This window comes from Burkholderia torrens (genome assembly GCF_984668525.1).
Window position 1 is genome coordinate 2,940,494 of sequence record NZ_OZ480211.1, and the last position, 112,976, is coordinate 3,053,469.

Sequence of the window (112,976 nt, forward strand, 5' to 3'; positions counted from 1 at the left end):
ACAGCACGCATTTGTCACGGAAACCGTGCTCCCGGGGCAGGTCATCACCGCGCTCGATACCACACCGGGACCGACAGCACACTATTCGCTTTACGCGCTATCGCGTCTCGACAAGGAGCAGAACGGCGAGAGCCGCGACAATGGCCGCCGGACAGGCGCTATTTCCACCTGGACGAACGACCATCCCGACGCCGTGCGGCAGTTGCGCACCTTCGACGAGAAGCTCAGGCTCGACAGCATGAGCGTCGGTCGTGACGGCCTCCTGCTCGTCTATGCAACCGACCCGAACTCGGGAGCTCGCGGCGGCTCCCCGATCGACCTGACGTTCAGCAGCACCGATGCGGGAAAGTCGTGGAATCAGACGACCGACAAGGTCGCGCAAGGTGGTTACTTCGACGCACAGACCAACACGCTGTACTGGCTGCACGGATTCACGCTGAAGAAGCGGACCTTCTGATCGCGTGCTGGAGGCGTTGCCGGCCGGTCTGCGCCGATACGGCGAGCCGGCCCGCTACGGCTCGCCCGAGATGCTGCGAACACGAACCTAGAGCGCGCTCGGCACAACTACCGCGTATATCGACTTTCGATCGCCACGCACAACCGGTGCAGCCGCCGACGCACGACGTGCACTGCCCGCGCCTCACTGGCCGCGTGACGGCTCGAACACGAACGGTTGGGTCAGCAGGAACGGATTCGCGGTCGCGCCCGTCTGCACGCAGCTTGCGTGCGTCATCGCGTCGACAGCCGCGCGATCGGCCGCCGCGTTGCGGCTGCTCGTCGTCACGGTGACGTTCTGCGCTTCGCCGGACGTCGTCATCAGCGCACGCACAAGCACGGTCACCGGGCGCGAGAGCGGTTTGGCGGTGTCCGGATAGACGGCGCGCGGAATGTGACAGGTCAGCTTGCTTTCCTGCGACGACGACAGCATCGCGCAGCCGGAAAACAGCATCGCGACGGCGGGAAGGATCAGGTAGGTCGAGCGAATAGCCATGGTCGAATATCGTTCTTGGTACTGTTCCGGACGAACGCGTCGCGCCCAGGAAAAGTGCCCAGGGCCACGTCACGTGCGTCACACTGCGCCGCGGCCATCGGACCGGCGCCCCGTTACGGCCGCACGGCCGATGATGCTCGGCCGCGATCCTGCCTGGCGGACTTCCCGGATGGCCGGGACGCTGCCTGTATTCATGCCGGCCGGCCCCCGCGCCGGCGGGCACGCGAGCGCTTTCGCGCATTGTGCACGCGGCGCCTCGTCAGCGGCGGCGATTTGACAATGGTTGACGCGAATCGCCGTTCATTCGACCGGAATCCACTCGATCCGCGATGTAATCGATACGCAGTTCATGTCCCATGGCTCGCGCCGGGCTGCCCTGCCCGATGCCAGCCTCCGCCGCAGCGCGACACAACCGACGCCGGAATACCCCGTTCCGGCGAGCGCTTCGCATCTCAATCCGAATCGTCGTCGTCCGAATCGTCGGCCGCATCGGCCGGTACTTCCCCGTACTTTGCCACGACGGCCGCCCTGAACGTCTTCAGCGCCGGCTGCTGGTCGCACAGCTTGTACAGCAGCGCCAGTTGCTGCGGCCAGTCCTTCAGCTCCTTCGCAAACACATGCAGGCGCGCGACGGTATCGAGCGCGTCGGCTTCGCGACCCGCCAGCGCCTGTAGCACCGCATAGCGGCGCAGCACCGTCTCGCCGGGCAGCAGCGCGATCGCGCGCTCATGCGCCGCGAGCTTGGCCGGCAAATCGTCGGCCGAAATCGGCAGCAGCGTGGCCGCGCCGTATTCGCCCCATGCGCCGAACAGCAGCGACGGCGCATCGCGATACTGCGCAGCCGGATCGCTGCCGTAGTAAAGCACTTCCGCGCGCTGGTAGTCGCGCAGCACGGGCACGGCCGCCAGCACGCCGCCGAACGACAGCACCGCGAACAGCCCGAATGCCGCGCGGCCCGGCAGGATGCGCAACGGCTTCACGTCGAGCAGCCCGATCACGAACATCGCCGGCAGCAGGAAGAACATGTACTGCTGCGGATACTCGACCAGCGCATGCATCAGCACGATGCCGATCAGCGCGAAGCCGAAGACGCGCATGCTCGACTGCGGCGCGCGCATCGCGCGCACGAACCACGCCACGAGCGTGACAACGAGGATGCCGAGGCCGACGAGGCCGGACTTCGCGAGCAGGTCGATGAAGATGTCGTGCGAGTTGTTCGCGATTTCGACGCCGCCGAGCGTGCGCACGAGCGCAAACTGGTGCGACGGGAATTCGCCCCAGCCGACGCCGAGCAGCGGATGTTCCCGGAACATCGCGAGCCCGTACTTCCACAGCGCGAGGCGCGGCGCGATCTGCCCCGCGTCGCGCATCCGGTCTGCCGCCGACTCCGCGAGATTCAGGTGATAGTGCACGTTGGCCCAGCGCACCGCGACGTTCACCGCGACGAACGCTGCCGCGAGCACGACCGGTATCAGCCACGCGCGCGCGTTGCCCGGCGCGCGGCGCGATTCGAGCCACGCCATCCAGAAGCCCGCGACGACCATCACCGCGACCTGCAGCCACGGCCCGCGCGACACCGTCAGCGCGAGACCGACCGACAGCACGAGCGACAGCGCGAGCCACGCCCACACCGCAAGCCGGCGCGTCTGCACGAGATACAGCGCACCCGCGAGCGCGAACGCGATGTAGCTCGCCAGGTGGTTCGCCTGTGCCATGTTGCCGTACGGGCGGCGGTCGGCCGCGACGTTGTACATCACGACGAACGGCGAAACGGCCGACTCGAGGTGGAACAACTGCACGATCTGGGTGCCGACCGCGAACACGCCGCCGACGATCAACGCGCCGGCCATCATCCGCGACACCGCTTCGGCCAGCCCGTCGCGCGCAAGCGCATAGCCGGCCTGCATCGCGACCAGCGCGGCCGCGAGGTAGCCGACCGCCAGCCAGTTCATCGACGGCACCTTGAGCGGGATCAGCGCGGTCTGCGCGATCAGCACGGCGGCAAAACCGAGCGGCACGACCAATGCGGCCGGCGCGGCAAACGGCTCGGCCGGGCGTTCGGTGCGCGTGAGCAGCACGACGGACAGCCCCACCAGCAGATACAGCACCAGCGCGGAAAACTCGGAATAGAAGGTCGGGATCGGATACGTGTGATTCGTGATCGCGTACGGCACGATCAGGGCGACAGCCAGCGCAACGAGCGACAACGAGCGGGAAAAAGTAGAAGGCATGAGCGAACCGGATGTCAGCAACCGGCGCACTATACAAAACTTTCCCCCCTCTGTGCGGGGCCGTCGCGCCGCGACCGGGCGCGAAACCACGGCCCCGGCCAGCCGAAGCGGCGGCCCGCACGCCGTACGCGCCGCCGCCCGCCTCTTCCGGCACTATGCGCGGCACTCCGCGGGCGCAAATTTCGCGGGCAGCGTCGCGGCGTCGCCCGGCAACGGCCCGGCTCCCGGCGCCGGCAGCGACGACGCGTCCTTGCCGGCCGCGAAGCACTCCCATGCAATCGCACCGGCTTGCATCGCACCCTTTTTAAGTGCCACGCGCGCGGTGGGCGCCTCGGCCTTGTTGGGCGCGGACGGCACGAGCACCAGCGTGTTCGCGCCGGCCGCGGCGACGCGGGTGGTGAACGCGACCGTGATCTGGCCGGTATCGCCGTCGATCGCAACGGATTCGACGTTACGGGTCGCGGCAGGCGGGCTGTAGCCGCCGTCGAGGCTCGCACCGCTCGCGGCGTTGTCGGCGACTGCAAGCCGCGCGGACGACGCGAGCGCGAGCCCCTCGCCGACGCGCGAACGCGCAAGGTAATCCTGGTACGCGGGAATCGCGTAGGCCGCGACGACGCCGACGATCGCCAGCACGATCATCAATTCGATCAGCGTGAAGCCGGCTGGCCGCCAGCGCGGCGCGGGCCGGTTCGCACGCCGCATATCGGCGGCAACGCGACGGAACAGGGAAACGGAAAAGGCTTCGAACATGGCAGGCTCCGGAAATGAAAAACGCCTGCCGATCAAGGCAGGCGTTTCGATCGTAGCCAGCGGGCCGCGAAGCCGGCAGTCGGCCGGACGGCCAGTCAGTGCGCGTGCGGCGCGCCGTGGCGCTTCCTGAGCGCGTAGCCGATCGCCACGACGAACAGCGCGCCGGCAATGCTTGCACCGTAGAGCACCTGCGGCGTGTCGAGCACCGCCCAGCGGTCGCCGACCGGGTCGTTGACGATCAACCCGCCCGCGATCCAGCCGAGCAGCCCGGCGCCGAGCGCCACGACGATCGGGAAACGGTCGAGCAGCTTCAGCACCAGCGTGCTGCCCCACACGATGATCGGCACGCTGACGACGAGCCCGAAGATCACGAGCGCGATCCGGTGCGCCGGATCGGCCTGCTCGGCCGCGCCTGCAATCGCGATCACGTTGTCGAGGCTCATCACCGCATCGGCGATCACGATCGTCTTCACGGCGTCCCACAGCCGGCTGGCCGGCTTGATGTCGTCGTGCGCGCCCTCGACCGGCGCCATCAGCTTGATGCCGATCCACAGCAGCAGCAGCCCGCCGCCGAGCTTCAGGAACGGCACGTCGAGCAGCGCGACCGCGAACACGATCAGCACGACGCGCAGCAGGATCGCGCCCGCGGTGCCCCAGATGACGCCTCGCAGCCGCTGGTTCGCGGGCAGGTTGCGGCAGGCGAGCGCGATCACGACCGCGTTGTCGCCGCCGAGCAGGATGTCGATGACGACGATCTGGAGAACGGCGCCCCAGTGCAGGGATGTCAGGAATTCGAGCATGGCGGTGAGGACAGGACAGCGGCCGCCTCGCGGGCGGCCCGGTTCATCGCCGGCACATGCGCGATGCATGCCCGGTGCTTACGAATCCATTGCGCGAGCATAACAAAAAACGCCGGCAAGGCCGGCGTTTTCTGCAGGACGAACCCAGGGGAAATATTACAGCGCCTTCTTCAGCAGACGGCCCATTTCCGACGGGTTGCGCGTGACGGTGATGCCGCACGCTTCCATGATTTCCAGCTTCGCTTCGGCCGTATCCGCACCGCCCGAGATCAGCGCGCCGGCGTGGCCCATGCGCTTGCCCGGAGGCGCCGTGACGCCCGCGATGAAGCCGACGACCGGCTTCTTCATGTTGTCCTTGATCCACTCTGCCGCGTTGGCTTCGTCCGGACCACCGATTTCGCCGATCATCACGACCGCATCCGTATCCGGATCGTCGTTGAACATCTTCATCACGTCGATGTGCTTCAGACCGTTGATCGGGTCGCCGCCGATACCGACTGCCGACGACTGGCCGAGGCCGAGTGCCGTCAGCTGCGCAACGGCTTCATACGTCAGCGTGCCCGAACGCGACACGACGCCGATACGGCCCTTGCGGTGGATGTGACCCGGCATGATGCCGATCTTCAGTTCGTCCGGCGTGATCGTGCCCGGGCAGTTCGGCCCGAGCAGCAGCGTCTTGCGGCCTTCGCGACGCATACGATCCTTCACTTCGATCATGTCACGGACGGGGATGCCTTCCGTGATGCAGATCGCGAGATCGAGGTCGGCTTCAACCGCTTCCCAGATCGCAGCGGCTGCGCCTGCCGGCGGAACGTAGATGACCGACACGGTCGCGCCGGTTTCTGCCTTCGCTTCCTTGACGCTTGCGTAGATCGGAATGCCTTCGAAGTCTTCGCCGGCCTTCTTCGGGTTCACGCCCGCGACGAATGCTTCGCGGCCGTTTGCGTACTCACGGCAGGCGCGCGTATGGAACTGACCGGTTTTGCCGGTAATGCCCTGCGTGATGACCTTCGTGTCCTTGTTGATCAGAATCGACATGTATTTTGACCTCTGTTCGATTGGCGTCGCGTATGAACCGCGCCGCCATGCGTGTTCATTAGCGCGCGCTTTACTTGCCTGCGGCTGCCGCGACGACCTTCTGCGCAGCTTCTTCCATGCTGTCCGCCGAGATGATCGGCAGGCCCGAATCGGCCAGCATCTTCTTGCCGAGGTCCTCGTTCGTGCCCTTCATGCGCACGACGAGCGGCACGTTCAGGTTCACGGCCTTCGAACCGGCAATCACGCCTTCCGCGATCACGTCGCAGCGCATGATGCCGCCGAAGATGTTCACGAGGATCGCCTTCAGATCCGGGTTCTTCAGCATCAGCTTGAACGCTTCCGTGACCTTCTCGGTCGTCGCACCACCGCCGACGTCCAGGAAGTTCGCCGGCTCGCCGCCGAACAGCTTGATCGTGTCCATCGTCGCCATCGCGAGGCCTGCGCCGTTCACGAGACAGCCGATGTTGCCGTCGAGCGAGATGTACGCGAGGTCGAACTTCGACGCTTCGATTTCAGCCGGATCTTCTTCGTCCAGATCGCGGTACGCGACGATTTCCGGATGGCGGAACAGCGCGTTCGAGTCGAAGTTGAACTTCGCGTCGAGTGCGATGACCTTACCGTCGCCGGAGACGTTCAGCGGGTTGATTTCAGCCAGCGATGCGTCGGTTTCCCAGAATGCCTTGTACAGGCCTTGCAGGATCGCGCGTGCTTGCGGAATCGAAGCGGCCGGCACGCCGATCTTCGCGGCGAGGTCGTCGGCCTGCGCGTCCAGCAGGCCCGTCGACGGCTCGACGATGACCTTGTGGATCAGTTCCGGGTGCTTCTCGGCGACTTCTTCGATGTCCATGCCGCCTTCGCTCGAACCCATCAGCACGATCTTCTGCGAGATGCGGTCGACGACGAGGCTGACATACAGTTCCTGCTTGATGTCGGCGCCTTCTTCGATCATCAGGCGGTTGACCTTCTGGCCTTCCGGACCGGTCTGATGCGTGACGAGCTGCATGCCGAGGATCTGGTTCGCGTATTCGCGGACCTGCTCGATCGACTTCGCCACCTTCACGCCGCCGCCCTTGCCACGGCCACCCGCGTGGATCTGAGCCTTCACGACCCATACCGGGCCGCCGAGCTCTTCCGCCACCTTGACGGCTTCGTCAACCGAGAACGCCGGCTTGCCGCGCGGTACCGCGACTCCGAATTTCCGCAGGATTTCCTTACCCTGGTACTCGTGAATCTTCATGCGTGATTCCCTTCAGTCTGAGAGTTGGATGAAAAGTCGCTTAAGACGCTTCTTCGAATGATTTCCGTTCATTCCTTCGTGCTGCCATCACCGGGCATATCCGGCCGAATCGGGCCATACCAGCGCGGGTAGTACTGCCGCACGACCTCGCCGTCGAACCGCAGCGCGCGGCAGCGGCCGAGCTGGAAAGGCGGTTCGGCGTGCGCGCCGTCGTGATCCGGCCCTTCGCCGCCCTCCTCGCGCACGTTCCACACGTCACCGGCGAACGCCTGGATCGCTGCCGTCGGCAGCACGGCGCACAGTTCGGTGAGATGGGAGCAGCCTGCGACGCCGGCGAGCAGCCGGTTCGCGTTGCGGCGGAAATTGCGGAAGAGATTGAGCCCGATGAGGGCCCGGTAGGCAGGGGGGGCGGATTGACAGTGACCGGGATAGGGCACCCATTCCGAAGACGCTTCGGCGTCGACGACATTGAGTTCACGATCGATAGTCACGCGCAGCCAGAGTTCGTGGATCGGCAGGCCTTGGGGCCGGATGCCCGACGCAAGCGCGACATCGCGCGGCTTGTGGTCGGTCAGGCAGGCTTCGATGTCCCACAAGCCGTCGCCGCGCTCGTAAGCTTCCGCTCGGATTGCGCGTCGATGTCGCAACTGACGGGGCACGGGCTCGGATAGCGGCATGCTGGAGGTTGAGGCCGAAGAGGAAAACCCACGGATTTTAGCATATTGGGTATTTGAGACAGTTTGACGCGACGGCGGGTATTCCCGCCTGTCCGGAGGCAGTTGCATTGCAGCAAAATCGCGCGCCACGCGCGCGACCGGGCCGGTCAGTCGTCGATCGGAAAATCGTCGCCGACCTTCAGCAACTTCACGATGGTCGCGCTCGAGAAGCCGCGCGCGGCGAGAAAGCGCGCCTGCTTCGCACGCTCGGCCGGCGTTTGCGGCAGTGCACCGAATTTCTTGCGCCAGACGGCCTGCGCGCGGGCCCATTCGGTCTCGCGCAGCTGGGCGTTCACCTCCTCGACGAGCGTGTCGCCGACTGCATGACGCTTCAGCTCGCTGACGATGCGCGCGGCGCCGACACGCGACGCGCGGCGATGCACGAGGCTCTCGGCGAAGCGTGCGTCGGACAGCCAGCCCTCCTGCTCCAGCGCATCGAGCACCGGTTCGACGGATTCGTCTTCGCCGATGTAAGGCGCGAGCTTGCGCGCGAGTTCCGCGCGACTGTATTCACGCCTCGACAGGTAGCCGAGCGCGCGGCCCTTCAATGACCGTGGCGGTTTCGACGATTTGCGTTCGGTAGCGCCCGGCGTGTCGCCGGATGAAGGACTGGAAGCAGCGCCGGATGCACGGCGCGTGCGGCGCGGATGCTGGCTGCTGCGTGTATAGACGTCTTCCGTTGCCGGCGCCGACGCATCGGCTGCGCGATCGCCGGGGAAGCGGACACCGGACACGCGACGGCGGGAGCGGTCGTGCGCGTCGAACGATTCGTCGTCGTCGAACGGATCGTCCGGCGCGACAATCTCAAACGAAACGAGGGCATCGTCGGATGCCCTCGTCGCGGTGCGGTTCGCGGCATGGCTGCCAGCGCTCCGCCGGTCGGCGCCCGAGGATCCGGCTCGCCGGCCGGAGCGACCCGCCGCTTCGGGCGCATCGCTCTCCACCGGCTCGCCAGCCTGACCTCGGCGCACCACCATCACTCTTCTTCGTCCAGCGCCTCGGCTTCGTTGGCTACGCCATCGGGCATGCTGACGACGCCGAGCGATTCGCGGATGCGGTTCTCGATCTCGCGCGCGATTTCCGGATTTTCGCGCAGGAATTCACGCGCGTTGTCCTTGCCCTGGCCGATCTTCTCGCCGTTGTAGCTGTACCAGGCGCCCGCCTTGTCGACGATCTTCGCCTGCACGCCGAGATCGATGATCTCGCCCTGACGCGAAATGCCTTCGCCATACAGGATGTCGAAGATCGCTTCGCGGAACGGCGGCGACACCTTGTTCTTGACGACCTTCACGCGGGTTTCGTTGCCGATCACCTCGTCGTTCTTCTTGATCGAGCCGATCCGGCGGATGTCGAGACGCACCGACGAATAGAACTTCAGCGCGTTGCCGCCCGTCGTGGTTTCCGGGTTGCCGAACATCACGCCGATCTTCATCCGGATCTGGTTGATGAAGATCACGAGGCAGTTCGTGCGCTTGATCGTGCCGGTCAGCTTGCGCAGCGCCTGCGACATCAGGCGGGCCTGCAGACCCGGCAGCGAATCGCCCATCTCGCCTTCGATTTCGGCCTTCGGCACGAGCGCCGCGACCGAGTCGATGACGATCATGTCGATCGAGCCCGAGCGCACCAGCGCGTCGGTGATTTCGAGCGCCTGCTCGCCGGTGTCCGGCTGCGAGATCAGCAGCTCCGGCACGTTCACGCCGAGCTTCGCTGCATATTGAACGTCGAGCGCGTGCTCGGCGTCGATGAACGCTGCGGTGCCGCCCAGCTTCTGCAGTTCGGCGATGACCTGCAGCGTGAGCGTGGTTTTACCCGACGATTCCGGACCGTAGATCTCGACCACCCGGCCGCGCGGCAGGCCGCCGACGCCCAGTGCGATATCAAGACCCAGCGAGCCCGTGGAGACGACCTGGATATTCTCGGTCGCCTCGCCGTCGCCCATCCGCATGATCGACCCTTTGCCGAACTGCTTCTCGATCTGCGCGAGTGCGGCCGCCAGCGCCTTGCTCTTCTCGGCGGTCATCCCGGAGCCCTTCTTGCTATCTTCCATGAATCGTCCTTTGCTATGATGAGCAGCGTCTGTGAAAGGCGCGCCCGCTTTCAAGCGCCGCCGAATGCAGACACTGTATAAAAAAACAGTGTTTTATGCAAGCCCGCAATGCGGGCGTTGTACACGAATCACTCCGGAGACAGCCGCACCGGCGCAAACGCCCCGCCGGCCATCGGTCAGCAACATGCGAATCCTCATCGCCGAAGATGACAGCATACTCGCGGACGGCCTCACCCGGTCACTCCGCCAATCGGGCTATGCCGTCGACCACGTGAAGAGCGGCGTCGATGCCGACACGGCGCTGTCGATGCAGACTTTCGACCTGCTGATCCTCGATCTCGGCCTGCCGAAAATGTCCGGGCTCGAGGTGCTCAAGCGCCTGCGCGCGCGCAATTCCAACCTCCCCGTGCTGATCCTGACCGCCGCTGACAGCGTCGACGAACGCGTGAAGGGGCTCGACCTCGGCGCCGACGACTACATGGCCAAGCCGTTCGCGCTCAACGAGCTCGAGGCGCGCGTGCGCGCGCTGACGCGGCGCGGCGCGGGCGGCGGCCCGACCGTCGTGCGCCACGGCTCGCTCGCGTTCGACCAGGTCGGCCGCATCGCGTATGCGAACGACCACGTGCTCGATCTCTCCGCGCGCGAACTCGGGCTGCTCGAAGTGCTGCTGCAGCGGATCGGCCGGCTCGTGTCGAAGGAACAGCTCGTCGATCACCTGTGCGAATGGGGCGAGGAAGTCAGCAACAACGCGATCGAGGTCTACGTGCACCGGCTGCGCAAGAAGATCGAACCGAGCGGCGTGCGGATCTCGACCGTGCGCGGCCTCGGCTATTGCCTCGAGAAGGTCGCGCCCGCCGCGCCCGCCGACACGGCAGCGCCCCAGCCCGCGGTGGCCGGCACGCCGCTGCGCTGACACCGGGCGTCGCCGCGATGGCCACGCCGGCCCACTCCCGCCACCCGACCGGCGCGCCGTCGTCGGCCGCCGACGATGCACGCGACGCGCGCTACGAAAACCCGTTCGCGCCGCCCGACGAAACCGAATCGCCCGAGGCGCCGCGCCCGCGCTCGCTGTTCGGCGAAATCCTCGACTGGATGCTCGCGCCGCTGCTGCTGCTGTGGCCGATGAGCATCGCCGTCACCTACCTCGTCGCGAAGACGATCGCGAACAGCCCGTTCGACCGTGCGCTCGAAACCAATGCGTACGTGCTCGCCCGGCAGATTCATCCGGTAAACGGCGTGGCCGAGCTGACGCTGCCGGAACAGACGCGCGACTTCCTGCGCGCGGACAACGTCGACAGTGTTTACTTCCAGGTGCTCGGCACCCGCGGCGAACTGGTCGCGGGCGAAGCCGACATGCCGCTGCCGCGCGACGAGGACCGCCCGCCGCCGGGCGTCGTCGTGTTCCGCGACGACCTGCTGCGCGGCAACGACGTGCGCGTCGCGTATACGACGGTCGCACTGCCGCAATCGGGCGACACGCAGCCCGTGCTCGTGCAGGTCGGCGAGACGCTCGACAAGCGCAACGCGCTCGCGAACGACATCATCAAGGGCGTGATCCTGCCGCAATTCGTGATCCTGCCGCTCGCGATCCTGCTCGTGTGGTTCGGGCTGTCGCGCGGGCTCGCGCCGCTCAACGCGCTGCAGGCGCACATCCGCGCGCGGCGGCCCGACGACCTGTCGCCCGTCGAGGCACAGCGCGCGCCGCCCGAGATCGAGCCGCTCGTCACGTCGTTCAACGACCTGCTCGCGCGCCTCGAACAGAACATGGCGCTGCAGAAGCGCTTCATCGCCGACGCCGCGCACCAGATGAAGACGCCGCTAGCGGGCCTGCGCACGCAGGCCGAGTTCGCGCTGCGCCACCCGGTCCCGCCCGACGTGCAGCGCTCGCTCGAACAGATCGCGACGAGCTCCGAGCAGGCCGCGCGGCTCGTCACGCAGCTGCTGGCGCTCGCGCGCGCCGAGAACCGCGCGAGCGGGCTCACGTTCGAGCCGGTCGAGATCGCCGCGCTCGCGCGGCGCGCGGTGCGCGACTGGGTGCAGGCCGCGCTCGCGAAGCGGATGGACCTCGGCTACGAAGGGCCGCCGGACGATGCGCCGCTCGACGTCGACGGCAATCCGGTGATGCTGCGCGAGATGCTCGGCAACCTGATCGACAACGCGATCCGCTACACGCCCGAAGGCGGCCGCATCACCGTGCGCGTGCATGCCGACCCGTCCGCGCGGTTCGCGCATCTCGAAGTCGAGGATACGGGCCCCGGCATCCCGGCCGCCGAACGCGAGCGCGTCGTCGAGCGCTTCTACCGGATCCTCGGCCGCGAGGGCGACGGCAGCGGCCTGGGGCTCGCGATCGTGCGCGAGATCGCGACGCAGCACGGCGGCACGCTGACGCTCGACGATCACGTCTACCAGCAGGCGCCGCGCCTCGCCGGCACGCTCGTGCGTGTCAGCCTGCCGCTGGCCGGTACGGCCCCGGATTAACCCTGACACGCGCCGCCGCCGGGCAGCGCAAATGCATCGAAACCAGCGATTTACCGGACGTTCGCAGCACAATCAACACGAGAAGCCGACGATTCGACGCGGGTTAACGCGCAGTCGTTTTGTACGCGCGAGTCAGTCCGCCGTAAGTTTCCGTGCCAATAATCGTCGACAGGCCCGCCCACCCAAGGCGGCCGCACATTTATATCAAGGGACTTGGAGACGATTCATGGCAACGTTAGGCGGGCAAATTTCGCACTCGCCGATGACGGGCGAAGAGAAGAAGGTGATCTTCGCGTCGTCGCTCGGCACCGTGTTCGAGTGGTACGACTTTTACCTGGCCGGCTCGCTCGCGGCCTACATCAGCAAGAGCTTCTTCTCCGGCGTCAATCCGACCGCCGCCTTCATCTTCACGCTGCTCGGCTTCGCCGCCGGCTTCGCGGTGCGGCCGTTCGGCGCGATCGTGTTCGGCCGGCTCGGTGATCTCGTCGGCCGCAAGCACACGTTCCTCGTGACGATCGTGATCATGGGCGTCTCGACGTTCGTGGTCGGCTTCCTGCCCGGCTACACGTCGATCGGCATCGCCGCGCCCGTGATCTTCATCGCGATGCGGCTGCTGCAGGGCCTCGCGCTCGGCGGCGAGTACGGCGGTGCGGCGACCTACGTCGCCGAACATGCGCCGGCGAACCGTCGCGGCTTCTACACTGCGTGGATCCAGACGACCGCCACGCTCGGCCTGTTCCTGTCGCTGCTCGTGATCCTCGGCGTACGCACGTTCATTGGCGAGGAAGCGTTCGGCAGCTGGGGCTGGCGCGTGCCGTTCGTCGCGTCGATCCTGCTGCTCGCCGTGTCGGTGTGGATCCGGATGCAGCTGAACGAATCGCCGGTGTTCCTGCGCATCAAGGCGGAAGGCAAGACGTCGAAGGCGCCGCTGACCGAAGCATTCGGCCAGTGGAAGAACCTGAAGATCGTGATCCTCGCGCTGATCGGCCTGACGGCCGGCCAGGCCGTCGTGTGGTACACGGGCCAGTTCTACGCGCTGTTCTTCCTCACGCAGACGCTGAAGGTCGACGGTGCCAGCGCGAACATCCTGATCGCGATCGCGCTGCTGATCGGCACGCCGTTCTTCCTGTTCTTCGGCTCGCTGTCGGACAAGATCGGCCGCAAGCCGATCATCCTCGCGGGCTGCCTGATCGCGGCGCTGACGTACTTCCCGCTGTTCAAGGCGCTCACGCACTACGCGAACCCGCAGCTCGAGCTCGCGACGCAGAAGGCGCCGATCACGGTCCTGGCCGACCCGGCCACCTGCTCGTTCCAGTTCAACCCGGTGGGCACGTCGAAGTTCACGAGTTCGTGCGACATCGCGAAGAGCGCGCTCTCGAAGGCCGGCCTGAACTACGAGAACGTCGCGGCGCCGGCCGGCACGCTGGCCGAGATCAAGGTCGGCGACACGGTGATCCAGACCTATGACGGCAAGGCGGCCGACGCGAAGGCGCAGGGCGCGGCGTTCGACAAGACGCTCGCGTCGACGCTGAAGGGCGCCGGCTACCCGGCGAAGGCCGACCCGGCGCAGCTCAACTGGCCGATGACGATCGTGATCCTGACGATCCTCGTGATCTACGTGACGATGGTCTACGGCCCGATCGCCGCGATGCTGGTCGAGATGTTCCCGACGCGGATCCGCTACACGTCGATGTCGCTGCCCTATCACATCGGCAACGGCTGGTTCGGCGGCTTCCTGCCGGCGACCGCGTTCGCGATCGTCGCGGCGAAGGGCAACATCTATTCGGGGCTCTGGTATCCGATCGTGATCGCGCTGGCCACGTTCGTGATCGGTCTGCTGTTCGTCAAAGAGACGAAGGACTCGAATATCTACGCGCAGGATTGAGGTTGTACGCGCGAGCGGGGGCGGGTTGCCGGACGGGTGTGCCGGTAGCCCGCCACCCGCCCTGTCGCGAGGCCGCCATGGGCCGCCCGGCAACTTTTTTCACGAAAGATGGAAAAAGCTGTTGACAGTCAAGCGGCCGACCGACATAATTCAATTCTTCACGGCGAATTAGCTCAGTCGGTTAGAGCGACGGAATCATAATCCGCAGGTCCGGGGTTCGAATCCCTGATTCGCCACCAAATGCGAAAAGCCGCTGTTTCGAAAGAAACAGCGGCTTTTTTCATTGCGCGCTTGGTGAGCCATCCGCCCGATGCACAAGCTGCCGCACCTGTTCAAATCGCGCCACGGCGTGTATTACCTCCGACTCGCTCGCGGCGGCCAGGAGGTCGAGCGGTCGCTGCGCACGAAAGACTTCCGGCAAGCTAAACTTCTTGCGCTCGCGTTCAATCTCGAACTCGCAATGAAGACCGCGCGAGCCCTCCGCTATACCACGAAGATCGGGCGTTTGGGTTTGATTGGCGAGGCATTCCTCCCGGGAAACCATCCCAACAAAACAGCCATGCTCGCCTCGCACAGATAACGAACGCCCCCCCTCCGAACGCCCGACGAAAATAAGGTCTCGGACACTCGCGGGATTTGACACATGATTATCGGAATATGCCTAAATATTTAGGGTGGGACACTTAAAAACACCATATCTAGTGCAAAAATAAAAATTGACACCAAGTATAGTGGCGATGCTATTCTCGTGATGCGTATCGACTTTTCAGTCGGAGGCCCCATGATCACCGCCAAGAGGCGCGCCGAGATCGAAAAGATCGTCCGCGGCATGCATCACGAAATAATCCAAAGCGCCAAGCTTCGGTACCCCAGCGAACTGGGGCTGCCGCCGTATCCGCAATTGTTTTCGCCTGACGTCGCTATCGAAAAATACGGCTATTCGTATGAGATTCGCGAATCTATGCCGGGAGCCCAGTCCGGCAGTCAGTTTCGAACGGCGGGAATGATCGACACCGAGCAAGCGATCGTGATGGTTACGAGCAACATGAGCTACGAAACGCAGCGTTTCACGGCCGCCCACGAGCTCGGACACCTGGTGTTGCACGAATCGATGCCGAGCATGAGGCAGCATCGCGACCGGCCTGTCTCTGGCGAGTTCATGGGTCCGCGCCCTTTGGTGGAGGAGGAGGCCGACTACTTTGCGGCGGTGTGGCTGGCTCCTGGGCCGACGGTGAAATACTACTTTCAGGATCGCTTCGGCCGGCTTCCGCTCGTTCTTAATGAGGACACGGCGTTTCATATTGCCGGGCAGAAGGGCATCGCCGACCTGATGGCGTCAATACCTACCGGACTTGATTTCCCCGTCGCCGTCGCGCGCGCGACGAGATTCAACGGCAAACCTTTTGAATCGTTGGCGCACTTCTTCGGGATGTCGCCGACTGCGATGGGAATTCGGTTGAAGCACTTGGAGCTGGTGGCTTACTAACCAACGCGCCGCGACATCCATTGCGGAACGTGCTTCATCCGGTTTATGGCGAGCTGGGCTTCACTCCCGATCGCACGCGCTCCGGCGACAAAGCCCGACGCGCGCGAGTTCCCTCCGCCATGCCGCACGGATCGAAGGCGTTTGGAGTCCATGGGCAAAGCGTCTCGCCGAGGAACCCGTCCCAAATTGAGACGCAACGGCCTGCCAGCTCGACCAAATCGAGCTTGTGCTCTCCGCCACAATCGACCATCGCGTGTTCGTGTGCCCCAGGTTTGACGACCAACCGAGCGGAACATGTTCGCGGACAACGGAAAAGGCTGGATCGTGGAACGGTTCCCGGTCTAGACGCGAGTGCTTAAATCCGTTCGCGATGTCTCGGCACACGCGCAACTCGATGTTTGCTCGAAACAAGGCGATCAGCCGCTCCGCGTCGATGCCGGAGTCTCTAAGCCAGTCCCGGAGATGAAAGCAGGCCACGAAGAACGCGATAAGGAAATCGAGCTGGTCAGCGGATGAGCGCTCGGTGTCGATCGCGCAAACACGATCACGCCACCGGAGCATCCCGTGGTATTGCCCATGCCACCCCTCCGCTTCCTGCAAAGTCAAGAGCAATCCCATGGTCTACCTGCACGTCGCCCGAAAATGAAGGCTCACAAATGGCGCCGTTCCAATGCAAAATCACTTCCCGGTCAATTGGCCCTTTCGTTTCGTTCGCGGGGAGGGGCCAGCGAAAACCACACCGCGAAAGCTTGCGCGAAAAGGCAAAATCCAAGGTGTCCAAGTAAATGTAAGGCATCCACCATGAAGTTCAATCGCTTTTCCTTGTGCTTCTTCGATGTGTTGGGCTTTGAATCGCGCTTCTCCGATCTTGGCCTCGACGGCATGCTTCGAAAATATGTCGCGCTGATCGACCTTGTGGACGCTCGGAACGAGCACATGGGCCGCATGTTTGGGGAGATGGGCTTTAAAGAAAGCGCCTACTGGCTGTCAGACGGCGACGCCTTTGTGGTTTCGCGTCTTCACGGCGCTTACGCCAGCGATTCGTTGCTTGTGTGGACGCACACGGATTTCCCCGAGGCTCGATACCCTGCCGCCGTCGACCTGGCGCCGGCCGAACGCGAACGGCTCGCATCCGAGCCCGCCGAAGGTTGGCTGTATCACCCCATCCCATGCGACAACCTGCTCGACATCTGCAACGAGATGGTTTGCCACAGCCTGGAAATAGGTTTGCCGTTGCGTGGCGCGCTCGCGCTCGGCGAAGCGGTGCTGCACAAAGAGCGCGGTGTGTATCTCGGCCAGCCGCTCATCGACGCCTCGCGCATGGAGCACTCGCAGAGGATCATCGGCGCGTCGTTCACGCGCTCATTTATGGATCAGATCGTCCCGCCCAGATATATGGTGCCGTTCGACAAGCACCTAAAAAACGCTCGCGACGATTTGTTTCAAGGAAACGTCCTCGACTGGCCACGGCACTGGCGGGCAACGCGGAAGGCCGATCCTCGCGAAATCATTCTATCGCTCAACACGTTTCCGGCAACAACGGACATTTACGAAAACACGCTTTGCATGATCGACGCCTCCGATGCCCGGGCCGGCATGTTTGTCGGGCCGGAAGAAATGCTGCTCGGCACCACCTATCCGCAGTTTTCGACGAAAGAGCTTGCGCTTCGGGCTTGCGCGGTGAGGCGCATCCCGGCCAACGAGGGCAAATAGGACACTTTGGCCGCTGTTGAAGCGGATGCCGAGAGGCATTCGGCGACTGCCCAACTAGCCGACGAACACGACATCGATCGACCATGCAAAAAATCCGGCCAGAAAGTTTCAGTTCGATCGATACAATGCGATCGCTTTACTTGCCCTGGGCGGGCATTTTGGCCCTTGTTTTGAAGCTGACATTGGGCCTGTGAGGCGGGTTGTGAAGCGTCCGCGTTTTGCCATGGGACGAAAGAAAACAGATTACGGCAATCGCTCGAACACGCGCCGAGCGCCAGCGCGCACGTAACGTACGCCGGGCATCGGACGATCCTCATGGGCCTCGACATTACTTCCCCGCTAATCATTAATCGTTTTTTTACACCGACATCCGCTTTGTCGGGGCTATCCGCCGAATGCGAAAAGCCGGTGTGTGAATTTAACGAATCAGTCGGTCAAAAGATAACTGTCGGGTCTGTCAGGGACGCGGTAATCCACAGCCGGACCGCGTGGCGGCGGCATTTGACGAGGCAACCTTAACGGCGGCCGAGCGCGGCGCGTCGATGCGCGGCGTGACGCAACATAGCCCGCCTTACGCCGCTACCGCCCCCCTCTGCACCTCCACCGCCTGCGCCCCCACCTTCCCCCGCCAGTTCTCGCCGCCCTCCAGCGCCGGCGTCGACTCGAACACTTCCGCGACCCAGTCGGCGAACACCCGCACCTTCTGCGACAAATGCCGGTTGTGCGGATAAACGATCGAAATCGGCTTCGGCTTCGGATTGCAGTCCGGCAGCACCTCGACCAGCGAGCCGTCGAGCAGGTTCGGCAGCACCATGAACAGCGTCGGCTGGATCATCCCGAACCCTTCGAGCCCGCACGTCACGTAGGCATCCGAATCGTTGACCGTGACGCTGCCGTTCATCCGCACCTCGAACGGCTTGCCGTCGATCATGAACACCCACGGAATCGCCCGCGCGCCGTGGCTCGCGCGAAAATTCACCGCATGGTGATCGGCGAGATCGGCGATTTCGTGCGGCTCGCCGTGACGCGCGAGGTAATCGGGCGACGCGCAGGTCACGCGCTTCAGCATCCCGATGCGCCGCGCGACCATCGACGAATCCTCGAGCGGCCCGACGCGGATCATGCAGTCGATGCCCTCCTCGACCGGATCCACATAGCGGTCGGACAGCCCCAGCTCGAGCGTGATGTCCGGATAGCGCTGCCGGAAAATCGACAGCGACGGCAGCACGATGCGCCGCCCGAGCGAACTCGGCATGTGGACGCGCAGCACGCCGCTCGGCTTGCGGTTGCCGGTCTGGAAACTCGCGTCGGCCTCCGCGATCTCCGAGATGATCTTCATGCAATGCTCGTAGTACGCGGCGCCCTCCGGCGTCAGCGACAGCCGGCGCGTCGTCCGGTGCATCAGGCGCACGCCGAGCAGCGCCTCGAGATTCTGGATGATGGTCGTCACCGACGCACGCGGCATCGCGAGCGTATCGGCCGCGCGTGTGAAGCTGTTCGCGTCGACCACACGGGTAAAAACTTCCATTGCCTGGATTCGGTCCATGCTGCTTCCCCCTTCGAATCGCCAACAGAACAGAATAGAGCGCGCGACGGGCACGGCACAAGCCCCCGCCTATTGTTATTCGATCCTGAATAGTTGCAGCGTTTCGGATTGGGAATCGACTGTTTTTCGTTCAGTTCACGACGTCGACCACACCGGCCCGATCCCGCCCCGCGCGTCACCGCACGAACCGCTCGCGATAACCCTGCGGCGACACGCCCAGCACGCGCACGAAACTGCGCCGCAGCGTCTCCTCCGAACCGAAGCCGCAGCGCGCGGCGATCCGCTTGACGGGCCACGCGGTTTCGCCGAGCAGGCGCTGCGCGGCCTCGACGCGGATCTGCTCGACCGCGCGCGCGGGCGTGCGGCCCGTCCCCGCACGATAGTGGCGCACGAAGCTGCGCTCGCTCATGCTGACGCGCTCGGCCAGCGCGGGCACCGACAGGTCGGCCGTCAGGTGCTCGGCCATCCACGCATGCAGGTCGCCGAACCGGTCGTCGGTGCGCTGCATCGACAGCATCGCGCTGAACTGCGCCTGTCCGCCCGGACGCTTCAGGAACACGACGAGTTCGCGCGCGACGTCGAGCGCGGTCGCGCGCCCGAGATCCTCCTCGACCAGCGCGAGCGCGAGATCGATGCCGGCCGTGACGCCGGCCGACGTCCACAGCGCGCCTTCGCGGATGAAGATCGGGTCGGGCTCGACGCGCACGTTCGGGTAGCGCGCCGCGAATTCGTCGCAGCGCGCCCAGTGCGTGACCGCGCGCCGCCCGTCGAGCAGCCCGGCCTCGGCGAGCAGGAACGCGCCGGTGCAGACCGACGCCACGCGCCGCGCGCGCCCGGCCTGCTGCCGCACCCAGCGCACCAGCCGCGCATCCTTCGACGCCGCATGCACGCCCTTGCCGCCGGCGACGATCAGCGTATCGGGACGACGCGCGGCCGAGCGCAGCGACTCGGCCATCACGACGAGGCCCGACGACGTCTCGACGGGCCCTGCTTCGACTGCCACGACGCGCGGCGCATACGGCGCCGGCTGCCCGCGCTCCAGCGCGAGCTCGTTGACGGACGCGAACACCTGAAGCGGCCCCGACACATCGAGCAGTTGCGCACGCGGGAACGCGAGGACCAGGATCGAACGCGGAGCATCGGCAGGCATGGCGATTGGCTGAAAACGTGGGTGATATGGCAATTTCGCCAAACACTACGCGCCTAGAATCGATCTGTCCATCCCGTGCCGGCAACGGCGCGCTCCCTTCCACTCGGAGTCCTCGCATGACCCTGCATATCGGCCTTCTCGTGTTTCCGGGCGTCCAGCAACTCGATCTCACCGGCCCGCACGACGTACTCGCGTCGCTGCCCGACGCAACCGTCCATCTGGTCTGGAAGTCGCGCGACGCCGTCGCGTCGAGCAGCGGACTTGCGCTCACACCGACCTGCACGTTCGACGACTGCCCGCCACTCGACGTGATCTGCATTCCGGGCGGAATCGGGATCAACGACCTGCTGCTCGACGCCGAAACGATCGCGTTCGTGCAGCAACGCGCAGCCGCCGCACGCTATGTGACGTCGGTCTGCACGGGTGCACTGCTGCTCGGCGTGTCCGGCCTGCTGCACGGGCGGCGCGCGACGACGCACTGGGCGTTTCACGCGCTGCTCGAACCGTTGGGTGCGGTGCCCGTGCGCGAACGCGTCGTGCGCGACGGCAACCTGATCACCGGCGGCGGCGTGACGGCCGGCATCGACTTCGCGCTGACGATCGCCGCTGAACTGGCAGGCGATGAAGAAGCGCAGGCGATCCAACTGCAACTCGAATACGCGCCCGCGCCGCCGTTCGCCGCCGGCTCGCCCGACACCGCGCCGGCAGCGGTCGTGAAGCGCGTCACCGAACGATCGGCGGCCGGTTTCGCGAAGCGCAAGGCGATCGTCGAGCAGGCGCTGCGCGCGACGTCGCGCTGAATGCGGATACGAAGAACGTGACGGAAGGACGACGCGCGTTCGCGCGGGAGAACAGATCGATGAAGATTGTCCGGAGTGCGGACTTCACGGCGGATCGCGCGTGGGGTGCGCTCGACATCGCGAACCTGAACGGCATCACGGTCCGGTTGCACTGGACCGACGCGCCCTATCGATGGCACGTGAACGACGGCGAGGAGGTGTTCGCGGTACTCGACGGCCGCGTCGAGATGCGCTACCGCGAAGCCGGCGTCGAGCACGCGATCGTGCTCGATATGGGCGACGTCTTCCACGCGACGGTCGGCACCGAGCATGTCGCGCATCCGCTCGGTGAAGCGCGCATCCTCGTGATCGAGACGGCAGGCAGCGTCTGACGGCGGGCACCCGCCGTGCGCCGAAGACGCACGGCGGAAGCGGGTTTCAGCCCGTGATCGTCCCCGTACCCTGGGACGGAATCAGTTTCGGCTGCGGCGTGCAGACGCACTGGCACAGGTCATGCTCGAGCGCGACGACCTTGCCCATCACGGTCATCGTCCGCTCGCCGCCGTCCGACACGATCACGCCCGTCGTCTTGCACGCGGCGCAGAACACCGGCGCGCCGAGATAGGCGAGTTCGCGTCCGTCGAACGACGAGTTGGCGATCCCTTCGAGCACCACGCCGCCGTGGTCGGTCGTGTCGCCCTTCAGTATGAATTTGCGGCTCATGTGTCGGTTCTTCCCTCGGAAACGCCGCGCAGCGCGGCACTCGGCCGCGCACGGGCAATCGGAATCCGCCCGTCGGTCGCGGGCGTTCCGCGAGCATATCACCGCGCGCGAGCAATCCGCTGCGCCACTGCACGTCGCTCGCGCAGCTGCAGGACGCGCAATGGATCCTCAACACGTCGCCGGAAAGCATCGGCCGGCTGCTGCAGGACGTGTTCGTCGCGCACGGCTATCCGGCGCCGCAACCGATCGTCGAATGCACGTCGTTCAGCGCGGCGTTTTCGCTGTCGGTGCACACCGACACCGTGTCGTGCGTGCCGAAGAGCTTCATGGAAGTCGACTGGATTCGCGAGCGGATGGTCGCGATCGCCGCCGGGGCGATAGCGACGCCACTCAGACGACCAGCGCGATGCACAGCGCGGCACCGCACAGATAGGTGCCGAGCGCACCGATGAAACGCGCGGGATTGGGGTTGGCCATCGTCGGCCACGCGAGCAATCCGATGACCAGCAGGCAGCGGCACGTGGTGGCCGCGACGATCAGCGCGAGGATCGCGTGCGACGGATCGCGTGCGCCGAAATAGAGAAACAGCGCCGCGAGAAACGGCGCGTATTCGGCCGTATTGCCATGCGCACGCACGAGCTTGTGCAGCCCGTTCGTCGGGTCGGGCGCGCACCCGGATTCGGTGGCCTGCCGAAAGCGCGTGACGGACACGACGAGCCCGAGCCCGAACAGCAGCAGCCCGAGGATGGCCGTGCACACGAGTGCGACGGGATGGATCGTCATGGGACTCAGGGCGTAAGCGGACACGCGCCGCACATCCGGCGATCGTACTCGCCGCCGGCGCGCGCGGCTATCGCGGAAACCCGTAGCGGCGCCGTACGACGCCTCCTTTCGCGAACGCGTTCCGGCCCGAATTGCACCGATTCCGCAGCGCACGAAATCCGTGCATCGTCCGTCGGCCCGACCACGCGGGCCTGCCCGCCGCCGCCCCGGTCACGCGCAGGTCGCCGCGCGACACGCGCAAACGTTACGCAGCGCCGGCACGCACCATCGCGGCGCAACGCCGAGCGCAACGCATCACAGGCACGCACGTTGCGTCGGCGCATCTCGGTAGTCGACGTCCTTGGCAGCACGCTGCGGAGGACTACACTAATCCTTAATGGGGTGCGGCCGGAGCCCGCGCCTTCAGGGAGACGCCGCCATGAATCGGCCGCTGAATCGTATCCTGCCGCGCGTGACCGGGCTCGCATCGGTCTGGACGTGGGTCAAGTGGTCCTTGCTCGCCGCGCTGCTGATCGCGGTGGCGATCGTTGCGCGGCTCGTGCAGACCGAGATCGAAACGTCCCGGCTGCAGGCGCACTACCTGTCCGAGCTCACCCGCGACGTCGGCTACACGATCGAAACGGGCCCGAGCGATCACATCCGCTTTCCCGCGAACGGCCCGTACGACCAGCGCCTCGGCTATGCGATGCTGCCGGCATTCCAGGAGCGGCTGCTCGCGCGCGGCTTCGTCGTCGGCAAGCAGGCGCGCGATTCGCAGCGGATGCTGTCGCTAGGCGATCGCGGGTTGTTCCTCCCTTACGAAGAGAAGGATCAGGCCGGCCTGATGCTGTTCGATTCGACCGGCGCGCCGCTGTTCGCGACCGTGTTCCCGCAGCGCGTGTACGCCGACTTCGACTCGGTGCCGCGCGTGGTCGCCGATTCGCTGCTGTTCATCGAGGATCGCTACCTGCTCGACGCGAGCGAGCCGAACCGCAACCCTGCCATCGACTGGGGACGCTTCGGCCGCGCGCTCGCCGACCAGGCGCTGCACGTCGTCAACCGTCACCAGGCGCGCCCGGGCGGCAGCACGCTCGCGACGCAGATCGAGAAGTTCCGCCATTCGCCCGAAGGCCGCACCGCGACGCCGCCCGAGAAGCTGCGGCAGATCGCGTCGGCGTCGGTGCGCGCGTACCTGAACGGCCCGCAGACGATGCTCGCACGCCGCACGATCGTCGTGCGCTACCTGAACTCGGTGCCGCTCGCCGCGCGGCCGCACATCGGCGAAATCACCGGCATCGGCGACGGTCTCGCCGCGTGGTACGGCCGCGACTTCAACGACGTGAACCGGATCCTGTCCGCGCCGACGACCGGCGACAACGTCGACGCACAGGGCAAGACGTTCCGCGAGGTGCTGTCGCTGGTCATCGCGCAGCGCGCGCCGTCGTACTTCCTCAACCGCGGCTATCCGGCGCTGCAGAAGCTGACCGACAGCTACCTGCGGCTGCTGTCGAACGGCGGCGTGATTTCGCCCGCGCTGCGCGATGCCGCGCTCGCCGCGCAGATCGAGCGCAGCGCGCCGCCGGCCGCCGCGCGCGTGCAGTCGTTCGTGTCGCGCAAGGCCGTGACGTCCGCGCGCGCGTCGCTGCTGTCGGCGCTCGGCATCAGCGACCTGTACCAGCTCGACCAGCTCGACCTGCAGGCGACGAGCACGCTCGACAACGGCGTGCAGCAGGCCGTCGCCGAACGGCTCGCGCAGGCGTCGACACGCGACGGCGCGCAGGCCGCCGGCCTGTACGGCTTCGAGATGCTCGCGCCGAAGGACGATCCGTCGCACCTCACGTACAGCTTCACGCTGTACGAACACCGCAACGGCGCGAACATGCTGCGCGTGCAGACCGACAGCGTGAACCAGCCGTTCGACGTGAACCGCGGCGGCCGCATCAACCTCGGGTCGACCGCGAAACTGCGCACGCTGATCACGTACCTGCAGATCGTGTCCGACCTGCATGCGCGCTATGCAAACCTGCCGAACGCGGCGCTCGCGCGCGTGAAGCCCGACCCGATCGACGGGCTGTCGCGCTGGGCGCTCGACTACCTGTCGCATACGCGCGACCGCTCGCTGCAGGCGATGCTCGACGCCGCCGTCGAGCGCAAGTACTCGGCGAGCCCCGACGTGTTCTACACGGGCGGCGGCGCGCAGGTGTTCTCGAACTTCGAGAAGTCGGACAACCGCCGCATCCTGACGCTGCACGCGGCGTTCGAGCATTCGGTCAACCTCGTGTTCGTGCGGCTGATGCGCGACATCGTCCACTACGAGACGCTGCAGGCAGCCGGCCCGTCATCGTCGTGGCTCGGCGATCCCGAGCAGCGCCAGCGCTACCTGCAGCAGTTCGTCGACGGCGAAAGCCAGGTCTACGTGAAGCGCTACTACACGCGCTACGCGGGCAAGGCGCCCGACGACGCGCTCGCGCTGATGCTGAAGGACGTGCGCAAGTCGCCGCCGAAGCTCGCGACGGTACTGCGCAGCGTCGCGCCGAACGAATCGCTCGCGTGGTTCGATGCGCAGATGCGCGCGCAGCTGAAGGGCACGCCGGCCGCTACGCTGTCCGACGACGATCTCGCCGCGCTCTACGCGAAGTACGCGATCGACCGCTTCAACCTCAACGACCGCGGCTACATCGCGAGCGTGCATCCGCTCGCGCTGTGGACACTTAACTACCTGCGCGCCCATCCGGCGGCGTCGCTCGCCGAGGTCCAGCGCGACAGCCACGATGCGCGCTTCTACACGTACTCGTGGCTGTACAAGACGCGCTACCACGCGACGCAGGACCGGCGCATCCGTCGCATGGTCGAGCTGCGCGCGTACGCGGAGATCACGAAGTCATGGCGCGCGCTCGGCTACCCGTTCGCGGAAGTCACGCCGTCCTACGCGGCCGCGATCGGCGCATCGGGCGACCAGCCCGACGCGCTCGCGAAACTGATCGGCCTGATCGCGAACGGCGGCCAGAAGGCGCCGAACGAGACCATTACGCGGCTCGACTTCGCGAAGGGTACGCCGTACGAAACGCGCTTCGTGCGTGCGCCCGCGCAGCCGCAGCCGATGTTGTCGCCGGAGATCGTCAACGTGGCGCACACACTGCTGCGCGACGTCGTGCTCAACGGCACCGCGCGCCGCCTCGCGGGCGGCCTCACGCTGCCCGACGGCAAGACGCTCGCGGTGTACGGCAAGACGGGGACGGGCGACCAGCGCTTCAACGTCTATGCGCGCGGCGCGCGGCTGATCGAGTCGCGCAAGGTCAACCGCAGCGGCACGTTCGTGTTCGTGATCGGCGACCGGTTCTTCGGGGTCCTGACGGCCACCGCGCACGAACCGTACGCGGCCCGCTACGACTTCACGAGCGCGATGGCCGTGCAGCTGCTGAAGTCGATGGCGCCGGCGCTCGCACCGCTGATCGAACGCCCGGCCGACGCCGGCACGCGCACGGCGGGCCCGGCACCGCAAGCGGAAACGCCTGCGCCGGACGCGGCGCCGGCACAACCGTCCTGACCGCGGCGCGACCGTTCGCGCCGCCCCGCCGTGCGCCGCTCAGTGCGAGCGGCCGTCGTAGTGCGTGACGGGCAGCGCGTCGAGGTCGACATCCTCGAGACAGCGGACGTTGATCGCCGCCATCGCGGTGCCGTCCGGATGCACGCCCTCGCCGAACACGTGGATCCCGCAGCGCTTGCAGAAGCGATGCTTGATCACGTGCTTGTTGAACATGTAGGTCGCGAGATTCTCTTCGGGTGTCAGCAGCTTCATATGGTCGCGCGGCACGAACCACATCAGCGCGCCCTTGCGCCGGCAGATCGAGCAGTTGCAGGCCATTACGCCCTGCAGGTCGCCTTCCGCCTCGAACGTCACGTCTGCGCAGTGACAGCTTCCGCGATACAGCATGGTCGTCTCCCGGTGCGGCCCGTGCGCGTCGACGGGTATCCGGGCGGACCCCGTTGGCCAGGCCGATCCAAACGGGTACAGTAGCGCTCGCATGCGCCGCACGCAATGTCCGGCGGCGCGCCCCCCCGCCCCTCTCCGACCAGGAACATCGTCATGCTCGAACTGCGCCCCGGCTGCGAATGCTGCGACAAGGACCTGCCGCCCGATTCGGCGGAAGCACGCATCTGCACGTTTGAGTGCACGTTCTGCGCGACCTGCGCCGACGACGTGCTGAAGGGCCGCTGCCCGAACTGCGGCGGCGACCTGGTCGCGCGCCCTCACCGGCCGGCGAGCCTGCTCGCGAAGTACCCGCCGTCGACGGAACGCATCGTCAAGCCGGGCGGCTGCGCGAACGCGTGACGGCGCTTCGCTGCCCGCCCCCTTCCGTCACGACATCTCGATCCGCGCGCGCGTCACAGCGAGCAGCGTCGCCATCGCGCGGCGCGCGCCGTCCTCGTCGCGCACGCGGATCGCGTCGCTGACGGCCACGTGCTCGGCGAGCGACGCGTTGTAGACGTCGGCCCGGCGCGCGTTCAGATGCAGCTGCGCTTCGAGCGTGCGGTCGATCAGCGTGCCGAGCGGCACCAGCAGCTCGTTGCCGCCGGCCTCGAGCACGCTCAGGTGAAAGCGCAGGTCGGCACGCACCCATTCGTCGACGTTGCGCGCGGCCGCCATCGCGCGCGCCGCGCCGTCGATCGCGTCGAACGCGTCGGGCGTGTGCGTGCGCGCGGCCAGCGCGGCCGCGTACGGTTCGATCATCTCGCGCATTTCCTGCAGCTTCAGCGCGAACGCGAGCGGCGGCGCGACGCGCGCATACCAGTCGAGCAGGTCGGCATCGAGCAGGTTCCACGCACGGCGCGGCCGCACGCGCGTGCCGACCTTCGGCCGCGACTCGACGAGCCCCTTCGACGTCAGCGTACGCAGCGCCTCGCGCATCACCGTGCGGCTCACGCCGTACATCTCCATCAGGTCGGGCTCCCGCGGCAGCAGCGATTCGGGCGGATAGTCGCCGCGCAGGATCGCCGTCGCCAGCCGGAAGGCCGTCTGTCCATGCAGGTCGCGTTGAATGATGATTCTCCGTTGATCCGGCAGGCCGGCTGCCCACTATCTGCACAATAATGCTATTAATACTATTTTTTATCGAGCTACGCTAGGATAACCGTGAAAGCACGCGACCGTGCGCCGCGCCCGAGCGGCCGCGCCGGTCAACCATGGAGACTCGCGTCATGAAAATCACCCGCCTCGAAACCTTCGTCGTCCCGCCGCGCTGGCTGTTCCTCAAGATCGAAACCGACGAGGGCATCGTCGGCTGGGGCGAGCCGATCGTCGAAGGCCGCGCGCACACGGTCGAGGCCGCCGTGCAGGAACTGGCCGACTATCTCGTCGGCCGCGACCCGCTGCTGATCGAGGATCACTGGCAGGTGATGTACCGCGCGGGCTTCTACCGCGGCGGCCCGATCATGATGAGCGCGATCGCCGGCGTCGACCAGGCGCTGTGGGACATCAAGGGCAAGCATCACGGCGTGCCCGTGCACGCGCTGCTGGGCGGCCAGGTGCGCGATCGCATCAAGGTGTATTCGTGGATCGGCGGCGACCGGCCGAGCGATGTCGCGAACAATGCGCGCGCGGTGGTCGAGCGCGGCTTCAAGGCCGTGAAGATGAACGGCTCCGAGGAGCTGCAGATCGTCGATACCTACGACAAGGTCGAGCAGGTGATCGCGAACGTCTCGGCCGTGCGCGACGCGGTCGGCCCGCACGTCGGGATCGGCGTCGACTTCCACGGCCGCGTGCACAAGCCGATGGCGAAGGTGCTCGCGAAGGAGCTCGACCCGTACAAGCTGATGTTCATCGAGGAACCGGTGCTGTCGGAGAACGCCGAGGCGCTGCGCGACATCGTCAACCAGACCAGCACGCCGATCGCGCTCGGCGAACGGCTGTACTCGCGCTGGGACTTCAAGCACATCCTCGCGGGCGGCTACGTGGACATCATCCAGCCCGACGCGTCGCACGCGGGCGGCATCACCGAGTGCCGCAAGATCGCGACGCTCGCGGAAAGCTACGACGTCGCGCTCGCGCTGCACTGCCCGCTTGGGCCCATCGCGCTCGCCGCGTGCCTGCAGCTCGATGCGATCAGCTACAACGCGTTCATCCAGGAACAGAGCCTCGGCATCCACTACAACCAGGGCAACGACCTGCTCGACTATCTGCGCAATCCCGAGGTGTTCCGCTACGAAGACGGCTTCGTCGCGATCCCGCAGGGCCCGGGGCTCGGCATCGACGTGAACGAGGAGAAGGTGCGCGAGATGGCGAAGACCGGCCACCGCTGGCGCAACCCGGTGTGGCGCCACGCGGACGGCAGCGTCGCCGAGTGGTGATGAAGGGACGAGACGAGCCGGAAGGCGCGACGATCACGCCGCGCACCGGCTTCGACACGGCCGCCCGGCAGGCGGCCGTTTTCGCTTCTGCGCTTCGCCGCGCGTCGACAGGAAGCGTCGCTACCCTGCCCCGCGCGGCGCCGTCGGTCAGCCGAGCGCCGCGAATCCCGGCACGCTGAACGACAGCACGGCTGCCGCGACGAACACGCCGATCATCGTCATCCCTTCGAGATGCAGGATGTTGCGGAACGTGTGTGCGTCTTCGGTCGACGCGGTGCGGCGCAGGCGCGGCAGCGCCGAGAAGCGGTTCAGGCCGCCGAGCACGAGCGCGAGCGCAACGAGCAGCAGTTTCAGCAACAGCACGCGCCCCCACGTGCTGCCGTCGAGCGGCGCGAGCGAACCGCCGAGCCCGCGGATCGCGTTGAGCACGCCCGTGCCGAGCACGAACACGACCGCGATGATCGACGTGCGCGACAGGTGCTGGCCGATGCGGATCAGCGCGCCGCGCGCGACCGACGAACCGAGCGCCGGCAGCACCGCGAGCCCACCCGCGAGCACGAGGCCGCCCCACACCGCCGTAGCGAGCAGGTGCAGCGTCTGGATGCCGACCGCCGCGGACAGCGCGCCCGTATCGGCCGCATGGCCGAGCGAGGCCTTGCCGGCCGCGACCACGATCACCGCGAGCCACAGCACGGCATGCGCGACCGGGCCGTCCGGTTTCGCGAGCGCGACGATCGCGAGCACGAGTGCGCCGGCGAACGCGACGCTCCATGCGAAGCCCGTGTGCGTCTGCATCAGCATGGTCGGAATCGCGGCGAACGCGCCGCCGAGGCCCGCGCCGCTCATCGCCGCGGCCTCGTAGACGAGCCAGCCGAGATCCGCGAGCACCAGCGCCAGCGCCGCCGCGACCAGCGAATGTTGCGCGCGCAGCCATGCCGGATGCGACGGCGCGATGACCGGCCGCGCGCCGTCCTTGCCGAGCCACGCCTTGAGCAGCGCCGAGCCGACCGCCATTGCGAACGCGGCGTCCATCAGCGCCGCGAGCGCGACCTGACCGATCCACAAGCTGTCGAACTTCATCGCGCGGCCCCTCCCGACAGCGACGGGCCGGCAGAGCGGCGGCAACGGGACGGACAGCGTGAGGCAGGCAACGGCACGGTAGAAAACGTCATCGATGAATCCGGAAACGGGAGAAATGACTGGACCAGCGGCGGAGGCGGCGCCGCGCGACCCGCGAGTGTACGGTCTTCGATGGTGAAAACGCACGCCGGTTCACACCGCAGCGCCGCAATGCGCGTCAAATTGTCGCAAGTCGCAAACAGGCAGGAACCGATGTCCTTTTGCCAAATAGCCGTCATTACCCATCGATGATAGAATGCCGCGTCGCAGCAGCCCGGCTGTCCTGCCGTCCATGCGCCGAGCCGATCGTAGCCCGGACAAGGTCCCCGACGAATAAACATGGAGTCTCGTGTGTCTTCAAGACGCCTCTTCCGTCCGCTGCTCGCCGTTCTGATGATCGGCGGCGCGGGCCTTATGAGCGCTGCCCAAGCGCAGACCAAGCCCACGGAGCAAGCGCACGCCCAGCAGGCGCCGCTCAAGGCACCCGATACCATGGCCGAGCGCGTGCGCGGCTGTACCGCATGTCACGGCGTCCACGGCCAGGGCACGGACAACGATTACTTCCCGCGTCTTGCCGGCAAGCCGGCCGAGTACCTGTACAACCAGCTCGTCAACTTCCGTGACGGCCGGCGCAAGTACCCGCCGATGAACTACCTGCTGACGTACCTGAACGACGACTACCTGCGCGAAATCGCCGAGCACTTCTCGGCCGAACGTCCGCCGTATCCGACGCCGGCGAAGCCGACGCTGCCGGCCTCGACGCTCGCACGCGGCAAGCAGCTCGTCACGCAGGGCGACCCGTCCCGCAAGCTGCCGGCCTGCGTGGCCTGCCACGGCGCAGGGCTGACCGGCATGCAGCCGGCGATCCCGGGCCTCGTCGGCCTGCACGCCGATTACCTGAGCGCGCAGCTCGGCGCCTGGCGCTCGGGCAACCGCCACGCGAAGGCACCGGATTGCATGCACGACATCGCCTCGAAGCTTTCCGACGAAGACGTGACGGCCGTGACCGCATGGCTCGCCGCGCAACCGGCGCCCGCCAACCCCGTGCCGGCCCCGGCGCGTTCGATGAAGACTCCGCTCGCCTGCGGCAGCGAACCGCAATAAGGCAAGGGAGACAGACACAATGAAACGCAAGTCCCTGTTTGCACTCTCGGCCGCCGCGATCGTCGCGGCCGCTGCCCTCGTGCCGGTCCTGTGGCCGGGCAACGACACGCTGCACGGCGCTTCCGCCGTCGCGGCCACGCCGGCCGACCAGGCCGCGCTGATCAAGAAGGGCGAATATCTCGCGCGCGTCGGCGACTGTATCGCGTGCCACACCGTGCGCGGCGGCAAGTCGTTCGCGGGCGGCCTGCCGATGGCGACGCCGTTCGGCACGATGTACACGCCGAACATCACGCCGGACGACCAGAACGGTATCGGCAAGTGGACGTCGGACGACTTCTACCGCGCGATGCACACCGGTCGCTCGAAGGACGGCAGCCTGCTCTACCCGGGCTTCCCGTTCGCGAGCTACACGAAGGTCACGCGCTCGGATTCGGACGCGATCTACGCGTACCTGCGCTCGGTCGCACCGGTGTCGGTGCCGAGCCGTCCGCACGAACTGAAGTTCCCGTTCAACAACCGCAACCTGCTGATCGGCTGGCGCACGCTGTTCTTCAAGGAAGGCGAGTACAAGCCGGATCCGACGAAGTCGGTCGAATGGAACCGCGGTGCGTACCTCGTCGAAGGCCTCGGCCACTGCTCGATGTGCCACACGTCGATCAACATGATGGGCGGCCCGGTGAGCTCGTCGGCGTTCGCCGGCGGCCTGATCCCGCTGCAGAACTGGTATGCGCCGTCGCTGACGAACGACAAGGAACTCGGCCTCGGCGACTGGCACGTGCAGGAGCTGTCCGACCTGCTGCAGGCCGGCGTGTCGCAGAAGGGTGCGGTGTTCGGCCCGATGGCGGACGTGGTCCACAACAGCCTGCAGTACATGACCGACGAAGATACGCGCGCGATGTCGACGTACCTGAAGTCGATCCCGCAGAAGGCTGAAGCGCCGAAGAACATGCAGTACGAGCCGTCGAAGCAGTTCGGCAACGCGCTGTTCGACCAGGGCAAGAAGATCTACGCGGACAACTGCGCGACCTGCCACGCCGAGACCGGCGCCGGCAAGCCGCCTGCTTATCCGCCGCTCGCGGGCAACCACTCGATCATGATGGAATCGGCAGTCAACCCGATCCGCATGGTGCTGAACGGTGGCTATCCGCCGAGCACGTTCAAGAATCCGCGTCCGTACGGGATGCCGCCGTTCGCACAGTCGCTGTCGAACCAGGAAGTGGCGGCGGTGGTCACGTATATCCGGATGTCGTGGGGTAACAACGGTACGCCGATCTCGCCGCAACAGGTGAGCGACCTGCGTTCCGCGCCGCTCGACTAAGAAGCGGCTGACACAAACGGGGCGCGGCTGCGGGAAACCGCGGCCGCGCCCTTTTGCATTTGTGCGATGCAGGTTTTCCGCGCGGGCCGCGCGACGCGTCGCCATCATAAAACTCAAGAGTGGTATCTATGTCTTTCGAATCTCTCGGCTTGGCCGAACCGCTGGTCAAGGCGGTCAACGAGCTCGGCTACACGTCGCCGACTCCGATCCAGCAGCAGGCGATCCCTGCCGTCCTCGGCGGCGGCGACCTGCTCGCCGGCGCGCAAACGGGCACCGGCAAGACCGCCGGCTTCACGCTGCCGATCCTGCAACGCCTGCACACGTTCTACGCGGACAATCGCGGTGCGAAGCGCGCGGTGCGCGCGCTGATCCTCACGCCGACGCGCGAACTCGCCGCGCAGGTCGAGGAAAGCGTCCGTGCATACAGCAAATACCTGAAGCTGCGCTCGACCGTGATGTTCGGCGGCGTCAGCATCAATCCGCAGATCGATGCGCTCAAGCGCGGCGTCGACATCGTCGTCGCGACGCCGGGCCGCCTGCTCGACCACATGCAGCAGAAGACCATCGACCTGTCGGATCTCGACATCCTCGTGCTCGACGAAGCCGACCGGATGCTCGACATGGGCTTCATCCACGACATCAAGCGCGTGCTCGCGAAGCTGCCGCCGGACCGCCAGAACCTGCTGTTCTCGGCCACCTTCTCCGACGAGATCAAGGCGCTCGCGGACAGCCTGCTCGACTCGCCCGCGCTGATCGAGGTCGCGCGCCGCAACACGACCGCCGAAAGCGTCGCGCAGAAGATCCACCCGGTCGACCGCGATCGCAAGCGCGAGCTGCTCACGCACCTGATCCGCGAACACAACTGGTTCCAGGTGCTCGTGTTCACGCGCACGAAGCACGGCGCGAACCGGCTCGCCGAGCAGCTGACGAAGGACGGCATCAGCGCGATGGCGATCCACGGCAACAAGAGCCAGTCGGCCCGCACGCGCGCGCTGGCCGAATTCAAGAACAGCACGCTGCAGGTGCTCGTCGCGACCGACATCGCCGCGCGCGGGATCGACATCGACCAGCTGCCGCACGTCGTCAACTTCGACCTGCCGAACGTGCCCGAGGACTACGTGCACCGCATTGGCCGCACGGGCCGCGCGGGCGCGACCGGCGAAGCCGTGTCGCTCGTGTGCGTCGACGAGAAGCAGCTGCTGCGCGACATCGAGCGGCTGATCAAGCGCGAGATCCCGCAGGAAGTGATCGCGGGCTTCGAACCCGATCCGCACGCGAAGCCGGAGCCGATCCAGCAGCGCCGCGGCCAGCAGCAGCCGCGCGGCGGCGGTGGCGGCGGCAATCGCCAGCCGCGTGCCGGCGGCTCAGGCCAGCCGGCCGCGAAACGCGACGGCAACGCGCAACCGAAGGCCTCGCAGCAGAAGGCCGCGAAGCCGCGCACGCAAGGCGGTGCCGGCGCCGGCGGCAATGGCGGCGGACGTCCGGCGGGCGGCGGCAACAGCGCACGCCCGGCGAACGGCAATGCCGCGCACCCGAACCGCAATCGTTCGTCGCGCAGCGGCCAGCGCGGTCACTGAAGCCGCGCGGCCGCGCGCCGCAGGTGCTCGACCTGGCGTTGCCAGCGCGCGAGCACCGCGGCGCGTTTCCCTTCCAGCGTGAACGTGACACCCGTCGCGAGACGCGCATAGCCGACCCGCTGCGCATCGCCCTGCGCGATCGTCGCAGCGAATCCGGCGAGGCCGCCGAAGTCTCCTTCGAGCGGCGTCATCCGCAATTGCGCCTGAAAGAAAGCGCCGTCCGCGACGAGCGTCAACGCGGCCGTGCGCCGTTGCGCGAGCGCGCGCGCCGCGCGCGACTGCGGCCATAGCGCGATCAGCAACGTATGCGCATCGTGCGCATAGATCTCGCCGACGCCGAGCAGCGTCGTGCGCAGCTGGCCGTCGTCGGTCGCGACGATCAGCGAGGCGGCGATGTCGGCATGGCGCTCGAGGGCGGTGCCGTCGAACAGCGCGACGACGGCCGGCGGCCACGCGTCGAACGTCCATTGTTCGAGTGCGTGGCGATGGGAATCGGTCATGATGGCGTGGCCCTGGTGCGGATCGGATGAAGATGCGCCAGCATACGCGCGACGGGCCGTGCCGACGCGATCAGCGCAGGAAAACGTGCCGCGTGATCTTCGTGAGCGGATAGTGGACGCCCGGCTGGATCTTCGCGGGCAGATCGAGCGGCTTGAGCAGCATCTTCACGCACATGTCGGCCGACAGGTTGCGCCGGACGAGCGAATTGATGCGCGCCGCGCGTTCGCGGTTGTATTGATTGTCGCCGACGCGATCGGGATAGCGGATCGCGAACACGTGGCGCAGCGCGATCTCGGAATCCTCGTTCTTGATTTCCATCACGCGGCGCGCCAGCGCGCCGAGCACCGCGAGCCGGCCGTTGCCTTCGACCTGGTTGTACTTCTTGAAGAACTTGAAGAAGTGCTTGTAGTGACGCACTTCGTCGGTGCGGATGTTGTCGGTGATTTCCTTCAGCACGGGCTCGTCCGAGCATTCGTTGATCGCGCGATACAGCGTGGCCGTGCCCGTCTCGACGACGCAGCGCGCGACCATCTCGAGCGCGCGCGTCTTCTCGAACGCCTCGACCGAGCAGGTCTTCGAATACTCGGCGAAGAAATTCGCGAACGCGGTATCCCAGTCGAACTCGGGCCACACGTGCGCGATGTATGCCTTCAGCGCGCGGCCGTGCTGCAATTCTTCGTGCTCCCATGCATTGTTGAGCCATGCGGAGACTTCCGGATCGTCATTGAAGAACGTGCTCAGATTGCTCGTATAGAGATCCGAGCCGCTTTCGATGAACGACGACGCGCACAGCAACAGCAACAGATCCTCGTTCGCGGCGGCACGCTGACGATCGATCCGGTTCAGGTCGATGTCCTCGATACGCCACGGCATGACATGCGTCGTTTTAGTGTCCATGGTGGTGCGCTCCCAGTCGTCGCGCGGGGGCCGGCTCATGCCTTCGGCACGGGCTCCAGCCTTCCCGCAGGCGGCGTTTTACGTCGTTTATAGTGAATTGGTCCGGCCGAACCATCCAGCCATCTTAGCCGGACTTTGGTGTTCGTGCTCCAGAGCACTGACCATACCCGACAGGCGCAGTTCCACGGCGTCTGTTGCCGTTCGTTAGACGAGTCCTTCAAACCGCTTGCGCCGGCTCGACGGAAAGCGTCGCGCCAAGCGAAACGGGCGGCCGAATGGCCGCCCGTGAAACGCGCAAACTGCAAACGAAAGCCGGAAGCGATCCGTCAGAAACCGGCCGCCAGGCCATCGCGCCGGCTGTCGCTCGCGGCCACGTAGCCGCGCTCGCGATCGTCTCGGTCGAGACGCCAGATGAACTGCCCCGAGCCGAAATCCATGTAAGGATCGTCGATCGACTTGATCGTATGGCCGCGTGCGGCCAGCGCGTCGACGGTCGCGCGATTCATCGTCGATTCGACGTCGAGCGTGAAGTCGCGGTTGACCTTCCAGCGCGGCGCATCGCATGCGGCCTGCGGCTGCTGTCCGTGGCCAAGTATCCGCACGACGGTCTGCAGATGCCCTTGCGGCTGCATGTCGCCGCCCATCACGCCGAAGCTCATCACGGCCTCGGTGCGGCCGTCGACCTCTTCGGTGACGAACGCCGGGATGATCGTGTGGAACGGCCGCTTGCCGCCCGCGACGACGTTCGGCGACGCCGGATCCATCGAGAAGCCGTGGCCGCGGTTCTGCAGCGCGATGCCGGTACCGGGCACGACGAGCCCCGAGCCGAAGCCCATGTAGTTCGACTGGATAAAGCTCACCATCATCCCGCGCTCGTCGGCGGCCGACAGGTAGATCGTGCCGCCCGAATGCGGCCGGCCCGCGCCGAAGTGCGTCGCGCGCGCGCGGTCGATCAGCTTCGCGCGTTCGGCGAGATACGCATCGTCGAGCATCTGCGCGGGCGTGACGTCCATGGCGCGCGGATCGGCGACGTAACGATAGACATCGGCGAACGCGAGCTTCATCGCCTCGATCTGCAGATGCTGCGAATCGACCGAATCGAGCGGCCATTCGGTCACGCCCGCATGCTCGGCGATCCCGAGCGCGATCAGCGCGGCGATGCCCTGCCCGTTCGGCGGGATCTCGTGAATCGTGTGGCGGCCGAAGCGCTTGCCGATCGGCTCGACCCATTCCGGCCGGTACGCATGCAGGTCGGCTGCGGTCAACGCACCGCCGCCTTCGCGCGAGAACGCAGCGATGCGCTCGGCGAGCGCACCTTCGTAGAACGCACGCGCACCGTCCTTCGCGAGCGTGCGCAGCGTCTGCGCGTGACCGGGCAGGCACACGCGCTCGCCGACGAGCGGTGCACGGCCGCGCGGCATGAAGGTGTCCGCGAACCCCGGCAGGCCCTGCAGTTCGGGCACGGCCGCCGCCCACTTGTGCGCGACGATCGGCGGCACCGCGTAGCCGCGCTCCGCGATCTCGATCGCCGGCTCGAGCAGATCCGCGAACGGCAGCGAACCGAACTTCGCGTGCAGCGCCTCCCAGCCCGCGATCACGCCCGGCACGGTCACGGTATCCCAGCCGCGCGTCGGCTTGTTCGCGATGCCCTGCGCATCCTCGCCGTGACGTTTGCGGAAATAGTCGACGTTCCATGCGGCCGGCGCGACGCCCGACGCATTCAGCCCGGACAGCCGCTCGCCGTCCCACACGAGCGCGAACGCATCGCCGCCGAGCCCGCACGACACAGGTTCGACGACGGTGATCGCGGCGGCGGCAGCCAGCGCCGCGTCGACCGCGTTGCCGCCCTTCCACAGCATCCGCAGCCCGGCCTGCGCGGCCAGCGGGTGCGACGTCGAGACGACGTTGCGCGCGAACACCGGAATGCGGGTCGTCGGATACGGGTTGTGCCAGTTGAAGCCAGTCATCGATGCCACCTCGTCGAAAGCCGAATGAACGCTGAACGCGCCCGCGTGCGCGGACAATCCGCCATTGCAGCGCGATCGGCGGAATCGCACAAATTCATTTGTCACATGAATCCATGCATTTTCTACATGAATCGTACGCCGCCGTGCCGGCGAGGCCCGCCGAATGGCGTTGCCGCCCTTACAATACCCGCTCCGTCTCACGCCCCGACCATCGAGCCATGACCCGAGATCCCCGCCTCACCCTCAACGCGCGCCAGCAGGAATTGCTCGAATGGGTGCAGCGCGACGGCTTCGTGACCGTCGACGATCTCGCCGCGCACTTCGCGGTGACGCCGCAGACGATCCGCCGCGACGTGAACTGGCTCGCCGACCTGAACCTGCTGCGCCGCTACCACGGCGGCGCGAGCCTGCCGACCAGCTCGGAGAACGTGTCGTATACCGCGCGCCAGCGGATGTTCCACGACGAGAAGCGGCGGATCGCGGCGCTCGCGGCGTCGCACATCCCCGACCAGGCGTCGCTGTTCATCAACCTCGGCACGACGACCGAGGAAGTGGCGCGCGCGCTGAATCGCCATCACGGGCTGCACGTGATCACGAACAACCTGAACGTCGCGTCGATGATGAGCGGCTACCCCGACTGCGAGGTGCTGATCACGGGCGGCATCGTGCGGCCGTGGGACAAGGGCATCGTCGGCGAGCTCGCTATCGACTTCATCCGGCAGTTCAAGGTCGACTACGCGATCATCGGCACGTCGGCGATCGAGGCCGACGGCACGCTGCGCGACTTCGACACGCGCGAGGTGCGCGTGGCCGAAGCGATCATGCAGCACGCGCGCACGGTCTACCTCGTCACCGACCATTCGAAGGTCGGCCGCCCCGCGCTGGTGCGCCAGGGCCATCTGAGCCAGGTACACGCGCTCTTCACCGACAAGCCGCTGCCGCCCGAGATGGCCGACACGGTGGCCGCCGCCGGCACCCAGGTGTACGTCGCGGAATGACGGCTGCCATGCTGCACCGCACCTGAAACTTCAAGTGAAATCAAGAAGTTGGCGCCGCGAGCGGACCGCTTGCGGTGCATGTCCCTGTCAAACGGAAAATTAACGGGGCACGATTTGTCGTTGCCGGCGCGCTCGACTAGACTCCAGTTCCCCGGCCCGTTCGCCCGATCCGCCTGTGCCAGGGCGTGTGCGAACCGCAGGGCCGGCGAAGACAGCTTCCCCCCAAGCCATACCCCGCGGGGTATCGCGCGCTGGCGTCCGCGCCGGCCGCGCGGGCAGTCCGATTGCCATGGAGAGAACGATGCTGAGTCCGCATGAATTCGCCACGCTATTGCTTGTGAAGGACGCGCCTGATCAGCGCGACATGGATCGGGATGAACTGGACATCCTGCTCGAACAACAGCTCGTTCGCCTGGAAGGGCTCGGCTCGGGGCGCAAATACTGCGTGACCGAGAGCGGCGACGCCGCGCTGCGATCCATCAAGTACCGCTATTCGTGAAATTCCGCCGTTCCTGACCTGACCGCGCGGCCGGATGCCCGGCCGCGCGGTCGCTTCCGCTTGTCCCGCCCGTTCACCGCAGCCGGCGTCAACCGCCGCGCAGCGTCGGATCGACCGCCGCCCGCCAGCTGATGGCCTGCGCGCGCGCCCCGTTGAAATACGCGATCCAGCCGGCGCGCGCCGCCGCGTCAGGCGCCACATAGTGGGTCGAAAGTTCGTTTACGAACGCACAATAGTTCGCTTCGGTCAGCCCGCGATACCGTTTCGCCACATAGGCGTCGTACAGCGTCGAGTAGACCGGCTGCGCGTCCGCGCCCCAGTCGCGCGCCGTGCCGCCGCACGACGTCTGCAGGTCGACGAACGACGGCGCCCGCCAGTTGCCGGCGAGCGGCGGCATGCCTGCGCTGCACCCCGTCAGAAGGACGGCACACACGCCGGCCCACATCCCAATACGCATGATTCACCTCGCGAAACGGTCGATCCCGCCAGTATCGTCCGGGATCGCGCCGCACGCTACTGGCCCCGCTTTTTCGAACTTTACTTTTTCGATTTCGTTCGTTAAATTTCGAATTCGAACATTTCGTGTTCACCCTATTTCAACAGACGATAAGGACAGCAGGTGATCCAACCGAATCGCTACGATCTGCTCGTCGTCGGCGGCGGCATCAACGGCGCGGGCATCGCGCGCGATGCGGCCGGCCGCGGCTTGTCGGTCATGCTCTGCGAGCAGGACGACCTCGCGTCGCACACGTCGTCGTCCAGCACGAAGCTGATTCACGGCGGCCTGCGCTACCTCGAGTACAACGAGTTCGGGCTGGTGCGCAAGGCGCTGCAGGAGCGCGAGACGCTGCTGCGCGCGGCACCGCACATCATGTGGCCGCTGCGCTTCGTGATGCCGCACATGCCGAACCTGCGTCCGGCCTGGCTGATCCGCATCGGCCTGTTCCTCTACGATCACCTCGCGAAACGCGAACTGCTGCCCGGCTCGCGCGGCATCGACATGCGCCGCCATGCGGCCGGCGCGCCGCTGATCGACTCGATCAAGCGCGGCTTCGTCTATTCGGACGGCTGGGTCGACGACGCGCGCCTCGTCGTGCTGAACGCGATGGATGCGAAGGAGCGCGGCGCCGAGATCCTGACGCGCACGAAGCTCGTCTCCGCCGAACGCCGCGGCGACGAATGGGAAGCGCGGTTGCAGCAGGCCGACGGTTCGATCCGCGTCGTGCACGCGCGCGCGATCGCGAACGCGGCCGGCCCGTGGGTCGGCGAAGTCCTGCACGGCGCGCTCGGCCGCGGCGCGCAGCACAGCGTGCGGCTCGTGAAGGGCAGCCACATCATCACGCGCCGCCTGTTCGATCACGATCACGCGTACATCTTCCAGAACCCGGACAAGCGGATCATCTTCGCGATTCCGTACGAACACGACTTCACGCTGATCGGCACGACCGACGTCGAATACACGAACGATCCCGCGAAAGTCGCGATCGATCGCGACGAGACGCAGTACCTGTGCGATTCGATCAACCGCTATTTCAAGCGCAAGATCTCGCCGGCCGACGTGCACTGGACCTACTCGGGCGTGCGCCCGCTGCTCGAAGACGAGAACGCGGCGAACGCGTCGGCCGTCACGCGCGACTACCGCCTCGAGCTCGACGACGGCGCGGGCGCCCCGCTGCTGTCGGTGTTCGGCGGCAAGATCACGACGTTCCGCAAGCTCGCGGAAGAAGCCGGCGACATGCTGTGCCGCGCGCTCGGCCGCGACGCGAAGACCTGGACGGCCGGTGTCGCGCTGCCGGGCGGCGACATCGCGAACGCGAAGTTCGACGTGTTCGCCAGCGCGTTCGCGCAACGCCACCCGTGGCTGCCCGCCGCGCTCGCGCGCCGCTATGCCCGTGCATACGGCACGCGCGCGGAGCGCGTGGTCGACGGCGCGACGTCGCTCGCCGATCTCGGCGCCGAAATCGCGCCGGGCATTTACGACGCGGAACTGCGCTACCTGCGCGACGCCGAATGGGCGACCTGCGCGCAGGACGTGCTGTGGCGCCGCTCGAAGCTCGGCCTGCACGTCACGCCGGGCACGCTCGATGCGGTGACGGCCGCGGTCGACGCGTGGTTCGCCGCCGCGCACGCGCCGCACGCATGACCCGAATGCAGTTGCAGTTGCCTGACCGACGTTGATTCACCGACGCGCCGCCCCACATGCGGCGCGCATCACAACTACGCCAATTCACGGATGGAGATGAGAGACATGCAGGACCAGTACATCCTCGCGCTTGACCAGGGCACCACGAGTTCCCGCGCGATGCTGTTCGATCGCCAGGGCAATATCGTATCGATCGCCCAGAAGGAATTCGAACAGATCTACCCGCAACCCGGCTGGGTCGAGCACGACCCTCAGGAAATCTGGTCGACGCAAGCCGGCGTCGCCGCCGAAGCCGTCACGCGCACGGGCCTGAACGGCACGTCGATCGCCGCGATCGGCATCACGAACCAGCGCGAGACGACCATCGTCTGGGATCGCGAGACGGGCCAGCCCGTCTACAACGCGATCGTCTGGCAGGATCGCCGCACGGCCGACTTCTGCGACTCGCTGAAGAAGCAGGGTCTCGAAGCGAAGGTGCGCGCGAAGACCGGCCTGCCGATCGACTCGTACTTCTCCGGGACCAAGATCCGCTGGATCCTCGACAACGTGCCGGGCGCACGCGAGAAGGCCAAACAGGGCAAGCTCGCGTTCGGCACCGTCGACAGCTGGCTCGTGTGGAACTTCACGAAGCACGAACTGCACGTGACCGACGTGACGAACGCATCGCGCACGATGCTGTTCAACATCCACACGCGCGAATGGGACAACGAGTTGCTCGAACTGCTCGACATCCCGCGCAGCATGCTGCCGGAAGTGAAGGCCTCGTCGGAAATCTACGGCCACACGAAGACCACCGTGTTCGCATCGAAGATCCCGCTCGCGGGCATCGCCGGCGACCAGCACGCGGCGCTGTTCGGCCAGATGTGCACGACGTCGGGCATGGTGAAGAACACCTACGGCACCGGCTGCTTCCTGATGATGAACACCGGCGACAAGCCGATCGAGTCGAAGAACAACCTCGTCACGACGATCGCCTGGCAGATCGGCGACGACGTGCAGTACGCGCTCGAAGGCAGCATCTTCATCGCGGGCGCGGTCGTGCAATGGCTGCGCGACGGCGTCGGCATCATCAAGACGGCCGCCGAGATCGAAGCGCTCGCCGCGACCGTGCCTCACACCGACGGCGTCTACCTCGTACCCGCATTCGCCGGCCTCGGCGCACCGCACTGGAACGCACGGGCGCGCGGCTCGGTGTTCGGCGTCACGCGCGGCACGACCTCCGCGCACCTCGCACGCGCGGCGCTCGATGCGATCGCGTACCAGTCGCTCGACGTGCTGGCCGCGATGGAAGCCGATTCGGGCATCAGCATCGGCGAGCTGCGCGTTGACGGCGGCGCAAGTGCGAACGACCTGCTGATGCAGTTCCAGGCCGACCTGCTCGGCGTCGACGCGGTGCGTCCGCAGATCACCGAGACGACCGCGCTCGGCGCGGCCTACCTCGCGGGCCTCGCGATCGGCTACTGGAAGAACCTCGACGAAGTGCGCGACCAGTGGCAGCTCGATCGCCGCTTCGCACCGTCGATGCCGAAGGAGCAGGTCGAGCAGCGCATGGCCGGCTGGCAGCGTGCGGTGCGCGCGGCGAAGGCCTGGGCCGACGACGCCCAGTAATTATCAGGCATCCCAACGAAATACAACAACACCGGCGGACCGCGCAACGCGCGAGTCCGCCGCGACCTACGAGAGACAACATGTCACCTTATATTGCAGAATTCATCGGCACGGCGATCCTCGTGCTGCTCGGCAACGGCGCGGTCGCAAACGTGCTGCTTGCAAAGACCAAGGGCAAGGGCGCGGACCTGATCGTGATCGTGATGGGCTGGGCGATGGCGGTATTCGTCGCGGTCTACGTGACCGCGTCGTTCAGCGGCGCGCACCTGAACCCGATCGTCACGATCAGTCTCGCGCTCGCGGGCAAGTTCGCGTGGTCGAAAGTCGGCGGCTACGTCCTCGCGCAGATGCTCGGCGGGATGGCGGGCGCGCTGCTCGTGTGGCTCGCGTATCGCCAGCACTTCGCGAAGGAAGCCGATGCCGACCTCAAGCTTGCCGTGTTCTGCACGGCGCCGGCGATCCGCAGCGTCACGCACAACGTGCTGACCGAAGCGATCTGCACGTTCGTGCTGATCCTCGGCGTGCTGTATCTCGCGTCGCCGCAGGTCGGCCTCGGCGCACTCGACGCGCTGCCCGTCGGCCTGCTCGTGCTCGGCATCGGCATCTCGCTCGGCGGCCCGACCGGCTATGCGATGAGCCCCGCGCGCGACCTGTCGCCGCGCATCATGCACGCGCTGCTGCCGATCCCCGGCAAGCGCGACAGCGACTGGCGCTATGCATGGGTGCCCGTCGTCGGCCCGCTGCTCGGCGGCGCCGCCGCAGCCGGCCTGTATCTGCACCTGCATTCCACGATCTGATCGCGGTTTGAACGAAGCGCGCGGCGTCCGGCGCCGCGCGCTTCATTTCCCCTCCTCGCTTCCCTTCCGCTATCGGCCGCTCTCAGCCGCCACCAGCGATTTCAGCTTCACGTCGACGTCCGCGACAGCAGCCGGCGCCACGTCGATCCCGCGCTCGACCAGCATTCTCGCCACGCGCATTTCCTTGACGAATCCCGATGTACGGCCGAAGCCGCTTGCAGCGACGAGCCGCGCGCCTGCATCGAAATGGAAATGGAAATGGATTTCCGCATCGTCGTCGAGCACGCGCGCAACCGATCGCTCGCCGAGCGCCGGCTCCCCGGCCACCTGCAACTGCGCGTCGTATTGATCGGACCAGAACCACGGTGTGTCGCGATACGGTTCGCCGGCGCCGAGCATGTTGCGGGCGGCGACGCGTGCCTGCGTCTCGGCGCCGTGCCACGTCTCCTGCCGAACCGGCCGCCCCGACAAGACGCTCGGAAACACCGCGACATCGCCGGCCGCGTAAATGCCTTCCGCCGACGTCTCGAGCTGCGCGTTCACGATGATCCCGCGCTCGACTGCGAGGCCTGCAGCGCGCGCCAGTTCGTCGGCCGGTTCGATGCCGACGCCGGCCACGACCGTGTCGGCGATCAGCGTGTCGCCGTCGTCGAGCACGACGGCCAGCGCACCACCGGACGTCCGCTCGATCGCAACGGGTTTCCGGTTCACTCGGATCGCCACGCCCTGCGCCTCGTGCAGCGCGTGTACGCGTGTCGCGATCGTCTCCGGCACCGCGCGCCCGAGCAGGCGCGGCGCCGCATCGAGCACGGTCACGCGGCACCCGCGCATGCGCGCCGACGCCGCCACTTCGAGACCGATGAAGCCGCCGCCGATCAGCACGATCCGCGCGTCGGGCACGAGCCGCGCGCCGAGCGCCGCCGCATCGTCGAGCGTGCGCAAGGCGAATACCCCATCGAGCGCCGCGCCCGGGATGGCCAGGCGACGCGCACGACCGCCCGTGGCCAGCAGCAGCGCGTCGTAGCCGAACACGTGCCCGCCGGACACCCGCACTTCGCGTGCGTGCGGTTCGATGCGCTCGACGGTCGCGACGATCCGTTCGATGCGATCGGCCGCCCAGGCTTCGGCATCACGCAATCGGCATTGCGCCGCACTGCGCTCGCCCGTCAGCACGCCCTTCGACAACGGCGGCCGCTCGTACGGCGGATGCACCTCCGCGCCGATCAGCACGATGCGCCCGCGCCAGCCGGACTCGCGCAGCACCTGCGCCGCGCGGCCGCCCGCATGGCCGGCACCGACAATCGCCATCACCCGGTCGTTGGTCATCGCGTCACACCTCGATCAGGATGCGACCGTCTTCGATCTTCGCGCGGTACGTGCGCAGCTTCTCGCACGCGGGCGGCGACAGCGGCCGGCCGTCGCGCACGTCGAAGCGCCCGTTGTGCTTCGGGCACTCGATCACGTGATCCATCACGAACCCGTCCGCGAGATGCACCTGCTCGTGCGTGCACAGGCCGTCGCTCGCATAGACCTCGCCGTCGATCCGGTAGATCGCGAACGTGCGGCCGTCGTGGTCGAAGCGTGCGACGTCTTCATCGTCGATGTCGTCGAGCGCGCCGGTGTCAATCCATTGCGTCATGTTGCGTGTCTCCTTGGTTGGCGGGTTCGATGGCTGTCATGTACGCGCCGCATCCGGCACGGGCCGCACGACGTAGTCGGACGGGTCGCGCGTCTGCCGGACCAGCGCCGGCACGATCTCCGAGTAGGCGGCGAGCGTGCTGCGGTACGGCGGCGGCATGTCGGCCTTCACGGCGTCGTGCAATTTGGGCAACGCGTGGAACGGCACCATCGGGAACATGTGGTGTTCGACGTGATAGTTCATGTTCCAGTACAGGAAGCGGAACACCGGATTCATCATCACGGTGCGGCAGTTGCGCCGGTGATCGAGCACGTTCTCCGGCATGCCCGCATGCTGCGTCAGGCCGAAGTACAGGTACAGCCACGCGCCGTACAGGCTCGGCAGCCCGATGTAGAGCAGCGGCAGGATCGTGCGCCAGTAAAGCGACGCCCCGATCACGAGCGCGTAGATCGCGAGATGGATGCGCGACTCGCGCACGACCTTCCGCCACTCCGATTCGGGCACGTAGGTACGCTCCTCGTCGTCGAGCCGGCCGGTGATCGACACCGTGATCATCTTGCGCAGCTCGCCGGCCACATGCTTCAGCGCGACGACGTTCAGCGCGAGCGCAAGCCAGTCGGTCGGCTTCGGCGCGGCGATTTCCGGATCGCGCCCGACGACCAGCGTATCGGTGTGATGACGTGCATGGCTCCAGCGCCATGCGGTCGCGCGGCGGAACACCTGGAACGACGCGACCTGGTACAGCACGTCGTTCATCCAGCGTGTACGGAACGCGGTGCCGTGCCCGCATTCGTGCCAGCGCGAGTCGGCCGGGCTGCAGTAAAGCGTGCCGTACACGAAGAACGCGGGGATCGCCCACGCCGAATGCGCATGCCACGCCAGCCACGCGAGCCCGCCGCTGATCGCGATCGCTGCGTACCAGATCAGCGTGTCGCGGATCGCACGCGCATCGCCGCGCTGCATCAGCTGCTTCATCAGCGGCCGCGGCACCGCGCACCGGTACCACGCGGCATTGACGAGCCCGGCCGCTTGCGCGCGCTCGCCGGCGCCGCCGGTCATTCTGTATTCCTGACGGCGTGCCGCCGTGCGGTCACGCACCGGGTGGTCGGGTTGAGCCACGTCTGTCTCCCTGGTTTCTTGTGCGAGGAAAGCGCAACGAGCGCTTCGCCATGGATTCAAAATTAGGCCCGCGGCCTCCGCTGCTCAATCGAAACGTTGACGAAATTTCGCCATCGCTTTAGCGTGTCCGGCAACGCCATGCGATCGACGGCGACCTCAACGATGGAGACGACCATGGCAGGTGAATCCGGGCCGCGCTGGCGCAAGCGCACCGCGCGCTTCGACGAGATCGCGGCGCTCGCGGGCGTCAGCACGACCACCGTCGACCGCGTGCTGAACGAGCGCGGCAGCGTGTCCGCGCAGGCGCGCGAGCGCGTGGTGGCGGCCGCACGTCAGCTCGGCGTGCCGCGGCAGCTGCCCGACACGCGGCACGGGCTGATCCACGTCGACGTGCTGCTGCCGGACACCGACGCGCCGTTCTTCCGGCGGCTCCAGCAGGCGCTACAGCGCTCGCTGCAGATGCTGGACCGGCGCGTGGTCGTGCACCGGACGATCCTGCCCGCCGCGGACGACGAACGCGCCGCCGCGCAGATCGAACGGCCCGCGTACAGGCGCGCGGCGCTGATCGTCACCGCACGCGACACGGCCCGCGTGCGCGACGCACTGGCCGGCGCGATCGCGCGCGGCGAGACCGTCGTCACGATGGTCACCGACATCGGCGGCATCGATCGCGCGCACTTCGCCGGCATCGACAACTACCGCGCCGGACGCACGGCCGGCTACTACATCGGCCGCCTCGCGGCGCGCCCCGGCCGCGCGCTGCTGCTCGGCGGGCGCATGGGCTACCGCGCGCACGCCGACCGGATGGCCGGCTGCCGCGACCAGCTCGCCGACGCGTTCGCCGCGATCCGCTGCGACGACGAGCCGGTGGAGACGCTCGACCAGGACGACCGCTGCTACCGCGCGGTGACGAAGGCGCTGCAGGCGCACGACGACGTGGTCGCGATCTACAACAGCGGCGCAGGCTCGGCCGGCATCGAAGCGGCGCTGCGCAAGGCCGGCGCCATCGGGCGCGTCGTGTGGATCGGCCATGAGATGATCGACCAGCACCGCACCTTCATCGAAGCCGGCGCGATGGATCTCGCAATCGACCAGGACCCGGACGGCCAGGCGATTTCCGCGCTGCAGCACGTGCTGCATGCGTGCGGGATCGTCGAACAGCCGCCGCCGGGCGACCCGGTCGAGTTCCGCGTGTTCTGCCCGGCGAACGTGAGAACGAGCACGTACCTGCAGCCCTGAATCCCGCCGTGTAACGCGCGGCGTGCGCCTGGCGAAAAAATCGACCGCCGCATGGGCGATTTTTCGTCAACGCCGGTCATGCAGCCTGTGCCGCTCATCCGTACATTGGACAGCCATCCGAAGGACATCCATGGACAGGAGACGATGGCTGAACCGATCCTCATCGGCGTGAACCTCGACGGCGTGCTCGAACACGACGGCCTGCCGGCGCCAACGCCCGCCGAACGCTTTCGGATGATCGCCGGCGCCGGCGTGTTCGACTACGTCGAACAGAACCCGGTGCGCGGCGAAGACCTGTCGCCGTACTTCGCGCTGGTCGACCGCCACGCGCTGCCGATTCGCGTGATCGGCGGCATCTGGTGCGCGGGTCGCGACGAAGCGCACGTCGCCGAGATCGTCGACGCAGGCGCGCGCTTCGGCAGCACGGTGTTCAACTGCCAGTTGTTCGCGCATCACGCGGACGGCCATCCGCTGTCGGACCGCGAAGTCGCCGATTTCTACCTGCGTACCTATGAACGCGGCGAGCCGGTCGGATGCCTGCCGAGCCTCGAAGTGCACGTCGACATGTGGAGCGAGGATTTCGCGCGCGTGGCGCGCGTCGCGCAGCACGTCGAGCAGGCCGGCGCACCGTTCCGGATCACGCTCGATCATTCGCACCTGCTGTTCAAGATCGGCAATCGCGCCGAACTCGACGCATCGGGCCTGCGCGAACCAGCCGATGGCGGACGCGCGCTGCTCGACCCGGCTTCGCCCGCTGCCTTCTACACCGACTGGATCGCGCGCGGCTGGGTCCGGCATGCGCATGCGCGCAGCGTCGCGCCGAACAATCCCGACAATCGCTGGATGCGCCGCGCGGACGGCCGGCCCGGGCGCGGCATCCAGTACCCGTTCGTCGCACCTGCGCCGGGCGCCTATCACGGCGAATGGCACGCGGCATCGCTCGACACGTGGAAAGCCGCACTGCGCCAGTTGCTGCATGCGCAGGTTCACACGCGGCCGACGCCGCTCGAACAGATCAGTTGCGAGTTCATCCCGTTTCCCGACTACGGCGGCGGCGCACGCTATTCGATCTTCGACAACAACGTCGCGTGTGCGCACTGGCTGCGCGACACATGGCAGGCACTCGCCGCGCGCACCGGCACCTGATTCGAACCCGCCCCACTCGAGACCCAAGGACAGAACGATGACGCAAGCCTTTCACTTTTCGCTGAACCGGATGAGCGCGCCGCGCTTGCCGCTCGACCGCTACGTCGCGATGTGCCGGCGCCTCGGCGTCGACGCGATCGAGATCCGCAACGATCTCGACGGCGTCGAGATCGCCGACGGTACGCCGGCCACCGCCGTACGCGCGACGGCCGAAGCCGGCGACGTGACGATCCTGACGATCAACGCGCTGCAGCGCTTCGAGCAATGGAACGCCGAGCGAGCGGACGAAGCGGACGTGCTGGCCGACTACGCGGCGCAGTGCGGCGCGCGTGCGCTGGTGCTGTGCCCGACCAACAGCCGCGGCGACACACGCAACGAGGACGCGCGCCACACGGATCTCGTGAAGGCATTGAAGGCGCTGAAGCCGATCCTCGAAGCACGCAACCTGCTCGGCTTCATCGAGCCGCTCGGCTTCGAGGAATGCGCGCTGCGCCGCAAGTCGGATGCGGTGAAAGGCATCTACGACGCGGCGGGCGAACAGGTCTTCCGGCTCGTGCACGACACGTTTCACCACCACCTGTCCGGCGAGGACATCTTCTTCCCGAACCTGACGGGCTTCGTGCACATCTCGGGCGTCGAGGAAGACGACCTGCCGGTCGACCGGATGCGCGACGGCCACCGCGTGCTGGTCGGCCGCGCCGACCGCCTCGGCAACCTCCGGCAACTGCGCGAACTGCTTGCACGCGGCTACCGCGGCGCGCTCTCGTTCGAACCGTTCGCGAGCGAGATCGCCGAGGCCGGCGACATCGAAGACCGGCTGCGGGCGAGCATCGACTACGTGCGCGGTGAACTGGCGGATCGCTGATACATCACCAGGACACGCTGCCGGCACACGCGGCGTGCCGACAAAACCAGATCAACAGGAGAACGGAATGATCGAATTCGCCTTGTTCGGCGCGGGCAGGATCGGCAAGATCCACGCGGCGAATCTCGCGCGCCATCTGGGCGCGAAGCTCAGGTACGTGATCGACCGGCATGCGCCGTCGGCCGAGGCGCTCGCGCACGCGCACGGCGCGCAGGTCGCCGACATCGAGCGCGCACTCGGCGACGCGTCGGTGCAGGCCGTCGTGATCGCGTCGAGCACCGACACGCACGCGGACCTGATCGTCGCGGCCGCGAACGCGGCCAAGGCCGTGTTCTGCGAGAAGCCGGTCGACCTGACCGTCGAACGCGCGCGCGCATGCGCGGACGTCGTGCGGCGCACCGGCGTGACCTGCATGATCGGCTTCCAGCGCCGCTTCGACCCGACGTTCGCGGCGCTGAAGGCACGCGTCGAGCGCGGCGAAATCGGTGCGCCGGAAATGCTGGTCGTCACGAGCCGCGACCCGGGCGCGCCGCCGGCCGACTATCTCCGCAGCTCGGGCGGCATCTTCAAGGACATGCTGATCCACGACTTCGACGTGTTCCGCTGGATCCTCGGCGACGAGGCGCAGACGCTGCACGCGACCGGCAGTTGCCTGACCGACCCCGCCGTGCACGAAGCCGGCGACATCGATTCGACCGCCGTGACGATCCGCACGCAGCGCGGGATGCTGTGCCAGATCAACACGTCGCGACGCGCGGCCTACGGCTACGACCAGCGCTTCGAGCTGCTCGGCAGCCACGGGATGCTGCAGGCCGGCAACGTGCGGCCTACCGAGGTGAGCGCGTGGCTCGCCGGCAGCATCGCGACCGACGTGCCGGAGCCGTTCTTCCTCGAGCGCTACCGGCATGCATACGCGGCCGAGATCGCGCACTTCGTCGACGCGCTGCGCGACGGCACACCGGTCAGGACGACGATCGACGACGGGCTCGCCGCGCTCGAGCTGGCCGAAGCCGCGATGACGTCGTGGAAAACGGGGCGCGTGATCGCGCTGTGACGCGACAAACTGCGGCGGCCCGGTCACCCGGGCGGCCGCCATCGGGCGATCGGTGCCTCGGCGGCACGACATGTGGCACCCGCACGCCCGTATCGGGCAAATTTGCCGAAACGTCACGCGGCGTGCCCGTGAAAGCACGTATGATGGCGAATTGATCGGCGTCGCCGGTCTACCGCATTTTCATCACCATGCTCGATCACCTCATCTGCGACTGCGACGGCGTGCTCGTCGACAGCGAAGTCATTGCCGACCGCGTGCTGCTTGAAACGCTGTCCGCCACGTTCCCGAACCTCGATTTCGAAGCCGCCGCGAAGTCGGCATTCGGCCAGCAGACGTCGCGCTTCCTCACCGGCATCGAATCCCGCTTCGGGATCGAGATGCCCGCGAACTTCATCGAGACCATCGAGCACAACATCGAGATCGCGCTCGCGCAATCGCTCGCGCCGATCTCCGGCGTGCGCGACGCGCTGCTGAAGGTCACGCTGCCGGCGGCCGTGGTGTCGAACAGCCGGCTCGTGCGCGTGCGCAATTCGCTGAAGCGCGCGTCGCTCACCGAGATTTTCGGCGAGCGCGTGTTCAGTTCCGAGCAGGTGGCGCGGCCGAAACCCTACCCCGACGTCTACTTGCACGCGGCGCAGACGCTCGGTGTCGCGCCGGAGCGCTGCATCGTCGTCGAGGACAGCGTATCGGGGTTGAATGCCGCACGGGCGGCCGGGATGAAGACGATCGCGTTCGTCGGCGCGAGCCACATTCCCGACAACTACGCGGACGCGCTGCGCGCGATGGGCATCACGCGGATCATGCGCAAGATGGACGAACTGCCGGCGCTCGTCGAAGCCGGCCTGCGCGGCGAATTCGGCGACGTGCAGTCCTGATGTTCATGCCGGCCGGATCGGGTCGATCCGGCCCCCGACGGGTGCACGAACGCACCCGCCTTCCCGTCGCTCAGGCCGGTTCGCAGCAGCGTTCGCGCGCGGCCGCCAGCGCCTCGCGGAATTCGACGAGCTCCGCGATCGTCAGCATCGGCAGCCCGTGGCGTTGCGCGAAACGCTCGACGTCGTCGCCGCGCGTCATCGTGCCGTCCGGATTCATCAGCTCGCACAGCACGCCGGCCGGCTTCAGGCCCGCGAGGATCGACAGGTCGACCGTGCCTTCGGTGTGACCGCGGCGCGCGAGCACGCCGCCCGGTTGCGCACGCAGCGGAAACACGTGGCCGGGGCGCACGATGTCGTGCGGCTTCGCGCCTTCCGCGATCGCCGCGCGGATCGTCGTCACGCGATCGGCCGCCGACACACCGGTATGCACGCCTTCACGCGCTTCGATCGACACCGTGAACGCGGTGCCGTTGCGGCTTTCGTTGGTCTGCACCATCGGCGGCAGTTCGAGCGCGCGCACCGTGTCGTCGGTCAGGCACAGGCAGACGATGCCGCTGCATTCGCGGATCAGCAGCGCCATCGTCTCGGGCGTGATGCGCTCGGCGGCGACGATCAGGTCGGCTTCGTTCTCGCGGTCGTGGTCATCCTGCAGCACGACCGCACGGCCTGCGCGCATCGCGTCGAGCGCAGCGGCGATGCGCGGCGGCACCGGTTCGGAATCCAGCAGCGGGAGATCGGCAAAGGCGTCGGCGGGCGCCGACGAAACGGACATCAAGGACATGTGAAACGCTCCTCGCAAATACGATGTGGGCGAAAAACGTTTCAGGGCATTGCAAACAGACAGAACGACAACCCGCTTCGCATGCAGCGCGAAGCGGCCCTGACGGACATGACTATCTGCACATCTTCTCTCATCCGGACTGTGACCGTCGGCTCTGGCATTCGACCAGATCTGCTGACCCCGCGCGGATGCGCGGGCGCTCGCGGGCTCGCCGGCTTACGCCAGCCTACCGCCGGTGGGGAATTTCGCCCCGCCCTGAAGACGCACTGATTGCCGGACGGGAACGCCCCGTCATCGGCGGGCCAAGCATACAGCAGCCGCGCGCGACGCGCAGCGTAAAACCTTACTGACGACCCCGTCTAACGGCATCGTCCAAACGGCCGGCGGACGAGGCCGCGATCCCCCGACAATCGGGGTCGCAGCCGCTCCGGCGGCCTGCACGATCAGTTGACGGCCGCGTGCGCCGCGTCGGGCACGAGCCAGCGCGGCGGCACCTCGGGGCTCACCGTCACACGGAACGCGCGCGCTTCGCTGTCGCCCGGGTTGCGCAGGCTGTACGGCTGGTCGGCGTCGAACACGATCGCGTCGCCGGTCGCGAGCAACTGGCGGCGGTCGTGCACGCTGACTTCGAGCGTGCCTTCGCTGACGACGAGGTTGATCGTCGTGCCTGGCGCCCGGTGCGCACCGGGCTCCGTATGCAGCGGCGCGATCCGCAGCTCGTGGAATTCGGCCGCGGCCGGCTCGCCTTCCGGATACAGCGCGCGCGCCGAGAAACGGCCGTTCGAACTGACGACGCGCGATGCGCGTTCGGCCGCCAGGTGCTCGAAGCCGTTCACCGCATGGCGGCGCAGGAACGCCGCGACCGACACCTTCAGTGCCGCGGCGATCTTGCAGAGCACCTTGATCGACGGCACGCTGCGCGCCGATTCGATCTGCGCGAGCATCGCGCGCGACACGCCGGACAGCCGCGCGAGCGCATCGAGCGACAGCTGCCGCTCGGCGCGCAAGCGCGCGAGGTTCACGCCGACGACCTGCTCGAGGACGTCGAGCGACGCGGACGCGCCGCGCAGGTCGGCCGCATTGCCGGACTCGAAGGAAGACACGTCGCGCACGAGCGCCAGGGATGAAGACATAGCATTGCCTCCGGGCCGCTGCACGGCCCTGCGTAGGGGTAAGCCGGAATCGGAATCGGGTTGCGCCGGTCGTTGGCGCGTATCGAGACGCTATCACCCGGCCCGGTACGGGCAAACGAAGTTATCTTCACACCGTTATCAGCATCGCGGAGGAATGCGTTTCTCGCGAACCTTTTCCTGCCGCTATCGCGTCACCTTCGCGCCGCTCGCTCACTGCGCCGCCGGCGCCGCGCCGCGTGCCGGGCCGCGCGCGTCGAGCCGCATCGCGAGCCACGTGACGACGAGCGCCGCGAACGTCACCGCGACGGCGACCCACGGCAGCGCGTCGAGCGCGAAGCCGTGTTCCAGCGCAAGGCCGCCGAGCCATGCGCCGCCCGCGTTGCCGACGTTGAACGCGCCGATGTTCAGTGTCGACGCGAGATGCGGCGCGCTCGCGGCCTTCTCGACCACGCGCGCCTGCAGCGGCGGCACCGTCGCGAACGCGGCGATCCCCCAGACGAATACGGTGACGGCGGCCGCGACCGGCAGGTGGCTCGTCTTCGCGAACACGGCCATCACGGCCATCAGCGCGACGAGGATCGCGATCAGCGACGGCATCAGCGCACGGTCGGCGAGCTTGCCGCCGAGCGTGTTGCCGATCGTCAGCCCGGCGCCGAACAGCACGAGGATCAGCGCGACCGCGCGCGGCGAGTAGCCCGACACGGTCTCCAGAATCGGTGCGATGTACGTGAACACGACGAACACGCCGCCGAAGCCGAGCACCGTCATCAGCAGCGCGAGCCACACCTGAGGCTCCTTCAGCACGCGCACTTCGTGGCCGAGGCCGACCGGCCCGCTGTCGTGGCGGTTCGGCACCAGCGCGGCCACGCCGCCGAGGGCCAGCACGCCGAGCGCGGCGACGATCCAGAACGACGCGCGCCAGCCGAGCAGCTGGCCGACGAACGTGCCGAACGGCACGCCGAGCACGTTCGACAGCGTGAGCCCGGTGAACATCAGCGCGATCGCGCTCGCGCGCTTGTCGGCCGGCACGAGCGAAGCGGCGACCACCGCGCCGATCCCGAAGAACGAGCCGTGCGCGAACGACGTGACGACGCGCGCGACCATCAGCATCGCGTAGCCGGACGCGGTCGCGCACAGCACGTTGCCGACGATGAAGATCGCCATCAGCAGCTGCAGCGCGGCCTTGCGCGGCATGCGGCTCGTCAGCACCGCGAGCAGCGGCGCGCCGGCCGCGACGCCGAGCGCATAGCCGGTGACGAGCAGGCCGGCCGACGGCAGCGACACGGCGAGGTCGTGCGCGACTTCGGGCAACAGGCCCATGATGATGAATTCGGTGGTGCCGATGGCGAAGGCGCTGATCGCGAGCGCCAGTAACGGAATGGGCATGACGTTCTCCGGAAGGCGGCGGCCGCGGCGCCCGGTCGGTGCCGCACCGCACAAGAAGCGGGATGTGCGCGCATTGTCCCGAAGACGCCTATATTTGATAATTGGCGTGGCATTTGAACCATTTTCAAAAATTTCTGGAAAATCGCATGGATCGACTGGGCGATATCCGGCTGTTCGTCGAAGCCGCGGAACTGGGCAGCCTGACGGCCGCCGGGCGCAAGCTGAACCTCACGCCGGCCGCCGCGAGCGCGCGCCTCGCGAAGCTCGAGGCGAAGATCGCGACGCGGCTGTTCGAACGCTCGACGCGGCAGCTGCGGCTCACCGACGAGGGCAAGCTGTACCTGAACTGCTGCCGGCAGGCGCTGCAGGCGCTCGACGACGCGGATGCGATGCTGCAGGAAGGCCGCAATGTCGTGAGCGGCAAGGTGCGGCTGTCGTCGACGTCCGATTTCGGCCGTCACCAACTGCTCGACTGGCTCCACGAATTCACGACGCTGCATCCCGGCGTCACGTTCTCGCTGACGGCGTCCGATTCGTCGTCGAACCTGTGGCAGGACGAGATCGATCTCGCGATCCGCTTCGCCGCGCCGCCCGACGGCGCGCTGATCGCGCGCCGGCTCGCGACCAACCGGCGCGTACTCTGCGCGGCGCCGTCGTTCGTCGAGCGCCACGGCACGCCGGCCGATCCGCATGATCTGGCCCGCTTTCCGTGCAACGTGATCACGATCGCGTCGGGCCCGATGAACACGTGGCACTTCACGCGCGGCGACGAGGTGCAGATCCACACGGTGCCGGTGTCGACCGCGTTCGAGACCAACGACGGCGGCCTCACGCGCGAATGGACGCTGCGCGGCCACGGCATCGCGCTGAAGTCGCTGTGGGACATTGCCGACGACGTCCGCGCGGGCCGGCTGCGCGTGCTGCTGCCCGACTGGCGGCACCAGGACGCGCCGCTGCACGCGATCTATCACAGCAAGCGCTACATGGCGCCGCGCGTGCGCGTGCTGCTCGACTTTCTCGCCGAACGCTTCGCGCACGAGGAAGCCGCGCTCGACGACCTGCTGAACGCGTGCCGCTGACGGCGGCCACATCGCCATCGAGGGGTCGGAACCCGACACCCGGCGTCGCGCGGCCGCAACCCGCCGCCCGTCCGGCGCGGCGTGAAAAGCTATAATGGAAGGCTTTCCCGACGGCCTTTCCGCTCGCTGCGCGCCTTTCGCGTGCAGCGCACGACCGTCCCGATTCACCCTTGACGACGCCCCCAGGTCAACCACTGCGAACGGCGAATCCCCATGACCAAGAAAGTTTACGTAAAGACCTTCGGCTGCCAGATGAACGAGTACGACTCGGACAAGATGGTGGACGTGCTCAATGCCTCCGAAGGCCTCGAAAAGACCGACACGCCGGAAGACGCGGACATCATCCTGTTCAACACGTGCTCGGTGCGTGAAAAGGCGCAGGAGAAGGTGTTCTCCGATCTCGGCCGCGTGCGCGAGCTGAAGGAAGCGAAGCCCGGCCTGCTGATCGGCGTCGGCGGCTGCGTCGCGAGCCAGGAAGGCGCGTCGATCGTGTCGCGCGCCCCGTACGTCGACCTCGTGTTCGGCCCGCAAACGCTGCACCGCCTGCCGCAGATGATCGACGCCCGCCGCGAGAGCGGCCGCGCGCAGGTCGACATCTCGTTCCCGGAAATCGAGAAGTTCGACCACCTGCCGCCCGCGCGCGTCGAGGGACCGAGCGCGTTCGTGTCGATCATGGAAGGCTGCTCGAAGTACTGCAGCTACTGCGTGGTGCCGTACACGCGCGGCGATGAAGTGTCGCGCCCGCTCGACGACGTGCTGACCGAAGTGGCCGGCCTCGCCGACCAGGGCGTGCGCGAAGTCACGCTGCTCGGCCAGAACGTGAACGCCTACCGCGGCGCGCTGGCGGCCGGCTCGTCCGAGATCGCCGATTTCGCGACGCTGATCGAATACGTCGCCGACATCCCCGGCATCGAGCGGATCCGCTATACGACCTCGCACCCGAAGGAATTCACGCAGCGCCTGATCGACACCTACGCGAAGGTGCCGAAGCTCGTGAGCCACCTGCACCTGCCGGTCCAGCACGGCTCCGACCGCATCCTGATGGCGATGAAGCGCGGCTACACGGTGCTCGAGTACAAGTCTGTGATCCGCAAGCTGCGCGCGATCCGCCCGGACCTGTCGCTGTCGACCGACATGATCGTCGGCTTCCCCGGCGAGACCGAGGACGATTTCGACAAGATGATGGCGCTGGTGCACGAGATGGGCTACGACACGAGCTTCTCGTTCATCTACAGCCCGCGCCCCGGCACGCCGGCCGCGAACCTGCACGACGACACGCCGCGTGAAGTGAAGCTCAAACGCCTGCAACATCTGCAGGCGACCATCGAGGAGAACGTCGCGCGCATCAGCCAGTCGATGGTCGGAAAGGTCGAGCGGATCCTCGTCGAGGGCCCGTCGCGCAAGGACCCGAACGAACTCGCGGGCCGCACCGAGAACAACCGGGTCGTGAATTTCCCGGCGCCGCTCGCGTCGCACCCGCGCCTGATCGGCCAGATGATCGACGTGAAGATCAACCATGCGTACCCGCACTCGCTGCGCGGCGAGCTCGTGCTCGTTAGCGACGACGCGAGCGCGGCCACCCACTGATTGACGCCCGACAGGAGCCCGACGCTACTTTGAAGACCGTCCAAGCACTGGAATTCACCGCCCCGCGCGACGACAACGCGCGCCTCGCCAACCTCTGCGGCCCGCTCGACGAGAACCTGCGGCAGATCGAACAGGCACTCGACGTCACGCTCGCGCGGCGCGGCCACCGGATCACGATTCGCGGGCGCGGCGCCAAGCTCGCGCTCGCCGCGCTCGAAAACTTCTACAACCGTGCGCGCGATCCGCTGTCGGTCGACGACATCCAGCTCGCGCTGGTCGAGGTGCGCCACACGACCGGCAACGGCCGCCAGGAGACGCTCGACGTGCGCTTTCGCGGCGACCCCGACCATCCGTTCGACGAGCCCGTCGTGCAGCTCGACGCCAGCGAGCCGGACGAAGAACCCGCGCCGAAGCTTTACACGCGGCGCGCCGACCTGCGCGGCCGCACGCCCGCGCAGCGCGAGTACCTGAAGCAGATCCTGCAGCACGACGTGACGTTCGGCATCGGGCCGGCCGGCACCGGCAAGACCTATCTCGCGGTCGCGTGCGCAGTCGACGCGCTCGAGCGCGACCAGGTCAAGCGGATCGTGCTGACGCGCCCGGCCGTCGAGGCCGGCGAGCGGCTCGGCTTCCTGCCGGGCGATCTCGCGCAGAAGGTCGACCCGTACCTGCGCCCGCTGTACGACGCGCTGTACGACCTGCTCGGCTTCGACAAGACCGCGAAGATGTTCGAGCGCCAGATGATCGAGATCGCGCCGCTCGCGTACATGCGCGGCCGCACGCTGAACCACGCGTTCATCATCCTCGACGAGGCGCAGAACACCACGCCCGAGCAGATGAAGATGTTCCTCACGCGGATCGGCTTCGGCTCGAAGGCCGTCGTGACCGGCGACACGAGCCAGGTCGACCTGCCGCGCGGCCACAAGAGCGGCCTCGTCGAGGCGCAGCAGGTGCTCGGCGGCGTGCGCGGCATCGCGCTCACGCGCTTCACGAGCGCGGACGTCGTGCGCCATCCGCTCGTCGCGCGCATCGTCGAGGCGTACGACGAGTTCCACGCGCAGCATCAGGACGGCTGACGAGCACCCACGCGCTGCCCCCAGCCTGCCGGCCCGGCCCGCCACACGGCGCGCCGGGCTTTTTTTCGCCGGTTCGAATTCGGGTGGGATCGGCCGTTTGGTGTATCCTCAACGCGTCCCAATCGCCGTACGCGTCATGAAATCCTCCCGTTCCCGCAAGTCCGGTCGCGCCCCGTCCGCCGCGCCCGAATCCCCCCGTCTTTCGCTGTTCGACGCGAAGGGCAAGGCCCGGACCGTCAACGCACAAGGGCTGCGGATCGACTTCCCGGACGGCCGCAGCCTGATGTTCGACCTGTCGGGCAGCTCCGGTGACGCGGCCGTCGCGATCGTCGCACAGCACAACGACCCGGCGATGCGCGCGAAGCTCGCGCTGCAGCCCGAGCACTACGACAGCGTGACGCTGCACGTGGGCGCGGAACTCGCGCCGCGCGAAGACGACGTCGACGACGAACCGCGCGCGCTGGAACTCGACCTGTCCGTGCAGTACGGCGACGAGATCACGAGCGACGTGCGCAAGACGCTGCCCAAGCGCAAGCTGATCGCCGAATGGATCGAGCCGGCGCTGTTCGCGAGCGCGCAGCTCACCGTGCGCTTCGTCGGCGAAGACGAAGGCCGCACGCTGAACGCCGGCTACCGCCACAAGGACTACCCGACCAACGTGCTGACCTTCGCGTACGACGCGGCGCCCGACGGCACCGTGATCGGCGACCTCGTGCTGTGCTGCCCGGTCGTCGAGAAGGAAGCGCACGAACAGGGCAAGCCGCTCACGGCCCACTACGCGCACCTGCTGGTGCACGGCGCGCTGCACGCGCAGGGCTACGACCACGAGACGAGCGACGAGGACGCGGCCGAAATGGAAGCGCTCGAAGTCGACATCCTCGCGAAGCTGGGCTTCCCGAACCCGTACCAGTAAGCGTTCAGTACGATGCGCAACGCCGCGATGCTCCCGCCCGCCTACCCGCCCGCGATCGGCGACGGGCGACTGCTGACGGAAGACGAGCTCGCGGCCTCGCTCGCGCACACGATGCGCGACTGGGACGGCCGGCAGGACCTCTGGCTGTTCGGCTATGGCTCGCTGATCTGGAACCCCGGCCTGCCGACCATCGCCGCCGTGCGCGGCAAGGTGCACGGCTACCACCGCGGCCTCTACCTGTGGTCGCGCGTGAACCGCGGCACGCCCGAACGCCCGGGCCTCGTGCTCGCGCTCGATCGCGGCGGCTCGTGCTCCGGCATCGCGTTCCGGCTGTCGGGCCCGACCGCGCAGCCGCACCTCGAGACGCTGTGGAAGCGCGAGATGCCGATGGGGTCGTACCGGCCCGCCTGGCTGCCGTGCACGCTCGAGAACGGCGAACGCGTGAACGCGCTCGCCTTCGTGATGCGCCGCGACGTACCGACCTATACGGGCAAGCTGTCCGACCCGGTCGTGAAGGAAGTGTTCAGCTGCGCGGCCGGCCGCTACGGCACGACGCTCGACTACGTGAGCCGCACCGTCGACGCGCTGCGCGCGAGCGGCATTCCCGATCGCGCGCTGGAAGGGCTGCTCGCGCGATGCAAGTGACGCGGCCCGACGCCCGGCTTGCCACCACGCGATCCCGCGCCGCCCGCGCATTCGAACGAGGTTCCCGCCGATGAAACCGTCACGCCGGTCACGTTGCAGGATTGCCGCGCTGCTCGTCGCCGCGAGCGTCGCGCTGTCCGGCTGCGGCATCCTCGGCTGCGGCGGCGCCGCGACCAACGGTGCGGCCGCCGGCGGCTGCTCGGCCGGCATGCGCTTCTGAGCCCCTTCCAGGCCCGGGTTCACACGCAATCGCGTGCGGCAGATTGCCGCCGGCACCGACCGGCCGGCCGGTCGTTTCCCCGTGTCGCGCCATCCCGCGCCGCCCGCAGCCGATTTTTGCCGCTGCTGCGCCTTCGCCCTGTTCTGGGATAGGATGGACCCGAGGACGATGTCGCGCCCGGCGCGGCCGTCCGCGAGCGGGGCCCGCGAGCCGCCCGCCCTGGCCGGACGGCCGGGGTGACACGGTCGCGTCGTGCCCTTGGTGTATCCTTGCCTACTCCGTGACAGCGCGCTCCGGCATGACCCGGGCGCACCACCATGAACGATTCGTATCCCAGTCGTAAGCCAACCGACAAACCGCAAGAAAAGCGCTCGCTGCTCGAGCGCCTGACCGACTTCATCTCGCCCGAGCCCGAATCCCGCGGCGAGCTGCTGGAAATCCTCCAGGACGCCCACGAACGCAACCTGATCGACGCCGATTCACTGTCGATGATCGAAGGCGTGTTCCAGGTATCCGATCTGTGTGCGCGCGACATCATGGTGCCGCGCGCGCAGATGGACGCGATCAACATCGCCGACAAGCCCGAGGATTTCATCCCGTTCGTCCTCGAAAAGGCGCACTCGCGCTATCCCGTGTACGAGGAGAACCGCGACAACGTCATCGGCGTGCTGCTCGCGAAGGATCTGCTGCGTTTTTACGCCGAGGAAGAGTTCGACGTGCGCGGGATGCTGCGCCCGGCCGTGTTCATTCCGGAATCGAAGCGCCTGAACGTGCTGCTGCACGACTTCCGCGTGAACCGCAACCACCTGGCGATCGTCGTCGACGAATACGGTGGCGTGGCGGGACTCATCACGATCGAGGACGTGCTCGAACAGATCGTCGGCGACATCGAGGACGAATACGACTTCGACGAGGAAGCCGGCAACATCATCTCGGGGCCGGACGGCCGCTTCCGCGTGCGCGCGCTCACCGAGATCGAACAGTTCAACGAGGCGTTCGGCACCGATTTCCCCGACGACGAAGTCGACACGATCGGCGGCCTGATCACCCATCATTTCGGACGCGTGCCGCACCGCGGCGAGAAGCTGCAGCTCGGCAACCTCGTGTTCGAGATCCAGCGCGGCGATGCGCGCCAGGTGCATGTGCTGCTGGTGCGCCGCAACCCGCTCGCCAGCCGTCGCGCCGAAACCTCGCACGAAGACTGACCGTTCCGCGCCAGCCGCGTTTCCTTCAACCGCTCGCCCACTTCCGCTTCACATGGACGATCCGATCCCGTCCCGCCCGGCTGGCGGCCTCCTCGCGCCGGCGCCCGGCCGCGCGCTGCCGCGCTGGCATTACCCGGCCGCGCTGCTCGCCGGCGCGGCCAATACGCTCAGCTTCGCACCGACGCCGCACGGCGGCTGGCTGCAACTCGTCGTATTCGTCTGGTTTTTCGCGCAGCTGACGCGCACGTCGAGCTGGCGCGGCGCCGCGCTCACCGGCGGCGCATTCGGCTTCGGCAATTTCATCAGCGGCGTCTGGTGGCTCTACATCAGCATGCACGTGTACGGCGAGATGGCCGCGCCGCTCGCGGGCGGCGCGCTCGTGCTGTTCTCGCTGTACCTGTCGCTGTACCCGGCGTTCTCGGCCGGGCTGTGGTCGTTCTGCGCGGGCCATGCGTGGCATCGCCGCACGCCCGATCCGCGCCCGTTCTCGCCGACCTGGCACGGCGCGTTCGCGTTCGCGAGCGCGTGGGCCCTCGGCGAATGGCTGCGCGGCACGCTGTTCACCGGCTTTCCGTGGCTCGCGAGCGGCTATCCGCAGGTCGACGGCCCGTTCGCGGGCTTCGCGCCGGTGGTCGGCGTGTACGGGATCGCATGGGTGCTCGCGCTGTTCGCCGCGCTGGTCGTGCAGGCGCTCGTCGCCGCGCGCCCGTCGCCCGCGCGCGACGACGGCGCCGGCAATTCCGGCGGCAACGCACGCGTGCGCATCGCCGCGCCGGCCGGCGTGGCGGTCGCGCTGATCGCGGCCGGCCTCGGGCTGTCGCAGGTCACGTGGACCGTGCCCGCGAATGCACCGCTCACCGTGCGGCTGCTGCAGGGCAACGTGAAGCAGGACATCAAGTTCGAGCAGGAAGGCATCGACGCGGCGATCAAGATGTACCAGCAGATGATCGTCGAGAAACCGGCCGACCTGATCGTCACGCCGGAGACCGCGATCGCGGTGATGATCCAGGAGCTGCCCGAGCCGTTCGCCGTCGCGATCCGCAAGTTCAGCGACACGACGGGTTCGGCCGTGCTGTTCGGCGCGGTCGGCGCATCGGTGACCGAGGACGGCCACTACGTCGACTATACGAACAGCCTGTACGGCGTGACGCCGAACTCGCGCGACATCTATCACTACGACAAGCACCATCTCGTGCCCTTCGGCGAATTCATCCCGTGGGGCTTCCGGTGGTTCGTCGACCTGATGAAGATGCCGCTGGGCGATTTCGCGCGCGGCGCGCCCGTGCAGAAGCCGTTCCTCGTGCACAACCAGCCCGTGATGGCCGACATCTGCTACGAGGATTTGTTCGGCGAGGAAATCGCCGCGACGATCCGCGACAACCCGCAGCCGCCCGGCGTGCTCGTCAACGTGACGAACCTCGCGTGGTTCGGCGACACCATCGCGCTCGACCAGCACCTGCAGATCGCGCGGATGCGCTCGCTCGAGACGGGCCGGCCGATGCTGCGCTCGACCAACACGGGGATGACGGCCGCGATCGATGCGCACGGGCGCGTGCTCGGCCAGCTGAAGCCGTTCACGATCGGCTCGCTCGACGTGCGAATCGAAGGCACGAGCGGCTTCACGCCTTACGTGACGAGCGGCAACAACATCGTGCTCGCGGTGTCGCTGGTGCTGCTCGCGTTCGGCTTCACGTTCGGGCCGGGGCTGCGCCGGCGCAACGGCCGGCAGAACGGCGACGACCGGTCCGAATGACGCAAACGGCCGCCGCTGCGCGCGGTGGCCGCGCGGTGGCCGATCACCGCGAACCGGCCGGCCGCTCAGGCCTGCCGGGCCGGTTGATCCAGTCGATCCGGCTGCGCGGCGAGGTTCCGCAGGTCGCGACTCACCGCCTCCATCACGGGTTCCCACATGCCGAACGTCGGCTGCCGGTACAGCGTCGCGGTCGGATACCACGGGCTGTCCGTGCGTTCGAGCATCCACGGCCAATGCGGATTCACGTCGAGCAGCACCCAGGTGCGCGCACCGAGCGCGCCCGCCAGGTGCGCGACCGACGTGCATACGGTTATCACGAGATCCAGCGCGCCGATGAAGGCGGCGGTATCGTCGAAGCTCGTCAGTTCCGCCGTGAAATCCTCGACCGCGAACCCGGCCGCGCGTGCCGCGGCGACATCCGCCTGCGCGCCCGGCTGCAGCGAATGGAACGCGACGCCGTCGATCCCGCGGAACGCGTCGGCATAGCGCTCGAGCCCGACGCGCCGGAACGGGTTGCGCTGATGGCCCGCGCTGCCCGTCCACACGAGCCCGACCTTCAGCCGGCGATCGCCCGCGAGCCGCACGCGCCACGCATCGCGCGCACCGGCGTCGGCCTGCAGGTACGGCACCGACGACGCGAGCGTCGACGCTTCCATGCCGAGCATCAGCGGCAGGCCGATCAGCGGCACCTCGTAATCGAATGCCGGCAGCACGTCGACACCGCCGCCCGCGCTGAAGGCGTCCGCGTGCGCGCCGAGGCTGCGCTGCATCAGCGTGCCGACCTGCGGGAACGTATTCCACGCGAGCCGGCCGCCTTCGCGATGCACGCGCTCGGCGAGCGGCGCGACGAAGCGGCAGAACTGCAGCACGTCGCCGAGCCCCTGCTCGCCCCATACCAGCAGCGTCTTGCCCGCGAGCGGCTCGCCCTGCCAGCGCGGGCCCGGCAGCGCCGGCCGGCGGCCGCGCAGTTCGCCGGCGCCATCCCAGCGTGCCTCGTGGCCGCGCCAGCCGGCCGCGTGGTTGCCGCGCACGAGCTGGATGATCGCGAGGTTGAACCGGAACGACGCGTCGTCGGGCGCCAGCTCGCACGCGCGCGTCGCGTAGCGCTCGGCATCGTCCCAGCGCTGCGCCTCCTTCATCGCCATCGCAACGTTGTTCATCGCGAGCGCGTTGTCGGGTGCGAGGTCGGCGAGCCGCGCGGCGCACGCGAGTGCGTCGTCGAGATCGTGTGTCGCGATCCGCGCGACCACGAGGTTGATCCACGCCTGCACGTCCCGCGGATCGTGCTTCACGGCCGCGTCGAGCAGCGCGATCTCCTCCGCGCGGTCGCCGCCCGACAGCCGCAGCGCGATCGCGAGGTTGTTGCGCAGCGACGGCCGGCCGGCATCGATCGCCAGCGCCGCGCGATACGGCGCGACGGCATCCGCGTGGCGACCGGTCATCTGCAGCACATAGCCGTGATTGAAGTACGTGCCCGCGCCCGGCTGCGCCCGCGCCGCGCATTCGGCCAGCGCGAGCGCGTCGGCCATGCGCTGCCGCGCGACGAGTGTCGTCGTGAGCTGCGCGAGCGCATCGGCATCGACCGCGTGCAGATGGGCGGCGGCGGCGAGCCAAAGATCGTGCGCGGCGTGCTCGCCGCGCGCCCGCGCGTCGGCGGCCTGCCCGAGCAGCGCGAGGAACGGCGGGAGCAGCGGAATCAGGAGGTCGGTCGGGTCGTCCATGCAGTCGGCGTCGGCAAGTGTTGACGCGGCACGCGTGACGCGCGCCGCAATATGCGCATCTTAACGCCCGCGCGCAGCGGCACGGCACGCGCGTCGCGAGCGGCCCGCGGACAGGCGGACGAGCCGCGCCGGCCGCTCGTGCGCGCCTTTGGGAAGCGGGCCGGCGGCGCCTTCGCCCGTGTTCCGGCCGCATCCGGTCGCCGATCCGGTAAAATTACGCGTTTCAGCACACTAACAAGCCGCGCCGCCGCGCGAGCCGACCCTCCGGGCCCCGCCCGGAGCGCCGCCCGCAACGGAGCGCCAGCGCCACGAAGGCTCTTCATGCTTACGTTTCAGCAAATCATCCTGACGCTGCAGTCCTACTGGGACAAGCAGGGTTGCGCCCTGCTCCAGCCCATCGACATGGAAGTCGGCGCGGGCACGTCGCACGTTCACACGTTCCTGCGCGCGGTCGGCCCCGAGCCGTGGCGCGCCGCGTACGTGCAGCCGTCGCGCCGCCCGAAGGACGGCCGCTACGGCGAGAACCCGAACCGCCTGCAGCACTACTACCAGTACCAGGTCGTGCTCAAGCCGGCGCCGGAAAACATCCTCGACCTGTACCTCGGCTCGCTCGAGGCGCTCGGCTTCGACCTGAAGCAGAACGACGTGCGGTTCGTCGAGGACGACTGGGAAAACCCGACGCTCGGCGCGTGGGGCCTCGGCTGGGAAGTGTGGCTGAACGGGATGGAAGTCACGCAGTTCACGTATTTCCAGGAAGTCGGCGGCCTCGAATGCAAGCCGGTGCTCGGCGAGATCACGTACGGCCTCGAGCGCCTCGCGATGTACCTGCAGAAGGTCGAGAACGTGTACGACCTCGTGTGGACCGAGTGGGAAGAGCAAGGCCCGAACGGCCCCGAGCTGCGCCGCCTGTCGTATGGCGACGTGTACCACCAGAACGAGGTCGAGCAGTCGACCTACAACTTCGAGCACGCGAACGTCGACCTGCTGTTCACGTTCTTCAACAGCTACGAAGCGGAAGCGAAGAAGATGATCGACGCGCAGCTCGCGCTGCCCGCGTACGAACTCGTGCTGAAAGCCGGCCACACGTTCAACCTGCTCGACGCGCGTGGCGCGATCTCGGTCACCGAGCGTGCGGCGTACATCGGCCGCATCCGCGCGCTGTCGCGTCTCGTCGCGCAGGCTTACTACGACTCGCGCGAGAAGCTCGGCTTCCCGATGCTCGGCAACCCGCCGGGCGTGCCGGGCCTCACCACCGACGCCCAGGACGCCGCGCAGCCGGCATGGGCGCCGCCGCTCAAGGTCGAACGCAAGATCGATCAGGACTGACGAGACGAGATTTATTCCAACCATGACGCACAATCATCCCGCCCCCCTGCTCGTCGAACTGCTGACCGAAGAGCTGCCGCCGAAGGCCCTCGCGCGCCTCGGCGACGCATTCGCCGAAGGCCTCGCGCAACGCCTCGCGGCGCGCGACCTCGTCGAAGGCGAACTCGTGTTCGAACGCTACGCCACGCCGCGCCGGCTCGCCGTCGTCGTGCAGAACGTGCGCGCCGTCGCGCCTGAAAAGCAGGTTCGCGAAAAGGTCCTGCCGGTGTCGGTCGCCCTCGACGCCGAAGGCAAGCCGACGGCCCCGCTCGCGAAGAAGCTCGCGGCGCTCGGCCACCCGAACCTGTCGATCGCCGATCTCGAGCGCGCGCAGGACGGCAAGGCCGAAGCCTTCTTCATCAACTACTCGGCGGCCGGCGCCACGCTCGCCGACGGCCTGCAGGCCGCGCTCGACGAAGCGCTCGCGAAGCTGCCGATCCCGAAGTTCATGACGTACCAGCGCCCGGACGGCTCCGACGTGAAGTTCGTGCGCCCGGTGCATCGCCTGACGGTGCTGCACGACGACCGCGTCGTGCCCGTCACCGCGTTCGGCGTCGATGCCGGCGACACCACGCTCGGCCACCGCTTCCTGTCCGACGGCCTGGTCGCGATCCAGCACGCACGCGCGTACGCCGACACGCTGCGCGACAAGGGCCGCGTGATCGCGCACTTCGCCGATCGCCGCGAAACGATCCGCACGCAACTGAACGAACACGCGAACGGCGACACGGTCGTGATGCCCGAATCGCTGCTCGACGAAGTGACGTCGCTGGTCGAATGGCCGGTCGTCTACCCGTGCCGCTTCGAGGACGAGTTCCTGCAGGTTCCGCAGGAATGCCTGATCCTCACGATGCAGACGAACCAGAAGTATTTCGCGCTGACCGACGTCGCCGGCAAGCTGCGCTCGCGCTTCCTGATCGTGTCGAACATCGAGACGAAGACGCCGGGCGAGATCATCGAAGGCAACGAGCGCGTCGTGCGCCCGCGCCTCGCCGACGCGAAGTTCTTCTTCGAGCAGGACAAGAAGAAGCCGCTCGCCGACCGCGTGCCGCAGCTCGCGAACGTCGTGTATCACAACAAGCTCGGTTCGGCGCTCGCACGCGTCGAGCGCCTCGAGGCGCTGGCCGGCGAGATCGCCCCCGCGATCGGCGCCGACACCGCGCACGCGAAGCGCGCCGCGCGCCTCGCGAAGGCCGACCTGCTGACCGACATGGTCGGCGAGTTCCCGGAGCTGCAGGGCACGATGGGCACGTACTACGCGCGCCACGACGGCGAAGCCGACGATGTCGCGCTCGCATGCGCCGAGCACTACCAGCCGCGCTTCTCCGGCGACGCGCTGCCGACCACGCCCGTGTCGACCGCCGTCGCGCTGGCCGACAAGCTCGAGACGATCGTCGGCATCTGGGGCATCGGCCTCGCGCCGACCGGCGAGAAGGATCCGTTCGCGCTGCGCCGCCACGCGCTCGGCGTGTTGCGCCTGCTGGTCGAAAAGCAGCTGCCGCTCGATCTCGTGTCGCTGTTGCGCACGGCCTACGCGCGCTTCGAAGGCGTGCCGGGCGTCGCCGAGTCGACCGATGCGATCTTCGCGTTCTTCATGGATCGCCTGCGCGGCCTGCTGCGCGAGCGCGGCTATTCGGCCGGTGAAATCGACGCGGTGCTGAGCCTGAACCCGACGCGCGTCGACGATCTCGTCGCGCGCCTCGACGCGGTGCGCGAATTCACGCGCCTCGCGGAAGCCGAAGCGCTCGCGGCCGCGAACAAGCGGATCTCGAACATCCTGAAGAAGTCGGAAGGTGGCGCGAACGGCACGGTGCAGCCGACGCTGCTCGTCGAGGCGGCCGAGAAGGCGCTGCACGAACAGCTCGCGGCCGTGACGCCGCACGTGCAGTCGCAGCTTGAGGCGCGTGCGTACACGGGCGCGCTGTCGGCGCTCGCCGCGCTGCGCGCGCCGGTCGACACGTTCTTCAACGACGTGATGGTCAACGCGGAAGATCCGGCGCTGCGAGCCAACCGTCTCGCGCTGCTGTCCGCGTTGCACCAGCAGATGAACTGCGTCGCCGACATCTCGAAGCTCGCCGCTTAAGGGCCGCACGATGCCGACCAGCCCCAACCGAAAGCTCGTCGTCCTCGACCGGGACGGCGTGATCAACGTCGATTCGGATGCGTTCATCAAGACGCCCGACGAATGGATCGCGCTGCCCGGCGCTCTCGAGGCGATCGCCCGGCTCAACCACGCGGGTTATCGCGTGGTCGTCGCGACCAACCAGTCCGGCATCGGTCGCGGGCTGTTCGACATGGCCACGTTGAACGAGATGCACCTGAAGATGCATCGCGCGGCGGCCGCCGTCGGCGCGCGCATCGACGCGGTGTTCTTCTGCCCGCACACGGCCGAGGATCACTGCGACTGCCGCAAGCCGAAACCCGGCATGATGCAGATGATCGCCGAGCGCTTCGAGATCGATCCCGATCACACGCCGGTCGTCGGCGATTCGCTGCGCGACCTGCAGGCCGGCGTCGCGGTCGGCTTCCAGCCGCACCTCGTGCTGACCGGCAAGGGCAAGAAGACGCTCGCCGCGGGCAATCTGCCGCCCGGCACGAAAGTCCACGACGACCTGCGCGCGTTTGCGCTCGACTTCCTTTCACACGAACACGAGTGATGCGGCTGCCGCGCGCATCCTCCCTAACGCCAGACTCACGCCGATGCGCTTCGTCCGCTCCCTGCTGCTGCTGATCTACTTCATCCTGTACACGGTGCCGTACGCCACCGCGTGCTTCATCGCGTTCCCGTTCATGCGCCCCGACGCGCGCTACTGGATGGCGGCCGGCTGGTGCAAGTCGACACTGTGGGTCGTGCGCTGGCTGAACGGCATCCGCTACCGGATCGAAGGGATGGAGAACCTGCCCGACGGCCCGGCCGTGCTGCTGTCGAAGCACCAGTCGGCGTGGGAGACGCTCGCGTTTCCGGCGCTGATGCCGAAGCCGCTCTGCTACGTGTTCAAGCGCGAACTGCTGTACGTGCCGTTCTTCGGCTGGGCGCTCGGGCTGCTGCACATGGTCAACATCAACCGCAAGGAAGGCAAGAACGCGTTCAATTCGGTGATCCGCCAGGGCAAGAAGCGCCTGTCGGAAGGCGCGTGGATGATCATGTTCCCCGAAGGCACGCGCACGCCGGTCGGCAAGCAGGGCAAGTACAAGACGGGCGGCGCGCGCTTCGCGATCGAAACCGGCACGCCGGTCGTGCCGATCGCGCACAATGCAGGTCGGGTGTGGCCGCGCAACTCGTTCACGAAATTCCCCGGCGTCGTCACCGTGTCGATCGGCAAGCCGATCCCCAGCGACGGGCTGACGCCCGATGGTTTGAACTCGCAGGTCGAAGCATGGATCGAAGCGGAAATGCGCCGCATCGATCCCGATTCCTATCGCCAGGCGGGCAATGCCGGCACGCGCGATGCCGCGCGAGCCTGAAGCCCCCGGATTGCAGCCGTTGCGTACGACAAAAAGAAGCGAACTGATGAAACAGCGTCCGCGGCCACGGCCTGCCGTCGTGGCCCTCGATCATCGCCAGATGGATCTGCCGCTCTTCGACGGGCCGGCCGCCGCACCGTCGGCGCCCGCCACGCCGCCGGCGCCGCCTGAAGCCTCACCCACCGCCCCGCCCGTTCCGGGCCCGGCACCCGACCGCTCACGCGTGCGCACGTTCGCGCTCGACAGCCGCGTGCTCGAATACCGGCTGAAACGTTCGGCACGCCGTACGATCGGCTTCACGATCGACGGCAGCGGGCTGTCGATCACCGCACCGCGCTGGGTCACGCTCGCCGACATCGAAGCGGCGATCTCCGAGAAGCAACGCTGGATCTTCGCGAAGCTCGCGGAGTGGAAGACGCGCACCGAGCAGCGCGCGCTGCCGCAGATCGACTGGCGCGACGGCGCGCAGCTGCCGTATCTCGGCAAGACGGTGACGATCGCGCTCGGCGCGGGCGCCGTCGCGTTCGACGCCGATGCGTTGCGGCTGTCGCTGCCGCTGCCCGTGCAGGCCGACATGCAGCAGATCAAGGATCGCGTGCAGGGCTGGCTGCAGGGCGAAGCGAAGCGCATCTTCGGCGAGCGCCTGCCGGTCTACGCGGAAAAGCTCGGCGTCACGTATTCGATGTATGCGCTGTCGTCGGCCGCGACGCGCTGGGGCAGCTGCTCGAGCGACGGCAAGATCCGCCTGAACTGGCGGCTGATCCATTTCCCGATGTCGATCATCGACTACGTCGTCGCGCACGAGCTGTCGCACCTGCGCGAGATGAATCACAGCCCGGCCTTCTGGCAGACCGTCGAATCGATCTTCCCCGAGTTCCGCGAAGCGCGGCACACGCTCAAGCATCACCCGCCCGAGCTGCTGCCGTCGCTTTGACACCGCCCACGCGGCGGCGCTGCCCATCAAAAAAGGGCGATGCGGGTCACCCCGCATCGCCCTTTTTGCCGCCCGCGCGCATCGCACGGCGCGGCCCGCTCATCCGGCGCTTACTTCTTCTGGATGAACTCGATCTTGTAGCCGTCCGGATCCTCGACGAAGGCGATCACGGTCGTGCCGTGCTTCATCGGGCCCGCTTCGCGCGTGACCTTGCCGCCTTGCGCCTTGATCTTCTCGCAGGCCGCGTACGCATCCTCGACCGCCACGGCCAGATGGCCGAAGCCGTTGCCGAGATCGTAGGACGGCGTATCCCAGTTATGGGTCAGCTCGATCACGGTGCCGGTGCTCTCGTCTTCGTAGCCGACGAACGCGAGCGTGAACTTGCCTTCCGGATAATCCTCGCGACGCAGCAGCTTCATGCCGAGCAATTCGGTGTAGAACTTGATCGAGCGGTCGAGATCGCCGACTCGCAGCATCGTATGCAGCAAACGCATGTGTTGTACTCCTGTGGGGACTTTCCTGAACCGGAAACTCTACCAGAGTCGGGTGAAACTCGCCGGGGGCGCCTAGCCGGGGGAAGCGGCCGATACCGCGCATCGGGTTGACCGGTGCGAATACGCACGCAGCGGCGGAAAACGGCTCGATCCGGCCCACCCGGCCACCGCGCCGATCGGGTAACATCCTTCGACCTCGCACCAAAAACGGGCACGCCCCTCTCCGCCCGAACGCGACCACCCACCCTTCCCTGAAGCCACACTGCCGTGCGAAACCGCCGATTCGAACGCGCCGTCCGCCCAACCCCGCTGCCGCCGTACCGATCAAGCGAGGCGCGCCGATGACCACGCTCGCCGCCGCCCCCGTGCGCCGCGCGCTCGACCTGCGCGCCGTCGGCCTGATGCTGCTGCTTTGCGCGATCTGGGGCTTCCAGCAGGTCGCGATCAAGAACACGAACGCCGCGATCGCGCCGATGTTCCAGGCCGGGCTGCGCTCGGTGATCGCCGCGGGGTTGCTGTGGGGCTGGGCCCGCACGCGCGGCACGCCGCTGTTCCAGGCCGACGGCACGTTCGGCGCGGGCCTCGCGGCCGGTGCGCTGTTCGCCGGCGAATTCATCTGCGTGTTCTTCGGGCTCACGCTGACGAGCGCGTCGCACATGGCGATCTTCCTGTACACGGCGCCCTGCTTCACCGCGCTCGGCCTGCACCTGTTCGCACCGGGCGAGCGGCTGCAGCGCACGCAGTGGGCCGGCGTCGGTCTCGCCTTCGCCGGCATCGCGCTCGCGTTCGCGGACGGCTTCCTGAAACCGCGCGCACCCGGCGCATCGATACTGGCCGGGCTGGCCGGCGACGCGCTAGGGATTCTCGGCGGCGCGATGTGGGCCGCGACGACGGTCGTCGTGCGCTCGACGGCGCTCGCACGGGCGAGCGCGAGCAAGACGCTGTTCTATCAGCTCGCGGTATCGGCGGTCGTGCTGGTCGCGCTCGCCGCGCTGTTCGGGCAAGTGTCGTTCGCGCAGGTGACACCGATCGCCGTGGCGAGCCTCGCGTATCAATCGGTGATCGTCGCGTTCGTCAGCTACCTGTCGTGGTTCTGGCTGCTGACGCGCTACAGCGCGTCGCGATTGTCGGTCTTCACGTTCCTGTCGCCGCTGTTCGGCGTCGCGTTCGGCGTGCTGCTGCTCGGCGAATCCGTCGGCTGGCGCTTCATGTCCGCGGCTGCGCTCGTGCTGACAGGCATCGCGTTCGTCAACGCGCCGCCGCGCACGCGGGCGTAAGCGGCCACCGGCAAGAAACACGCGCGCAACAAAAAGGCTGCCCGTCTGAGCAGCCCTTTCAACACATCCGGTCCGGCTTCGCGCGCCGCGCGTTACCCGGCCTTGCGTACCGCCGCGAGCGCCTGCGCGACGCCGACGTATTCCGCCACGCTCACGTCCTCGGCACGGCGCGCGAGATCGAAGCCGAGCCCGTCGAAATCGATCGTCTCGCGATAGTCGCCGAGCGTGTTGCGCAGCATCTTGCGGCGCTGCGAGAACGCGGCGGTGACGATTTCGCCGAGCAGCACGGGATCGACGTCCGGCAGTTCGTGCGGCTCGTACGGAATCATCCGGACGATCGCCGAATCGACCTTCGGCGGCGGCTGGAACGATTCCGGCGGCACGTCGAGCATCTTTTCCATCACGTAGCGGTACTGCAGCATCACCGACAGCCGCGAGAACGCCTTCGTGCCGGGCTCCGCGACCATCCGTTCGACGACTTCGTTCTGCAGCATGAAATGCTGGTCGATCACCGCATCGGCGAACGTCATCAGATGAAACAGCAGCGGGCTGGAAATGTTGTACGGCAGGTTGCCGACGATCCGCAGCGACGGCTTGTCGCCGGGCGCCGCGAGCGAACGGAAGTCGAACGCGAGCGCGTCGCCGGCGTGCAATTCGAGCAGCGCGCCAAAGCGCTGCTGCAGGCGGCCGATCAGGTCGCGGTCGAGCTCGACCGCGTGCAGCGGCGCCTCGGGCGTCGCAAGGCGCTCGATCAGCGGCCCGGTCAGCGCGCCGAGCCCGGGGCCGATCTCGACCATGCGCTGGCCGCGCGCCGGGCCGATCGTCGACACGATCGAATCGATCACGCCGTGATCGACGAGGAAGTTCTGCCCGAAGCGCTTGCGCGCGAAGTGGCCTTGGTGCTGTCTGCTGTTCGACATCGACTGTGTAAAACGAAAAATACGACGAAAGAGGTGAGACCGCGCGGCGTCAGGCCGCGCGGCGATGGCGCGCCATCGTGACGGCCGTGTCGAGCGCGGCAATCATGCTGCCCGGATCGGCACGGCCCGTGCCGGCCAGGTCGAGCGCGGTGCCGTGGTCGACCGACGTGCGGATGATCGGCAGCCCGAGCGTCACGTTGATGCCCTCGCCGAAGGTCGCATACTTCAGCACGGGCAGGCCCTGGTCATGGAACATCGCGAGCACGCAATCGGCATCGGCCAGATGGCGCGGCTGGAACAGCGTGTCGGCCGGATACGGGCCGCGCGCGTCGATGCGCTGCGCATTCGCGCGGGCCAGCGCCGGCGAGATCACGTCGATCTCCTCGCGGCCGAGATAACCGTTCTCGCCCGCGTGCGGGTTCAGGCCCGTCACGAGAATGCGCGGCGCGGCGAGGCCGAAGTCGCGCCGCAGGTCGCGATCGATGATCGCGAGCGTCTCGACGAGACCGTCGATCGTCAGCGCGGCGGAGACATCCTTCAGCGGCAGGTGCGTCGTCGCGAGCGCGACGCGCAGCGGCCTGTCGCCGGTGCCCGCCAGCATCATCACGACGCGCGGCGTATGCGTACGCTCCGCCAGGTATTCGGTATGGCCGGTAAACGGCACGCCCGCATCGTTGATCGTGCTCTTCTGCAGCGGCGCGGTCACGATCGCGTCGTACCGGCCGGCCAGCGCGCCGTCGATCGCCGCGTCGAGCAGCCCGAGCACGTACCGGCCGTTCGCCGCGTCCAGCTTGCCCGCCTGCGCGGGAACGGCCAGCGCGTGGTGCGCGACCGACACCTGCGCACCGCCGGCCAGCACGGTGCGGTCGGCACCGACGGCTGCGGCCCGTGCGTCGAGCAGCGCCGCATCGCCGAGCACGGAGAAATGCGCGTCGGGCCAGCGCTGCGCGGCGTCACGCAGCGCCTGCACGGTCAGCTCCGGGCCGACCCCCGCCGGTTCGCCTGTCGTGATCGCGATCTGCAGCGCGGGCGTGGTCATGCGGGGCTCGCTCAGTTCGCCGGGGCGACGCCGCCGATCTTGTACTGAACGTACGACGAATCGCGCAGCTCGCGCAGCCAGTCGGCGTAGGCCTGCTCGGCCTTGCGCTGGCCGATCGCCTGGCGGGCGATGTCCATCTGCTGCTGCACCGACCCTTCCGCTTCGCGGCGGTTCAGCACCTGGATCAGGTGATAGCCGTACTCGGTACGGATCGGCTGGCTGATCTGGCCGTCCTGCAGGTTGTTCATCGCACGCTCGAATTCCGGCACGGTCTCGCCCGGGCTGATCCAGCCGAGATCGCCGCCCTGCGACGCCGACCCGTCCTGCGAGTAAGTGCGCGCGAACTTCGCGAAATCGCCGCCGGCCTGGACCTGGTTGCGGATGTCGACCAGTTGCTGGCGCGCCTGGCCTTCCGACTTGCCTTCGCCGACGCGCAGCAGGATGTGGCGCACGTGCGTCTGCACGATCTTCGGCGCGGCGGCCGTCGCACCCTGGCTCTGGCGGCGGTCGACGAGGCGCACGATCTCGAAGCCGTCCGGCACGCGGATCAGCGTCGGGTTGACCTGGCCCGGGCGCAGCTTCGATGCGGCGTCGACGACCTCGGCCGGCAGCGCGCTCGGCGCCTTGAAACCGAGGTCGCCGCCCTTCTTCGCGTCGTTCGCTTCCGAGTTGTTCTTCGCGAGGCGCTCGAAATCGGCGCCCGACTTCGCCTGCTGCAGCAGCGCGTCGGCCTTCTTCTGCGCGGCCTCGATGTCGGCCTGCGGCGCGTTGGTCGGCGCCTTGATGAAGATGTGCTGGAAGCGCAGGTCCTGCTGCTGCGACGCGTTCGGCCCGCGCTGGCTCGCAATGTAGTTCGCGACCTCGGCATCCGACACGGTGATCTTGCCGTCGACCTCGCGCTCGCGCAGCTTCGACAGCGTCAGCTCGGTCCGTGCATCGCTCGTGAAGATGCTCCAGGGCACGCCTTGCGCCTCGAGACGCGCGCGGTACTGCTCGAGCGTCATCCCGTTCGCCTGCGCGAGGCGCTGCAGCGTGGACTGCACGGTCGCGTCGTCGACGCGGATCCCGTCGTCCTTCGCCTTCTGCACCTGGATACGTTCGAGCACCATCTGGTTCAGCACCTGCGCGCGCAGCTGGTCGGTCGGCGGCACGGGCGCGTTCTGCTGCTGCAGCCGGCGCGCGATCAGGCCGGCGCGCTGGTCGAGTTCGCGGCCCGTGATCACGTCGTTGTTGACGACCGCGACGACTTCGTCGGCGAGCTGCGCACCTTGCGAACCGAGCGCCTGCGCCGCGGCCGGCGCGGCGGCGAGCAGCGCGGCGGACGCGGCGAGGCTGGACACGACTGCCGCGAAACGAAGGTTTTTCTTCATTGCCACTGAAACTCCATTGAAATCGTGCTGACCGGTGCAGACAAGCCTGCGTTACTCGTAGTTGCTGAAGCGGGACATCGGCGGCGGCGGCGGCGGCAGCGGCGTGTAGCCCGGTACCCCGGCGCGGAATGCGGACACGAGGCCGTTGTCGACGGTCGACAGGCCCTTGAGCGTCAGCTGCATCATGAATCGCGTCGACGAGTTCTGCTGTCCCGACGAATTGATGCCGTTCGCGGCCCGCTGCACCCCGACCCCGAGCGCCCAGCAATCCGCGTCGTATTGTAAGCCGACCAGACCGTCGACCACGCGATCTCCGGCGAGGTCGTAGTTGAAACGGCCGATCGCATACAGGCGGCGCGTGAGCGGCCATTGCGCGGACACCAGGAACTGGTTGATCGGCTGGTTGTCGAGCGTGGTATTCGAACGCGTGTAGCGATAGCCGACGTTGATCACGCGGCGCTCGCCCGGGCTGTAGCCGAAACCGATGCTCGACTTCACGAGCTGGTTGTTGTTCTGGTTGTACTGGAACGCCGTCTCCGACATGAAGCCCGAGCCGAGCTTCAGCGCGGCGCCGACGATCAGGTCCGAGTGGCGCGCCAGCACGGCGCTCTGGCCGGCATTCAGCGTGACGCGCTGATCGGCGAAGTAGTACTGCTGCGCGATCACGAAACGCGCGCGCTCGTCGCCGGTGCGCGGATCGATGAAGCGCGACGTCAGGCCGGCCGTGATCCGGTTCGCGTCGGCGATCCGGTCGTTGCCGACGAACGTGTTCGGCTGGTAGATCTCCGCGAGGCCGAAGTCCGATTCCGCGGTGTCGAACAGCGGCGCGTTCGACTGGTCGCGATACGGCGTGTACACGTAGTACAGGCGCGGCTCGAGGGTCTGGATGAAATCCTGGCCGAACAGGCGCACCGAGCGGTCGAAGATCAGGCCCGTGTCGAAGCTCACGGTCGGGATCGACTCGGTGAAGCGCTTCGGGCTGTTCGGCGTGGTCGACGACAGGTAGTTCAGGTCGTACGACGCGAAGTGGTACTGGACCTTCGGCACGACGAAGTAGCCGGGGCCGTACACGCCGTACGCGATATACGGGTTGAAGACGATCCGGTCGCCTTCGGTCGCATCGGCCGTCGTGATGCGGAACCGCGAATAGTCGGCTTCCGCGCCGAAGTCGAAGCCGCCGACGTTGTACTTCGTGTACTTCACGTTCAACTGCGGCTCGCGGCTGTACGGCGCGATCGACGGCGGCAGCGTCTGCCAGTGCTGGTAGCGCGCGAGCACCGACCACGGGCCGTTGTTGTACGTGAGGCCGGCTTCCTGCTGGTACAGCGTCTGCGTCCCGTTGATGAACTGGTTCATCGAACCCAGTTGTTCGGGATACAGGTTGTCCGAGACCTTGTTGTAGTAGACGTAGCCGCCGAAACCGCCGCCGAAGTTCTGCTGGTGCTGCCAGTAGATCGCGTAGCGGTTGCGGTGCTCGAGCCGGTCACTCGGCAGGTAATTGGCTGTAAACGTGCCCGAATACGACGGCGACAGGTAGCGGAACGTCGCCTCGGTCATCACGCCGCGCCGCGAGATGATGCGCGGCGTGAGCGTCAAGTCGCGGTTCGGCGCGATGTTGAAGTAGTACGGCAGCGTCAGCTCGAAGCCGTTGCTCGAGTTCACCGAGAACGTCGGCGGCAGCAGGCCACTGCGCCGCTCGCCCGACAGCGGGAACGTCATCCACGGGCTCGCGAAGATCGGCACGCCCTGGAAGAACAGCACGCCGTTGCGCGCGGTGCCTTCGTCGGCGCCCGTATCGAAGTCGAAGCGGCTGCCCTTGATGTACCACGCGGGGTTCGTCGAGCACTGGCACGCCGTATAGGTGCCGTTGACGAACACCGAGCGCTCGTTGTCGACCATGTCGACGCGCTCGGCGCTGCCCGACCCGCCCGTCACGTTGAAGTGATACTTCGGCGCCGTCATGAAGCCCTGGTTCGCCTCGATCTTCAGGTGCGCCTCGGGACCCGCGAACGACGTACCGCCATTGACCACCTTGACCTGGCCGTACGCATCGGCCATGTCGGTATCCTGATCGTAGTGGAGCGCGTCGGCCTTCACGACGGCGTCGCCGCGCCGCAGCTCGGCGGAGCCCTTGGCGGCGAGATCCTGCTCGGCCGTGCCGCTCGTGTGGTCGGCGATCACGAAGGCGGCCGGCTTCGCGCCGTCCTTCAGCGGATGATCCTCGAGCTGGGGCGCGAGACGCAGATCCCACGGCGAGTCGAGCGGCTGCGGCTGCGCGGCCGCGCCCGACAGCTGCGCGTACGACACGGCCGGCACGAGGCCGGGCACGGCCAGGAGCGCGAGCGCGAGCCGCCGTTTGCGCGGCGCCCCGTCACCGGGGAAAACATTCGGGAATAGCGGTTTGGGCGGCATCTATCGTTTGGCGAATCGCCCCTTGTCAACCGCGCCTTCACGGCACATGCGCGCACGGCGGGCCGCGCCGTCGCACCGCGACTGCGGCTGAGCGCAAACCGGGGAGGCGATCGGGCGGGCGGCGCGACAGGCAGCGGGCCTGCACGGCGGAAGCTGACGCGGGGCGCGTCAAAAAAGTCGTGGGGTATTATATGGCAAGACGTTCCCCCCTCCTCCGAGTTTCATGACGCCCCCATCCGCCGCATCCCAGCCCGACGCCCGCCTCGACGCCCTGACCGCGTGGCTGCAACCGCTCGCCGAGCGCTATGCCCTCGACCTGTCGACCCTCGCGCCCGCGTCGTCGGACGCCAGTTTCCGCCGCTATTTCCGTGTCGCGTCGGCCACGAGCGCCGGCGGCACGCTGATCGCCGTCGACGCGCCGCCGCCCGAGAAGTGCCGTGAATTCGTCCAGGTCGCGCAGCTGCTCGCCGCAGCCGGCGACCACGTGCCGGACGTGCTGGCCCACGATTTCGACGCGGGCTTCATGCTCGTGACCGATCTCGGCCGCACGTCGTACATCTCGGTGCTCGACCCGGCCGATCCGGTCGCCGCGCGGCCGCTGATGCGCGACGCGCTCGATGCGCTGATCCGCTTCCAGCTCAGGTCGTTGCCCGACGTGCTGCCGCCGTTCGACGAAGCGTTCCTGCGCCGCGAAATGGAGCTGCTGCCCGAATGGTTCGTCGGCCGCCACCTCGGCAAGCCCGTCACCGACGCGATGCGCGGCACGCTCGACCGCACGTTCGCGCTGCTGGTCGCGAGCGCCCATGCGCAGCCGCAGGGTTTCATGCTGCGCGACTTCATGCCGCGCAACCTGATGGTCTGCGAGCCGAATCCGGGCGTGCTCGACTTCCAGGACGCCGTCTACGGGCCGCTGACGTACGACGTCGTGTCGCTGCTGCGCGACGCGTTCGTCAGCTGGGACGAGGAGTTCGAGCTCGACTGCTTCGCGTACTACTGGGAAAAGGCGAAAAAGGCCGGCCTGCCGGTCGATCCCGATTTCGGCGAGTTCTACCGCCAGCTCGAATGGATGGGGCTGCAGCGCCATATCAAGATCCTCGGCCTGTTCGCGCGCATCAATTACCGCGACGGCAAGCCGCATTACCTGAACGACCTGCCGCGCTTCATCGCGTATGCACGCAAGGTCGCGCTGCGCTACCGCCCGCTCGTCCCGTTCGCGAAGCTGCTCGACGAGCTCGAGGGCAACGCGCCGGCCGACGTCGGCTATACGTTCTGACCGCCCCCAGAGTCCTGATACCCGGCCGAACATGAGCACTACCCTGACCACGGCGATGATCTTCGCCGCCGGGCGCGGCGAACGGATGCGCCCGCTGACCGACACCCGCCCGAAGCCGCTGCTAGAAGCCGGCGGCAAGCCGCTGATCGTGTGGCAGATCGAGGCGCTCGCGCGCGCGGGCATCGAGACGATCGTGATCAACCACGCGTGGCTCGGCGAGCAGATCGAGGCCACGCTCGGCGACGGTTCGCGCTGGGGCGTGCGGCTCGCGTATTCGGCCGAAGGCGAAGCGCTGGAAACGGCGGGCGGCATCGCGCAGGCGCTGCCGCTCATCGAGCGCGACGGGCAGCCGGCCGTGTTCGCGGCGGTCGCGGGCGACGTGTTCTGCGCATTCGACTACCGGACGCTCGCGGCCCGCGCGGCACGGATGGCCGCGCTCGACGCGCCCGCGATGCACCTCGTCATGGTGCCGAACCCGCCGTTCCATCCGGCCGGCGACTTCGTGCTCCGCGACGACGGACAGTTGTCGCTCACCGGTGCGCCGCGCGTCACGTTCGGCAGCATCGGCCTGTACGACACGCGGATGTTCCGCGACATCGAGCCCGGCGCGCACCGCGCACTGTCGCCGTACTTCAAGGCGACGATCGAAGCCGGCCGCGCGAGCGGCGAATTGTACGAAGGTATCTGGGAGAACGTCGGCACGCCGGCGCAGCTCGGCGAACTCGACGCACGGCTGCGCGCCGCGAAGTGATCGGCTGACGGGACGCCGGGCTGATTGATCGCCTCGCCGGTTGGCCGGTTGGCCGGCCGGCTGATCGACAGGTCCGGCGCCTGCCGGCTCTTCCCGCCGGCCCGGCTCCCGCCCATCAGGCACGCCCACGCCCCTTTCCGCTGCGCGCCCCCGCGTGCAGCGCCGCCGCTACGCGGCCTCGGCCTCTTCGCCGCCTGCCGCCGCGCGCTGCTGCTGCAGCGCCCACATCTGCGCATACAACCCGTCCGCGCGCACGAGTTCGTCGTGCGTGCCGCGCTCGACGATCCGGCCGTGATCCATCACGAGGATCTGCTGCGCGTGCACGACCGTCGACAGCCGGTGCGCGATCACGAGCGTCGTGCGGTGTCGCGCGATCTGGTCGAGCTCGTGCTGGATCGCACGCTCCGAGCGCGAATCGAGCGCCGACGTCGCCTCGTCGAACAGCAGCACCGGCGGATCCTTCAGCAGCGTGCGCGCGATCGCGACGCGCTGCTTCTCGCCGCCCGACAGCTTCAGCCCGCGCTCGCCGACCGGCGTGTCATAGCCCTTCGGCAAGGTTTCGATGAAATCGTGGATATGCGCGGCGCGCGCTGCCGCGACCACCTCGTCGCGCGTCGCGGTCGGCCGGCCGTACGCGATGTTGTAATAGATCGAGTCGTTGAACAGCACGGTGTCCTGCGGCACGATCCCGATCGACGCGCGCAGCGAATCCTGCGTGACGTCGCGGATGTCCTGGCCGTCGATCCGGATCGCACCGCCCGCCTGGCGGTCGAGATCGTAGAAACGGAACAGCAGGCGCGACAGCGTCGATTTCCCCGAACCGCTGTGGCCGACCACCGCGGTCGTCGTGCCCGCATCGATCGTGAACGTCACGTCGTGCAGGATCTGCCGCGCCGGCTCGTACGCGAAGTTCACGTGCTCGAAGCGCACCTGCGCGCCGGCCACCGCGAGCGGCTGCGCATCGGGCCGGTCGGCCACTTCCTTCGCAGCCGACAGCAGCCCGAACATCCGGTCCATGTCGGTCAGGCTCTGTTTCAGCTCGCGATACACGACGCCGAGGAAATTCAGCGGAATGTAGAGCTGCAGCATGAACGTGTTGATCAGCACGAGATCGCCGAGCGTCAGCTTGCCTGCGAGCACACCCTGCGTCGCGCGCCACAGGATGAACACGAGCCCCGTGCCGATGATCGCCTGCTGGCCGAAGTTCAGCACCGACAGCGAGTTCTGCGAGCGGATCGCGGCCTTCCGGTAGCGCTTCAGGTTCTCGTCGTAGCGCTGCGCCTCCCACTCCTCGTTGCCGAAGTACTTCACCGTCTCGTAGTTGATCAGCGAATCGATCGCCCGCGAGTTCGCGCGCGAATCGAGTTCGTTCATCGTGCGGCGGAAATGCGTGCGCCAGTTGGTGACCTTCACGGTGAACACGATGTACGTGACCAGCGCCGCGAACGTCACGTACGCGTAATAGGCCTCGTACTTCACCACGAAGAAGCCGAGCACGAGCCCGACCTCGACGAGTGTCGGCAGGATGCTGTACAGCGAATACGAAATGAGTTGCTGGATGCCGCGCGTGCCGCGCTCGATGTCGCGCGACATGCCGCCCGTCTGGCGTTCGAGGTGGAACCGCAGCGACAGCCCGTGCAGGTGCCGGAACACCTGCAGCGCGAGCTGGCGCACCGCGCTCTCGGTGACCTTCGAGAACAGGATCTCGCGCAGCTCGGTGAACAGCGACGTCGACAGCCGCACGAGCGCATACGCGACGACCAGCAGCCCGACGCCGCCCGCGAGCACGATGCCGGCCGACTGCTCGGCACGACCGAGCGCGGTGATCTGCTGCACGTAGGACAGGTGGTCGACGATGCGCTTCATCACGACCGGCACGCCGAGGTTCGCGACCTTCGCGCCGATCAGGCAGGCGAGCGCGAGCGCGACGCGCCATTTGTAGGTGGTCAGGTACGGCAGCAGCGACCGGATGGTCTGCCAGTCGTTGCGGGGCCCGGTCGAAGCCGGCGCGGGCTCGCCGGAAGCAGGGAATCGGCGCATGGGGGAAGTCTCGGTGGCGGTGCACGACGCGTGTATCGACGGCCGGCTCGCGCGCTTTCTCGTACAATTTGCGAACGTTGTATTGTCGCAGAAGCCGCTTCGCGCCGCTGCCGGCGGCCTCGCCGGCCCGCCTGCGCGCGGCGGCCCATTTATTACAGGATGAAAGCCCCCGCCATGACCGATTCGACCCTCGAACTCCCGCAGAAGCAGCCCGCATTGCGCGTCGTCCCGCAACCGCACGACGCAAATGTCCACGGCGACGTGTTCGGCGGCTGGATCATGTCGCAGGTCGACATCGCCGGCTCGATCCCCGCGAGCCAGCGCGCGAACGGCCGTGTCGCGACGGTCGCGGTCAACTCGTTCGTGTTCAAGCAGCCGGTGTTCGTCGGCGACCTGCTGAGCTTCTACGCAACCATCACGCGTACCGGCAACACGTCGATCACGGTCGACGTCGAGGTGTACGCGCAGCGCATGCGCCTGATGGGCGAAATCGTGAAGGTCACCGAAGCGACGCTCACCTACGTCGCGACCGGCCCGGACCGCAAGCCGCGCCAACTGCCGCCGCTCTGACCGGCACGCGCCGCGACCGCGCGGCGCACGGCCGCGTCAGTGCGTGGCCGTCAGCCCGAACTCCCGCATCGCGGGCAGGAAATCGTGATTCAGCTTCGGCTTGCGCGACAGTTTGACCAGCACGTAGCGCTGGAACGGCGCGAGCCGCTGCCACTGCGCGAGCGCCGGCGCCGTCAGCCCGGCCAGCGCGCTCTGCTGCACGAGCGACTCCGGCACCGTGTCGACGGCACGCCAGGTCGGCTGCTCGTCCGGCTGGAACCATGACGGTTCCAGATCCGCGTGCGTGCGCAGCATTTCGAACAGCGCGTGATCGAAGTTGGGCTCGATCGCGGTGTCGTCGTCGGCCGGAAAGCGCGCGAGCAGCTTGCGGTCCTCGAGCGGCAGCAACTGCCACTGTTCGAGCGAGATCCGCAGACCGAAGCGGTCGAGATTGAAACGCACGATCATCGGGATGTACGTGAAGTTTTCCGACGAATCGTGTTCGAAGTTGAAGAGCAACGGAGCGTCGCTGAGTCCCATGGTCGTTACCTGATGTGGCGGATGCCGGCGCGGCCGGCCTGCCTGAGGTATTTTAGAACCTCTGCGCGCGGGCGGCGGCACGATTGTCGCCGGCCGTGCTTCGAATCAACGGGAGTGCTCGTGAATCCGACCCAATCCGATGGACTGCGCGACGACCTGCGCGACGAACCGCGCGGCGCGATCGAACTGTCCGTGCGGCGCACGCGCGGCGGCGCCGTCGAGACCGCGCACGACTACGTGGGCCAGGAATGGCCGGTCGCGCTCGTGTTCAACGGCATTTCGCACGCGGTGATGATGTGTACGCCGTGCGACCTCGAAGCGTTCGCGGTCGGCTTCGCGATCTCGGAAGGGATCGTCGCGCGCGGCAGCGACATCAAGGACATCGAGGTGATCCTGCACGCCGATGCGCCGCTGCCGCATGCGGAAGTGCACCTGGAGGTCGTCCAGCAGGCATTCGCCGCGCTGAAGGACCGGCGCCGCGCGCTCGCGGGGCGCACGGGCTGCGGCGTGTGCGGGATCGAAAGCATCGACCTGCTCGACCTCGCGCCCGAACGCGTGCCCGACACGGGCTTTCTCGCGCGCCTCGCGCCCGACGCGCTCGCGCACGCGGCGCACGGGCTGCCGGCGCACCAGGCGCTCACGAAGCTGACCGGCGGCCTGCACGCGGCCGCGTGGTGCGACGCAACAGGCGCGATCCGGACGGCATTCGAGGATGTCGGCCGCCACAACGCGCTCGACAAGCTGATCGGCTCGCTCGTCCTGGCGCGCGCCGACACGACCGACGGCTTCGTGTTCCTGTCGAGCCGCGCGAGCTACGAACTCGTGCGCAAGGCCGCGCGCGTCGGCATCCCGCTGGTCGCGACCATCTCCGCGCCGTCGTCGCTCGCGATCGAGATCGCCAAGGCGGCCGGGCTGCGGCTCGTCAGCTTCTGCCGGGAAACCGGCCACGTCGACTACGGTACGGCCTGACCGCCATCGCGGGATCGCGCCGGCGGTCACACGCCGACGCCCCCTGCTCCGTCAGTCGAACTGACGGAAATCCGGCTTGCGCTTCTCGAAGAACGCGGTCATCGCCTCGCGCGCCTCGGGTGCGCGCAGCATCGCGGAGAAGTGCGCGGCTTCCTCGGCCATTCGCGCGGGCGTCGCCACGCCGCCCGTATCCTTGAGCAGCGCCTTTGTCACACGCAGCGATGCCGCCGGCAGCGCTGCCAGCTTCGCCGCCTGCTTCGCCGCGAATGCGTCGAGTTCGGCCGCCGGCAGCACGCGGTTGACGATGCCGATCCGGTGCGCTTCCAGCGCGTCGAACGCCTCGCCGAGCAACAGCTTCTCGGCGGCGACCTGATGACCGGCCAGGCGCGGCAGCAGCGCACTCGACGCGGCTTCCGGGCACAGCCCGAGCTGCGCGAACGGCAGCGAGAACGTCGCGGTGTCGGCCGCGTAGACCAGATCGCAGTGCAGCAGCATCGTCACGCCGACGCCGACCGCAATGCCCGGCACCGCGGCCACGATCGGCTTGCTCGCGCTGCTGATCCGCGCCAGAAACTGGAATACCGGCGCGGTGTCGTCCTTCGGCGGCGCCTTCAGGAAATCCTCGAGATCGTTCCCCGCCGTGAAGTTGCCTTCACCGCCGCGCAGCAGGATCACGCGGATCGCCTTGTCTTCCTGTGCGTCGGCGAGCGCGTCGGCCATCGTCTGGTACATCGCCGCCGTCAGCGCGTTCTTCTTCGCCGGGCGCGCGATCGTGATCGTCATCACGCCTTCGGCGCGTTCCACTTGAATTTCGGCCACAACCGTCTCCTTTGACTTTCCTCTATCGGAATGAAAAAACGGTGCGCGAGCTCGTGGCCCGCGCACCGTCGTCGTCTTTCGTCGCGTCCCGCTTACAGGCGTTCGATGATGCCCGCGGCGCCCATGCCGGTGCCGACGCACATCGTGACCATCCCGTACTTCAGGTTGCGGCGGCGCAGGCCGTGCACGACGGTCGCCGCGCGGATCGCGCCGGTCGCGCCGAGCGGGTGGCCGAGTGCGATCGCGCCGCCCATCGGGTTGACCTTCGACGGGTCGAGGCCGAGATCGCGCATCACCGCCAGCGATTGCGCGGCGAACGCCTCGTTCAGTTCGATCCAGTCGAGATCGTCCTGCTTCAGGCCGGCAGCCTTCAGCGCGGCCGGGATCGCTTCCTTCGGGCCGATGCCCATGATTTCCGGCGGCACGCCGCGCACCGCGAAGCTCACGAAGCGCGCGAGCGGCGTCAGGTTGAATTCCTTCAGCACCTTCTCCGACACGACGAGTAGCGCGCCCGCGCCGTCCGACGTCTGCGAGCTGTTGCCGGCCGTGACCGAGCCCTTGTTCGCGAACACCGTGCGCAGCTTCGCGAGGCCTTCGATCGACGTATCCGCGCGCGGACCTTCGTCGAGCTTGATCTCGCGCGTCTTCACGTCGACTTCACCCGTCGCGAGGTTCGGGAAACGCTCGCTGATCGTGTACGCGGCGATCTCGTCGTTGAATTCGCCGGCCTGCTGCGCCGCGAGTGCCTTGCGGTGCGACTCGACCGAGAACGCGTCCTGGTCTTCGCGGCTCACCTTCCACTGCTCGGCGACGCGCTCGGCCGTCAGGCCCATCCCGTACGCGATGCCGAAATCTTCATTGCGGTCGAAGATGTGCGGCGACATCGACGGCTTGTTGCCCATCATCGGCACCATGCTCATCGATTCGCAGCCGCCTGCGAAGATCGCGTCCGATTCGCCCACGCGGATGCGGTCGGCCGCCATCGCGAGCGCGGTGATGCCCGACGCGCAGAAGCGGTTGACCGTCACGCCGCCGACCGTCTGCGGCAGGCCCGCGAGCAGCGCGCCCATGCGCGCGACGTTCAGGCCCTGCTCGGCCTCCGGAATCGCGCAGCCGATGATCGCGTCCTCGATCAGCTTCGTGTCGAAGCCGGGCACCTGCGCGACCGCCGACCTGATCGCGTGGACCAGCAGCTCGTCCGGGCGCGTGTTCTTGAAGACACCGCGCGGGGCCTTGCCGATCGGCGTGCGGCTGGCGGCGACGATGTATGCGTCTTGCAATTGTTTGCTCATTTGAGACTCCTTGCCTTATCCGCTCGCTCAGTTACGCACCGGCTTGCCGGTCTGCAACATGCCCATGATCCGTTCCTGCGTCTTCTGCGTGCCGAGCAGCTCGACGAACGCGCGGCGCTCCAGCGCGAGCAGCCACTGCTCGTCGACGAGGCTGCCGGCTTCGACGTCGCCGCCGCACACGGCTTCGGCGATGCGACTCGCGATCAGGTAGTCGTGGTCGCTGATGAAGCGGCCGTCACGCATGTTGACGAGCGATGCCTTGATCGTCGCGATCGCCGAGCGGCCCGCCACCGGCACGTCCTTCGCGCGCAGCGGTGCGCGGTAGCCGGTGGCGGCCAGCGCCCGCGCTTCCTTCTTCGCGGTGTCGAGCAGTTCGAACACGTTGAAGATGATCGTGTCGGACGGCTTCACGTAGCCCATCGCGCGCGCATCGTGCGCGGACGCCGAGACTTTCGCCATCGCCGCGTTCTCGAACGACTTCGTGACGAACTTCAGAATGTCGGTGGTCGCGTTCGCGGCCGTTGCGGCATCCGCCGCACGCAGCGCCGCTTCCTTCAGGCCGCCGCCCGCCGGCACGAGGCCGACGCCCACTTCGACGAGACCGATGTAGCTCTCGACGTGCACGACACGCTTCGCGCTGTGCAGCATCAGCTCGCACCCGCCGCCGAGCGCGATGCCCGACACGGCCGCGACGACCGGCACGTTCGCGTACTTCACGCGCAGCATGCCTTCCTGGAACTTCTTCACGAACGGCTCGATGCCCTTCGCGCCGCCCATCATGAACGCGGGCATCGCCTCTTCGAGGTTCGCGCCGGCCGAGAACGGGCCGCCCGGCGTGCCGAGCTTCAGCGACGTCGGTTGCCAGATCACCACGCCCTTGTAGTCCTTCTCCGCGAGTTCGATCGCCTGCACGAGGCCGTCGATCACGCTCGGCCCGATCGTGTTCATCTTCGACTTGAACGACACGATCACGACGTCGTCTTCACCGGCACGGTCGTCGACCCATGCGCGCACGGCATCGGTCTCGAACAGCGTCTTGCCGTACGTCTTCGGATCGGCACCGGCTTCGCCGAGCAGCGGCGCGCGGAACACCTGCTTGTCGTAGACCGCGAGGTCCGAACGCGGCACGAAGCGCTTCGCGGCCGGCGCCCACGAGCCTTCGGCCGTGTGCACGCCGCCCTTCTCGGCCACCGGGCCTTCGAGCACCCACGACGGCAGCGGCACGTTTGCCAGCGCCTTGCCGGCCGCGATGTCTTCCTGCACCCACTCGGCGACCTGCTTCCAGCCGGCGGCCTGCCAGCCTTCGAACGGGCCTTCGTTCCAGCCGAAGCCCCAGCGGATCGCGAGGTCGACGTCGCGCGCGTTGTCGGCGATCGACTCGAGATGCACGCCGATGTAGTGGAACACGTCGCGGAAGATCGACCACAGGAACTGCGCGTGCGGATGGTCCGTCTCGCGCAGCAGCTTCAGGCGCTCCGCCGGCGGACGCTTCAGGATGCGGCCGACCGTTTCGTCCGCCTTCGCGCCGGAGTCGACGTAGGTGCCCGTCTTCGCGTCGAGCACCTTGATCGCCTTGCCTTCCTTCTTGTAGAAACCGCCGCCCGTCTTCTGGCCGAGCGCGCCCTGCTTCACCAGTTCGGCGAGCACGGCAGGCGTCTGGTAGACCGGGAAGAACGGATCGTCGGCGAGGTTGTCCTGCATCGTCTTGATCACGTGCGCCATCGTGTCGAGGCCGACCACGTCCGCGGTGCGGAACGTCGCCGACTTCGCGCGGCCGAGGCGGCTGCCGGTCAGGTCGTCGACTTCGTCGAAGCGCAGGCCGAACTTCGCGGCCTCGGTGATCACCGCGAGGATCGAGAAGATGCCGACGCGGTTCGCGATGAAGTTCGGCGTGTCCTTCGCGCGCACGACGCCCTTGCCGACGATGCTCGTCAGGAACGTCTCGAGCTGGTCGAGGATCTCCGGACGCGTATGCGCGGTCGGGATCAGCTCGACGAGGTGCATGTAGCGCGGCGGGTTGAAGAAGTGCACGCCGCAGAAGCGCGATTTCAGCTCGTCGGAGAAACCTTCGGACAGCTTCGTGATCGACAGGCCCGACGTGTTGGTCGCGAAGATCGCGTTCGGCGCGATGTGCGGCGCGACCTTCTTGTACAGGTCGTGCTTCCAGTCCATCCGCTCGGCGATCGCCTCGATCACGACGTCGCATTCGGCCAGCTTGGCGATGTCGTCTTCGTAGTTCGCTGCCTCGAGGTACTTCGCGTCGTCCTTCACGCCGAACGGCGCGGGCGACAGCTTCTTCAGGTTCTCGATCGCCTTCAGCGCGATCGCGTTTTTCGGGCCTTCCTTGGCCGGCAGGTCGAACAGCAGCACCGGCACGCGCGCGTTGATGAGGTGCGCGGCGATCTGCGCGCCCATCACGCCGGCGCCCAGCACGGCGACCTTGCGAATCAGGAAATTGCTCACGGGATGTCTCCGGATAGTGTCGTGCAGCGCGGGTTGTGGGGGCTGCACGGCGAAGTGAGTACCAGGAACCGTTGCGTTCGGGCGGCGCGCGGCGCGCACCGCCCGGACTCGCGTCAGAACAGCGATTCGTCGACTTCCATCAGCGTCTTCGAACCGGCGCGCGCGGCGCGGATCGTCGACGCCGTTTCGGGCAGCAGGCGCGCGAAGTAGAAGCGTGCGGTCGCGAGCTTCGACTTGTAGAACGGGTCGCCCGACGCTTCGTTGTCGAGGGCGAGGCGTGCCATGCGCGCCCAGAAGTACGAGAACACCAGGTGACCGACGGTACGCAGGTACGGCACGGCGGCAGCACCGACTTCGTCGGGGTTCTGCATCGCCTTCATGCCGATTTCCATCGTCAGCTTCTGCACCTTTTCACCGATGTCGGCGAGCGGGTTGATGAACTCGGCCATTTCCGGCTTCACGCCTTCGGCTTCCGCGAATTCCGTCACGAGCTTGCCGAACTTCTTCAGCTTCGCGCCCATGTCGCCGAGCACCTTGCGGCCGAGCAGGTCGAGCGACTGGATCGAGTTCGTGCCTTCGTAGATCATGTTGATCCGCGCGTCGCGCACGTACTGCTCCATGCCCCACTCGGAGATGAAGCCGTGGCCGCCGTAGATCTGCATCGCGTGGTTCGTGCACTCGAACGCGTTGTCGGTCAGGAACGCCTTGATGATCGGCGTGAGCAGCGCGACGAGGTCGGCCGCTTCCTTGCGCACGGCTTCGTCGGCATGCGACAGCTCCTTGTCGATCTGCAGCGCGGACCAGTACGTGAACGCACGCGCGCCTTCGGCGTAGGCCTTCTGCGTGAGCAGCATGCGGCGCACGTCCGGATGCACGATGATCGGGTCGGCCGGCTTGTCCGGCGCCTTCGGGCCCGTCAGCGAGCGCATCTGCAGGCGATCCTTCGCATACGCGAGCGAGTTCTGGTACGCGACTTCCGTGAGGCCGAGACCTTGCGCGCCCACGCCGAGACGGGCCGCGTTCATCATCACGAACATCGCGTTCAAGCCCTTGTTCGGCTCGCCGACCATCCAGCCCTTCGCGTTGTCGAGGTTCATCACGCACGTCGAGTTGCCGTGGATGCCCATCTTGTGCTCGATCGAGCCGCACTTGATGCCGTTGCGCTCGCCCGGCGCGCCCGCTGCGTCGGGAATGAACTTCGGCACGATGAACAGCGAGATCCCCTTCGTGCCCTGCGGCGCGTCCGGCAGGCGCGCGAGCACGAGGTGGATGATGTTCTCGGCCATGTCGTGCTCGCCGCTCGAGATGAAGATCTTCGTGCCGCTGATCGAGTACGAGCCGTCGCCGTTCGGTTCGGCCTTGGTGCGCAGGATGCCGAGGTCGGTGCCGCAATGCGGCTCGGTCAGGCACATCGTGCCGGTCCATTCGCCGGTCACGAGCTTCGGCAGGTAGGCCTTCTGCAGTTCCGGCGCGCCGTGCGCGTGCAGGCATTCGTACGCGCCGTGCGACAGGCCCGGATACATCGTCCAGGCCTGGTTCGCCGAGTTCATCATTTCATAGAGCGCGTTGTTCACGAACGCGGGCAGGCCCTGGCCGCCGTAGTCCGGATCGCAGCCGAGCGCCGGCCAGCCGGCCTCGACGTATTGCTGGTAGGCCTCCTTGAAGCCGGTCGGGGTCTTCACGACGCCGTCGCCTTCATACGTGCAGCCTTCGCGGTCGCCGACCTGGTTCAGCGGGAACAGTACCTCGGAGCAGAACTTGCCCGCTTCCTCGAGGACCTGGTTGATCGTGTCGGCGTCGAGGTCCGCATGCTTGGGCATTTGCTTGACTTCGGCTTCGACGTTCAGAAGCTCGTGCAACACGAATTGCATGTCGCGCAGCGGCGCGGCGTACTGTCCCATGACTCTCTCCAAAGGTGGGCAAAACGGCTCGAGCTCCTGGCGGGCGGGTCACGCGCCGCTAACGGCTCTCGCTCTGATACGAAACAATCGTCTTTTCCAGCGCGGCCCACGTGAGGCGCACGGCGTCCGGCGAATGCAGGAAGCGTGCGTCGTGATGCAGGCCGAGCGTGAAGCTGTACAACTCGAAGAGCATCAGGTCCGGATCGGTATCCGCACGCAGATGGCCTTCTTCCTTCGCCTGCGAAATGGCACGCAGCATCGCGGCACGCCAGGCCGTCACGCTCGCGATCAACTGCTCGCGCACGGGGCTGTCAGGCCGATCGTCGTACTCGACCGCACCGCTGATGTAGATGCATCCCGTCGTCACCTCCTGGATGCGCTTCTCCGTCCAGCGGGCCAGCATCGCCCGAAGGCGCGGCAAGCCTCGCGGTTCGCGCAGGCTCGGAAAGAACACCTCGTTTTCGAAACGATGGTGATACTCGCGGACGACCTCGACCTGCAGGTCTTCACGCGATCCGAAGTGCGCGAACACACCGCTCTTGCTCATCTGCATGCGCTCGGCCAGCAGGCCAATCGTCAGCCCCTCCAGCCCGTCACGGCTGGCGAGGTCCAAAGCAGCTTCAAGTATCGCGGCACGCGTCTGTTCGCCTTTTCGCATAGCTATTTCTGTAACCGTTCGGGGGTTCGAATAAAATCGAACGGCCGTACTATTATTGAGTGCGGCCGCTCGCGAAACAAGGAAATTATTAGAAACCGGTGTCTAACCGAGCCGCTATTTTGCGCGATTCCGGCGGGACCGGAGCGGCTTTTCCGCACGAACGTGCGGACAGATATTTTGAAGCGAATGCTGAGTCTGTGTCAGTCGTAACCGCCGACCGTCAGCGCCTTCATCACGAGACGATACGTGGTGTACGCAAGCCAGTTCAGCAGCCGCTCGACGCGCGGACGCGCGGCGAAGCGCGCGGGGTCGATTTCCCGGCCGTCGGCGAACGCAGACGCGATCGCGTCGCGCAGTTCGTTCGTGACTGCATCGTAGCGCACCAGCACGACGTTCGCTTCATTGTTCAGCATCAGGCTCAGCGCGTCCAGGTTCGACGAGCCGACCGTCGCCCAGTTGTCGTCGATCACCGCAACCTTGCCGTGCAGCATCGTCCTGTCGTATTCGGCGACGCGCACGCCCGCGCGCAGCAGCGCGTGATAGAGGAACGGCACGGCCGTGTCGAGCGCCGCGAACTCCTTGCGGCCGATCAGGATCCGCACGTCGACGCCGCGCCGTGCCGCGCCCGTCAGCGCACGGCGCAGCTTGCGGCCCGGCATGAAGTACGGATTCGCGAGCAGGATCCGCTGGCGCGCCTGGCCGATCGCGGCGAGATAGGCCTTCTCGATCGCGCGGCGGTTCACGACGTTGTCGCGCGCGACGAACGCGACGCTCGGCTCCGTCACGACCCTGAGCGCACCGGCCTTGATCCACCGGTGGCTGCGCATCCAGCGCCGGAACATGTCGGGGAACGCTTCGCCGCCGTGCAGCCCGGCCGCGTACTGCGCATACGGCTTGTGGCCGAACTGGATCCGGTGCCACTGCAGCTCGAACGCGGCGCGCACGTCGGACACCGCGGGCCCGGCCATCTCGACCGCGAAATCCCAGCGCGGAAACGGCAGCGTCGTGCCGTTCTGCGCGTAGTCGTCGACGATGTTGATGCCGCCGCAGAACGCGGCCGCGTGATCGATCACCGCGAGCTTGCGGTGCGTGCGCGAGAAGCCGAAGCGGCCGAACAGGAAGCGGTTGTAGATGCAGTGCTCGACGCCGGCCTCGGCCCAGGTGTCGAACAGCGGCAGGCGCGCGGTGCCGATGCCGTCGGTAATCACGCGCACGCGCACGCCACGCTGCGCCGCACGGATCAGCGCGTCCGACACCGGGCGACCCGCCGCGTCGTCGCAGAAGATGTAGGTTTCGAGCATCACCTGCTCGCGGGCGGCGTCGATCCGCTCGATCAGCGCCTGGAAGAATGCGCCGCCGGTTTCGCACAGCCGCACCGTATTGCCGGCCGTGAACGCGAGCCGCGATGCGGAACCGCGTTCCTGCAGGAACATCTGCCGCAATTGCGCGAAGCGCTTGCGGGCCTCCGCCGTCATGCGGACGAGCCGTGCGGCGCGCGCGACAGGGCCACGCGCGCGGGCAGTTGCAGGATCGCCTCCGCGTTCGACGGCGAGAAGCAGCGCGCGGCCGCCTCGCGGAACGGCAGCCACGCATGGTCGACGTGCTCGCGCGGCGACAGCGTCACGTCGACGCGACGCGGCACGCACAGGCCAAACCAGTGCTCGACGTTGCGCGTGACGCCCGGTGCATAGCGGTGCAGGTATTGCGGATAGATCGCGTATTCGATCCGGTGGCGCCAGTCGACGAGCGCGCTGGCCGGCACGTCGGGCGTGCCGACGGCGATGCCGGTTTCCTCGGCCACTTCGCGCGCGGCCGTCACGGCGAGCGGCTCGTCGAGCGCGTCTTTCGAGCCTGTGACCGATTGCCAAAAATCGGGCTGGTCGGCACGCTTGATCACGAGCACATCGAGGTCGGGCGTGTAGATCACGACAAGAACGGATTCGGGGATTTTCGGCGGCTTCGTCATCGTTGTTTCATGCGGCACAGGGCCGTGCGTCGGACATGTGCCCCGAACGCGCGGCAAGTGCTGCGACTGTACCGCAAAAAATGAAAAAGGCGCATCGCTGCGCCTTTTTCGTAGGTGTCGTATGCGCGCGACCGCACACACGACCGGGTGTCGAACGCGTTACGCCTTCGGCTGTTCCGGCTGACGCAGACGGATGTGCAGTTCGCGCAGCTGACGCTCGTCGACCGGGCTCGGCGCTTGCGTGAGCAGATCCTGCGCACGCTGCGTCTTCGGGAACGCGATCACGTCGCGGATCGAATCGGCGCCGGCCATCATCGTGACGATGCGGTCGAGACCGAATGCGATACCGCCGTGCGGCGGCGCGCCGTACTGCAGCGCGTCCAGCAGGAAGCCGAACTTCAGCTGCGCTTCTTCCGCGCCGATCTTCAGCGCGCGGAACACCTTGCTCTGCACTTCCTCGCGGTGGATACGCACCGAGCCACCGCCGATTTCCCAGCCGTTCAGCACCATGTCGTATGCCTTCGCGAGGCAGCGGCCCGGGTCGGTCTCGAGGTACTCGAGGTGCTCGTCCTTCGGGCTCGTGAACGGGTGGTGCGCAGCCACGTAGCGCGCATCTTCGTCGTCGTATTCGAACATCGGGAAGTCGACGACCCACAGCGGCTTCCAGCCGGCCTGGACGAGGCCGTTCGCCTTGCCGAATTCCGAATGGCCGATCTTCAGGCGCAGTGCGCCGAGGCTGTCGTTGACGACCTTCGCGCGGTCGGCCGCGAAGAAGATGATGTCGCCGTCTTCAGCGCCGGTGCGCTCGAGGATCGCCGCGATCGATGCGTCGTGCAGGTTCTTGACGATCGGGCTTTGCAGGCCGTCGCGGCCCTTCGCCTTCTCGTTGACCTTGATCCAGGCGAGGCCCTTCGCGCCGTAGATGCGCACGAATTCCGTGTAGCCGTCGATGTCGCCGCGCGACAGTTCGCTGCCCTTCGGCACGCGCAGCGCCGCGACACGGCCGTCCTTCGCGTTGGCCGGCGTGCTGAACACCTTGAAGTCGACGTCCTTCATCGCGTCGGTCAGCTCGGTGAATTCGAGCTGCACGCGCAGGTCCGGCTTGTCCGAACCGAAACGCGCCATCGCTTCCGAGTACGGCATCACCGGGAATTTGGCGTCGAGCTCGACGTCGATCGTCGTCTTGAAGATGTGACGGATCATGTCTTCGAACAGGTCACGGATTTCCTGCTCGCCGAGGAACGACGTTTCGCAGTCGATCTGCGTGAATTCCGGCTGGCGGTCGGCGCGGAGGTCTTCGTCGCGGAAGCACTTGGTGATCTGGTAGTAACGGTCGAAGTTCGCGACCATCAGCAGCTGCTTGAACAGCTGCGGCGACTGCGGCAGCGCGAAGAACTGGCCCGCGTTCACGCGCGACGGCACGAGATAGTCGCGCGCGCCTTCCGGCGTGCTCTTCGTCAGCATCGGCGTTTCGATGTCGATGAAGCCCTGCTCGTCGAGGTACTTGCGTGCCTCGATCGCGACGCGGTAGCGCAGGCGCAGGTTGTGCTGCATCTGCGGGCGGCGCAGGTCGAGCACGCGGTGCGTGAGGCGCGTCGTTTCCGACAGGTTGTCGTCGTCGAGCTGGAACGGCGGCGTGACCGAGGCGTTCAGCACGTTCAGTTCGTGGCACAGCACTTCGATCTTGCCGCTCTTCAGGCCGGCGTTGACCGTGCCTTCCGGACGGTTGCGCACGAGGCCCTTGATCTGCACGCAGAACTCGTTGCGCACGCCTTCGGCGGTCGCGAACATCTCCGCGCGATCCGGGTCGCACACCACCTGCACGAGGCCTTCACGATCGCGCAGGTCGATGAAGATCACACCGCCGTGATCGCGGCGGCGCTGCACCCAGCCGCACAGCGACACGGTTTGGCCCAGCAGGTGTTCGGTCACGAGACCGCAGTATTCAGTACGCATCGACATGATGTTTGCTTTCGTTCGGTTTGATCAACGGGCGCCGCAACGCGCGGCCCGGGCGATGATTCTTTACTTACAGCGGCGGCTCGACGGGGCGGCGGGCGGGCGCCGGAGCCGGCGCCGGAGGCGCCACGACGCCCATCGAGACGATGTACTTGAGCGCGGCATCGACCGACATGTCGAGTTCGATGACTTCGCTCTTGGGCAGCATCAGGAAGAAGCCCGACGTCGGGTTCGGCGTCGTCGGCACGTACACGCTCACGTACTCTTCCGTCAGATGGTTGACCACGTCGCCGCCGGGCGTACCGGTCAGAAACGCGATCGTATACGAGCCGCGGCGCGGGTATTCGATCAGCAGCGCCTTGCGGAACGCGTTGCCGCTGCTCGACAGCAGCGTGTCCGACACCTGCTTGACGCTCGTGTAGATCGGCCCGACGACCGGGATGTGACGCACGACCGCGTTCCACCACGTGACGAGCTTCTGGCCGATGAAGTTCTGCGTGGCCAGCCCGACGACGAAGATGAACGCGAGCGTCAGCACCGCGCCGATCCCCGGCAGATGGAAGCCGAGCATCCGCTCGGGCTGCCACGATTCGGGCAGCAGGAGCAGCGTCTGGTCCATCGTGCCGATGATGAGGCCGAGCACCCACAGCGTGATCGCGAGCGGGACGAGAACCAGCAAGCCGGTCAGGAACACCGTTTTCAGGGTCGTCTTTTTCATCATCTGCCGTCAATGAACCGCGCTGGAAGCGCGGGTTGGTCGCGGCCCGGCCGGGCCGCGACGGTCAACTGCTGGCGGCGGGCGTGGCGGCCGGTGCCGGCGCTGCGCTCGTCGTCGTGCTGGCGGAAGGGCTTGCCGCCGCCGGTGCGGCTGCAGCGGGCGCGGCTTCCGCCGGTGCGGCCGGCGCCGCGTCGCCCGACGCCGTCGCCGGTGCGCTGGTGCCGCCCGAGCCGCCGCGGAAATCGGTGACATACCACCCCGAGCCCTTCAGCTGGAAACCGGCGGCGGTCACCTGCTTGCGAAAAGCATCCTTCCCGCATTCAGGGCATTGCGACAGCGGCGCGTCGCTCATCTTCTGGAGCACGTCCTTCGCGAAACCGCACGCTTCGCATCGATAGGCGTAGATCGGCATGATATTTTTCCCGCAGAAACTGGAAACGGCTTGCAAAACCTTGAATTATAGCCGAAACCCCGGCGCGCTCCGGCAATCGCCGCGATGCCCGGGCATCAGCGGCGGCGCCACGTGAGCCAGCGCTCGTGTCCTTCGAACACGGCCAGCGAATCGGTCACGGGCAAATCCTCGATCAATTCGAAGTGCGGCGCGAGCAGCGCGTCGAGTTCCGCACGCTCGATTCCGAACGGCGGCCCCTTCGGTTTCGCCGTCACGAAGAAATAGCCGGCCAGCAATCCGTCCGCGGGCAGCAGCTCGGCCATCCGTGCCGCGTAGCCTGCGCGCATGGCCGGCGGCAGCGCGCACAGGAACGCGCGCTCGTACACCCACTGCACGTCGAACGGCGGCCGGTAAGTAAAGAAATCGGCCTGCTCGACGACGTCCGCATGCGTACCGAGCTGCGCCTTCGCGGCAGCCACCGCCTGCGCGGCGAAATCGATCGCGCGCACGGGCCAGCCGGCCTGCGCGAGCCACCCGGCCTCCTGCGCACTGCCGCAGCCGGGAATCAGCACCGTGCACGGCTCGAGCCGGTGCGCGAACCCGCGAAAGCCGTCGGGCACGCCGCCGAATTCCCACGGCGTCACGCCGCGCTCGAAGCGCTCGTCCCAGAACGACGCATTGCCGGGGTCGCGCGTCGCGAAATCGGCGGCCGTCGGTGCGGCCGGGTGCTTCGGATCGGGCATCGCCATGCTCCTTTCGGTCAGGCGCCGTACGCGAGCGCGATCAGCACGCGTGCCACGAGCGCCCCGACACCGACCGACAGGCCGAAGATCAGCAGCGCCTGCATCAGCCGGTTCGTACGCTTCTGCTCGACGAGGATCTGGCGCATCAGGTCCTCGCTCGCGGCGCGCGGCGCGTCATGGCGCGCGGCCATCGCGTGATGGATCAGGCGCGGCAGTTGCGGCAGCGTCTTGCTCCATTGCGGCGCCTCGACCTTGAAGCGCTCGTACCAGCCGCGCAGGCCGATCTGCTCGGTCATCCAGCGCTCGAGATACGGCTTCGCGGTCTTCCACAGGTCGAGTTCGGGGTCGAGCGAACGGCCAAGCCCCTCGACGTTCAGCATCGTCTTCTGCAGCAGCACGAGCTGCGGCTGAATCTCGACGTTGAAGCGGCGCGACGTCGAGAACAGGCGCATCAGCACCTGGCCGAGCGAGATGTCCTTCAGCGCGCGGTCGAAATACGGCTCGCACACCGCGCGAATCGCGCTTTCGAGTTCCTCGACGCGCGTCTCGGGCGGCACCCAGCCCGATTCGAGGTGCAGCGTCGCGACGCGGTGGTAGTCGCGCTTGAAGAACGCGAGGAAGTTCTGCGCGAGGTAGTTCTTGTCGAAATCGGACAGCGCGCCGACGATCCCGAAATCGAGCGCGATATAGCGCCCGAACGTGCTGGGGTCGAGGCTCACCTGGATGTTGCCGGGGTGCATGTCCGCATGGAAGAAGCCATCGCGGAACACCTGCGTGAAGAAGATCTCGACACCTTCGCGCGCAAGCTTCTTGATGTCGACGCCGGCCGAGCGCAGCGTCTCGACCTGGCTGATCGGCACGCCCGTCATCCGCTCCATCACGAGCACCTGCGACGTCGAGAAATCCCAGAACATCTCGGGCACGAGCAGCAGATCGAGGCCCGCGAAGTTGCGGCGCAGCTGGCTGCCGTTCGCGGCCTCGCGCATCAGGTCGAGCTCGTCGTGCAGGTACTTGTCGAACTCGGCGACGACCTCGCGCGGCTTCAGGCGGCGGCCGTCGGCCCACATGCGCTCCGTCCAGATGGCGATGTCGCGCATCAGCGCGAGATCCGAGTCGATCACGGACAGCATGTTCGGGCGCAGCACCTTCACCGCAACGGCCTTGCCCGCGTGTACGCCCTGCTTCAGCTTCGCGAAATGCACCTGCGCGATCGACGCGCTCGCGATCGGCTCGCGCTCGAATTCATCGAACAGCTCGTCGACCGGCGCCCCGAGCGACTTCTCGATGATCGAGATCGCGACGGCCGAATCGAACGGAGGCACCTGGTCCTGCAGCTTCGCGAGTTCGTTCGCGAAATCGACCGACAGCAGGTCGCGGCGCGTCGACAGCACCTGGCCGAACTTCACGAAAATCGGGCCGAGGCTTTCGAGCGCGTGACGCAGCCGCACGGCGGGCGGATCGGAATAGCGGCGGCCGATCGTCGTGATCCGCAGCAGCAGCTTCACGCGCCGGTCGTCGATCCGGGACAGCATCACTTCGTCGAGACCAAAGCGGATGACGGTGTAGACAATCTTGATGAAACGGAAAATGCGCATGCCCTGCGGCCCTCAGTGCGCGCCGCGCGGGCCTGGGCCCGTGCGCGCGCCGATTTTTTGTTCGAGTCGCTCGACCCGCTTTTCGACCCGCGCGAGCGCATCGCGTGCGCGCGCCAGTTCGGCGCCGAAGCCGCCGAGCGACGCGCGCCGGACGACTTGCGGGTTCTCGTCGAGCCAGTATTCGGCGACGGAATCGAGCACGTTGCGGCCGGTGCGTCGCGCGCGGGCGCCGGCGTCGCGCACGACCGTCGCGATCCGGTATGCCGCCGCGTCGCCGACCAGCTTCGCGAGATCTTCTTCAGGTTCCCAGCGCAGATGCTCGGCCAGCTTCGCGATCTGCGTCGCGAACTCCGCGTCGCCCTCGATCTTCACGTGCTTCATCACGGCCGCCTGGCCGCCCTGCAGGAACGCGGCGACGGTATCGCCCGCGAGCGCGATCGACACGTCGACCTGCTGCGCATCATGCGCGTCGACGGCCGACAGATAGCCGTCGGGCTGCACCAGCAGCGTGAGCGTGACGGGAGGCACGTCGATGCGAGCAGTCTTGCCCGCATAGGGAATCAGGCGGTCGCGCGCCCATGATTCGCGCGCGAGCAGGTGATTGACGGCAGCAGCAAAAGGCTTGGCGGCAAAGGTCATCGGGCTGGGAAAGAAAAAACCCGCGCAGGCCGGGCGCCCACGCGGGTTTCTATTGTAACGTCGGATCGTCGGCAGACCGTGCCTGACCGTACACCCGGGCGGCAAGCGGTCGCAGTGCGGCGGCCGTCGCCCGGGTGCCGGCGGCGCGGGCCGCCGGGCACGCTCAGTGCGTGTTGATCTGCTGGATACCCGCGAGCAACCAGCCCTGGCTGCCCGACTTCGACAGGTTCCACACCTCGTCGAACGGTGCGGCCGACGCGCTCGCCGATTCGCGGATCAGGCCATGGAAGCGCACGCTCGCCGACTGCTCGATGCCGCGATCCTCGATGGCGACCAGTTCCGCGTCGAGCTGCACGACGTCGGTCTGGTTCGCCTCGTTGCCGCGCGAATCGAGGTCGATCTTGATCTCGGCGAACATTTCGGGCGTCGTGAATTCGCGGATGTCGGCCAGGTTGCCCTGGTCCCATGCCGCCTGCAGGCGCACGAAGTAGACCTTCGCGCTGCGCAGGAACGCCTCGGTGTCGAAGCCGGCCGGCACCTGCAGCGGTGCCGCCGCAGCCGCTGCCGCGCCGGCTGCCGCCGCGCCGCCGCCGAACACGCCCTGCGCTTCGTTCGCATAGCTGCTGCCGCTGCCGGCGTAGTTGCTGCCTGCGTTGCCTTGCTGGAACGACGGGCTCTGCGAGTAGCCGCCCGACGACGATGCCGAACCACCGACCGAGTACGCCGGCTCCTGCGGGCGACGGCGGTTCATGAACTTGCGGACCAGCCAGATGCCGACCATCGCGAGCAGTGCGATCACGATGACATTCGCCATCATGCTCGCGAACGCGCCGCCGAGGCCGAAGTGCGACAGCAGCGCCGCGATGCCGAGACCGGCCGCGAGGCCGGCGATCGGCCCGAGCCAGCGCGAGCGGTTGGGCTGCGCGGCCGGCGCGGGCGCGGCCGGGTTCGCACGCTGCGCCTGCGACGGCGCGGCCTGCTGCATCGGCTGCTGCGCGGGCGGCGTGGCCTGGCGCTGCGTGACGGTGGAATTCTGCCGGCCGATGCTGCGCCCGCCGCCCATGCGCTTGGCTTCAGCGTCGAGCGATGCGAACGTGCCGGCCGTGAGCAGGCCGACCATCAGCAGCGTGCCGACCCGTCGAGCCCACGGCTTCGACGGCTTGCTACGGTTGAACAACGAACGCGTTTCGGACATCAGCTTCTCCGGATGTAAGACAAATGTATGGAAAGAGCCCCTTAGTACTTGGTGCCCATGTGTAAAGCTACCACGCCACCTGACAAATTGTAATATTTGACGGCATCGAGGCCCGCTTGTTCCATCATCGTCTTCAGCGTGTCCTGGTCGGGGTGCATCCGGATAGATTCCGCAAGATACCTGTAACTTTCAGCATCTTTCGCGAACTTGTCGCCAAGCCACGGTAATACTTTGAAAGAATACAGATCGTACGCTTTTTTCAGCGGATCCCAGACTTTCGAGAATTCCAGCACCATCACGCGGCCGCCGGGTTTGGTCACGCGGCGCATCTCGGCCAGCGCGACGTCCTTGTGCGTCATGTTGCGCAGGCCGAACGCGACCGTGACCACATCGAAGTAGTTGTCCGGGAACGGGATTTTCTCGGCGTCGCACAAGAGCGACGGCGTCACGATCCCCTTGTCGAGCAGCCGGTCGCGGCCGACGCGCAGCATCGACTCGTTGATGTCCGTATGCCAGACCTCGCCGGTCGGGCCGGCCGCCTTCTTGAACGACTTCGTCAGGTCGCCGGTGCCGGCCGCGATATCGAGCACCTTGAAACCGGGGCGCACGTTCGCCTGCGCGATCGTGAACGCCTTCCACGCGCGGTGCATGCCCGCCGACATCAGGTCGTTCATCAGATCGTAGTTGCTCGCGACCGAATGGAACACGCCCGCCACTTTCTTCGCTTTTTCGTTTTCCTCGACGCTTTCGAAGCCGAAGTGGGTTTTGCTCATCGCGTTGATCCTCAGTAAATGGCAAGACGGCGCCGAGCGGGCGCCGTCGATTTCAGTGGCAGTGGCCGTGCGACGCGGAGGCCGCCTGCATCGGGGCGTCGCGCTCGACGCCCGCCGCCTTCAGTTTGTCGAAATAGTCGCGCCACAGCGCGTCCTGCTGCGTCGCCAGCTCGTACAGGAAATCCCACGAGTAGATGCCGGTCGAATGGCCGTCGGAGAACGTCGGCTGCAGCGCATAGTTGCCGACGCCCTCGAGCGCCGTGATCGTCACTTCGCGCTTGCCGGTCTGCAGCGTTTCCTGGCCGGGCCCGTGGCCGCGCACCTCGGCCGACGGCGAATAGACGCGCATCAGCTCGAACGGAATCCGGAAGTTCTCGCCGTTCGGGTACTGCAATTCGAGCACGCGCGACACCGCGTGCACGACGACGCCGGACGGAATCGGCGTCGTGGAAGTCAAACCGCTCATGCTTGCCTCGAATCGGTCATGCGTTGAATTTCCTCGCGCACCGCATTGTGCAGCAGCGAGGCCTGCGCGGCGCGCGTGCGCAGCAGCGCCTCGGACACGCTGCGCTGGCGCGGCGCCCAGACGGGCTGCGGGAAGTGGGCGTCGTTGGAAAAGCGCGGGATCACGTGCCAGTGCACGTGCGGCACCATGTTGCCGAGGCTCGCGAGATTCACCTTGTTCGGCTGCATCACGCGGCGCACGGCCCGCTCGACCGCATAGACCACGCGCATCAGGTGTGCCCGCTCGGGTTCGCCGAGATCGGAGAACTCGGCGACGTGCGCACCCCAGATCACCCGGCAGAAGCCCGGGTAGTCGTGCTCGCCCGTCGCGAGCACGACGCGCAGCGCATCGTCCTGCCAGAGCAGCTCGCCGCCGTCTTCACGGCAAAACACGCATTCCATCGTCGCTCCCATGTGGACGGGCGCCGGCTTGCCTGCCCGGCGCCCGCTCATTCCTGGCCCGGTCGGGCGGTCGTCATGCCCGCATTAGACCAGCACGCGCTCGATCCCGCCATTGTTCGCACGTGCGACATAATCGGCCATCCAGTTCTCGCCGAGCACCTGGCGCGCAATTTCGACCACGATGTAGTCGGCTTCGAGGTTCGCATCCTCGCTGTAGCGCGACAGGCCCTGCAGGCACGACGGGCAGCTCGTCAGGATCTTCACGTCCGGGCCGTTCGCCGCGGCGGCGGCTGGCGCCGGCGCATCGCCGGCCACCACGGGAATCGCGCGCAGCTTCGCGGCGCCCTTGCGGATCTCCTCTTCCTTGCGGAAGCGGACCTGCGTCGAGATGTCCGGGCGCGTGACCGCGAGCGTGCCCGATTCACCGCAGCAGCGCTCGTTCTTCTCGATCTTGTAGCCGTCCTTTTCCGAGCCCATCAGCTCGTTGACGAGCTTCACCGGGTCGATCGTCTTGATCGGCGTGTGGCACGGGTCGTGATACATGTAGCGCGTGCCCGACACGCCGTCGAGCTTCATGCCCTTCTCGAGCAGGAACTCGTGGATGTCGATGATCCGGCAGCCCGGGAAGATCTTGTCGAATTCGTAGCCCGCGAGCTGGTCGTAGCAGGTGCCGCACGACACCACGACCGTCTTGATGTCGAGGTAGTTCAGCGTGTTCGCGACGCGGTGGAACAGCACGCGGTTGTCGGTGACGATCTTCTCGGCCTTGTCGTACTGGCCCGAGCCGCGCTGCGGATAGCCGCAGCACAGGTAGCCCGGCGGCAGCACCGTCTGCACGCCGGCTTCCCACAGCATCGCCTGCGTCGCGAGGCCGACCTGCGAGAACAGGCGCTCGGAGCCGCAGCCCGGGAAGTAGAACACCGCTTCCGAATCGACGGTCGTCGACTTCGGGTTGCGGATGATCGGCACGATCTTGTTGTCCTCGATGTCGAGCAGCGCGCGCGCCGTCTTCTTCGGCAGGTTACCCGGCATCTTCTTGTTGACGAAGTGGATCACCTGCTCGACGACGGGCGGCTTGCCGGTCGTCGCGGGCGGGTGCTGCGTCTGCTTCGTCACGACCTTCTTCAGCATGTCGTTCGCGAAGCGCTGCACCTTGTAGCCGACGCCCATCATCACCGTGCGCGCGACGTTGATCGTCTGCGGGTTGGTCGCGTTCAGGAAGAACATGCCCGCCGCATTGCCGGCGTTGAACTTCTTCTTGCCCATCTTGCGCAACAGGTTGCGCATGTTCATCGTGACGTCGCCGAAGTCGATCTTCACCGGGCACGGCGTCGCGCACTTGTGGCACACCGTGCAATGGTCGGCCACGTCGTTGAACTCGTCCCAGTGCTTGATCGACACGCCGCGGCGCGTCTGCTCCTCGTACAGGAACGCCTCGACCAGCAACGACGTCGCGAGGATCTTGTTGCGCGGGCTGTACAGCAGGTTCGCGCGCGGCACGTGCGTCGCGCACACCGGCTTGCACTTGCCGCAGCGCAGGCAGTCCTTCACCGAATCGGCGATCGCGCCGATGTCGGACTGCTGCATGATCAGCGATTCGTAGCCCATCAGCCCGAAGCTGGGCGTATAGGCATTGCGCAGATCGGCGCCGTCGAGCAGCTTGCCCTTGTTGAAGCGGCCGTTCGGGTCGACGCGCTGCTTGTACGCGCGGAATTCGGCGATCTCGTCCTCGGTCAGGAACTCGAGCTTCGTGATGCCGATTCCGTGTTCGCCGGAAATCACGCCATCGAGCGAACGCGCGAGCGTCATGATGCGTGCGACCGACGCGTGCGCGTCCTGCAGCATCTCGTAGTTGTCGGAGTTGACCGGGATGTTCGTGTGGACGTTGCCGTCGCCCGCGTGCATGTGCAGCGCGACGAACACGCGACCGCGCAGCACGCGCTTGTGGATCGCCTGCGCTTCGTCGAGGATCTGCTTGAACGCGCCGCCGTTGAAGATCGCGCGCAGTTCCGCGCGGATCTCCTGCTTCCACGAGATGCGGACCGTGCGGTCCTGCGTGATGTGGAACACGGTCGCGCCCGGCTGCTCGTCCGCGCGATCCGCGAACTTCTCGGCGAGCGCCTCGTAGCCGAGCTGCACCAGGTAGTGCTGCGCCTCGCGCAGCGGCTGGTCGAGCCGGTCGCGCACGAATTCCCAGCGTGCGCGCACGCGCTTGAGCAACTCCAGCGCCTGCTGCACGCGGTCTTCCAGCAGTTCCGCGCTCGGGATCTCGTTCGCGTCGTCGGTCTTGCCGAGCGGCAGGTTGCCGCCGCGGAAGAACGCTTCGAGCGCGTCGACGAGCTGCAGCTTGTTCTTCAGCGACAGTTCGATGTTGATCCGCTCGATGCCGTCGGTGTACTCGCCCATCCGGTTCAGCGGGATCACGACGTCTTCGTTGATCTTGAACGCGTTCGTGTGCTTCGCGATCGCGGCCGTGCGGCTGCGGTCGAGCCAGAAGCGCTTGCGCGCCTCCGCGCTGATCGCGACGAAGCCTTCGCCGCTCTTGCCGTTCGCCATCCGGATCACTTCGGAGGTCGCGTGTGCCACCGCGTCGGCGTCGTCGCCGACGATGTCACCGATCAGCACCATCTTCGGGAACGCGTTGCGCTTGCTCTTGGTCGCGTAGCCGACCGCGCGCAGGTAGCGCTCGTCGAGGTGCTCGAGACCCGCGAGGATCGCGCCGCCCTGCTTCGACGTTTCGAACAGGTAGTCCTTGATCTCGACGATGCTGGGGATCGCCTCGCGCGCCTGGCCGAAGAATTCGAGGCAGACGGTGCGCGTGTGCGCGGGCATCTTGTGCAGCACCCAGCGCGCGGACGTGATGAGCCCGTCGCAGCCTTCCTTCTGCACGCCCGGCAGGCCGGCGAGGAACTTGTCGGTCACGTCCTTGCCGAGCCCTTCCTTGCGGAACCGGCGGCCCTCGATCTCGAGCATCTCGGTCTTGAGCAGCTTCTCGCCCGGCGCATACGCGCCGTCGAACCACTTCAGCTCGAAGCGCGCGACCGCGATGTCATGGATCTTGCCCTGGTTGTGCTCGTGGCGCGTGACTTCGAGCCAGTTGCCGTCCGGGTCGACCATCCGCCACCAGGCCAGGTTGTCGAGCGCGGTGCCCCACAGCACGGCCTTCTTGCCGCCCGCGTTCATCGCGACGTTGCCGCCGATGCACGACGCGTCGAGCGACGTTGGATCGACCGCGAACACGTAGCCGGCCGCCTCGGCCGCTTCCGTCACGCGGCGCGTGACGACGCCCGCGCCGGAGAAGATCGTCGGCACCTTGTGCGCAACACCGGGCAGCTCGGTCAGCTCGACCGCGCCGAGCTGTTCGAGCTTTTCGGTGTTGATGACGGCGGAGAACGGCGTGAGCGGCACCGCGCCGCCCGTGTAGCCGGTGCCGCCGCCGCGCGGGATCACGGTCAGGCCGAGTTCGAAGCACGCCTTGATCAGCGCCGCGATCTCGGCTTCGGTGTCGGGCGTCAGCACGACGAACGGGTATTCGACGCGCCAGTCGGTCGCGTCGGTCACGTGCGACACGCGCGACAGCCCGTCGAAGCGGATGTTGTCCTTCTCCGTGCAACGGCCGAGCGCCTTGGTCGCACGGCGGCGCAGGTCGGCCATCTTCTCGAATTCGTCGGCGAACTCGTCGACCGCGCGCTGCGCGGCGGTTTCGAGCATCTCGACGCGCGACGCGCGCTCACGGCCCGCCTCGTCGCGGTGCTCGGTGAGATCCGCGCTGCGGCGCTTGCCGATCTCCGTCAGGCGGTGGTTCAGCGCCTCGATCAGCAGCGCGCGGCGCTTCGGGTTGTCGAGCAGGTCGTCCTGCAGGTACGGGTTGCGGCGCACGACCCAGATGTCGCCGAGCACTTCGTACAGCATCCGTGCCGAGCGGCCGGTGCGGCGTTCGGCACGCAGTTCGTCGAGCACCGACCACGCCTCTTCGCCGAGCAGGCGGATCACGATCTCGCGATCCGAGAAGGACGTGTAGTTATAGGGAATCTCGCGCAAGCGGGGCGCGGGGTCGGCGGCGACGGCGGCGGCCGCGCCATGCGGATCGAAAACTTGTGGTGCGTTCATGTTCGGACGACTCGGAGGGCCGATACACCGTGCACGGGCGTCGGCAAGCGCGTGGGCGCAATCTTGGGGAAATCTGTTCTGTTACCAGGCGCGCGGCTGTCCTTCATGGGGCCGGAGCGGGCGACTCGCCCCTCCTGGCCGGCGACAGGGCCTGGCGGCACTCGGAACGATCAGCACGATCGCGCGCGGCGCGCATGCCGTTCGGCCGCGGGGCTGGCTGCGCGCGGCGTCGGCTTCAACGGTGCGATCCGAGGGTGCCTCTGCATCTTCCGAATCCTTGATTCAAAACGGAATTCTAACCCATGATCGCGCCGCCCGTGACACGCCGGACAGGTCGTGGGGCTATCGCCGCCAGCCGCGCCGGGCGGGGTTCGGCACGGTTTCGTGCGATCATTCGCCGCCCGTCCGGTCGGTAACCATACGGTTAAGCCGGTAAAAATGAGGCGTTCCGCGCCGCGAACGCCCGATCCAAACGCCTTCGCGCCCGTTCGCCCGGCATGCCGCTTGCGTGCGGGCGGACCCTTGGCGCTATCATTGATCCTTTACCGTCTGCTTCCGCACTGCACGCGAGCGCCCATGGCATCCCACGATTACCTGAAAAAAATCCTCACCGCGCGCGTCTACGACGTCGCGATCGAGACGGAACTCGAACCCGCCCGCAACCTGTCGGCCCGGCTGCGCAATGCCGTTTACCTGAAGCGCGAGGACAACCAGCCGGTGTTCTCGTTCAAGCTGCGCGGCGCGTACAACAAGATGGCGCACATTCCGACGGATGCGCTCGCGCGCGGCGTGATCACGGCGTCGGCCGGCAATCACGCGCAGGGTGTCGCGTTCTCGGCGGCCCGGATGGGCGTGAAGGCCGTGATCGTCGTGCCGGTCACGACGCCGCAGGTGAAGGTCGATGCGGTGCGTGCGCACGGCGGCCCGAGCGTCGAGGTGATCCAGGCGGGCGAATCGTACAGCGACGCGTATGCGCACGCGGTCAAGGTGCAGCAGGAGCGCGACCTGACGTTCGTCCACCCGTTCGACGATCCGTACGTGATCGCCGGCCAAGGCACCATCGCGATGGAGATCCTGCGCCAGCATCAGGGGCCGATCCACGCGATCTTCGTGCCGATCGGCGGCGGCGGGCTCGCGTCCGGCGTCGCCGCGTACGTGAAGGCAGTGCGACCGGAGATCAAGGTCATTGGCGTGCAGGCCGAGGATTCGTGCGCGATGGCGCAGTCGCTGGACGCCGGCGAACGCATCGAACTGAGCGAAGTCGGCCTGTTCGCGGACGGCACGGCCGTGAAGCTCGTCGGCGAGGAGACCTTCCGGCTGTGCCGCGAATTCCTCGATGGTGTCGTGACGGTCAACACCGACGCGCTGTGCGCGGCGATCAAGGACGTGTTCCAGGACACGCGCAGCGTGCTCGAGCCGTCCGGCGCGCTCGCGGTAGCCGGTGCGAAGCTGTATGCGGAACGCGAAGGCATCGAAAACCAGACGCTCGTCGCGGTCACGTCCGGCGCGAACATGAACTTCGACCGGATGCGCTTCGTGGCCGAGCGCGCGGAGGTCGGCGAGGCGCGCGAAGCCGTGTTCGCGGTCACGATCCCCGAGGAACGCGGCAGCTTCAAGCGCTTCTGCTCGCTCGTCGGCGATCGCAACGTCACCGAGTTCAACTACCGGATCGCCGATGCGCAGTCCGCGCATATCTTCGTCGGCGTGCAGATCAAGCGCCGCGGCGAATCGGCGGAGATCGCCGCGAACTTCGAGTCGCACGGCTTCAACAGCGTCGACCTGACGCACGACGAGCTGTCGAAGGAACACATCCGCTACATGGTCGGCGGCCGCTCGCCGCTCGCGCTCGACGAACGCCTGTTCCGCTTCGAATTCCCCGAACGGCCGGGCGCGCTGATGAAGTTCCTGTCGTCGATGGCGCCGGACTGGAACATCAGCCTGTTCCACTACCGTAACCAGGGGGCGGATTACAGCTCGATCCTCGTCGGGCTGCAGGTGCCGCAGGCCGATCGCGCCGAATTCGAACGCTTCCTCGCGGCGCTCGGCTATCCGTATGTCGAAGAGAGCGCCAACCCGGCTTACCGCCTCTTCCTGTCGTAAAGGCGTCACACGATGAATCCCGAACAATCCCCGCTCGGCAAGGCCACCGTCTACGCGGCGCAGTACGACGCGTCGCTGCTGTTCCCGATTCCGCGCGCCGGCGCGCGCGAGCAGCTCGGCATCACGTCGGCGCTGCCGTTCTTCGGCACCGACATCTGGAACGCATACGAACTGTCGTGGCTCAATGCGCGCGGCAAGCCGCAGGTCGCGGTCGCGACGTTCTACGTGCCGGCCGAATCGCCGAACATCGTCGAATCGAAGTCGTTCAAGCTGTATCTCGGCTCGTTCGCGCAGTCGAAGTTCGACTCGATCGACGCGGTGCGCGACGTGCTGAAGCGCGACGTGTCGGCCGCGTGCGGCGCGAGCGTGTCGGTGCAGCTCGTGTCGGCGCACGATTTCGGCAAGCTCGAGATGGACGAGCTCGACGGGCTGTCGCTCGACCGCCTCGACCTCGACACCGACATCTACGAACCCGATCCGTCGCTGCTGTCGGCCGCCGACGGCGAGAACGAAGCACCGGTCGAGGAAACGCTCGTGTCGGACCTGCTGCGCTCGAACTGCCCGGTCACGGGCCAGCCCGACTGGGGTAGCGTGCAGATCCACTACGTCGGGCCGCAGATCGACCACGCGGGCCTGCTGCGCTACATCATCTCGTTCCGCAATCACACGGGCTTTCACGAGCAGTGCGTCGAGCGGATCTTCCTCGACATCCTGCACGCGTGCAAACCGGTGAAGCTCGCGGTGTATGCGCGCTATACGCGCCGCGGCGGGCTCGACATCAACCCGTTCCGCACGAACTACAACCAGCCGATGCCGGATAACGCGCGGACGGCGCGGCAGTAAATGCGTGTGTTGGCGGGCATTTTGCGGTCCGCCAACATTGCCTGCTTGCGACGGCGCGTTTCTCTAATTCGGCGCGAACACGTCGGCCCGGCACTTCGGGCAGTACAAGTAGATCGCCCGAGCATCCGGCATGGTAATGAAGCCTCGCCTTGCCTGGTCTATCCTCCATTTCGCCGCGCCACCACCCGCTAGACGCGCTTCGCCTTCGGCATAGCAACGCGCCGCGTCCAGGTCATGGCTGTATGCCCCTTCCGTTACGCGGCTCGCACGCTTGAAAAATGCGCTGACATCCGCACGCCGAAGAACGAACGTGCGACACATATCCGCCGTTTCGTCCCCGTTGATGTCAGCCGACCATGCGCCGTTCCTGACGATTTCGAGTGACTCCGGGACGACAATGGGTACCGCACCGCCAGGCGATAACTTATTGGACAGCGTGCCCGCGGCCGCACTGTGGCTGAGCGCGAGCGCCAACATCAAAACTGCGATCCGACTCACCATTGCACTCTCGCCACCTCCGTCCGGTTCTTCCGCGATACTGTCGGATAGCGGAAGTCCCCACGCCCTCGTCTCGGCTCTCACGGCAACTTAGCCAGGTGCTCGACATCCCATTTCCGTTCAACCGCTGCGCGGTACAGCATCGCCAGCGTGATCGGTTCCCGTTCGAGAACGTGCGGTTTTCGGAGCACCCATCTGCGGAACAACGAATAGAAGCCCCCTTCGCCCTCCATCAGGAAATACCGGTGAAAATCGAAGTCGCCGGTGTCGACGGAAAAACGCTCGAAAAAGCGACCCATGAAATCGTCGGCCTCGTCGCCGGTCTGGCCAAGATCCTCCCAAAGCCTCGTGGCGGCGGACAACGGCGTCGATTTGCCAAGCCCTACCTCTGATCTGACGAAGGCCTCGACCTCATCCCAACGCACGTTTTCCATCAAAACACCTTGCCCTCTGGATTGAAAGGCGGTTGTAGCCGGCGAATCGCGCCATGCATCCGCGGCTTGCTGTCGCAGCCCGCTCAGACAGGCGTGTCACGTTGAGGCCCGTCGGAAAACTTCGTCACACAATGCAAAGTTCCGGTGGCGCTCATACCTGCTTCAACCGAGTTGTATTTGAACGCCCTCGCCCACCCGCTCGCCCTCGCATCGACTGCCTCAAATGCAACAAGGCCGGTGCACGTCAATGCACCGGCCTTGTTGTACAGCGTCCGCCCTTGCCGCGTTACTTCGCCGGCGCCTTGTAGGCGATACAGTCGACCTCGACCTTGCAATCGATGACCATGCTCGACTGCACGCACGCGCGTGCCGGCGGATTTTCGCCGAAGTACGACACGAACACCTTGTTGAACGACGCGAAATCGCGCGCGTCGTCGAGCCACACGCCGCAGCGCACGACGTGCTCCAGGCCGTAACCGGCTTCCTTCAGGATCGCGATCACGTTCTCGATCGTCTGCTTCGACTGCGTGACGATCCCGCCTTCGACGACCTCGCCGTTCACCATCGGCGTCTGGCCCGACACGTACAGCCAGCCGTCGGCCTCGACCGCACGCGCGAACGGCATCACCTGGCCGCCGGTACCCTTCGCTTCGCCTACGCCATATCGCTTCATCGTTTCACTCCTCACATTTCGGTTACGGATACGCGCGCCCGTTGCGGCGCACGCGGAAGATCGGAACAACGGCCGCGTTCAGAACGCGGCGTCGGCACTCGCCGCCACGCGCTCGCCGCGCGCAACGAATCCGCCGGCGCGCTCGCCGGTCGGCTGGCCGTTTTCATACGTCAGCACGCCGTTCACCCACACGGCGTCGATCCCGTGCGCGGGCTGTTGCGGCTTCTCGAAGGTCGCGGCGTCGATCACGCTCGCCGGATCGAACAGCACGAGATCGGCGTGGTAGCCGACATGCACCTCGCCGCGCTTCGCGATCCCGTAGCGGCGCGCGGACAGCGACGTCATCTTGCGGATCGCCTCCTCGAGCGGCAGCAGGTTCGTGTCGCGCACGTAATGGCCGAGCACGCGCGGGAACGCGCCCCACAGCCGCGGATGCGGCAGCGGATCGTTCGGCAGCCCGTCGGAGCCGACCATCGTCGCGGGGTGCGACAGGATCCGGCGCACGTCGTCCTCGGACATGTTGTGGTACACGGCGCCGGCCGGACGAATGCGCTGCGCGGCTTCCTGCTCGGTCACGCCCCAGTCGGCCGCGATCGCCTTCAGCAGCTTGCCCGCGACTTCCGGATGCGGCTCCGACCACGTGATCGTGATGTCGATGTCGCCCGTCACCTGCTTCAGGTCGAGCGTCGACGAGCTGCGGCTGTACGGATAGCAGTCGCAGCCGACCGGCTGGTAGCGGCGCGCGCCTTCGAGCGACGCGAGCACTTCGGTGCTGCGCCCCCAGTTCGACGGGCCCGCGCACTTCAGGTGCGAGATCACGACCGGCACCTGCGCATGGCGGCCCACGCGATACGCCTCGTCCATCGCATCGAGGATCGCGTCGAATTCGGTGCGCATGTGCGTCGTATACAGCGCGCCGGCCTTTGCGAGCGGTTCGGCGAGCGCCATCACTTCCTCGGCCGGCGCCGCGAACGCGGAGCCGTATGCGAGGCCCGACGACAGGCCGAGCGCACCGTTCGCGAGCGCCTCCTCGAGCTGCGCGCGCATCCCGGCGATTTCGCCGTCGGTCGCCGCGCGGTCGAGGCGGTCCATCTGGTTGTTGCGCAGCGCCGTATGGCCGACGAGCGCCGCGACGTTCACGGCCGGGCGCGCATGGTTCACGGCCGCGACGTAGTCGGCGAAGGTCGGGTACTGGAACGCGCCGCGCTCGCCCAACAAATTCATCGGGTCGGGCGGGTCGCCCGCAAGCGTCACCGGCGATGCGCTGATCCCGCAGTTGCCGACGATCACAGTCGTCACACCCTGCGAGATCTTCGGGATCATCTCAGGCGCGCGGATCACGTGCGTGTCGTCGTGCGTGTGCACGTCGACGAAGCCCGGCGCAAGCGCGCGGCCGTTCGCATCGACGACGTTCTCGGCCAGCCAGTTCGACAGGTTGCCGATCGCCGCGATCAGGCCGTTGCGGATCGCGACGTCGCGCGTGACGGGCGGCGCGCCGGTGCCGTCGTACAGTTGCGCGCCGACGATCAGCGTATCGGCGGCTTCGGGATGCGAATGCATGGTCAGTCTCCTACCGGTTGACGGTCTCCGCCGCCGCGGTGCGCATCGAGCGCGTGCTTGATGCGGCGCAGCGATTCTCGGCCCGCATCGCCGAGCCGCAATGCGACTCCGGTAACGAGCACGTCGATCGCCATCATCATCGCGTAACGCGATGTCGAAGGCTTGTAAATGAAATCGGTTTCGAATGCGACGACCGGGATCAGGTGGTCGGCGAGCTTTGCGAGCGGCGACGCCGGTGCGGTGATCGCGATCAACGTCGCGCCGTAGCGCTTCGCAAGCCGGCAGCTCTCGAGCAGCTCGGGCACGCGCCCGCTCACCGACAGCGCGACGACGACGGTGTCGCGCGACAGCGTGGCGGCCACCATCCGCTGCAGCACGCTGTCCTGGTAGCTCGCGACCGGCCGGCCGAAGCGCACGAGCCGGAACCGCAGCTCGTCGGCGAGCGCGGTCGAGCCGCCGCCCTGCCCGTACACATAGGTCATCTTCGCGCCGGCGAGCAGGTCGGCCGCTGCATCGAACGACGTGTTGCGCAGCAGCTGGTGGTTGTGCGCGAGCGCCACGCGGATCTCGTCGTAGACCATCGACGCAGGGCTCGCGTCGTCGACCGGCGCGTCGTCGGACGGTATCAGGAAGCGCTGGCCGACGGCCGCCGCCTGCGCGACGAGCACCTTCAGTTCGCGTACGTCGCGGCAGCCGAC

102 protein-coding genes, 1 tRNA gene, 1 pseudogene and 1 riboswitch (2 of these 105 running past the window's edge) are annotated in these 112,976 nt (G+C 67.2%); of the genes and pseudogenes, 47 read left to right on the forward strand and 57 right to left on the reverse strand.

The window, feature by feature from the left end:
• Nucleotides 1-457: the 3' end of a WD40/YVTN/BNR-like repeat-containing protein gene (locus tag AC5LXX_RS13620; protein ID WP_493411129.1), read on the forward strand. Its footprint begins 710 nt before the window's first position; the window shows 457 of its 1,167 coding nt (coding positions 711-1,167); its start codon lies off the left edge, out of view; the stop codon is at nucleotides 455-457.
• A gap of 183 nt (nucleotides 458-640) precedes the next feature.
• Here the strand turns inward: AC5LXX_RS13620 and AC5LXX_RS13625 are convergent, their stop codons facing one another.
• The 9 genes from AC5LXX_RS13625 to recA form a co-directional block, all read right to left on the reverse strand.
• Complete coding sequence (locus AC5LXX_RS13625; protein ID WP_124453769.1) at nucleotides 641-991, reverse strand: TonB family protein; 351 nt, start codon at nucleotides 989-991, stop codon at nucleotides 641-643.
• 452 nt (nucleotides 992-1,443) lie between these two features.
• Nucleotides 1,444-3,222, reverse strand: coding sequence for a PglL family O-oligosaccharyltransferase (locus tag AC5LXX_RS13630; protein ID WP_493409779.1), 1,779 nt, complete (start codon nucleotides 3,220-3,222; stop codon nucleotides 1,444-1,446).
• Between the two features lie 153 nt (nucleotides 3,223-3,375).
• Complete coding sequence (locus tag AC5LXX_RS13635) at nucleotides 3,376-3,972, reverse strand: pilin (protein ID WP_493409780.1); 597 nt, start codon at nucleotides 3,970-3,972, stop codon at nucleotides 3,376-3,378.
• A 95-nt stretch (nucleotides 3,973-4,067) separates the two neighbouring features.
• Nucleotides 4,068-4,772: a TerC family protein gene (locus AC5LXX_RS13640; protein WP_493409781.1), complete on the reverse strand. Its 705-nt coding sequence runs from the start codon at nucleotides 4,770-4,772 to the stop codon at nucleotides 4,068-4,070.
• Between the two features lie 156 nt (nucleotides 4,773-4,928).
• On the reverse strand, nucleotides 4,929-5,810 hold the full coding sequence (sucD, locus tag AC5LXX_RS13645) for a succinate--CoA ligase subunit alpha (RefSeq protein ID WP_006477916.1): 882 nt from the start codon (nucleotides 5,808-5,810) through the stop codon (nucleotides 4,929-4,931).
• Between the two features lie 70 nt (nucleotides 5,811-5,880).
• Nucleotides 5,881-7,047: an ADP-forming succinate--CoA ligase subunit beta gene (sucC, locus tag AC5LXX_RS13650; protein ID WP_006755512.1), complete on the reverse strand. Its 1,167-nt coding sequence runs from the start codon at nucleotides 7,045-7,047 to the stop codon at nucleotides 5,881-5,883.
• A gap of 68 nt (nucleotides 7,048-7,115) precedes the next feature.
• Nucleotides 7,116-7,724 (reverse strand): DUF2889 domain-containing protein, encoded by a 609-nt coding sequence (locus AC5LXX_RS13655; protein ID WP_124453761.1) that lies wholly within the window; start codon nucleotides 7,722-7,724, stop codon nucleotides 7,116-7,118.
• A 146-nt stretch (nucleotides 7,725-7,870) separates the two neighbouring features.
• On the reverse strand, nucleotides 7,871-8,740 hold the full coding sequence (gene recX, locus AC5LXX_RS13660) for a recombination regulator RecX (RefSeq protein WP_493409782.1): 870 nt from the start codon (nucleotides 8,738-8,740) through the stop codon (nucleotides 7,871-7,873).
• Nucleotides 8,740-9,810, reverse strand: a complete 1,071-nt coding sequence (recA, locus tag AC5LXX_RS13665) for a recombinase RecA (protein WP_124453757.1) — start codon at nucleotides 9,808-9,810, stop codon at nucleotides 8,740-8,742. The genes recX and recA overlap by 1 nt, the downstream gene beginning before the upstream one ends.
• Before the next feature lie 184 nt (nucleotides 9,811-9,994).
• Between recA and AC5LXX_RS13670 the strand changes: the two genes are divergently transcribed.
• The 7 genes and pseudogenes from AC5LXX_RS13670 to AC5LXX_RS13700 all read left to right on the forward strand — a co-directional run bounded on the left by AC5LXX_RS13670 (nucleotide 9,995) and on the right by AC5LXX_RS13700 (nucleotide 17,372).
• Nucleotides 9,995-10,723, forward strand: a complete 729-nt coding sequence (locus tag AC5LXX_RS13670) for a response regulator transcription factor (RefSeq protein WP_124453755.1) — start codon at nucleotides 9,995-9,997, stop codon at nucleotides 10,721-10,723.
• Between the two features lie 17 nt (nucleotides 10,724-10,740).
• Nucleotides 10,741-12,288 (forward strand): sensor histidine kinase, encoded by a 1,548-nt coding sequence (locus AC5LXX_RS13675; protein WP_493409783.1) that lies wholly within the window; start codon nucleotides 10,741-10,743, stop codon nucleotides 12,286-12,288.
• A 226-nt stretch (nucleotides 12,289-12,514) separates the two neighbouring features.
• A complete protein-coding gene (locus AC5LXX_RS13680) occupies nucleotides 12,515-14,173 on the forward strand; it encodes an MFS transporter (RefSeq protein WP_493409784.1) in 1,659 nt (552 codons plus the stop codon).
• A gap of 162 nt (nucleotides 14,174-14,335) precedes the next feature.
• Nucleotides 14,336-14,412, forward strand: a tRNA-Met gene (locus tag AC5LXX_RS13685).
• A gap of 71 nt (nucleotides 14,413-14,483) precedes the next feature.
• Nucleotides 14,484-14,642 (forward strand): annotated as a pseudogene (locus AC5LXX_RS13690) (integrase); the annotation flags it as partial.
• A 312-nt stretch (nucleotides 14,643-14,954) separates the two neighbouring features.
• Nucleotides 14,955-15,659, forward strand: coding sequence for an ImmA/IrrE family metallo-endopeptidase (locus AC5LXX_RS13695; RefSeq protein ID WP_493409785.1), 705 nt, complete (start codon nucleotides 14,955-14,957; stop codon nucleotides 15,657-15,659).
• Between the two features lie 801 nt (nucleotides 15,660-16,460).
• Nucleotides 16,461-17,372, forward strand: a complete 912-nt coding sequence (locus AC5LXX_RS13700) for a hypothetical protein (RefSeq protein WP_493409786.1) — start codon at nucleotides 16,461-16,463, stop codon at nucleotides 17,370-17,372.
• A 571-nt stretch (nucleotides 17,373-17,943) separates the two neighbouring features.
• On the opposite strand, the gene AC5LXX_RS13705 is transcribed toward AC5LXX_RS13700, so the two are convergent.
• Entirely contained in the window at nucleotides 17,944-18,918 is a 975-nt protein-coding gene (locus AC5LXX_RS13705) for a LysR family transcriptional regulator (RefSeq protein WP_493409787.1), read from the reverse strand.
• 175 nt (nucleotides 18,919-19,093) lie between these two features.
• A complete protein-coding gene (locus tag AC5LXX_RS13710) occupies nucleotides 19,094-20,068 on the reverse strand; it encodes a GlxA family transcriptional regulator (protein ID WP_493409788.1) in 975 nt (324 codons plus the stop codon).
• A gap of 116 nt (nucleotides 20,069-20,184) precedes the next feature.
• On the opposite strand from AC5LXX_RS13710, the gene AC5LXX_RS13715 reads away from it, so the two are divergent.
• The gene (locus AC5LXX_RS13715) at nucleotides 20,185-20,868 is read left to right on the forward strand and encodes a DJ-1/PfpI family protein (protein ID WP_493409789.1); all 684 of its coding nucleotides are present in this window, start codon (nucleotides 20,185-20,187) and stop codon (nucleotides 20,866-20,868) included.
• Between the two features lie 59 nt (nucleotides 20,869-20,927).
• Nucleotides 20,928-21,239 (forward strand): cupin domain-containing protein, encoded by a 312-nt coding sequence (locus AC5LXX_RS13720; protein ID WP_493409790.1) that lies wholly within the window; start codon nucleotides 20,928-20,930, stop codon nucleotides 21,237-21,239.
• Between the two features lie 46 nt (nucleotides 21,240-21,285).
• Here the strand turns inward: AC5LXX_RS13720 and AC5LXX_RS13725 are convergent, their stop codons facing one another.
• Complete coding sequence (locus AC5LXX_RS13725) at nucleotides 21,286-21,570, reverse strand: PAAR domain-containing protein (RefSeq protein WP_322083220.1); 285 nt, start codon at nucleotides 21,568-21,570, stop codon at nucleotides 21,286-21,288.
• A gap of 188 nt (nucleotides 21,571-21,758) precedes the next feature.
• Here AC5LXX_RS13725 and AC5LXX_RS13730 point away from each other — a divergent pair, with 188 nt between their 5' ends.
• Nucleotides 21,759-22,022, forward strand: a complete 264-nt coding sequence (locus tag AC5LXX_RS13730; protein ID WP_493411130.1) for a type 2 periplasmic-binding domain-containing protein — start codon at nucleotides 21,759-21,761, stop codon at nucleotides 22,020-22,022.
• Here AC5LXX_RS13730 and AC5LXX_RS13735 read toward each other — a convergent pair.
• The gene (locus AC5LXX_RS13735) at nucleotides 21,961-22,353 is read right to left on the reverse strand and encodes an MAPEG family protein (RefSeq protein ID WP_493409791.1); all 393 of its coding nucleotides are present in this window, start codon (nucleotides 22,351-22,353) and stop codon (nucleotides 21,961-21,963) included. The two genes, AC5LXX_RS13730 and AC5LXX_RS13735, sit on opposite strands and share 62 nt — an antisense overlap.
• A gap of 418 nt (nucleotides 22,354-22,771) precedes the next feature.
• Here AC5LXX_RS13735 and AC5LXX_RS13740 point away from each other — a divergent pair, with 418 nt between their 5' ends.
• A complete protein-coding gene (locus AC5LXX_RS13740) occupies nucleotides 22,772-25,879 on the forward strand; it encodes a transglycosylase domain-containing protein (RefSeq protein WP_493409792.1) in 3,108 nt (1,035 codons plus the stop codon).
• A 39-nt stretch (nucleotides 25,880-25,918) separates the two neighbouring features.
• Here the strand turns inward: AC5LXX_RS13740 and AC5LXX_RS13745 are convergent, their stop codons facing one another.
• Complete coding sequence (locus tag AC5LXX_RS13745; RefSeq protein WP_493409793.1) at nucleotides 25,919-26,266, reverse strand: GFA family protein; 348 nt, start codon at nucleotides 26,264-26,266, stop codon at nucleotides 25,919-25,921.
• Between the two features lie 153 nt (nucleotides 26,267-26,419).
• Between AC5LXX_RS13745 and AC5LXX_RS13750 the strand changes: the two genes are divergently transcribed.
• Nucleotides 26,420-26,665 (forward strand): DUF1272 domain-containing protein, encoded by a 246-nt coding sequence (locus AC5LXX_RS13750; protein WP_493409794.1) that lies wholly within the window; start codon nucleotides 26,420-26,422, stop codon nucleotides 26,663-26,665.
• A gap of 27 nt (nucleotides 26,666-26,692) precedes the next feature.
• Here AC5LXX_RS13750 and AC5LXX_RS13755 read toward each other — a convergent pair whose 3' ends face one another.
• Nucleotides 26,693-27,397: a FadR/GntR family transcriptional regulator gene (locus AC5LXX_RS13755; RefSeq protein ID WP_493411131.1), complete on the reverse strand. Its 705-nt coding sequence runs from the start codon at nucleotides 27,395-27,397 to the stop codon at nucleotides 26,693-26,695.
• Between the two features lie 134 nt (nucleotides 27,398-27,531).
• On the opposite strand from AC5LXX_RS13755, the gene dgoD reads away from it, so the two are divergent.
• On the forward strand, nucleotides 27,532-28,680 hold the full coding sequence (gene dgoD, locus AC5LXX_RS13760; protein WP_493409795.1) for a galactonate dehydratase: 1,149 nt from the start codon (nucleotides 27,532-27,534) through the stop codon (nucleotides 28,678-28,680).
• A 147-nt stretch (nucleotides 28,681-28,827) separates the two neighbouring features.
• Here dgoD and AC5LXX_RS13765 read toward each other — a convergent pair whose 3' ends face one another.
• Nucleotides 28,828-29,760 (reverse strand): CopD family protein, encoded by a 933-nt coding sequence (locus AC5LXX_RS13765; RefSeq protein WP_493409796.1) that lies wholly within the window; start codon nucleotides 29,758-29,760, stop codon nucleotides 28,828-28,830.
• Between the two features lie 378 nt (nucleotides 29,761-30,138).
• Between AC5LXX_RS13765 and AC5LXX_RS13770 the strand changes: the two genes are divergently transcribed.
• The 3 genes from AC5LXX_RS13770 to AC5LXX_RS13780 all read left to right on the forward strand — a co-directional run bounded on the left by AC5LXX_RS13770 (nucleotide 30,139) and on the right by AC5LXX_RS13780 (nucleotide 33,798).
• Nucleotides 30,139-30,903: a c-type cytochrome gene (locus tag AC5LXX_RS13770; RefSeq protein WP_493409797.1), complete on the forward strand. Its 765-nt coding sequence runs from the start codon at nucleotides 30,139-30,141 to the stop codon at nucleotides 30,901-30,903.
• Between the two features lie 19 nt (nucleotides 30,904-30,922).
• Entirely contained in the window at nucleotides 30,923-32,221 is a 1,299-nt protein-coding gene (locus AC5LXX_RS13775; RefSeq protein WP_124453689.1) for a c-type cytochrome, read from the forward strand.
• Nucleotides 32,222-32,349: 128 nt separating this feature from the next.
• Complete coding sequence (locus tag AC5LXX_RS13780) at nucleotides 32,350-33,798, forward strand: DEAD/DEAH box helicase (RefSeq protein ID WP_493409798.1); 1,449 nt, start codon at nucleotides 32,350-32,352, stop codon at nucleotides 33,796-33,798.
• Here the strand turns inward: AC5LXX_RS13780 and AC5LXX_RS13785 are convergent.
• The 3 genes from AC5LXX_RS13785 to AC5LXX_RS13795 form a co-directional block, all read right to left on the reverse strand.
• Entirely contained in the window at nucleotides 33,792-34,298 is a 507-nt protein-coding gene (locus tag AC5LXX_RS13785; protein WP_493409799.1) for a hypothetical protein, read from the reverse strand. The genes AC5LXX_RS13780 and AC5LXX_RS13785 overlap by 7 nt on opposite strands.
• A 70-nt stretch (nucleotides 34,299-34,368) precedes the next feature.
• Nucleotides 34,369-35,196, reverse strand: coding sequence for a ferritin-like domain-containing protein (locus AC5LXX_RS13790; protein WP_034189104.1), 828 nt, complete (start codon nucleotides 35,194-35,196; stop codon nucleotides 34,369-34,371).
• Nucleotides 35,197-35,522: 326 nt separating this feature from the next.
• Complete coding sequence (locus AC5LXX_RS13795; protein WP_493409800.1) at nucleotides 35,523-37,163, reverse strand: gamma-glutamyltransferase family protein; 1,641 nt, start codon at nucleotides 37,161-37,163, stop codon at nucleotides 35,523-35,525.
• A gap of 218 nt (nucleotides 37,164-37,381) precedes the next feature.
• Here AC5LXX_RS13795 and AC5LXX_RS13800 point away from each other — a divergent pair, with 218 nt between their 5' ends.
• Nucleotides 37,382-38,161 (forward strand): DeoR/GlpR family DNA-binding transcription regulator, encoded by a 780-nt coding sequence (locus AC5LXX_RS13800; RefSeq protein ID WP_006493999.1) that lies wholly within the window; start codon nucleotides 37,382-37,384, stop codon nucleotides 38,159-38,161.
• Between the two features lie 301 nt (nucleotides 38,162-38,462).
• Nucleotides 38,463-38,660 carry a hypothetical protein gene (locus AC5LXX_RS13805; protein WP_166963486.1) on the forward strand — a complete coding sequence of 66 codons (198 nt, stop codon included), beginning with the start codon at nucleotides 38,463-38,465 and terminating at the stop codon, nucleotides 38,658-38,660.
• An 88-nt stretch (nucleotides 38,661-38,748) separates the two neighbouring features.
• Here the strand turns inward: AC5LXX_RS13805 and AC5LXX_RS13810 are convergent, their stop codons facing one another.
• Nucleotides 38,749-39,117, reverse strand: a complete 369-nt coding sequence (locus tag AC5LXX_RS13810) for a hypothetical protein (RefSeq protein WP_493409801.1) — start codon at nucleotides 39,115-39,117, stop codon at nucleotides 38,749-38,751.
• Nucleotides 39,118-39,279: 162 nt separating this feature from the next.
• Between AC5LXX_RS13810 and glpD the strand changes: the two genes are divergently transcribed.
• From glpD to AC5LXX_RS13825, 3 genes are all read left to right on the forward strand, one after another.
• Nucleotides 39,280-40,803 carry a glycerol-3-phosphate dehydrogenase gene (glpD, locus tag AC5LXX_RS13815; protein ID WP_493409802.1) on the forward strand — a complete coding sequence of 508 codons (1,524 nt, stop codon included), beginning with the start codon at nucleotides 39,280-39,282 and terminating at the stop codon, nucleotides 40,801-40,803.
• 105 nt (nucleotides 40,804-40,908) lie between these two features.
• On the forward strand, nucleotides 40,909-42,411 hold the full coding sequence (glpK, locus tag AC5LXX_RS13820; RefSeq protein ID WP_493409803.1) for a glycerol kinase GlpK: 1,503 nt from the start codon (nucleotides 40,909-40,911) through the stop codon (nucleotides 42,409-42,411).
• Between the two features lie 80 nt (nucleotides 42,412-42,491).
• Nucleotides 42,492-43,208: an MIP/aquaporin family protein gene (locus tag AC5LXX_RS13825; protein WP_124453674.1), complete on the forward strand. Its 717-nt coding sequence runs from the start codon at nucleotides 42,492-42,494 to the stop codon at nucleotides 43,206-43,208.
• A gap of 69 nt (nucleotides 43,209-43,277) precedes the next feature.
• Here AC5LXX_RS13825 and AC5LXX_RS13830 read toward each other — a convergent pair whose 3' ends face one another.
• Genes AC5LXX_RS13830 through AC5LXX_RS13840 form a run of 3 tightly spaced genes read right to left on the reverse strand, consistent with a single transcriptional unit; the run spans nucleotide 43,278 to nucleotide 45,966 of the window.
• Entirely contained in the window at nucleotides 43,278-44,534 is a 1,257-nt protein-coding gene (locus AC5LXX_RS13830) for an NAD(P)/FAD-dependent oxidoreductase (RefSeq protein ID WP_493409804.1), read from the reverse strand.
• 4 nt (nucleotides 44,535-44,538) lie between these two features.
• Nucleotides 44,539-44,847, reverse strand: a complete 309-nt coding sequence (locus tag AC5LXX_RS13835) for a non-heme iron oxygenase ferredoxin subunit (RefSeq protein ID WP_124453670.1) — start codon at nucleotides 44,845-44,847, stop codon at nucleotides 44,539-44,541.
• Between the two features lie 36 nt (nucleotides 44,848-44,883).
• Entirely contained in the window at nucleotides 44,884-45,966 is a 1,083-nt protein-coding gene (locus AC5LXX_RS13840; RefSeq protein ID WP_493409805.1) for a fatty acid desaturase family protein, read from the reverse strand.
• A gap of 174 nt (nucleotides 45,967-46,140) precedes the next feature.
• Between AC5LXX_RS13840 and AC5LXX_RS13845 the strand changes: the two genes are divergently transcribed.
• The 5 genes from AC5LXX_RS13845 (at nucleotide 46,141) to AC5LXX_RS13865 (ending at nucleotide 51,145) form a co-directional block, all read left to right on the forward strand.
• Nucleotides 46,141-47,205 carry a LacI family DNA-binding transcriptional regulator gene (locus tag AC5LXX_RS13845; RefSeq protein ID WP_124453666.1) on the forward strand — a complete coding sequence of 355 codons (1,065 nt, stop codon included), beginning with the start codon at nucleotides 46,141-46,143 and terminating at the stop codon, nucleotides 47,203-47,205.
• 144 nt (nucleotides 47,206-47,349) lie between these two features.
• A complete protein-coding gene (locus AC5LXX_RS13850) occupies nucleotides 47,350-48,351 on the forward strand; it encodes a xylose isomerase (RefSeq protein WP_493409806.1) in 1,002 nt (333 codons plus the stop codon).
• A 37-nt stretch (nucleotides 48,352-48,388) separates the two neighbouring features.
• A complete protein-coding gene (locus AC5LXX_RS13855) occupies nucleotides 48,389-49,216 on the forward strand; it encodes a TIM barrel protein (RefSeq protein ID WP_493409807.1) in 828 nt (275 codons plus the stop codon).
• 67 nt (nucleotides 49,217-49,283) lie between these two features.
• A complete protein-coding gene (gene iolG, locus AC5LXX_RS13860; RefSeq protein WP_493409808.1) occupies nucleotides 49,284-50,270 on the forward strand; it encodes an inositol 2-dehydrogenase in 987 nt (328 codons plus the stop codon).
• A gap of 188 nt (nucleotides 50,271-50,458) precedes the next feature.
• On the forward strand, nucleotides 50,459-51,145 hold the full coding sequence (locus AC5LXX_RS13865) for an HAD family hydrolase (RefSeq protein WP_493409809.1): 687 nt from the start codon (nucleotides 50,459-50,461) through the stop codon (nucleotides 51,143-51,145).
• A 70-nt stretch (nucleotides 51,146-51,215) separates the two neighbouring features.
• Here AC5LXX_RS13865 and ribB read toward each other — a convergent pair whose 3' ends face one another.
• From ribB to AC5LXX_RS13880, 3 genes are all read right to left on the reverse strand, one after another.
• On the reverse strand, nucleotides 51,216-51,926 hold the full coding sequence (gene ribB, locus AC5LXX_RS13870; RefSeq protein WP_027789183.1) for a 3,4-dihydroxy-2-butanone-4-phosphate synthase: 711 nt from the start codon (nucleotides 51,924-51,926) through the stop codon (nucleotides 51,216-51,218).
• A gap of 118 nt (nucleotides 51,927-52,044) precedes the next feature.
• Nucleotides 52,045-52,193, reverse strand: a riboswitch (FMN riboswitch).
• A 176-nt stretch (nucleotides 52,194-52,369) separates the two neighbouring features.
• A complete protein-coding gene (locus AC5LXX_RS13875) occupies nucleotides 52,370-53,059 on the reverse strand; it encodes a helix-turn-helix domain-containing protein (protein ID WP_493409810.1) in 690 nt (229 codons plus the stop codon).
• A 210-nt stretch (nucleotides 53,060-53,269) separates the two neighbouring features.
• Complete coding sequence (locus AC5LXX_RS13880; RefSeq protein WP_282505929.1) at nucleotides 53,270-54,445, reverse strand: MFS transporter; 1,176 nt, start codon at nucleotides 54,443-54,445, stop codon at nucleotides 53,270-53,272.
• 146 nt (nucleotides 54,446-54,591) lie between these two features.
• On the opposite strand from AC5LXX_RS13880, the gene AC5LXX_RS13885 reads away from it, so the two are divergent.
• The 8 genes from AC5LXX_RS13885 (at nucleotide 54,592) to lnt (ending at nucleotide 62,923) form a co-directional block, all read left to right on the forward strand.
• Nucleotides 54,592-55,524: a LysR family transcriptional regulator gene (locus AC5LXX_RS13885; RefSeq protein WP_493409811.1), complete on the forward strand. Its 933-nt coding sequence runs from the start codon at nucleotides 54,592-54,594 to the stop codon at nucleotides 55,522-55,524.
• A 213-nt stretch (nucleotides 55,525-55,737) separates the two neighbouring features.
• Entirely contained in the window at nucleotides 55,738-57,111 is a 1,374-nt protein-coding gene (gene miaB, locus AC5LXX_RS13890) for a tRNA (N6-isopentenyl adenosine(37)-C2)-methylthiotransferase MiaB (protein ID WP_493401525.1), read from the forward strand.
• A 29-nt stretch (nucleotides 57,112-57,140) separates the two neighbouring features.
• Complete coding sequence (locus AC5LXX_RS13895) at nucleotides 57,141-58,187, forward strand: PhoH family protein (protein WP_493409812.1); 1,047 nt, start codon at nucleotides 57,141-57,143, stop codon at nucleotides 58,185-58,187.
• A gap of 136 nt (nucleotides 58,188-58,323) precedes the next feature.
• Entirely contained in the window at nucleotides 58,324-59,100 is a 777-nt protein-coding gene (gene ybeY / locus AC5LXX_RS13900) for an rRNA maturation RNase YbeY (RefSeq protein WP_493409813.1), read from the forward strand.
• 12 nt (nucleotides 59,101-59,112) lie between these two features.
• The gene (locus tag AC5LXX_RS13905) at nucleotides 59,113-59,745 is read left to right on the forward strand and encodes a gamma-glutamylcyclotransferase (protein ID WP_493409814.1); all 633 of its coding nucleotides are present in this window, start codon (nucleotides 59,113-59,115) and stop codon (nucleotides 59,743-59,745) included.
• Nucleotides 59,746-59,815: 70 nt separating this feature from the next.
• Entirely contained in the window at nucleotides 59,816-59,965 is a 150-nt protein-coding gene (locus AC5LXX_RS13910) for a hypothetical protein (protein WP_164728356.1), read from the forward strand.
• 317 nt (nucleotides 59,966-60,282) lie between these two features.
• Nucleotides 60,283-61,170, forward strand: coding sequence for a CorC family transporter (locus AC5LXX_RS13915; RefSeq protein WP_034189026.1), 888 nt, complete (start codon nucleotides 60,283-60,285; stop codon nucleotides 61,168-61,170).
• 52 nt (nucleotides 61,171-61,222) lie between these two features.
• Nucleotides 61,223-62,923: an apolipoprotein N-acyltransferase gene (lnt, locus tag AC5LXX_RS13920; RefSeq protein WP_493409815.1), complete on the forward strand. Its 1,701-nt coding sequence runs from the start codon at nucleotides 61,223-61,225 to the stop codon at nucleotides 62,921-62,923.
• A gap of 65 nt (nucleotides 62,924-62,988) precedes the next feature.
• Here the strand turns inward: lnt and AC5LXX_RS13925 are convergent, their stop codons facing one another.
• Nucleotides 62,989-64,644 (reverse strand): glycosyltransferase family protein, encoded by a 1,656-nt coding sequence (locus AC5LXX_RS13925; protein WP_493409816.1) that lies wholly within the window; start codon nucleotides 64,642-64,644, stop codon nucleotides 62,989-62,991.
• Nucleotides 64,645-64,965: 321 nt separating this feature from the next.
• Here AC5LXX_RS13925 and glyQ point away from each other — a divergent pair, with 321 nt between their 5' ends.
• Genes glyQ through AC5LXX_RS13950 form a run of 5 tightly spaced genes read left to right on the forward strand, consistent with a single transcriptional unit; the run spans nucleotide 64,966 to nucleotide 70,408 of the window.
• Nucleotides 64,966-65,970 carry a glycine--tRNA ligase subunit alpha gene (gene glyQ, locus AC5LXX_RS13930; protein WP_006477868.1) on the forward strand — a complete coding sequence of 335 codons (1,005 nt, stop codon included), beginning with the start codon at nucleotides 64,966-64,968 and terminating at the stop codon, nucleotides 65,968-65,970.
• 22 nt (nucleotides 65,971-65,992) lie between these two features.
• A complete protein-coding gene (glyS, locus tag AC5LXX_RS13935; protein WP_493409817.1) occupies nucleotides 65,993-68,092 on the forward strand; it encodes a glycine--tRNA ligase subunit beta in 2,100 nt (699 codons plus the stop codon).
• A gap of 10 nt (nucleotides 68,093-68,102) precedes the next feature.
• A complete protein-coding gene (gene gmhB / locus AC5LXX_RS13940; RefSeq protein ID WP_175032545.1) occupies nucleotides 68,103-68,666 on the forward strand; it encodes a D-glycero-beta-D-manno-heptose 1,7-bisphosphate 7-phosphatase in 564 nt (187 codons plus the stop codon).
• Between the two features lie 43 nt (nucleotides 68,667-68,709).
• Complete coding sequence (locus AC5LXX_RS13945; protein ID WP_493409818.1) at nucleotides 68,710-69,474, forward strand: lysophospholipid acyltransferase family protein; 765 nt, start codon at nucleotides 68,710-68,712, stop codon at nucleotides 69,472-69,474.
• Nucleotides 69,475-69,520: 46 nt separating this feature from the next.
• Nucleotides 69,521-70,408: a M48 family metallopeptidase gene (locus AC5LXX_RS13950; RefSeq protein WP_493409819.1), complete on the forward strand. Its 888-nt coding sequence runs from the start codon at nucleotides 69,521-69,523 to the stop codon at nucleotides 70,406-70,408.
• Between the two features lie 110 nt (nucleotides 70,409-70,518).
• Here the strand turns inward: AC5LXX_RS13950 and gloA are convergent, their stop codons facing one another.
• A complete protein-coding gene (gloA, locus tag AC5LXX_RS13955) occupies nucleotides 70,519-70,902 on the reverse strand; it encodes a lactoylglutathione lyase (RefSeq protein ID WP_124453625.1) in 384 nt (127 codons plus the stop codon).
• 341 nt (nucleotides 70,903-71,243) lie between these two features.
• Between gloA and AC5LXX_RS13960 the strand changes: the two genes are divergently transcribed.
• Nucleotides 71,244-72,179 (forward strand): DMT family transporter, encoded by a 936-nt coding sequence (locus AC5LXX_RS13960; RefSeq protein ID WP_493409820.1) that lies wholly within the window; start codon nucleotides 71,244-71,246, stop codon nucleotides 72,177-72,179.
• A 92-nt stretch (nucleotides 72,180-72,271) separates the two neighbouring features.
• Here AC5LXX_RS13960 and rsmA read toward each other — a convergent pair whose 3' ends face one another.
• Genes rsmA through AC5LXX_RS13980 form a run of 4 tightly spaced genes read right to left on the reverse strand, consistent with a single transcriptional unit; the run spans nucleotide 72,272 to nucleotide 77,920 of the window.
• Nucleotides 72,272-73,099, reverse strand: coding sequence for a 16S rRNA (adenine(1518)-N(6)/adenine(1519)-N(6))-dimethyltransferase RsmA (gene rsmA, locus AC5LXX_RS13965; protein ID WP_124453622.1), 828 nt, complete (start codon nucleotides 73,097-73,099; stop codon nucleotides 72,272-72,274).
• Between the two features lie 49 nt (nucleotides 73,100-73,148).
• Nucleotides 73,149-74,138, reverse strand: coding sequence for a 4-hydroxythreonine-4-phosphate dehydrogenase PdxA (pdxA, locus tag AC5LXX_RS13970; RefSeq protein ID WP_493409821.1), 990 nt, complete (start codon nucleotides 74,136-74,138; stop codon nucleotides 73,149-73,151).
• 11 nt (nucleotides 74,139-74,149) lie between these two features.
• Nucleotides 74,150-75,508: a peptidylprolyl isomerase gene (locus AC5LXX_RS13975; protein WP_124453618.1), complete on the reverse strand. Its 1,359-nt coding sequence runs from the start codon at nucleotides 75,506-75,508 to the stop codon at nucleotides 74,150-74,152.
• Between the two features lie 51 nt (nucleotides 75,509-75,559).
• On the reverse strand, nucleotides 75,560-77,920 hold the full coding sequence (locus AC5LXX_RS13980) for an LPS-assembly protein LptD (RefSeq protein WP_493409822.1): 2,361 nt from the start codon (nucleotides 77,918-77,920) through the stop codon (nucleotides 75,560-75,562).
• Between the two features lie 223 nt (nucleotides 77,921-78,143).
• Here AC5LXX_RS13980 and AC5LXX_RS13985 point away from each other — a divergent pair, with 223 nt between their 5' ends.
• Nucleotides 78,144-79,193 (forward strand): aminoglycoside phosphotransferase family protein, encoded by a 1,050-nt coding sequence (locus AC5LXX_RS13985; protein ID WP_493409823.1) that lies wholly within the window; start codon nucleotides 78,144-78,146, stop codon nucleotides 79,191-79,193.
• Between the two features lie 31 nt (nucleotides 79,194-79,224).
• A complete protein-coding gene (gene murU, locus AC5LXX_RS13990) occupies nucleotides 79,225-79,944 on the forward strand; it encodes an N-acetylmuramate alpha-1-phosphate uridylyltransferase MurU (protein ID WP_493409824.1) in 720 nt (239 codons plus the stop codon).
• 168 nt (nucleotides 79,945-80,112) lie between these two features.
• Here murU and AC5LXX_RS13995 read toward each other — a convergent pair whose 3' ends face one another.
• Entirely contained in the window at nucleotides 80,113-81,984 is a 1,872-nt protein-coding gene (locus AC5LXX_RS13995; protein ID WP_493401540.1) for an ABCB family ABC transporter ATP-binding protein/permease, read from the reverse strand.
• Nucleotides 81,985-82,158: 174 nt separating this feature from the next.
• Here AC5LXX_RS13995 and AC5LXX_RS14000 point away from each other — a divergent pair, with 174 nt between their 5' ends.
• Nucleotides 82,159-82,554: an acyl-CoA thioesterase gene (locus AC5LXX_RS14000; RefSeq protein WP_034208354.1), complete on the forward strand. Its 396-nt coding sequence runs from the start codon at nucleotides 82,159-82,161 to the stop codon at nucleotides 82,552-82,554.
• Between the two features lie 36 nt (nucleotides 82,555-82,590).
• Here AC5LXX_RS14000 and AC5LXX_RS14005 read toward each other — a convergent pair whose 3' ends face one another.
• Nucleotides 82,591-83,073, reverse strand: a complete 483-nt coding sequence (locus tag AC5LXX_RS14005) for a nitrate reductase associated protein (RefSeq protein ID WP_493409825.1) — start codon at nucleotides 83,071-83,073, stop codon at nucleotides 82,591-82,593.
• A gap of 114 nt (nucleotides 83,074-83,187) precedes the next feature.
• Between AC5LXX_RS14005 and fdhD the strand changes: the two genes are divergently transcribed.
• A complete protein-coding gene (gene fdhD / locus AC5LXX_RS14010; protein WP_493409826.1) occupies nucleotides 83,188-84,042 on the forward strand; it encodes a formate dehydrogenase accessory sulfurtransferase FdhD in 855 nt (284 codons plus the stop codon).
• Between the two features lie 51 nt (nucleotides 84,043-84,093).
• Here the strand turns inward: fdhD and AC5LXX_RS14015 are convergent, their stop codons facing one another.
• From AC5LXX_RS14015 to AC5LXX_RS14100, 18 genes are all read right to left on the reverse strand, one after another.
• Entirely contained in the window at nucleotides 84,094-84,861 is a 768-nt protein-coding gene (locus tag AC5LXX_RS14015) for an enoyl-CoA hydratase (protein ID WP_493409827.1), read from the reverse strand.
• 92 nt (nucleotides 84,862-84,953) lie between these two features.
• Complete coding sequence (locus tag AC5LXX_RS14020) at nucleotides 84,954-86,153, reverse strand: acetyl-CoA C-acyltransferase (protein WP_493409828.1); 1,200 nt, start codon at nucleotides 86,151-86,153, stop codon at nucleotides 84,954-84,956.
• Between the two features lie 27 nt (nucleotides 86,154-86,180).
• Nucleotides 86,181-88,616: a 3-hydroxyacyl-CoA dehydrogenase/enoyl-CoA hydratase family protein gene (locus AC5LXX_RS14025; protein ID WP_124453601.1), complete on the reverse strand. Its 2,436-nt coding sequence runs from the start codon at nucleotides 88,614-88,616 to the stop codon at nucleotides 86,181-86,183.
• Between the two features lie 113 nt (nucleotides 88,617-88,729).
• Entirely contained in the window at nucleotides 88,730-90,517 is a 1,788-nt protein-coding gene (locus AC5LXX_RS14030; protein ID WP_124453599.1) for an acyl-CoA dehydrogenase C-terminal domain-containing protein, read from the reverse strand.
• A gap of 58 nt (nucleotides 90,518-90,575) precedes the next feature.
• A complete protein-coding gene (locus tag AC5LXX_RS14035) occupies nucleotides 90,576-91,175 on the reverse strand; it encodes a TetR/AcrR family transcriptional regulator (RefSeq protein ID WP_006751498.1) in 600 nt (199 codons plus the stop codon).
• A gap of 200 nt (nucleotides 91,176-91,375) precedes the next feature.
• The gene (gene clsB / locus AC5LXX_RS14040) at nucleotides 91,376-92,650 is read right to left on the reverse strand and encodes a cardiolipin synthase ClsB (RefSeq protein WP_493409829.1); all 1,275 of its coding nucleotides are present in this window, start codon (nucleotides 92,648-92,650) and stop codon (nucleotides 91,376-91,378) included.
• Entirely contained in the window at nucleotides 92,647-93,141 is a 495-nt protein-coding gene (gene nudB / locus AC5LXX_RS14045) for a dihydroneopterin triphosphate diphosphatase (protein WP_493401547.1), read from the reverse strand. Before nudB ends, clsB begins: the two co-directional genes overlap by 4 nt.
• Before the next feature lie 159 nt (nucleotides 93,142-93,300).
• Nucleotides 93,301-95,103, reverse strand: a complete 1,803-nt coding sequence (gene aspS / locus AC5LXX_RS14050) for an aspartate--tRNA ligase (protein WP_014896081.1) — start codon at nucleotides 95,101-95,103, stop codon at nucleotides 93,301-93,303.
• A gap of 67 nt (nucleotides 95,104-95,170) precedes the next feature.
• The gene (locus tag AC5LXX_RS14055; RefSeq protein ID WP_059465763.1) at nucleotides 95,171-95,821 is read right to left on the reverse strand and encodes a DUF502 domain-containing protein; all 651 of its coding nucleotides are present in this window, start codon (nucleotides 95,819-95,821) and stop codon (nucleotides 95,171-95,173) included.
• 61 nt (nucleotides 95,822-95,882) lie between these two features.
• Nucleotides 95,883-96,230 (reverse strand): FmdB family zinc ribbon protein, encoded by a 348-nt coding sequence (locus tag AC5LXX_RS14060; protein ID WP_493409830.1) that lies wholly within the window; start codon nucleotides 96,228-96,230, stop codon nucleotides 95,883-95,885.
• 95 nt (nucleotides 96,231-96,325) lie between these two features.
• The gene (locus AC5LXX_RS14065; RefSeq protein ID WP_493409831.1) at nucleotides 96,326-96,952 is read right to left on the reverse strand and encodes a class I SAM-dependent methyltransferase; all 627 of its coding nucleotides are present in this window, start codon (nucleotides 96,950-96,952) and stop codon (nucleotides 96,326-96,328) included.
• Nucleotides 96,953-96,969: 17 nt separating this feature from the next.
• Nucleotides 96,970-98,547 carry a ubiquinone biosynthesis regulatory protein kinase UbiB gene (gene ubiB, locus AC5LXX_RS14070; RefSeq protein WP_493409832.1) on the reverse strand — a complete coding sequence of 526 codons (1,578 nt, stop codon included), beginning with the start codon at nucleotides 98,545-98,547 and terminating at the stop codon, nucleotides 96,970-96,972.
• 12 nt (nucleotides 98,548-98,559) lie between these two features.
• Nucleotides 98,560-99,186, reverse strand: a complete 627-nt coding sequence (locus tag AC5LXX_RS14075; RefSeq protein WP_493409833.1) for a ubiquinone biosynthesis accessory factor UbiJ — start codon at nucleotides 99,184-99,186, stop codon at nucleotides 98,560-98,562.
• Between the two features lie 163 nt (nucleotides 99,187-99,349).
• Complete coding sequence (locus AC5LXX_RS14080; RefSeq protein WP_124453583.1) at nucleotides 99,350-100,381, reverse strand: Tim44 domain-containing protein; 1,032 nt, start codon at nucleotides 100,379-100,381, stop codon at nucleotides 99,350-99,352.
• 41 nt (nucleotides 100,382-100,422) lie between these two features.
• Nucleotides 100,423-101,154 carry a bifunctional demethylmenaquinone methyltransferase/2-methoxy-6-polyprenyl-1,4-benzoquinol methylase UbiE gene (gene ubiE / locus AC5LXX_RS14085; RefSeq protein WP_124453581.1) on the reverse strand — a complete coding sequence of 244 codons (732 nt, stop codon included), beginning with the start codon at nucleotides 101,152-101,154 and terminating at the stop codon, nucleotides 100,423-100,425.
• A gap of 52 nt (nucleotides 101,155-101,206) precedes the next feature.
• On the reverse strand, nucleotides 101,207-101,620 hold the full coding sequence (locus tag AC5LXX_RS14090; protein WP_493409834.1) for a gamma-butyrobetaine hydroxylase family protein: 414 nt from the start codon (nucleotides 101,618-101,620) through the stop codon (nucleotides 101,207-101,209).
• Nucleotides 101,617-102,060 (reverse strand): HIT family protein, encoded by a 444-nt coding sequence (locus tag AC5LXX_RS14095; RefSeq protein WP_124453577.1) that lies wholly within the window; start codon nucleotides 102,058-102,060, stop codon nucleotides 101,617-101,619. Before AC5LXX_RS14095 ends, AC5LXX_RS14090 begins: the two co-directional genes overlap by 4 nt.
• An 84-nt stretch (nucleotides 102,061-102,144) precedes the next feature.
• Entirely contained in the window at nucleotides 102,145-106,170 is a 4,026-nt protein-coding gene (locus AC5LXX_RS14100) for a DUF3683 domain-containing protein (protein WP_493409835.1), read from the reverse strand.
• 576 nt (nucleotides 106,171-106,746) lie between these two features.
• Here AC5LXX_RS14100 and ilvA point away from each other — a divergent pair.
• Nucleotides 106,747-108,270, forward strand: coding sequence for a threonine ammonia-lyase, biosynthetic (gene ilvA / locus AC5LXX_RS14105; RefSeq protein ID WP_126363296.1), 1,524 nt, complete (start codon nucleotides 106,747-106,749; stop codon nucleotides 108,268-108,270).
• Between the two features lie 12 nt (nucleotides 108,271-108,282).
• A complete protein-coding gene (gene queF / locus AC5LXX_RS14110) occupies nucleotides 108,283-109,113 on the forward strand; it encodes an NADPH-dependent 7-cyano-7-deazaguanine reductase QueF (RefSeq protein WP_322083242.1) in 831 nt (276 codons plus the stop codon).
• A gap of 63 nt (nucleotides 109,114-109,176) precedes the next feature.
• Here the strand turns inward: queF and AC5LXX_RS14115 are convergent, their stop codons facing one another.
• The 5 genes from AC5LXX_RS14115 to AC5LXX_RS14135 all read right to left on the reverse strand — a co-directional run.
• Entirely contained in the window at nucleotides 109,177-109,614 is a 438-nt protein-coding gene (locus tag AC5LXX_RS14115; RefSeq protein WP_493409836.1) for a hypothetical protein, read from the reverse strand.
• A 77-nt stretch (nucleotides 109,615-109,691) separates the two neighbouring features.
• On the reverse strand, nucleotides 109,692-110,045 hold the full coding sequence (locus AC5LXX_RS14120) for a DUF1493 family protein (RefSeq protein WP_493409837.1): 354 nt from the start codon (nucleotides 110,043-110,045) through the stop codon (nucleotides 109,692-109,694).
• Nucleotides 110,046-110,331: 286 nt separating this feature from the next.
• Nucleotides 110,332-110,718 carry a RidA family protein gene (locus tag AC5LXX_RS14125; RefSeq protein ID WP_057926573.1) on the reverse strand — a complete coding sequence of 129 codons (387 nt, stop codon included), beginning with the start codon at nucleotides 110,716-110,718 and terminating at the stop codon, nucleotides 110,332-110,334.
• Between the two features lie 78 nt (nucleotides 110,719-110,796).
• Nucleotides 110,797-112,278, reverse strand: coding sequence for an N-acyl-D-amino-acid deacylase family protein (locus AC5LXX_RS14130; protein WP_493401557.1), 1,482 nt, complete (start codon nucleotides 112,276-112,278; stop codon nucleotides 110,797-110,799).
• Nucleotides 112,279-112,280: 2 nt separating this feature from the next.
• Nucleotides 112,281-112,976 carry the 3' portion of a MurR/RpiR family transcriptional regulator gene (locus AC5LXX_RS14135; RefSeq protein WP_493409838.1) on the reverse strand. 243 nt of this gene lie beyond the right edge of the window, so only the last 696 of its 939 coding nucleotides appear in the window; its start codon lies off the right edge, out of view; the stop codon is at nucleotides 112,281-112,283.

Bases quoted from the DNA above. Each gene is read 5' to 3' on its own strand.
- AC5LXX_RS13625 (WP_124453769.1), bottom strand. From the start codon at position 991: ATGGCTATTCGCTCGACCTACCTGATCCTTCCCGCCGTCGCGATGCTG.
- AC5LXX_RS13630 (WP_493409779.1), bottom strand. From the start codon at position 3,222: ATGCCTTCTACTTTTTCCCGCTCGTTGTCGCTCGTTGCGCTGGCTGTC.
- AC5LXX_RS13635 (WP_493409780.1), bottom strand. From the start codon at position 3,972: ATGTTCGAAGCCTTTTCCGTTTCCCTGTTCCGTCGCGTTGCCGCCGAT.
- AC5LXX_RS13640 (WP_493409781.1), bottom strand. From the start codon at position 4,772: ATGCTCGAATTCCTGACATCCCTGCACTGGGGCGCCGTTCTCCAGATC.
- sucD (WP_006477916.1), bottom strand. From the start codon at position 5,810: ATGTCGATTCTGATCAACAAGGACACGAAGGTCATCACGCAGGGCATT.
- sucC (WP_006755512.1), bottom strand. From the start codon at position 7,047: ATGAAGATTCACGAGTACCAGGGTAAGGAAATCCTGCGGAAATTCGGA.
- AC5LXX_RS13655 (WP_124453761.1), bottom strand. From the start codon at position 7,724: ATGCCGCTATCCGAGCCCGTGCCCCGTCAGTTGCGACATCGACGCGCA.
- recX (WP_493409782.1), bottom strand. From the start codon at position 8,740: ATGGTGGTGCGCCGAGGTCAGGCTGGCGAGCCGGTGGAGAGCGATGCG.
- recA (WP_124453757.1), bottom strand. From the start codon at position 9,810: ATGGAAGATAGCAAGAAGGGCTCCGGGATGACCGCCGAGAAGAGCAAG.
- AC5LXX_RS13670 (WP_124453755.1), top strand. From the start codon at position 9,995: ATGCGAATCCTCATCGCCGAAGATGACAGCATACTCGCGGACGGCCTC.
- AC5LXX_RS13675 (WP_493409783.1), top strand. From the start codon at position 10,741: ATGGCCACGCCGGCCCACTCCCGCCACCCGACCGGCGCGCCGTCGTCG.
- AC5LXX_RS13680 (WP_493409784.1), top strand. From the start codon at position 12,515: ATGGCAACGTTAGGCGGGCAAATTTCGCACTCGCCGATGACGGGCGAA.
- AC5LXX_RS13695 (WP_493409785.1), top strand. From the start codon at position 14,955: ATGATCACCGCCAAGAGGCGCGCCGAGATCGAAAAGATCGTCCGCGGC.
- AC5LXX_RS13700 (WP_493409786.1), top strand. From the start codon at position 16,461: ATGAAGTTCAATCGCTTTTCCTTGTGCTTCTTCGATGTGTTGGGCTTT.
- AC5LXX_RS13705 (WP_493409787.1), bottom strand. From the start codon at position 18,918: ATGGACCGAATCCAGGCAATGGAAGTTTTTACCCGTGTGGTCGACGCG.
- AC5LXX_RS13710 (WP_493409788.1), bottom strand. From the start codon at position 20,068: ATGCCTGCCGATGCTCCGCGTTCGATCCTGGTCCTCGCGTTCCCGCGT.
- AC5LXX_RS13715 (WP_493409789.1), top strand. From the start codon at position 20,185: ATGACCCTGCATATCGGCCTTCTCGTGTTTCCGGGCGTCCAGCAACTC.
- AC5LXX_RS13720 (WP_493409790.1), top strand. From the start codon at position 20,928: ATGAAGATTGTCCGGAGTGCGGACTTCACGGCGGATCGCGCGTGGGGT.
- AC5LXX_RS13725 (WP_322083220.1), bottom strand. From the start codon at position 21,570: ATGAGCCGCAAATTCATACTGAAGGGCGACACGACCGACCACGGCGGC.
- AC5LXX_RS13735 (WP_493409791.1), bottom strand. From the start codon at position 22,353: ATGACGATCCATCCCGTCGCACTCGTGTGCACGGCCATCCTCGGGCTG.
- AC5LXX_RS13740 (WP_493409792.1), top strand. From the start codon at position 22,772: ATGAATCGGCCGCTGAATCGTATCCTGCCGCGCGTGACCGGGCTCGCA.
- AC5LXX_RS13745 (WP_493409793.1), bottom strand. From the start codon at position 26,266: ATGCTGTATCGCGGAAGCTGTCACTGCGCAGACGTGACGTTCGAGGCG.
- AC5LXX_RS13750 (WP_493409794.1), top strand. From the start codon at position 26,420: ATGCTCGAACTGCGCCCCGGCTGCGAATGCTGCGACAAGGACCTGCCG.
- dgoD (WP_493409795.1), top strand. From the start codon at position 27,532: ATGAAAATCACCCGCCTCGAAACCTTCGTCGTCCCGCCGCGCTGGCTG.
- AC5LXX_RS13765 (WP_493409796.1), bottom strand. From the start codon at position 29,760: ATGAAGTTCGACAGCTTGTGGATCGGTCAGGTCGCGCTCGCGGCGCTG.
- AC5LXX_RS13770 (WP_493409797.1), top strand. From the start codon at position 30,139: ATGGAGTCTCGTGTGTCTTCAAGACGCCTCTTCCGTCCGCTGCTCGCC.
- AC5LXX_RS13775 (WP_124453689.1), top strand. From the start codon at position 30,923: ATGAAACGCAAGTCCCTGTTTGCACTCTCGGCCGCCGCGATCGTCGCG.
- AC5LXX_RS13780 (WP_493409798.1), top strand. From the start codon at position 32,350: ATGTCTTTCGAATCTCTCGGCTTGGCCGAACCGCTGGTCAAGGCGGTC.
- AC5LXX_RS13785 (WP_493409799.1), bottom strand. From the start codon at position 34,298: ATGACCGATTCCCATCGCCACGCACTCGAACAATGGACGTTCGACGCG.
- AC5LXX_RS13790 (WP_034189104.1), bottom strand. From the start codon at position 35,196: ATGGACACTAAAACGACGCATGTCATGCCGTGGCGTATCGAGGACATC.
- AC5LXX_RS13795 (WP_493409800.1), bottom strand. From the start codon at position 37,163: ATGACTGGCTTCAACTGGCACAACCCGTATCCGACGACCCGCATTCCG.
- AC5LXX_RS13800 (WP_006493999.1), top strand. From the start codon at position 37,382: ATGACCCGAGATCCCCGCCTCACCCTCAACGCGCGCCAGCAGGAATTG.
- AC5LXX_RS13805 (WP_166963486.1), top strand. From the start codon at position 38,463: ATGCTGAGTCCGCATGAATTCGCCACGCTATTGCTTGTGAAGGACGCG.
- AC5LXX_RS13810 (WP_493409801.1), bottom strand. From the start codon at position 39,117: ATGCGTATTGGGATGTGGGCCGGCGTGTGTGCCGTCCTTCTGACGGGG.
- glpK (WP_493409803.1), top strand. From the start codon at position 40,909: ATGCAGGACCAGTACATCCTCGCGCTTGACCAGGGCACCACGAGTTCC.
- AC5LXX_RS13825 (WP_124453674.1), top strand. From the start codon at position 42,492: ATGTCACCTTATATTGCAGAATTCATCGGCACGGCGATCCTCGTGCTG.
- AC5LXX_RS13830 (WP_493409804.1), bottom strand. From the start codon at position 44,534: ATGACCAACGACCGGGTGATGGCGATTGTCGGTGCCGGCCATGCGGGC.
- AC5LXX_RS13835 (WP_124453670.1), bottom strand. From the start codon at position 44,847: ATGACGCAATGGATTGACACCGGCGCGCTCGACGACATCGACGATGAA.
- AC5LXX_RS13845 (WP_124453666.1), top strand. From the start codon at position 46,141: ATGGCAGGTGAATCCGGGCCGCGCTGGCGCAAGCGCACCGCGCGCTTC.
- AC5LXX_RS13850 (WP_493409806.1), top strand. From the start codon at position 47,350: ATGGCTGAACCGATCCTCATCGGCGTGAACCTCGACGGCGTGCTCGAA.
- AC5LXX_RS13855 (WP_493409807.1), top strand. From the start codon at position 48,389: ATGACGCAAGCCTTTCACTTTTCGCTGAACCGGATGAGCGCGCCGCGC.
- iolG (WP_493409808.1), top strand. From the start codon at position 49,284: ATGATCGAATTCGCCTTGTTCGGCGCGGGCAGGATCGGCAAGATCCAC.
- AC5LXX_RS13865 (WP_493409809.1), top strand. From the start codon at position 50,459: ATGCTCGATCACCTCATCTGCGACTGCGACGGCGTGCTCGTCGACAGC.
- ribB (WP_027789183.1), bottom strand. From the start codon at position 51,926: ATGTCCTTGATGTCCGTTTCGTCGGCGCCCGCCGACGCCTTTGCCGAT.
- AC5LXX_RS13875 (WP_493409810.1), bottom strand. From the start codon at position 53,059: ATGTCTTCATCCCTGGCGCTCGTGCGCGACGTGTCTTCCTTCGAGTCC.
- AC5LXX_RS13880 (WP_282505929.1), bottom strand. From the start codon at position 54,445: ATGCCCATTCCGTTACTGGCGCTCGCGATCAGCGCCTTCGCCATCGGC.
- AC5LXX_RS13885 (WP_493409811.1), top strand. From the start codon at position 54,592: ATGGATCGACTGGGCGATATCCGGCTGTTCGTCGAAGCCGCGGAACTG.
- miaB (WP_493401525.1), top strand. From the start codon at position 55,738: ATGACCAAGAAAGTTTACGTAAAGACCTTCGGCTGCCAGATGAACGAG.
- ybeY (WP_493409813.1), top strand. From the start codon at position 58,324: ATGAAATCCTCCCGTTCCCGCAAGTCCGGTCGCGCCCCGTCCGCCGCG.
- AC5LXX_RS13905 (WP_493409814.1), top strand. From the start codon at position 59,113: ATGCGCAACGCCGCGATGCTCCCGCCCGCCTACCCGCCCGCGATCGGC.
- AC5LXX_RS13910 (WP_164728356.1), top strand. From the start codon at position 59,816: ATGAAACCGTCACGCCGGTCACGTTGCAGGATTGCCGCGCTGCTCGTC.
- AC5LXX_RS13915 (WP_034189026.1), top strand. From the start codon at position 60,283: ATGAACGATTCGTATCCCAGTCGTAAGCCAACCGACAAACCGCAAGAA.
- lnt (WP_493409815.1), top strand. From the start codon at position 61,223: ATGGACGATCCGATCCCGTCCCGCCCGGCTGGCGGCCTCCTCGCGCCG.
- AC5LXX_RS13925 (WP_493409816.1), bottom strand. From the start codon at position 64,644: ATGGACGACCCGACCGACCTCCTGATTCCGCTGCTCCCGCCGTTCCTC.
- glyQ (WP_006477868.1), top strand. From the start codon at position 64,966: ATGCTTACGTTTCAGCAAATCATCCTGACGCTGCAGTCCTACTGGGAC.
- glyS (WP_493409817.1), top strand. From the start codon at position 65,993: ATGACGCACAATCATCCCGCCCCCCTGCTCGTCGAACTGCTGACCGAA.
- gmhB (WP_175032545.1), top strand. From the start codon at position 68,103: ATGCCGACCAGCCCCAACCGAAAGCTCGTCGTCCTCGACCGGGACGGC.
- AC5LXX_RS13945 (WP_493409818.1), top strand. From the start codon at position 68,710: ATGCGCTTCGTCCGCTCCCTGCTGCTGCTGATCTACTTCATCCTGTAC.
- AC5LXX_RS13950 (WP_493409819.1), top strand. From the start codon at position 69,521: ATGAAACAGCGTCCGCGGCCACGGCCTGCCGTCGTGGCCCTCGATCAT.
- gloA (WP_124453625.1), bottom strand. From the start codon at position 70,902: ATGCGTTTGCTGCATACGATGCTGCGAGTCGGCGATCTCGACCGCTCG.
- AC5LXX_RS13960 (WP_493409820.1), top strand. From the start codon at position 71,244: ATGACCACGCTCGCCGCCGCCCCCGTGCGCCGCGCGCTCGACCTGCGC.
- rsmA (WP_124453622.1), bottom strand. From the start codon at position 73,099: ATGTCGAACAGCAGACAGCACCAAGGCCACTTCGCGCGCAAGCGCTTC.
- pdxA (WP_493409821.1), bottom strand. From the start codon at position 74,138: ATGACCACGCCCGCGCTGCAGATCGCGATCACGACAGGCGAACCGGCG.
- AC5LXX_RS13975 (WP_124453618.1), bottom strand. From the start codon at position 75,508: ATGAAGAAAAACCTTCGTTTCGCGGCAGTCGTGTCCAGCCTCGCCGCG.
- AC5LXX_RS13980 (WP_493409822.1), bottom strand. From the start codon at position 77,920: ATGCCGCCCAAACCGCTATTCCCGAATGTTTTCCCCGGTGACGGGGCG.
- AC5LXX_RS13985 (WP_493409823.1), top strand. From the start codon at position 78,144: ATGACGCCCCCATCCGCCGCATCCCAGCCCGACGCCCGCCTCGACGCC.
- murU (WP_493409824.1), top strand. From the start codon at position 79,225: ATGAGCACTACCCTGACCACGGCGATGATCTTCGCCGCCGGGCGCGGC.
- AC5LXX_RS13995 (WP_493401540.1), bottom strand. From the start codon at position 81,984: ATGCGCCGATTCCCTGCTTCCGGCGAGCCCGCGCCGGCTTCGACCGGG.
- AC5LXX_RS14000 (WP_034208354.1), top strand. From the start codon at position 82,159: ATGACCGATTCGACCCTCGAACTCCCGCAGAAGCAGCCCGCATTGCGC.
- AC5LXX_RS14005 (WP_493409825.1), bottom strand. From the start codon at position 83,073: ATGGGACTCAGCGACGCTCCGTTGCTCTTCAACTTCGAACACGATTCG.
- AC5LXX_RS14020 (WP_493409828.1), bottom strand. From the start codon at position 86,153: ATGAGCAAACAATTGCAAGACGCATACATCGTCGCCGCCAGCCGCACG.
- AC5LXX_RS14030 (WP_124453599.1), bottom strand. From the start codon at position 90,517: ATGGGACAGTACGCCGCGCCGCTGCGCGACATGCAATTCGTGTTGCAC.
- AC5LXX_RS14035 (WP_006751498.1), bottom strand. From the start codon at position 91,175: ATGCGAAAAGGCGAACAGACGCGTGCCGCGATACTTGAAGCTGCTTTG.
- clsB (WP_493409829.1), bottom strand. From the start codon at position 92,650: ATGACGGCGGAGGCCCGCAAGCGCTTCGCGCAATTGCGGCAGATGTTC.
- nudB (WP_493401547.1), bottom strand. From the start codon at position 93,141: ATGACGAAGCCGCCGAAAATCCCCGAATCCGTTCTTGTCGTGATCTAC.
- aspS (WP_014896081.1), bottom strand. From the start codon at position 95,103: ATGTCGATGCGTACTGAATACTGCGGTCTCGTGACCGAACACCTGCTG.
- AC5LXX_RS14055 (WP_059465763.1), bottom strand. From the start codon at position 95,821: ATGATGAAAAAGACGACCCTGAAAACGGTGTTCCTGACCGGCTTGCTG.
- AC5LXX_RS14060 (WP_493409830.1), bottom strand. From the start codon at position 96,230: ATGCCGATCTACGCCTATCGATGCGAAGCGTGCGGTTTCGCGAAGGAC.
- AC5LXX_RS14065 (WP_493409831.1), bottom strand. From the start codon at position 96,952: ATGCCCGATCCGAAGCACCCGGCCGCACCGACGGCCGCCGATTTCGCG.
- ubiB (WP_493409832.1), bottom strand. From the start codon at position 98,547: ATGCGCATTTTCCGTTTCATCAAGATTGTCTACACCGTCATCCGCTTT.
- AC5LXX_RS14075 (WP_493409833.1), bottom strand. From the start codon at position 99,186: ATGACCTTTGCCGCCAAGCCTTTTGCTGCTGCCGTCAATCACCTGCTC.
- AC5LXX_RS14080 (WP_124453583.1), bottom strand. From the start codon at position 100,381: ATGTCCGAAACGCGTTCGTTGTTCAACCGTAGCAAGCCGTCGAAGCCG.
- ubiE (WP_124453581.1), bottom strand. From the start codon at position 101,154: ATGAGCAAAACCCACTTCGGCTTCGAAAGCGTCGAGGAAAACGAAAAA.
- AC5LXX_RS14090 (WP_493409834.1), bottom strand. From the start codon at position 101,620: ATGAGCGGTTTGACTTCCACGACGCCGATTCCGTCCGGCGTCGTCGTG.
- AC5LXX_RS14095 (WP_124453577.1), bottom strand. From the start codon at position 102,060: ATGGAATGCGTGTTTTGCCGTGAAGACGGCGGCGAGCTGCTCTGGCAG.
- AC5LXX_RS14100 (WP_493409835.1), bottom strand. From the start codon at position 106,170: ATGAACGCACCACAAGTTTTCGATCCGCATGGCGCGGCCGCCGCCGTC.
- ilvA (WP_126363296.1), top strand. From the start codon at position 106,747: ATGGCATCCCACGATTACCTGAAAAAAATCCTCACCGCGCGCGTCTAC.
- queF (WP_322083242.1), top strand. From the start codon at position 108,283: ATGAATCCCGAACAATCCCCGCTCGGCAAGGCCACCGTCTACGCGGCG.
- AC5LXX_RS14115 (WP_493409836.1), bottom strand. From the start codon at position 109,614: ATGGTGAGTCGGATCGCAGTTTTGATGTTGGCGCTCGCGCTCAGCCAC.
- AC5LXX_RS14120 (WP_493409837.1), bottom strand. From the start codon at position 110,045: ATGGAAAACGTGCGTTGGGATGAGGTCGAGGCCTTCGTCAGATCAGAG.
- AC5LXX_RS14125 (WP_057926573.1), bottom strand. From the start codon at position 110,718: ATGAAGCGATATGGCGTAGGCGAAGCGAAGGGTACCGGCGGCCAGGTG.
- AC5LXX_RS14130 (WP_493401557.1), bottom strand. From the start codon at position 112,278: ATGCATTCGCATCCCGAAGCCGCCGATACGCTGATCGTCGGCGCGCAA.